This is a genomic window from Klebsiella sp. w6 (assembly GCF_033100215.1).
Lineage (GTDB): Bacteria > Pseudomonadota > Gammaproteobacteria > Enterobacterales > Enterobacteriaceae > Klebsiella > Klebsiella variicola.
In genome coordinates this window covers 3,245,381-3,356,659 of record NZ_CP136907.1, presented here as the reverse complement: position 1 = coordinate 3,356,659, position 111,279 = coordinate 3,245,381, and the positions used below count along the sequence as shown (strand labels likewise).

At 55.1% G+C, this 111,279-nt stretch carries 119 protein-coding genes, 3 pseudogenes and 1 other annotated feature (2 of these 123 only partly in view); of the genes and pseudogenes, 76 read left to right on the top strand and 46 right to left on the bottom strand.

What is annotated here, in order from left to right; all coding sequences use genetic code 11:
- Positions 1–733 carry the 3' portion of a 6-phospho-beta-glucosidase gene (locus tag R0140_RS16630; RefSeq protein ID WP_317703866.1) on the top strand. The gene continues 614 nt to the left of window position 1, outside the view, so only the last 733 of its 1,347 coding nucleotides appear in the window; the start codon falls outside the window, past its left edge; it ends in the stop codon at positions 731–733.
- A 12-nt stretch (positions 734–745) separates the two neighbouring features.
- On the top strand, positions 746–1,504 hold the full coding sequence (chbG, locus tag R0140_RS16625; protein ID WP_012542072.1) for a chitin disaccharide deacetylase: 759 nt from the start codon (positions 746–748) through the stop codon (positions 1,502–1,504).
- A 57-nt stretch (positions 1,505–1,561) separates the two neighbouring features.
- Here the strand turns inward: chbG and katE are convergent, their stop codons facing one another.
- Entirely contained in the window at positions 1,562–3,799 is a 2,238-nt protein-coding gene (katE, locus tag R0140_RS16620) for a catalase HPII (RefSeq protein ID WP_317703865.1), read from the bottom strand.
- A gap of 205 nt (positions 3,800–4,004) precedes the next feature.
- Here katE and cedA point away from each other — a divergent pair, with 205 nt between their 5' ends.
- Entirely contained in the window at positions 4,005–4,244 is a 240-nt protein-coding gene (cedA, locus tag R0140_RS16615; protein ID WP_004151919.1) for a cell division activator CedA, read from the top strand.
- 57 nt (positions 4,245–4,301) lie between these two features.
- Here the strand turns inward: cedA and R0140_RS16610 are convergent, their stop codons facing one another.
- The 4 genes from R0140_RS16610 to hxpB all read right to left on the bottom strand — a co-directional run bounded on the left by R0140_RS16610 (position 4,302) and on the right by hxpB (position 8,090).
- Positions 4,302–5,693 carry an L-cystine transporter gene (locus R0140_RS16610; RefSeq protein ID WP_008807755.1) on the bottom strand — a complete coding sequence of 464 codons (1,392 nt, stop codon included), beginning with the start codon at positions 5,691–5,693 and terminating at the stop codon, positions 4,302–4,304.
- Between the two features lie 135 nt (positions 5,694–5,828).
- On the bottom strand, positions 5,829–6,419 hold the full coding sequence (locus tag R0140_RS16605) for a metal-dependent hydrolase (RefSeq protein WP_002901611.1): 591 nt from the start codon (positions 6,417–6,419) through the stop codon (positions 5,829–5,831).
- A 91-nt stretch (positions 6,420–6,510) separates the two neighbouring features.
- Positions 6,511–7,272: a 2-dehydro-3-deoxy-D-gluconate 5-dehydrogenase KduD gene (kduD, locus tag R0140_RS16600; protein WP_022065120.1), complete on the bottom strand. Its 762-nt coding sequence runs from the start codon at positions 7,270–7,272 to the stop codon at positions 6,511–6,513.
- Between the two features lie 149 nt (positions 7,273–7,421).
- Complete coding sequence (hxpB, locus tag R0140_RS16595) at positions 7,422–8,090, bottom strand: hexitol phosphatase HxpB (RefSeq protein WP_064143948.1); 669 nt, start codon at positions 8,088–8,090, stop codon at positions 7,422–7,424.
- A 188-nt stretch (positions 8,091–8,278) separates the two neighbouring features.
- On the opposite strand from hxpB, the gene R0140_RS16590 reads away from it, so the two are divergent.
- A complete protein-coding gene (locus R0140_RS16590; RefSeq protein ID WP_008807758.1) occupies positions 8,279–8,815 on the top strand; it encodes a YniB family protein in 537 nt (178 codons plus the stop codon).
- Between the two features lie 29 nt (positions 8,816–8,844).
- Here the strand turns inward: R0140_RS16590 and yciA are convergent, their stop codons facing one another.
- From yciA to R0140_RS16565, 5 genes are all read right to left on the bottom strand, one after another.
- Positions 8,845–9,243 (bottom strand): acyl-CoA thioester hydrolase YciA, encoded by a 399-nt coding sequence (gene yciA / locus R0140_RS16585; protein ID WP_008807759.1) that lies wholly within the window; start codon positions 9,241–9,243, stop codon positions 8,845–8,847.
- Between the two features lie 99 nt (positions 9,244–9,342).
- Positions 9,343–11,526, bottom strand: a complete 2,184-nt coding sequence (locus R0140_RS16580; protein WP_032736153.1) for a TonB-dependent siderophore receptor — start codon at positions 11,524–11,526, stop codon at positions 9,343–9,345.
- Between the two features lie 271 nt (positions 11,527–11,797).
- Positions 11,798–12,337: a septation protein A gene (locus R0140_RS16575; protein WP_008807761.1), complete on the bottom strand. Its 540-nt coding sequence runs from the start codon at positions 12,335–12,337 to the stop codon at positions 11,798–11,800.
- A 54-nt stretch (positions 12,338–12,391) separates the two neighbouring features.
- Positions 12,392–13,135, bottom strand: coding sequence for a YciC family protein (locus tag R0140_RS16570; protein ID WP_008807762.1), 744 nt, complete (start codon positions 13,133–13,135; stop codon positions 12,392–12,394).
- A 25-nt stretch (positions 13,136–13,160) separates the two neighbouring features.
- Positions 13,161–13,574 (bottom strand): YkgJ family cysteine cluster protein, encoded by a 414-nt coding sequence (locus R0140_RS16565; protein WP_008807763.1) that lies wholly within the window; start codon positions 13,572–13,574, stop codon positions 13,161–13,163.
- A gap of 268 nt (positions 13,575–13,842) precedes the next feature.
- Here R0140_RS16565 and ompW point away from each other — a divergent pair, with 268 nt between their 5' ends.
- Positions 13,843–14,481 carry an outer membrane protein OmpW gene (gene ompW, locus R0140_RS16560; protein ID WP_012542066.1) on the top strand — a complete coding sequence of 213 codons (639 nt, stop codon included), beginning with the start codon at positions 13,843–13,845 and terminating at the stop codon, positions 14,479–14,481.
- An 84-nt stretch (positions 14,482–14,565) separates the two neighbouring features.
- Here ompW and ybiX read toward each other — a convergent pair whose 3' ends face one another.
- From ybiX to R0140_RS16545, 3 genes are all read right to left on the bottom strand, one after another.
- On the bottom strand, positions 14,566–15,243 hold the full coding sequence (gene ybiX, locus R0140_RS16555; protein ID WP_119866977.1) for a PKHD-type hydroxylase YbiX: 678 nt from the start codon (positions 15,241–15,243) through the stop codon (positions 14,566–14,568).
- A gap of 48 nt (positions 15,244–15,291) precedes the next feature.
- Positions 15,292–17,577 carry a catecholate siderophore receptor Fiu gene (locus R0140_RS16550; protein ID WP_032754093.1) on the bottom strand — a complete coding sequence of 762 codons (2,286 nt, stop codon included), beginning with the start codon at positions 17,575–17,577 and terminating at the stop codon, positions 15,292–15,294.
- Positions 17,578–18,281: 704 nt separating this feature from the next.
- Positions 18,282–19,229, bottom strand: coding sequence for a quinone oxidoreductase family protein (locus R0140_RS16545; RefSeq protein WP_032735352.1), 948 nt, complete (start codon positions 19,227–19,229; stop codon positions 18,282–18,284).
- Between the two features lie 74 nt (positions 19,230–19,303).
- Here R0140_RS16545 and R0140_RS16540 point away from each other — a divergent pair, with 74 nt between their 5' ends.
- On the top strand, positions 19,304–19,762 hold the full coding sequence (locus R0140_RS16540; RefSeq protein ID WP_032735353.1) for a MarR family winged helix-turn-helix transcriptional regulator: 459 nt from the start codon (positions 19,304–19,306) through the stop codon (positions 19,760–19,762).
- A gap of 43 nt (positions 19,763–19,805) precedes the next feature.
- On the opposite strand, the gene R0140_RS16535 is transcribed toward R0140_RS16540, so the two are convergent.
- Positions 19,806–20,714, bottom strand: coding sequence for a LysR family transcriptional regulator (locus R0140_RS16535; protein ID WP_008807770.1), 909 nt, complete (start codon positions 20,712–20,714; stop codon positions 19,806–19,808).
- A gap of 128 nt (positions 20,715–20,842) precedes the next feature.
- Between R0140_RS16535 and R0140_RS16530 the strand changes: the two genes are divergently transcribed.
- Genes R0140_RS16530 through R0140_RS16520 form a run of 3 tightly spaced genes read left to right on the top strand, consistent with a single transcriptional unit; the run spans position 20,843 to position 24,518 of the window.
- Entirely contained in the window at positions 20,843–22,153 is a 1,311-nt protein-coding gene (locus R0140_RS16530; RefSeq protein WP_038422371.1) for an MFS transporter, read from the top strand.
- Positions 22,154–22,167: 14 nt separating this feature from the next.
- Positions 22,168–23,256, top strand: a complete 1,089-nt coding sequence (locus tag R0140_RS16525) for a tartrate dehydrogenase (protein ID WP_008807772.1) — start codon at positions 22,168–22,170, stop codon at positions 23,254–23,256.
- A gap of 2 nt (positions 23,257–23,258) precedes the next feature.
- On the top strand, positions 23,259–24,518 hold the full coding sequence (locus tag R0140_RS16520) for a glycerate kinase type-2 family protein (protein WP_016160769.1): 1,260 nt from the start codon (positions 23,259–23,261) through the stop codon (positions 24,516–24,518).
- A 218-nt stretch (positions 24,519–24,736) separates the two neighbouring features.
- On the opposite strand, the gene trpA is transcribed toward R0140_RS16520, so the two are convergent.
- Genes trpA through R0140_RS16495 form a run of 5 tightly spaced genes read right to left on the bottom strand, consistent with a single transcriptional unit; the run spans position 24,737 to position 31,268 of the window.
- On the bottom strand, positions 24,737–25,546 hold the full coding sequence (gene trpA / locus R0140_RS16515) for a tryptophan synthase subunit alpha (RefSeq protein WP_002901728.1): 810 nt from the start codon (positions 25,544–25,546) through the stop codon (positions 24,737–24,739).
- Positions 25,546–26,739 carry a tryptophan synthase subunit beta gene (trpB, locus tag R0140_RS16510; protein WP_012968449.1) on the bottom strand — a complete coding sequence of 398 codons (1,194 nt, stop codon included), beginning with the start codon at positions 26,737–26,739 and terminating at the stop codon, positions 25,546–25,548. Before trpB ends, trpA begins: the two co-directional genes overlap by 1 nt.
- Positions 26,740–26,748: 9 nt before the next feature.
- Positions 26,749–28,107, bottom strand: coding sequence for a bifunctional indole-3-glycerol-phosphate synthase TrpC/phosphoribosylanthranilate isomerase TrpF (gene trpCF / locus R0140_RS16505; RefSeq protein ID WP_317703864.1), 1,359 nt, complete (start codon positions 28,105–28,107; stop codon positions 26,749–26,751).
- Between the two features lie 3 nt (positions 28,108–28,110).
- On the bottom strand, positions 28,111–29,706 hold the full coding sequence (trpD, locus tag R0140_RS16500) for a bifunctional anthranilate synthase glutamate amidotransferase component TrpG/anthranilate phosphoribosyltransferase TrpD (RefSeq protein ID WP_004148109.1): 1,596 nt from the start codon (positions 29,704–29,706) through the stop codon (positions 28,111–28,113).
- Complete coding sequence (locus tag R0140_RS16495) at positions 29,706–31,268, bottom strand: anthranilate synthase component 1 (protein WP_012542057.1); 1,563 nt, start codon at positions 31,266–31,268, stop codon at positions 29,706–29,708. The genes trpD and R0140_RS16495 overlap by 1 nt, the downstream gene beginning before the upstream one ends.
- 33 nt (positions 31,269–31,301) lie before the next feature.
- Positions 31,302–31,397 (bottom strand) — a sequence feature (Trp leader region).
- Between the two features lie 159 nt (positions 31,398–31,556).
- Here R0140_RS16495 and rnm point away from each other — a divergent pair.
- Together rnm and R0140_RS16485 are read left to right on the top strand one after the other, a co-directional pair.
- Positions 31,557–32,420 (top strand): RNase RNM, encoded by an 864-nt coding sequence (rnm, locus tag R0140_RS16490; RefSeq protein WP_008807777.1) that lies wholly within the window; start codon positions 31,557–31,559, stop codon positions 32,418–32,420.
- Positions 32,421–32,436: 16 nt separating this feature from the next.
- A complete protein-coding gene (locus tag R0140_RS16485) occupies positions 32,437–33,057 on the top strand; it encodes an L-threonylcarbamoyladenylate synthase (RefSeq protein WP_008807778.1) in 621 nt (206 codons plus the stop codon).
- Between the two features lie 21 nt (positions 33,058–33,078).
- On the opposite strand, the gene R0140_RS16480 is transcribed toward R0140_RS16485, so the two are convergent.
- Positions 33,079–33,987 carry a DMT family transporter gene (locus R0140_RS16480; RefSeq protein ID WP_032735356.1) on the bottom strand — a complete coding sequence of 303 codons (909 nt, stop codon included), beginning with the start codon at positions 33,985–33,987 and terminating at the stop codon, positions 33,079–33,081.
- A gap of 111 nt (positions 33,988–34,098) precedes the next feature.
- Between R0140_RS16480 and R0140_RS16475 the strand changes: the two are divergent.
- Positions 34,099–34,886 (top strand): annotated as a pseudogene (locus R0140_RS16475) (LysR substrate-binding domain-containing protein).
- A 280-nt stretch (positions 34,887–35,166) separates the two neighbouring features.
- Positions 35,167–36,069, top strand: a complete 903-nt coding sequence (gene rluB, locus R0140_RS16470) for a 23S rRNA pseudouridine(2605) synthase RluB (protein WP_008807781.1) — start codon at positions 35,167–35,169, stop codon at positions 36,067–36,069.
- A 60-nt stretch (positions 36,070–36,129) separates the two neighbouring features.
- Here the strand turns inward: rluB and cobO are convergent, their stop codons facing one another.
- Positions 36,130–36,720: a cob(I)yrinic acid a,c-diamide adenosyltransferase gene (gene cobO / locus R0140_RS16465; RefSeq protein ID WP_002901749.1), complete on the bottom strand. Its 591-nt coding sequence runs from the start codon at positions 36,718–36,720 to the stop codon at positions 36,130–36,132.
- Positions 36,717–37,478, bottom strand: coding sequence for a YciK family oxidoreductase (locus tag R0140_RS16460; RefSeq protein ID WP_012542052.1), 762 nt, complete (start codon positions 37,476–37,478; stop codon positions 36,717–36,719). Before R0140_RS16460 ends, cobO begins: the two co-directional genes overlap by 4 nt.
- 255 nt (positions 37,479–37,733) lie before the next feature.
- Between R0140_RS16460 and sohB the strand changes: the two genes are divergently transcribed.
- Entirely contained in the window at positions 37,734–38,780 is a 1,047-nt protein-coding gene (gene sohB / locus R0140_RS16455; protein ID WP_008807783.1) for a protease SohB, read from the top strand.
- Positions 38,781–38,827: 47 nt separating this feature from the next.
- Here sohB and R0140_RS16450 read toward each other — a convergent pair whose 3' ends face one another.
- Positions 38,828–39,079 carry a YciN family protein gene (locus R0140_RS16450; protein ID WP_002901761.1) on the bottom strand — a complete coding sequence of 84 codons (252 nt, stop codon included), beginning with the start codon at positions 39,077–39,079 and terminating at the stop codon, positions 38,828–38,830.
- Between the two features lie 406 nt (positions 39,080–39,485).
- On the opposite strand from R0140_RS16450, the gene topA reads away from it, so the two are divergent.
- The 4 genes from topA (at position 39,486) to acnA (ending at position 46,881) form a co-directional block, all read left to right on the top strand.
- The gene (gene topA, locus R0140_RS16445) at positions 39,486–42,083 is read left to right on the top strand and encodes a type I DNA topoisomerase (RefSeq protein ID WP_008807785.1); all 2,598 of its coding nucleotides are present in this window, start codon (positions 39,486–39,488) and stop codon (positions 42,081–42,083) included.
- Between the two features lie 341 nt (positions 42,084–42,424).
- Complete coding sequence (cysB, locus tag R0140_RS16440) at positions 42,425–43,399, top strand: HTH-type transcriptional regulator CysB (protein WP_008807786.1); 975 nt, start codon at positions 42,425–42,427, stop codon at positions 43,397–43,399.
- Between the two features lie 245 nt (positions 43,400–43,644).
- A complete protein-coding gene (locus R0140_RS16435; RefSeq protein ID WP_002901776.1) occupies positions 43,645–43,812 on the top strand; it encodes a YmiA family putative membrane protein in 168 nt (55 codons plus the stop codon).
- A 390-nt stretch (positions 43,813–44,202) separates the two neighbouring features.
- Positions 44,203–46,881 (top strand): aconitate hydratase AcnA, encoded by a 2,679-nt coding sequence (acnA, locus tag R0140_RS16430; protein WP_096834450.1) that lies wholly within the window; start codon positions 44,203–44,205, stop codon positions 46,879–46,881.
- Positions 46,882–46,927: 46 nt separating this feature from the next.
- Here the strand turns inward: acnA and ribA are convergent, their stop codons facing one another.
- A complete protein-coding gene (gene ribA / locus R0140_RS16425) occupies positions 46,928–47,530 on the bottom strand; it encodes a GTP cyclohydrolase II (protein ID WP_008807788.1) in 603 nt (200 codons plus the stop codon).
- 163 nt (positions 47,531–47,693) lie between these two features.
- Between ribA and pgpB the strand changes: the two genes are divergently transcribed.
- From pgpB to yciH, 5 genes are all read left to right on the top strand, one after another.
- Positions 47,694–48,461 (top strand): phosphatidylglycerophosphatase B, encoded by a 768-nt coding sequence (gene pgpB / locus R0140_RS16420; protein WP_008807789.1) that lies wholly within the window; start codon positions 47,694–47,696, stop codon positions 48,459–48,461.
- A 136-nt stretch (positions 48,462–48,597) separates the two neighbouring features.
- Positions 48,598–48,906 (top strand): LapA family protein, encoded by a 309-nt coding sequence (locus tag R0140_RS16415; RefSeq protein ID WP_012542047.1) that lies wholly within the window; start codon positions 48,598–48,600, stop codon positions 48,904–48,906.
- 6 nt (positions 48,907–48,912) lie between these two features.
- Complete coding sequence (gene lapB, locus R0140_RS16410) at positions 48,913–50,082, top strand: lipopolysaccharide assembly protein LapB (protein ID WP_008807790.1); 1,170 nt, start codon at positions 48,913–48,915, stop codon at positions 50,080–50,082.
- 191 nt (positions 50,083–50,273) lie between these two features.
- Positions 50,274–51,011, top strand: coding sequence for an orotidine-5'-phosphate decarboxylase (gene pyrF / locus R0140_RS16405; RefSeq protein ID WP_022065864.1), 738 nt, complete (start codon positions 50,274–50,276; stop codon positions 51,009–51,011).
- A complete protein-coding gene (yciH, locus tag R0140_RS16400; protein ID WP_110185167.1) occupies positions 51,011–51,337 on the top strand; it encodes a stress response translation initiation inhibitor YciH in 327 nt (108 codons plus the stop codon). Before pyrF ends, yciH begins: the two co-directional genes overlap by 1 nt.
- Before the next feature lie 129 nt (positions 51,338–51,466).
- Here yciH and osmB read toward each other — a convergent pair whose 3' ends face one another.
- The 7 genes from osmB to R0140_RS16365 form a co-directional block, all read right to left on the bottom strand.
- Positions 51,467–51,685 (bottom strand): osmotically-inducible lipoprotein OsmB, encoded by a 219-nt coding sequence (gene osmB / locus R0140_RS16395; RefSeq protein ID WP_002901783.1) that lies wholly within the window; start codon positions 51,683–51,685, stop codon positions 51,467–51,469.
- Positions 51,686–51,958: 273 nt separating this feature from the next.
- On the bottom strand, positions 51,959–52,708 hold the full coding sequence (locus tag R0140_RS16390; protein ID WP_008807793.1) for a DNA-binding transcriptional regulator YciT: 750 nt from the start codon (positions 52,706–52,708) through the stop codon (positions 51,959–51,961).
- Positions 52,709–52,779: 71 nt separating this feature from the next.
- The gene (locus R0140_RS16385) at positions 52,780–52,959 is read right to left on the bottom strand and encodes a protein YciZ/DeoL (protein ID WP_012542045.1); all 180 of its coding nucleotides are present in this window, start codon (positions 52,957–52,959) and stop codon (positions 52,780–52,782) included.
- 158 nt (positions 52,960–53,117) lie between these two features.
- On the bottom strand, positions 53,118–55,052 hold the full coding sequence (locus tag R0140_RS16380) for an exoribonuclease II (RefSeq protein ID WP_008807795.1): 1,935 nt from the start codon (positions 55,050–55,052) through the stop codon (positions 53,118–53,120).
- An 81-nt stretch (positions 55,053–55,133) separates the two neighbouring features.
- Positions 55,134–56,291, bottom strand: coding sequence for a carboxymuconolactone decarboxylase family protein (locus tag R0140_RS16375; RefSeq protein WP_023322434.1), 1,158 nt, complete (start codon positions 56,289–56,291; stop codon positions 55,134–55,136).
- Positions 56,292–56,481: 190 nt separating this feature from the next.
- Positions 56,482–57,270 carry an enoyl-ACP reductase FabI gene (gene fabI, locus R0140_RS16370; protein WP_008807797.1) on the bottom strand — a complete coding sequence of 263 codons (789 nt, stop codon included), beginning with the start codon at positions 57,268–57,270 and terminating at the stop codon, positions 56,482–56,484.
- A 199-nt stretch (positions 57,271–57,469) separates the two neighbouring features.
- On the bottom strand, positions 57,470–58,012 hold the full coding sequence (locus R0140_RS16365) for a HutD/Ves family protein (protein ID WP_012968439.1): 543 nt from the start codon (positions 58,010–58,012) through the stop codon (positions 57,470–57,472).
- A gap of 210 nt (positions 58,013–58,222) precedes the next feature.
- On the opposite strand from R0140_RS16365, the gene R0140_RS16360 reads away from it, so the two are divergent.
- From R0140_RS16360 to hutH, 5 genes are read left to right on the top strand one after another with little or no spacing between them, the layout of a single operon-like run.
- Positions 58,223–59,068, top strand: a complete 846-nt coding sequence (locus R0140_RS16360; RefSeq protein WP_012542041.1) for a transporter substrate-binding domain-containing protein — start codon at positions 58,223–58,225, stop codon at positions 59,066–59,068.
- An 11-nt stretch (positions 59,069–59,079) separates the two neighbouring features.
- Complete coding sequence (locus tag R0140_RS16355; protein ID WP_008807800.1) at positions 59,080–59,799, top strand: ABC transporter permease; 720 nt, start codon at positions 59,080–59,082, stop codon at positions 59,797–59,799.
- 9 nt (positions 59,800–59,808) lie between these two features.
- Positions 59,809–60,540 (top strand): ABC transporter permease, encoded by a 732-nt coding sequence (locus R0140_RS16350; protein ID WP_008807801.1) that lies wholly within the window; start codon positions 59,809–59,811, stop codon positions 60,538–60,540.
- 1 nt (position 60,541) lies between these two features.
- Positions 60,542–61,336: an ABC transporter ATP-binding protein gene (locus R0140_RS16345; RefSeq protein WP_008807802.1), complete on the top strand. Its 795-nt coding sequence runs from the start codon at positions 60,542–60,544 to the stop codon at positions 61,334–61,336.
- Complete coding sequence (gene hutH, locus R0140_RS16340; protein ID WP_110185168.1) at positions 61,333–62,832, top strand: HAL/PAL/TAL family ammonia-lyase; 1,500 nt, start codon at positions 61,333–61,335, stop codon at positions 62,830–62,832. The genes R0140_RS16345 and hutH overlap by 4 nt, the downstream gene beginning before the upstream one ends.
- A gap of 28 nt (positions 62,833–62,860) precedes the next feature.
- Here the strand turns inward: hutH and sapF are convergent, their stop codons facing one another.
- Genes sapF through sapC form a run of 3 tightly spaced genes read right to left on the bottom strand, consistent with a single transcriptional unit; the run spans position 62,861 to position 65,554 of the window.
- On the bottom strand, positions 62,861–63,670 hold the full coding sequence (sapF, locus tag R0140_RS16335) for a putrescine export ABC transporter ATP-binding protein SapF (RefSeq protein WP_004140269.1): 810 nt from the start codon (positions 63,668–63,670) through the stop codon (positions 62,861–62,863).
- A 1-nt stretch (position 63,671) separates the two neighbouring features.
- Positions 63,672–64,664: a putrescine export ABC transporter ATP-binding protein SapD gene (gene sapD / locus R0140_RS16330; RefSeq protein ID WP_008807804.1), complete on the bottom strand. Its 993-nt coding sequence runs from the start codon at positions 64,662–64,664 to the stop codon at positions 63,672–63,674.
- Positions 64,664–65,554, bottom strand: coding sequence for a putrescine export ABC transporter permease SapC (sapC, locus tag R0140_RS16325; RefSeq protein WP_008807805.1), 891 nt, complete (start codon positions 65,552–65,554; stop codon positions 64,664–64,666). The genes sapD and sapC overlap by 1 nt, the downstream gene beginning before the upstream one ends.
- Before the next feature lie 146 nt (positions 65,555–65,700).
- On the opposite strand from sapC, the gene R0140_RS16320 reads away from it, so the two are divergent.
- Entirely contained in the window at positions 65,701–66,918 is a 1,218-nt protein-coding gene (locus R0140_RS16320; protein WP_049153071.1) for a tyrosine-type recombinase/integrase, read from the top strand.
- Positions 66,919–67,138: 220 nt separating this feature from the next.
- Here R0140_RS16320 and R0140_RS16315 read toward each other — a convergent pair whose 3' ends face one another.
- The 5 genes from R0140_RS16315 to R0140_RS16295 form a co-directional block, all read right to left on the bottom strand.
- Positions 67,139–67,378, bottom strand: coding sequence for a DUF4060 family protein (locus R0140_RS16315; RefSeq protein WP_022631172.1), 240 nt, complete (start codon positions 67,376–67,378; stop codon positions 67,139–67,141).
- Positions 67,379–67,418: 40 nt separating this feature from the next.
- Positions 67,419–68,528 (bottom strand): RecT family recombinase, encoded by a 1,110-nt coding sequence (locus R0140_RS16310; RefSeq protein WP_049153082.1) that lies wholly within the window; start codon positions 68,526–68,528, stop codon positions 67,419–67,421.
- 12 nt (positions 68,529–68,540) lie between these two features.
- Positions 68,541–71,570, bottom strand: coding sequence for a RecE family exodeoxyribonuclease (locus R0140_RS16305; RefSeq protein ID WP_317703863.1), 3,030 nt, complete (start codon positions 71,568–71,570; stop codon positions 68,541–68,543).
- 137 nt (positions 71,571–71,707) lie between these two features.
- The gene (locus R0140_RS16300; protein WP_072042630.1) at positions 71,708–71,863 is read right to left on the bottom strand and encodes a YdaE family protein; all 156 of its coding nucleotides are present in this window, start codon (positions 71,861–71,863) and stop codon (positions 71,708–71,710) included.
- An 8-nt stretch (positions 71,864–71,871) separates the two neighbouring features.
- Positions 71,872–72,063: a YdfD/YebW family protein gene (locus R0140_RS16295; RefSeq protein ID WP_004179600.1), complete on the bottom strand. Its 192-nt coding sequence runs from the start codon at positions 72,061–72,063 to the stop codon at positions 71,872–71,874.
- Between the two features lie 292 nt (positions 72,064–72,355).
- Between R0140_RS16295 and R0140_RS16290 the strand changes: the two genes are divergently transcribed.
- On the top strand, positions 72,356–72,586 hold the full coding sequence (locus R0140_RS16290; protein ID WP_156838936.1) for an ECs_2282 family putative zinc-binding protein: 231 nt from the start codon (positions 72,356–72,358) through the stop codon (positions 72,584–72,586).
- 307 nt (positions 72,587–72,893) lie between these two features.
- On the opposite strand, the gene R0140_RS16285 is transcribed toward R0140_RS16290, so the two are convergent.
- Complete coding sequence (locus tag R0140_RS16285) at positions 72,894–73,250, bottom strand: hypothetical protein (protein ID WP_071836339.1); 357 nt, start codon at positions 73,248–73,250, stop codon at positions 72,894–72,896.
- 96 nt (positions 73,251–73,346) lie between these two features.
- Here R0140_RS16285 and R0140_RS16280 point away from each other — a divergent pair, with 96 nt between their 5' ends.
- The 10 genes from R0140_RS16280 to R0140_RS16235 all read left to right on the top strand — a co-directional run bounded on the left by R0140_RS16280 (position 73,347) and on the right by R0140_RS16235 (position 79,109).
- Positions 73,347–73,610: a transcriptional regulator gene (locus R0140_RS16280; RefSeq protein WP_071784508.1), complete on the top strand. Its 264-nt coding sequence runs from the start codon at positions 73,347–73,349 to the stop codon at positions 73,608–73,610.
- Positions 73,611–73,612: 2 nt separating this feature from the next.
- Complete coding sequence (locus R0140_RS16275) at positions 73,613–74,149, top strand: toxin YdaT domain-containing protein (protein ID WP_049152615.1); 537 nt, start codon at positions 73,613–73,615, stop codon at positions 74,147–74,149.
- 128 nt (positions 74,150–74,277) lie between these two features.
- The gene (locus tag R0140_RS16270; protein ID WP_039104307.1) at positions 74,278–75,072 is read left to right on the top strand and encodes a ParB/RepB/Spo0J family partition protein; all 795 of its coding nucleotides are present in this window, start codon (positions 74,278–74,280) and stop codon (positions 75,070–75,072) included.
- Between the two features lie 17 nt (positions 75,073–75,089).
- Positions 75,090–75,977 (top strand): hypothetical protein, encoded by an 888-nt coding sequence (locus tag R0140_RS16265; RefSeq protein WP_317703862.1) that lies wholly within the window; start codon positions 75,090–75,092, stop codon positions 75,975–75,977.
- 2 nt (positions 75,978–75,979) lie between these two features.
- Positions 75,980–76,729, top strand: a complete 750-nt coding sequence (locus R0140_RS16260; RefSeq protein ID WP_022631183.1) for an ATP-binding protein — start codon at positions 75,980–75,982, stop codon at positions 76,727–76,729.
- Between the two features lie 7 nt (positions 76,730–76,736).
- A complete protein-coding gene (locus R0140_RS16255; protein ID WP_101969834.1) occupies positions 76,737–77,105 on the top strand; it encodes a DUF977 family protein in 369 nt (122 codons plus the stop codon).
- On the top strand, positions 77,102–77,305 hold the full coding sequence (locus R0140_RS16250) for a hypothetical protein (RefSeq protein ID WP_040975867.1): 204 nt from the start codon (positions 77,102–77,104) through the stop codon (positions 77,303–77,305). The genes R0140_RS16255 and R0140_RS16250 overlap by 4 nt, the downstream gene beginning before the upstream one ends.
- Positions 77,298–77,516 (top strand): hypothetical protein, encoded by a 219-nt coding sequence (locus tag R0140_RS16245; protein WP_130950760.1) that lies wholly within the window; start codon positions 77,298–77,300, stop codon positions 77,514–77,516. The genes R0140_RS16250 and R0140_RS16245 overlap by 8 nt, the downstream gene beginning before the upstream one ends.
- A gap of 280 nt (positions 77,517–77,796) precedes the next feature.
- Positions 77,797–78,771, top strand: a complete 975-nt coding sequence (locus R0140_RS16240; RefSeq protein WP_038807810.1) for a hypothetical protein — start codon at positions 77,797–77,799, stop codon at positions 78,769–78,771.
- A complete protein-coding gene (locus R0140_RS16235) occupies positions 78,771–79,109 on the top strand; it encodes an STAS-like domain-containing protein (protein ID WP_032735917.1) in 339 nt (112 codons plus the stop codon). Before R0140_RS16240 ends, R0140_RS16235 begins: the two co-directional genes overlap by 1 nt.
- Positions 79,110–79,155: 46 nt before the next feature.
- Here R0140_RS16235 and R0140_RS16230 read toward each other — a convergent pair.
- Positions 79,156–79,550, bottom strand: a pseudogene (locus R0140_RS16230) (hypothetical protein); the annotation flags it as partial.
- A 140-nt stretch (positions 79,551–79,690) separates the two neighbouring features.
- Between R0140_RS16230 and R0140_RS16225 the strand changes: the two are divergent.
- The 7 genes from R0140_RS16225 to R0140_RS16195 all read left to right on the top strand — a co-directional run bounded on the left by R0140_RS16225 (position 79,691) and on the right by R0140_RS16195 (position 83,077).
- Positions 79,691–79,924, top strand: a complete 234-nt coding sequence (locus R0140_RS16225; protein ID WP_317703861.1) for a DinI family protein — start codon at positions 79,691–79,693, stop codon at positions 79,922–79,924.
- A 108-nt stretch (positions 79,925–80,032) separates the two neighbouring features.
- On the top strand, positions 80,033–80,224 hold the full coding sequence (locus R0140_RS16220) for a hypothetical protein (RefSeq protein WP_225386523.1): 192 nt from the start codon (positions 80,033–80,035) through the stop codon (positions 80,222–80,224).
- Positions 80,225–80,281: 57 nt separating this feature from the next.
- The gene (locus tag R0140_RS16215) at positions 80,282–80,881 is read left to right on the top strand and encodes a DUF1367 family protein (RefSeq protein WP_317703860.1); all 600 of its coding nucleotides are present in this window, start codon (positions 80,282–80,284) and stop codon (positions 80,879–80,881) included.
- Positions 80,881–81,087, top strand: a complete 207-nt coding sequence (locus R0140_RS16210; RefSeq protein ID WP_072071535.1) for a hypothetical protein — start codon at positions 80,881–80,883, stop codon at positions 81,085–81,087. The genes R0140_RS16215 and R0140_RS16210 overlap by 1 nt, the downstream gene beginning before the upstream one ends.
- Positions 81,088–81,089: 2 nt before the next feature.
- Positions 81,090–81,386, top strand: coding sequence for a DUF1364 domain-containing protein (locus R0140_RS16205; protein WP_048324675.1), 297 nt, complete (start codon positions 81,090–81,092; stop codon positions 81,384–81,386).
- Positions 81,383–82,198, top strand: a complete 816-nt coding sequence (locus tag R0140_RS16200; protein WP_130950764.1) for an antitermination protein — start codon at positions 81,383–81,385, stop codon at positions 82,196–82,198. Before R0140_RS16205 ends, R0140_RS16200 begins: the two co-directional genes overlap by 4 nt.
- 252 nt (positions 82,199–82,450) lie before the next feature.
- Positions 82,451–83,077, top strand: coding sequence for a YagU family protein (locus R0140_RS16195; RefSeq protein WP_038421387.1), 627 nt, complete (start codon positions 82,451–82,453; stop codon positions 83,075–83,077).
- Positions 83,078–83,858: 781 nt separating this feature from the next.
- On the opposite strand, the gene R0140_RS16190 is transcribed toward R0140_RS16195, so the two are convergent.
- Positions 83,859–84,029, bottom strand: coding sequence for a YnfU family zinc-binding protein (locus R0140_RS16190; protein WP_004184492.1), 171 nt, complete (start codon positions 84,027–84,029; stop codon positions 83,859–83,861).
- 204 nt (positions 84,030–84,233) lie between these two features.
- On the opposite strand from R0140_RS16190, the gene R0140_RS16185 reads away from it, so the two are divergent.
- The 28 genes and pseudogenes from R0140_RS16185 (at position 84,234) to R0140_RS16050 (ending at position 109,070) form a co-directional block, all read left to right on the top strand.
- On the top strand, positions 84,234–84,533 hold the full coding sequence (locus R0140_RS16185; protein WP_024176410.1) for a phage holin family protein: 300 nt from the start codon (positions 84,234–84,236) through the stop codon (positions 84,531–84,533).
- Entirely contained in the window at positions 84,530–85,069 is a 540-nt protein-coding gene (locus tag R0140_RS16180; RefSeq protein WP_019704505.1) for a glycoside hydrolase family 108 protein, read from the top strand. The genes R0140_RS16185 and R0140_RS16180 overlap by 4 nt, the downstream gene beginning before the upstream one ends.
- Positions 85,066–85,413, top strand: coding sequence for a DUF7940 domain-containing protein (locus R0140_RS16175; RefSeq protein ID WP_023322452.1), 348 nt, complete (start codon positions 85,066–85,068; stop codon positions 85,411–85,413). Before R0140_RS16180 ends, R0140_RS16175 begins: the two co-directional genes overlap by 4 nt.
- The gene (locus R0140_RS16170; protein ID WP_023322453.1) at positions 85,410–85,685 is read left to right on the top strand and encodes a hypothetical protein; all 276 of its coding nucleotides are present in this window, start codon (positions 85,410–85,412) and stop codon (positions 85,683–85,685) included. The genes R0140_RS16175 and R0140_RS16170 overlap by 4 nt, the downstream gene beginning before the upstream one ends.
- The gene (locus R0140_RS16165; RefSeq protein WP_071787613.1) at positions 85,636–85,824 is read left to right on the top strand and encodes a hypothetical protein; all 189 of its coding nucleotides are present in this window, start codon (positions 85,636–85,638) and stop codon (positions 85,822–85,824) included. Before R0140_RS16170 ends, R0140_RS16165 begins: the two co-directional genes overlap by 50 nt.
- Before the next feature lie 1,522 nt (positions 85,825–87,346).
- Complete coding sequence (locus tag R0140_RS16160; protein ID WP_004184480.1) at positions 87,347–87,592, top strand: DUF2560 family protein; 246 nt, start codon at positions 87,347–87,349, stop codon at positions 87,590–87,592.
- Positions 87,593–88,150: 558 nt separating this feature from the next.
- Positions 88,151–89,146: a terminase small subunit gene (locus R0140_RS16155; protein WP_038421381.1), complete on the top strand. Its 996-nt coding sequence runs from the start codon at positions 88,151–88,153 to the stop codon at positions 89,144–89,146.
- Complete coding sequence (locus R0140_RS16150) at positions 89,124–90,428, top strand: terminase large subunit domain-containing protein (protein ID WP_317703859.1); 1,305 nt, start codon at positions 89,124–89,126, stop codon at positions 90,426–90,428. The genes R0140_RS16155 and R0140_RS16150 overlap by 23 nt, the downstream gene beginning before the upstream one ends.
- A 4-nt stretch (positions 90,429–90,432) precedes the next feature.
- The gene (locus R0140_RS16145) at positions 90,433–91,857 is read left to right on the top strand and encodes a DUF4055 domain-containing protein (protein WP_012967902.1); all 1,425 of its coding nucleotides are present in this window, start codon (positions 90,433–90,435) and stop codon (positions 91,855–91,857) included.
- The gene (locus tag R0140_RS16140) at positions 91,841–92,953 is read left to right on the top strand and encodes a phage minor head protein (RefSeq protein ID WP_317703858.1); all 1,113 of its coding nucleotides are present in this window, start codon (positions 91,841–91,843) and stop codon (positions 92,951–92,953) included. The genes R0140_RS16145 and R0140_RS16140 overlap by 17 nt, the downstream gene beginning before the upstream one ends.
- Positions 92,954–93,058: 105 nt before the next feature.
- On the top strand, positions 93,059–93,823 hold the full coding sequence (locus R0140_RS16135) for a DUF6651 domain-containing protein (RefSeq protein WP_142484351.1): 765 nt from the start codon (positions 93,059–93,061) through the stop codon (positions 93,821–93,823).
- Between the two features lie 87 nt (positions 93,824–93,910).
- On the top strand, positions 93,911–95,047 hold the full coding sequence (locus R0140_RS16130; RefSeq protein WP_004184463.1) for a P22 phage major capsid protein family protein: 1,137 nt from the start codon (positions 93,911–93,913) through the stop codon (positions 95,045–95,047).
- A gap of 39 nt (positions 95,048–95,086) precedes the next feature.
- Positions 95,087–95,299: a hypothetical protein gene (locus R0140_RS16125; protein WP_016160819.1), complete on the top strand. Its 213-nt coding sequence runs from the start codon at positions 95,087–95,089 to the stop codon at positions 95,297–95,299.
- A gap of 3 nt (positions 95,300–95,302) precedes the next feature.
- The gene (locus tag R0140_RS16120) at positions 95,303–95,713 is read left to right on the top strand and encodes a hypothetical protein (RefSeq protein WP_023159440.1); all 411 of its coding nucleotides are present in this window, start codon (positions 95,303–95,305) and stop codon (positions 95,711–95,713) included.
- A gap of 1 nt (position 95,714) precedes the next feature.
- Positions 95,715–95,948 (top strand): hypothetical protein, encoded by a 234-nt coding sequence (locus R0140_RS16115; RefSeq protein WP_049045074.1) that lies wholly within the window; start codon positions 95,715–95,717, stop codon positions 95,946–95,948.
- Positions 95,935–96,318: a hypothetical protein gene (locus R0140_RS16110; RefSeq protein ID WP_064168345.1), complete on the top strand. Its 384-nt coding sequence runs from the start codon at positions 95,935–95,937 to the stop codon at positions 96,316–96,318. Before R0140_RS16115 ends, R0140_RS16110 begins: the two co-directional genes overlap by 14 nt.
- A 1-nt stretch (position 96,319) precedes the next feature.
- Positions 96,320–96,871, top strand: a complete 552-nt coding sequence (locus R0140_RS16105) for a hypothetical protein (RefSeq protein WP_012967909.1) — start codon at positions 96,320–96,322, stop codon at positions 96,869–96,871.
- The gene (locus R0140_RS16100) at positions 96,868–97,260 is read left to right on the top strand and encodes a phage tail terminator-like protein (RefSeq protein ID WP_004190640.1); all 393 of its coding nucleotides are present in this window, start codon (positions 96,868–96,870) and stop codon (positions 97,258–97,260) included. Before R0140_RS16105 ends, R0140_RS16100 begins: the two co-directional genes overlap by 4 nt.
- A gap of 23 nt (positions 97,261–97,283) precedes the next feature.
- Positions 97,284–98,216, top strand: coding sequence for a phage tail tube protein (locus R0140_RS16095; protein ID WP_317703857.1), 933 nt, complete (start codon positions 97,284–97,286; stop codon positions 98,214–98,216).
- Between the two features lie 39 nt (positions 98,217–98,255).
- On the top strand, positions 98,256–98,738 hold the full coding sequence (locus R0140_RS16090) for a hypothetical protein (RefSeq protein WP_023159435.1): 483 nt from the start codon (positions 98,256–98,258) through the stop codon (positions 98,736–98,738).
- A gap of 167 nt (positions 98,739–98,905) precedes the next feature.
- A complete protein-coding gene (locus R0140_RS16085) occupies positions 98,906–99,073 on the top strand; it encodes a hypothetical protein (RefSeq protein WP_110216904.1) in 168 nt (55 codons plus the stop codon).
- A 67-nt stretch (positions 99,074–99,140) separates the two neighbouring features.
- Positions 99,141–99,608 (top strand): hypothetical protein, encoded by a 468-nt coding sequence (locus tag R0140_RS16080; protein WP_131008383.1) that lies wholly within the window; start codon positions 99,141–99,143, stop codon positions 99,606–99,608.
- A gap of 100 nt (positions 99,609–99,708) precedes the next feature.
- Positions 99,709–102,825, top strand: coding sequence for a phage tail length tape measure family protein (locus R0140_RS16075; protein ID WP_131008381.1), 3,117 nt, complete (start codon positions 99,709–99,711; stop codon positions 102,823–102,825).
- Positions 102,825–103,289, top strand: a complete 465-nt coding sequence (locus tag R0140_RS16070; protein ID WP_004190622.1) for a hypothetical protein — start codon at positions 102,825–102,827, stop codon at positions 103,287–103,289. The genes R0140_RS16075 and R0140_RS16070 overlap by 1 nt, the downstream gene beginning before the upstream one ends.
- A 180-nt stretch (positions 103,290–103,469) precedes the next feature.
- Entirely contained in the window at positions 103,470–103,952 is a 483-nt protein-coding gene (locus tag R0140_RS16065; RefSeq protein WP_317703856.1) for a DUF1833 family protein, read from the top strand.
- Positions 103,953–103,961: 9 nt separating this feature from the next.
- The gene (locus tag R0140_RS16060) at positions 103,962–104,342 is read left to right on the top strand and encodes a hypothetical protein (protein ID WP_040198729.1); all 381 of its coding nucleotides are present in this window, start codon (positions 103,962–103,964) and stop codon (positions 104,340–104,342) included.
- Positions 104,339–106,945: pseudogene (locus R0140_RS16055) on the top strand (host specificity factor TipJ family phage tail protein); the annotation flags it as partial. The gene R0140_RS16060 and the pseudogene R0140_RS16055, both read left to right, overlap by 4 nt.
- Positions 106,946–108,470: 1,525 nt before the next feature.
- Positions 108,471–109,070, top strand: coding sequence for a recombinase family protein (locus R0140_RS16050; protein WP_317703855.1), 600 nt, complete (start codon positions 108,471–108,473; stop codon positions 109,068–109,070).
- 131 nt (positions 109,071–109,201) lie between these two features.
- Here the strand turns inward: R0140_RS16050 and lpxP are convergent, their stop codons facing one another.
- From lpxP to R0140_RS27830, 3 genes are all read right to left on the bottom strand, one after another.
- Positions 109,202–110,110, bottom strand: a complete 909-nt coding sequence (gene lpxP, locus R0140_RS16045) for a kdo(2)-lipid IV(A) palmitoleoyltransferase (protein WP_317703854.1) — start codon at positions 110,108–110,110, stop codon at positions 109,202–109,204.
- Between the two features lie 201 nt (positions 110,111–110,311).
- Entirely contained in the window at positions 110,312–110,584 is a 273-nt protein-coding gene (locus R0140_RS16040) for a hypothetical protein (protein ID WP_023322470.1), read from the bottom strand.
- Between the two features lie 79 nt (positions 110,585–110,663).
- Positions 110,664–110,840, bottom strand: coding sequence for a YnfU family zinc-binding protein (locus tag R0140_RS27830; protein ID WP_411555507.1), 177 nt, complete (start codon positions 110,838–110,840; stop codon positions 110,664–110,666).
- Positions 110,841–110,993: 153 nt separating this feature from the next.
- On the opposite strand from R0140_RS27830, the gene R0140_RS16035 reads away from it, so the two are divergent.
- Complete coding sequence (locus tag R0140_RS16035; RefSeq protein ID WP_004132711.1) at positions 110,994–111,227, top strand: hypothetical protein; 234 nt, start codon at positions 110,994–110,996, stop codon at positions 111,225–111,227.
- Between the two features lie 19 nt (positions 111,228–111,246).
- On the opposite strand, the gene R0140_RS16030 is transcribed toward R0140_RS16035, so the two are convergent.
- Positions 111,247–111,279 carry the 3' end of a GH36-type glycosyl hydrolase domain-containing protein gene (locus R0140_RS16030; RefSeq protein WP_317703853.1) on the bottom strand. The gene runs 8,550 nt beyond the window's last position, so only the last 33 of its 8,583 coding nucleotides appear in the window; its start codon lies beyond the right edge, outside the window — the gene reads right to left on this strand; its stop codon occupies positions 111,247–111,249.

Sequence of the window (111,279 nt, the reverse complement as noted above, 5' to 3'; positions counted from 1 at the left end):
GTTCGTCCACGACGTGCTGGTTAACGGCGTCTCGCGCTTCGATGAACTGCTGGACGGCGTGGCCTCTGGCCGTCTGACCGCGAACTCGGTGAAAAATATTTTCGACCTGCCGTTTAGCGAGGGGCTGATCCGCTCCCTGCGCCTGATCCCATGCTCCTATCTGCTCTACTACTTTAAGCCAAAAGAGATGCTGGCGATTGAGATGGGCGAGTACTATAAGGGCGGCGCGCGCGCCCAGGTGGTGCAGAAGGTGGAGAAACAGCTGTTCGAGCTATATAAAAATCCAGATCTCAAGGTTAAGCCGAAGGAGCTGGAGCAGCGCGGCGGCGCCTATTACTCCGATGCCGCTTGCGAAGTGATCAATGCTATCTATAACGACAAGCAGACTGAGCACTATGTGAATATCCCGCATCATGGCCACGTGGATAATATCCCGGCGGACTGGGCGGTCGAGATGAGCTGCACCTTAGGTCGCGACGGCGCGAAGCCGACGCCGCGCATCACCCATTTCGATGAGAAGGTACTGGGGCTTATCTACACCATCAAGGGGTTCGAAGTGGCGGCCAGCCAGGCGGCGATCAGCGGCGAGTTGAATGACGTGCTGCTGGCGCTGAACTTAAGCCCGCTGATCCATTCCGATCGTGACGCCGAGCAGCTGGCGCGGGAGATGATTCTGGCGCATGAAAAATGGCTGCCGAACTTTGCGGCGACTATCGAAAAACTGAAATCTTAACAGGAGCGGCCAATGGAACGCGTATTGATCGTCAATGCCGACGACTTCGGCCTCAGTAAAGGGCAGAACTACGGCATTATCGAGGCCTGCCGCAACGGCGTGGTGACATCGACCACGGCGCTGGTCAACGGCGCGGCCATTGACCACGCCGCCCAGCTAAGCCGCAGTACCCCGGAGCTGGCGGTCGGCATGCACTTTGTGCTGACGCTGGGCGAGCCGCTGTCGGCCATGCCGGGATTAACCCGCGAAGGCCGGCTGGGCAAATGGATCTGGCAGCAGGCAGAAGAAGGTCGCCTGCCGCTGGAGGAGATCGCCCACGAGCTGGCGTGTCAGTACCGTCGTTTTGTCGATCTCTTCGGTCATGAGCCGACGCATCTCGACAGCCACCACCATGTGCATATGATCGCCCCGATCTATCCCATCGTGGCGGCCTTTGCCCGCGAGAAGGGTATCGCGTTACGTATTGACCGCCAGGTGGCGGCGCAGAGTGGGCTCGATCAACAGGCGGCGCGCAGCAGCGCAGGCTTCAGCAGCGAGTTTTACGGCGAAGCTGTCTCTGAGGAACTGTTTCTGCAGACGCTGGATGCCTCAATCGCCCGCGGGGAGCGTTCCCTGGAGGTGATGTGTCATCCGGCTTTTGTCGATCAGACCATTATGGGCAGCGCCTACTGCTACCCGCGGCTGGGTGAGCTTGATGTGCTGACGTCTGCCGCGCTGAAAGCGGCGGTAGCCGACCGGGGTTATCGTCTGGGAACCTACCGCGACGTGTAAGCCCGATGGGGGAAAGGGAAAGTGAATCAAGCCCGGCACCGTGTGCCGGGCTTTTTACTACGCCGGAATAGCGGCGATTTTTGGACTTCTCGACCACACGCGATGCGCCGTCATCAGGGCGAGCAGTGTGTCCGCCGCTGGCGTGTCGAGAGCATCGGTGACGATGACCCCCTCTTCACCCTGGGCTGGGACCTGCAGAACGGACGTCAGCTGTCGCGCATCCCCTGCCAGCAGGATCGGCTTCAGATGCTTATAGGCTTCCAGCAGGTAATAGCGCGCGTCGCCGCTCTGGCTCAGGGCGCTGAGGTCGCCGCCAGGCACCACTACCGCATCCACCGTCAGCGATGGGGAACCGGCGAAGGTGCCGGCGATCGGCAGGGGAGAGCCATCGTCGGCGATGACTTCGCCCATCCGCGAGTAGAGCAGCTTGCTGTGCACGCCCTGGGCCTGCAGCGCCTGCAGGAGATGGACCAGATCCTGCGCCGAGGTGCGTTCGTTGAGCAGGACGGCCACTACACGGCCTTTCACATCCCCTTCGGCGTCGGCGTAGAGGCTGAGGCTGGGGTCTTTCTCCACGCCGTTGACCGGGGAAGGCAGGGTAATGTTACGCTGATCGTCGCTCAGTTCGATACCTAAGTTCGCCCCGACCGCTTCCGCCAGCTTAGTATCAATGTGGGCCAGATGATCGACCACCCGCTCGCGGATCCAGGTGCGGACCACTTTGCTGAGTTCAAAGCTGAAACCATCGATAATATGCTGCTGCTCAATCGGCGTCTGGCTCAGCCAGAACAGACGCGGCTGGGCGTAATATTCGCCGAACGAAGGGCTGCGCTGGCGGATTTTTTCGCCGTCGACGCGCTCGGCGAGGGACTCAAAGCCGCCGCGTTTGGCCGCTGGCGGCGTCTCGCGCGGCCAGTTGTCGTTAATGGAGTTGGGCTCATAGTTGGCCGGATTGGTGTCAATGTCCATCCGGTGCATCCCGTCGCGCTGGAAATTGTGATACGGGCAGGTTGGACGGTTGATGGGGATTTCATGGAAGTTCGGCCCACCCAGGCGGCTAATTTGCGTGTCGGTGTAAGAGAAGAGGCGCCCCTGCAGCAGCGGATCGTTGCTGAAATCAATGCCCGGTACGATATGCCCGGGATGAAAGGCCGCCTGTTCGTTTTCGGCAAAGAAGTTGTCCGGATTGCGGTTGAGGACCATCTTGCCAACCCGTAAGACCGGCACCAGCGCCTCGGGGATCAGCTTGGTGGGATCGAGCAGATCGAAGTCAAAATCAAACTCGTTCTCCTCGGGGATGAGCTGCAGGCCAAGCTCAAATTCCGGGTAGTCCCCGGCTTCGATGGCCTCCCACAGGTCGCGGCGATGAAAATCGGGGTCGCGACCGGTCAGCTTCTGCGCTTCATCCCACACCAGCGACGCCTTGCCGGCGACGGGTTTCCAGTGGAAGCGAACGAAGGTGGCTTTGCCCTCGGCGTTGATCAGACGGAAAGTGTGGATCCCAAAGCCTTCCATGGTGCGATAGCTGCGCGGGATGCCGCGATCCGACATCGCCCACATCACATTGTGCAGCGTTTCCGGTTGCAGGGAGACATAGTCCCAGAAAGTATCGTGGGCGCTCTGTCCCTGCGGGATGGCCCAGTGGGGCTCAGGCTTCACGGCGTGGACAAAATCGGGGAACTTTATCGCGTCCTGGATGAAGAAGACCGGTGTGTTGTTGCCGACCAGGTCAAAAATCCCTTCGTCAGTGTAAAACTTGGTAGCGAAGCCGCGAATATCGCGGACGGTGTCCGCCGACCCCGCGCCGCCCTGCACGGTGGAGAAGCGCACAAAGACCGGGGTGATCTTATCGGCTGCCGAGAGAAAATCGGCTTTGGTCAACGCTGTCAGGCTTTTGTAGGGCTGGAAGTAACCGTGGGCGGCAGAGCCGCGGGCATGAACGATACGCTCCGGAATTCGCTCATGGTCAAAGTGGGTAATCTTCTCCCGCAGAATGAAATCTTCCAGCAGCGTTGGGCCGCGGGCGCCGGCGCGTAGCGAATTCTGATCGTCGGCAATACGTACGCCCTGGTTGGTGGTCAGCGGATAGTCTTCTCCGCCTTTACGCTGCGGCTCCAGGGCGTCAAGTTTGCTGCTGTGGGTATCAGGCGCTTTCAGGCTACCAGGGGCGGTCGGTTTCGGCGTGGGGCGCCACTCCTGGTCATCCGGCGCCAGCGAGTCGAGCCCCGGTTTCGCTTCTTCGCTGTCGTGGACCGGTGCCTGCTGGTGGTGAGGGTTTGGGTGCTTATCAGACATTACTCGTCTCCTGCTTTCATTGCTAAAAGTGGTCGTTGATAAACCAAAACCCTTCTAACTATAGAACATTACGCTGCCTGCGCTCGGCGCAGGGGCAGGGAGTTATCCTAAAATGCGCATCGGCGGCAGGGGGGCGACGAACGGGCCCACAATCGGCTATGATAGAGGTTTCTGTTTCCCGCTCTGTTTAGTGAATCCATTTGTTATGAAACCATTGCGCCAACAAAATCGCCCTGTCATTAGCTACGTGCCGCGCGTGGAGCCTGCGCCTCCGGAACATGCCGTGAAAATGGACCATTTTCGCGATGTCTGGATTTTGCGCGGGAAGTATGTCGCCTTTCTGCTGATGGGGGAGCATTTTCGCCGCTCGCCAGCGTTCAGCGTGCCGGAGTCGGCCCAGCGCTGGGCTAACCAGGTGCGTCAGGAAGGTGAGATTGAAGCCTGAGTCTGCTGCAGAAATAAAAAAACCGCTGATAATCAGCGGTTTTTTTGTGCTTACCGTTTAGCGATGCGCCAGCTCGGCCTCTTCTTCGCTATCGAAAATCGACTTGTCGGTCTGGCGCAGCCACTGGCTGGTCAGGGTCCCGGCGGTCATTGAGCCGTTAACGTTCAGCGCGGTACGCCCCATGTCGATCAGCGGTTCGACGGAGATCAGCAGCGCTACCAGGGTCACCGGCAGGCCCATCGCCGGCAGAACGATTAGCGCGGCGAAGGTGGCCCCGCCGCCCACCCCGGCGACGCCCGCCGAGCTGACGGTGACGATGCCCACGAGGGTGGCAATCCACATCGGATCCAGCGGGTTAATGCCCACGGTCGGCGCGACCATGACTGCCAGCATGGCCGGGTAGATACCGGCGCAGCCGTTCTGACCGATGGTGGCGCCAAAGGAGGCGGAGAAGCTGGCAATTGACTCCGGTACGCCCAGGCGTCGGGTCTGCGCTTCCACGTTCAGCGGAATCGACGCGGCGCTGGAGCGGCTGGTGAAGGCGAAGGTGATCACCGGCCAGACTTTACGGAAGTACTTCAGCGGGCTGATGCCGTTAATCGCCAGCAGCAGGCCGTGGACGACAAACATAATGCCCAGCGCAATGTACGAAGCTACCACGAAGCCGCCAAGTTTGATGATGTCCTGCAGATTCGACCCGGCAACCACTTTGGTCATCAGGGCCAGTACGCCGTAAGGGGTCAGCTGCATCACCAGACGAACCAGCTTCATCACCCAGCCCTGCAGGGTATCGATGGCCGTCAGCACGCGCTGGCCTTTTTCCACATCCTCTTTCAGCAGCTTAAGCGCTGCCACGCCGAGGAATGCCGAGAAAATGACGATACTGATGATGGAGGTCGGGTTAGCCCCGGTCAGGTCAGCAAACGGGTTCTTCGGCACAAAGGAAAGGATCAGCTGCGGCACGCTGAGATCGGCCACTTTTCCCACATAGTTGCTCTGGATGGCGTTCAGACGGGCTGTTTCTGCGCTGCCCTGAACCAGACCCTCGGCGGTGAGGCCGAACATATTGGTCACCAGCACGCCAACCAGCGCAGCGATAAGCGTGGTGAACAGCAGAGTGCCGATGCTCAGGAAGCTGATTTTTCCCAGCTGAGAGGCATTATGCAGCCTGGCCACCGCGCTCAGGATCGAGGCGAAGACCAGCGGCATCACAATCATTTGCAGCAGCTGGACATAGCCATTACCGACGATATTGAACCACTGGATGGAATCCTTCAGCACCTGGCTGTCAGACCCGTAGATCAGCTGCAGCGCCAGACCAAAGACCACACCAATGGCCAGACCAACCAGCACTTTCCTGGCCAGGCTCCACTGTTTATGGCGAGTTTGCCCCAGCGCAAACAGTAATACGGCGAACACGACTACGTTCGCTATTAATGGAAAGTTCATCCCCGTTCTCCTGATATTTTTATAACCTGGGCTGGTGGATAACCAGCTCTTATGACGGCAAGGTTAGCAGAAGGCGTTATCAAGGACTTATATTCAAATGGAATGGGTTATAACCAAATGGTGTTTTCCGGCGGTTTATCGGCCACTCTGATGACTAATGAAGCGATTGAAGGTGATTTGCAGGGAATTGATCACTCCGGAAGACCAGCGTATTGCGCTGTTGTCCGCCAGCGTCTGCGGCATCCAGACGGCATAGACGAACAGCGCCATGCATAAAGCGCGCTCCAGTTGGTTACCCTTGCGCGGCGCGAGGATCGGCAGCCGGAAGCGCCAGCGGCAGGGCCACAGCAACGGCACCCCGGCGGGGGTGAGCATATCGGCGAGGATGTGGCTGAGATAGCCCAGCACCAGGCCCTGGAGGGCGTCCGCCGGGACAATCCAGCTGTCAGGCACCTTGAGGTAGAATAGCGTCAGCGCGCCAAAGACGGCCAGCAGGCTGTGGGTGAAGCCGCGGTGGCCAAAGGCCCGCGCCACGGGCTTTGAGATCCAGCTCAGTCGTTGGCCGAGAAATGACTTAGGGTGATCGATGTCCGGCAGCAGGCAGGTCAATACCGCAGAGGGCACAATATGCCACCAGTCGCCCTGCGCCAGCACCGGCGTTAACTCTGCGTTTTTGGCAAATACTGCGCAGGCGATTGAAAAGAAGAGATGGCCTTCCGCCGTCATGATAACACACCCTAAACTGTCGATTCATACAGTATAGGGTTTTTATACAGTGTACGGAAGAGGTGACGGTGTAACTCTTTGTCACAAATTCTCAGCGTGCCAGCCATCCGCCATCGACGGCCAGGGTATAGCCGTTAATATAGTCGGCGGCGGCCGAGGCGAGAAACACCACCGGCCCCTGCAGGTCTTTGGGTTCTCCCCAGCGACCGGCGGGAATGCGCTCGAGGATCGCCTGGTTACGTTCTTCATCTTCGCGCAGCGCCTGGGTGTTATTGGTGGCCATATATCCTGGCGCAATGGCGTTGACGTTGATGCGTTGGCCGGCCCATTCGTTGGCCAGCAGACGGGTCAAACCCAGCACGCCGCTTTTCGAGGCGGTGTAGGAGGGGACGCGGATCCCACCCTGAAACGAGAGCATCGAGGCGATGTTAATGATTTTGCCGCCATCGCCCTGGCGAATGAACTGCCTGGCGACCGCCTGGCTGAGAAAGAAAACCGCTTTTAGATTCAGATCGATCACCGCGTCCCAGTCGCTTTCCGTGAAGGTCAGGGCATCATGGCGGCGGATAATCCCGGCGTTATTGACCAGAATATCGACCCGACCCATCGCCGCGACCGCCTGGTCGACCAGCACGCTCATCTCATCCTGAAGGCTGAGATCCGCCTGAATGGCATGAAAGCGGCGACCCAGCGCCTGAACCTGTGCTGCCGTGTCATGGGGAATTTTACGGTTGATGCCGACGATATCGCACCCGGCCTGCGCCAGGCCCAGCGTCATTCCCTGTCCCAGTCCGGTATCGCAACCGGTCACGATGGCGACCTTACCCGTCAGGTCGAAGGCGTTCATTACCATATTCACCTCTGTCAGCTGATCTTCAGGCGTACGATGACGCCACCTGTGACCAGCATAGAGGCAGGAAAACAAAATTACAATAAAAATGAAACGACGTTTTGATTTTATTGCCGGCGGCGTGACAGCGATCGCGTCACCCGCCAGCGTCCTTACCCGAGCAGGGCTTCGGCAGTCAGGGCCTGCAGTGACGGGAGCTTGACGTCCGCCAGCACGAAGCGCGGGTCGCGGCTGTTCTCCGCTTCCGGTACCACGATAGCGCGCATGCGCGCGGCTTTGCTGGCGATCATGCCGTTGACCGAATCCTCCAGCGCGACGCAGCGCTGCGGGTCGACTCCCAGGGCAGCGGCGCAGTTGAGGTATACCTGCGGGTGCGGTTTGCTCCAGGGCAGATGTTCCGCGGAGGCGAGCGCATCAAACTGGTCACGCAGTTCGAACATGTTGAGCACTTTCTCCAGCATCACCAGCGGCGAGGCCGAGGCCAGCCCCACCTTTAAGCCCTGAGCTTTACACAGGGCCACTGCCTCGCGTACGCCCGGTAGCAGCGGGCGTGAGGCTTCCACCAGCTCGATGGCGCGACGGATAATGCGCGCGGTGGCTTCTGCGCGATCGACGCCGTGCCACGGCTGCTGCGCATACCACAGATCCACCACCAGGTCGATTCGCAGACCAAGCAGGTCGGGCAGTTCATCGCGGCGGCGGGTATCCACCCCCAGGCTTTCCATGACCTCGACCTCCGCCTGATCCCAGAGCTGCTCAGAGTCAATCAGCAACCCGTCCATATCAAAAATCGCGGCCTCAATGCGGCGCTTCGCTGACATATGTCCTTCTCCTGTTGCGTAATCAGATAAACGAATCGGCATTCATGGTATATCATACCGCGCGTTATTGGGCGAAATTCGCCGTGGAAGATAGACTTATACCCGACACATTCGGGTAAGCGAGGAGCGCCTGCGCCACGCAACAGGCGGCAGGCGAATCACCAACGCGTCTTTAACAAGGGGAACTCATGACGTACCAACAAGCTGGACGCATAGCGGTTATCAAACGCATTTTGGGATGGGTTATCTTTATTCCCGCCGTGCTGTCGACGCTGATTTCTGTGCTCAAATTTATGTATGAGCACAGTGAAAAGAAACCCGGCATTGACGCGGTAATGATGGATTTTGCGCATGTCATGATTGAGATGATGCGCTTTAACACGCCGTTCCTGAACTTTTTCTGGTACAACTCGCCGCTGCCGGATTTCCACCACAGCCTGAACATCGGCTTCTGGATCATCTTCATTCTGGTTTTTGTCGGCATGGCGCTGCAGGCCTCCGGCGCGCGGATGGCGAGGCAGGCGAAATTTCTTCGCGAGGGGATTGAGGATCAGCTGATCCTCGAGCAGGCCAAAGGCGCAGAAGGGTTATCCCGTGAGCAGCTCGCTGAGCGGATCGTGGTACCGCGCCATACCATCCTGGTGCAATATTTCCCGCTGTATGTGCTGCCGGTGATCGTGATTATTATCGGCTACTTCTTCTTCTCGCTGCTGGGCTTTCTGTAAGCCAGGTGCCCGGTTAGCCGGGCGCCATCTTATTCTGCCGGCAGGGCCCGCGGTTTACCCTGATTATCGACGGCAACGTAGATAAACAGCGCTTCCGTCGCCTTATAGCGCTGGCCAATCGGTTCAGAAGAGACTTTTTTCACCCACACTTCGATGTTAATCGTCACCGAGGTGTTGCCGCGCTTCACGCAGCGGGCGTAGCAGCACACCACGTCGCCGACGGCGACCGGGCGTAAAAAGGTCATCCCATCCACGCGCACGGTCACCACGCGACCCTGAGCGATCTCTTTGGCCATGATGGCGCCCCCGATATCCATCTGCGACATCAGCCAGCCGCCAAAAATATCCCCGTTGGCATTGGTATCCGCCGGCATCGCCAGGGTGCGTAAAACCATTTCGCCCTTCGGGGCAAGATCTGTAGTTGTCATGCTCTACTCTGTTGTGGTCAAAGACGATCAGCGGGATGCTACTATGAAAACGGGGCGGAGAGAATAGGGGAAAGCGCCCGCAGAGGCGGGCGCGGCACTTCAGAAGGAGAGGGTAACGCCGGCATAATACGCGCGGCCAGGCTCATTGTAGGTCGAGGCGCCGGCGTTTTCGCGATACAGTTGCTTATCAAACAGATTACTTATTCCGGCGTTCAGGCGAATATCCCGGTTTAGCTGATACTGGGTACCGATCCCCACGATGGAATAGGCACCTACCTCGGTGGTGGCAAGGGTCCCGGTTTCGTTGCGAATTTCCGCATACTGACGCGGCTGCTGACGGCCATAAAGCGTCCAGTTCACATTCGCAGACAGGGCACCGTTTACCTGCCAGTCGAGCATCGTGTTAATGGTATATTTCGGGATCACCGACAGCGGATTGCCTGTCTCTTTACTTTCTGATTTGAGCATCCAGGTGGCATTGGTCCGCCAGCTTAGGACATCTCTCAGCACCGGGATCAGCAGATTTCCTTCCAGCCCCTCGACCACGGCTTTGCCGCCGTTCTGCCACTGCAGAATATTATTGCCGCTGGAGGTATAGCCCAGCACCTCGGTTCCGGAGACGATTTTGTTTTTGTAATCGTTGCGGAACCAGGTAACCCCGGCAGCGTAACCATTAAGGTTGAATTCGATACCGATCTCTTTGTTAATACTGATCTCCGGATCGAGGTCAGGGTTGCCCAGCAGATAGCAGCTGCCTTCAGCTATAGTGTTCGGACAACCGTTGCCGCGGGTGGAGAGCAAATAGCCTTCACTGGATTGATAGAGGTTAGGCGCTTTAAACACGCGCGCGATACCGGCCTTCAGCGTGAACATATCGCTCAGCGCCTGAGACAGATTGAGGCTTGGGCTCCAGTTGCTGCCAAACTGATTATGATAATCGAAGCGGATGCCGGGGATCAGGTTGGTGCCAGGCACGGCTTCGATATTATCTTCCAGATAGATACCGGTGAGGGTGGCGCTGTTTTTGGTACTACGTTGCGTAGGGTCGCCCGAGGTCCCAGGGATAGTCTCGCCGTTGCTGTTAGTGGCCTGCATTGATGCCGGGTCGTCGAGCTGATCATGGTTCCATTCCATTCCCAGCGTCAGCGTCTGGTCCGCCAGCCAGAAGAAAGGCACATTGAATTCCGAGGTAGTTCGCCAGGATTCCAGACGGCTGGTGGCATAATCCTCACTGTTGATCATGCCCTCGACGCGGCCGGTGGAGCCTTCCTGCAGGCGGGTATTGTTGGTTTTCTCGTAGTAAACACCGGCTTTGGACTGGCCCCAATCCCATAGACCGTTGTAGGTCAGTCCCCAGGACTGGCGATAGAGGCGATTAGTTTCGTGGCCGTACAGGGAGTCCACCAGCCCGTTCGGGCTAAGATTGCCGTTGCTGTACTGGGTATCACCAGCATAGATATTCCCCTGACGACTATAGGCATAGCTGAAATCGAGGATCTGTTGCGGGGTCATTTTCCATGACAGCAAGGCGTTAATATCTTTATTGCGTACCCCTTCGCGCCCCGCAGCGTAAGAGCCGTTTTGCGCATGGTTAATATCCCAGGCGTCGGGTTCCGTTTTATTGATATTGCCATACAGGCGCATCGTCAGCGCTTCGCCGGCCAGTGGGCCGCTGAGATTGAAGTTAGCGCGATTGGTCGTGCCTTCCTTGTTGTTTTCCGGCTGGTTGGTAAAGAAAGACAGCGAACCGTGCCAGTTGTTGGTCGGGCGTTTGGTAATGATATTGACCACTCCGCCCGCCGCGCCGGAACCATAGCGCGCGGCTGCCGGACCGCGGAGAACTTCAATCCGTTCGACCATCTCTGCAGGTACCCAGTTGCTGTCGCCCCGGGTATCGCGTTCACCGCGCCAGCTATAGCGAACCGCGTTACGTGACGTGACCGGTACCCCATCTATCAGGATCAGGGTGTTCTCCGGCCCCATGCCGCGGATATCAATCTGGCGGTTGTTGCCCCGACTGCCGCTGGCGCTGTTGCCGGTCAAGTTCACCCCGGGCATTTTACGGATGATGTCTGAGAGATCGTTGACCGGCGGCTGCTTAGCAATATCATCTGCCGTGATAATCGACACCCCGGGCTGTTGCTTAAGCACCTCTTCCGCCGTACTGCGCACAATCATCGTTTCGGTATCTTGTTCTGATTCTTCAGCAAAGGCGTTAGGGGCGAGGAGACTAGATATGACCAGCGCCAGGGTCGTGGGGACAGAATATTGCGGCGATCTCATGTAAATATCCTTTTCAAAGCAATGCAAAATGAGATCGAGAATATTAATGATAACCATTATCATTACAATGTAACGAGATGAATCTCCATAAAATCCTCACAATTACCGCAACTTTTTATGCAGTTGAGAGAAATCGTGAAGAGAGCCTGCACAGTGTGACCGGAAAGCTGTCAGCGTATGCGCTGAGGTTGTGTGGCTGCAGGGAATGTTTGCCAGCGCAGTGAGATTATAGGGGGCGAGCGCGGCGCGCGATGGCGCGCCGGCGGAGGAGTTAGTGGTGGTCGTCCTGCGGCATATGGCGGTAGATGTAGATCCCGCTCAGCAGGGTAAAGACCAGCGTGAGGGCGGTTAAGCCAAAGACCTTGAAGTTCACCCAGATATTCTGCGGCAGCCAGAAGGCGATATAGATATTGGCCAGCCCGCAAAGGATAAAGAACACCGCCCAGGCCAGGTTAAGCCGCGACCAGACCTGCTGCGGCAGGGCCAGCTCTTTGCCCAGCATGCGCTGGATCAACGGCTTTTTCATCACCCACTGGCTGAACAGCAGCGCGCCAGCGAACAGGGCATAGATCACCGTCACCTTCCATTTAATAAACTCATCATTGTGGAAGAAGAGAGTTAACCCGCCGAAGACGGCCACCAGCACAAAGGTGATCAGCGCCATTTTTTCGACTTTACGGTAGCGTACCCAGCTGTAGATCAGCACGATAGCGGTCGCGACGATCAGCGCGGTGGTGGCGGCGTAGATATCGTAAAGCTTATAGAAGGCAAAGAAGACCACCAGCGGTAAAAAATCCAGAAACTGCTTCATACATCGATCCCGTCTTTCAGGACGGACCGGGGAAGACCCCGATCCTGGTTAAGATTAGTTGCGGATAAGCATATACACGCGGAATAAATAGATCAGCAACAGGGCGGATATCAGGTTGCTGATGGTATTGATGACCACCGCGCCGACGTTTGGCGTCAGGACAGCAAAGCTGGAAGCGAACAGTAACAGCAGGGTTTTTGCCACCAGCCAGCCAATGATAGCCGGCGCCACCAGCCGCAGATTGGCCCACGCCAGACGCATGCTGCTGCGCATGGCGCTGAGGATACCCATTTTGTCCTGCACCAGCATGATCGGCGCAAAGGCCAGCACGATGGCCAGCAGCACGCCGGGCACCAGGACCAGCATCATCCCCATCTGCACCAGGAAGGTAGTGAAGAGGATCAACAGCAGCAGCTTCGGCAGCACCGGGGCTGAGGCGCCGATGGCACGCAGGGCGCTAACGCGATGACCGGCGGAGACCAGCTGGATCAGCAGCAGAACGCCGCCAGCGAGGATCGCATTGCCCACCAGACCCGAGAAGGTTGATGCCGCCGAGGCGCGCAGCAGAACCTGCTGCTGCTCCGGCGTCATGTTCTGCACCAGCTCAAACAGCCCGGCGCTACCGGCGAGGTTATCGCCTTCGCTGAGTATCGACAGCTGCTCGTCACTGGGTGAAAAGGCATGGCCAAGTACTACCGTAATAAACGCGCACAACAGCGCAATCAGCAAAATGGTAATGAACTGATTACGAAAAAAATTCCCGGTGTCACGGTAGACGGACTTCGCCGTGATAGACATGCATTCTCCTTGAGTGTCGCAGGTGTTAACTAGCCGGCGATTGTACCGCAAATCGTTCCCTCGTAGCACTCTCTGCACCATTCAGGGCAGGTATATCTTTGTAAAGAGGCCGCAATGGCGGTAGGCCATAGCGCGCCCGCGCCCGGTTGCAGGCGTCATTTTCCTCACCATTCTCACCGGACATGGCGAATTCGCGGCACGGTGAGGGACGGTTTTCATAAATAGTGCAGTGGACGGCGTCACCGATGTCGCCTGACAGCGCCGCGCAGCGGCTCTGGCGCTGGTTGGTGCCGCTCATGCAGCGCAGGAAAGGGGTCAGCGGCTCGGTCAGCGCGGAAGGCACCAGGCCACCCGCGTCGTCGGCTTCCGCCCAGTAGAAAGAGACACGAAAATACGCACAACAGGCACCGCACGTCATGCACGGGTTGATTTCACTCATAATTACACCTGAAAAAAACGCATCAACACAGATTGTCGGCAGTTAACTTATCCAGCCGCTTTTGCGGCGGCAAGAGGGGGAGAAATATTTTTTTCACGGAAAGTGAAAATTGATGTGAGAAGGATTCAGGGTGTTTCGATCGGTAGCAAAAATTAATCTGGATCAATAAATGTTAAATCTAAGGTTTTAGTGTGATCTAAAACAGATCAAACGTAACTCGTTATAGGTATATTTGGCCGCGCTGAAAAACCATAATGAGGAAGTGGATATGAAGAAGTTAGCAGCGGCGGCATTAATTCTTAGCACGCTTTCCACCGGCAGCGTCTGGGCGCATGAAGCGGGTGAATTTTTCATTCGTGCCGGGACCGCCACCGTCCGACCGACGGAGGGCTCTGACAATGTGTTAGGCAGCCTTGGCAGTTTCAACGTCAGTAACAACACCCAACTGGGTTTAACCTTTACCTATATGGCCACCGATAACATCGGCGTGGAGCTGCTGGCGGCAACGCCGTTCCGCCATAAGGTCGGCACCGGGCCAACCGGGACTATCGCCACCGTCCATCAGTTGCCACCCACCCTGATGGCGCAGTGGTACTTTGGCGATGCGCAAAGCAAGGTGCGCCCGTACGTGGGGGCGGGTATTAACTACACCACCTTCTTTAATGAAGACTTTAACGATACCGGCAAGGCGGCCGGGCTTTCCGATCTGAGCCTGAAGGACTCCTGGGGCGCGGCGGGGCAGGTCGGCCTCGATTATCTGATTAACCGTGACTGGCTGCTGAATATGTCGGTGTGGTACATGGATATCGATACCGATGTGAAATTCAAAGCCGGCGGCGTGGACCAGAAAGTCAGCACCCGTCTGGATCCGTGGGTGTTTATGTTCTCCGCGGGTTATCGATTTTAAATCCTGCTGAAAACTGGCCAACGGATGGCCAGTTCATTGTCACGTCACACCTGTCTGCCGCAAGCCTTCGCCATCGATAGCGGATCACACTTCCGTCCACTGGCGCAGTAGGTTGTGATACATGTTGAGCAGGGAGAGGACCTCTTCTCCGTCGCCAAAGCGGGCCTTCAGAGACTGGATGGTGCGGTCCAGGTCGTAAAGCATCGCGCGCTGCTTATCGTCGCGGACCATCGACTGGATCCACAGGAAAGAGGTCTGACGTACGCCGCGGGTAACCGGGGTGACGCAGTGCAGGCTGCTGGCGGGATAGAGCACCAGATGCCCGGCCGGGAGCTTCACCCGGTGCTGGCCATAGGTGTCTTCAATCACCAGTTCACCGCCCTCATAGCTCTCCGGCTCGCAAAGAAACAGCGTCGCTGACAGGTCAGTGCGCATCCAGCCCGCCTCGCCGTTCTGGCGAACGGCGCCATCGACATGAAAACCGTAGGTCTCCCCTGGCCCATAGCGGTTAAACAACGGTGCGGAAATCGTCCGCGGCAGCGCGGCGGAAAAAAACTGCGGGTGGCCGCGCAGCGCGTCGAGCACGGCGGCTTGCAGGCGGGCATACAGCGGCGTACGGGTATCGATCTGCTGGTTCTGTTTGACGGCCGCCCCCTGGCTGCCCACCGTAACCCGTCCGTCGACCCACTCGGCCTGCGCCAGCTGCCGGGTAAATTCCGCCACCTGGTCTGCCGATAGCACGTCAGGAATGTGATACATCATCGCGGTGTTCTCTCTAAAAGGTGGGGCGCAACGGCCCCACGCACAGACTCAGAAGTGGACGTTCGCCGTCAGCATAAAGGTACGGGGTTCGCCCGGATGATAGCGATAGCCGCTCTTGTTGATGGAGGCCACGTAATCGGTATCAAACAGGTTGTACATATTGAGCTGCAGATCGAGGTTGCTGTTGACCCGATAGCCCAGTTTGGCGTCGGCGACCCAGTAGCCCTCGGTGTGATCCGGGGTACCGACCGCGCCATCGCTGCCCCGGCGCAGGCTTCCGACATAGCGCACACCGCCGCCGACGGACAGATCGCTGGTGGCCTGATACTGCGTCCACAGCGTAAAGGCATGTTTCGGGGTGTAGGCCAGGGCGGAAGATCCATCCTGCGCTACGTTCTGTCCCTCCGTCACTGTCGCATGCTGCTGCGTGTAGCCGGCGATGATCGTCCAGTCCGGGGTCAGGTTTCCGGTTGCGGAGAGTTCATACCCCTCCACGCGCTTTTTGCCGTACTGCGACCAGGTTCCGTCATCGTTGGCGGCCACTTCGTTTTCAATATCGGTACGGAATAACGCCGCGTTGAGCAGCAGACGGTTGTCGAAGATTTGCCACTTGGTGCCCAGCTCGCTGGATTTCGCCTTCTGTGGCTTAAAGTCGGTTCGGTTGGCGCTGTTGCCGCTACCGCTGGCGGCCAGGGCGAAACTGCTGCCCCCCGGCGGCTGCTGTGAGATGGCGTAGTTGACGTAGACATTGCCCTGCTCGGTTAAGCGGTACAGTGCCCCGGCTTTCCAGTTAACCAGATTGCCGGATTTGGCGGTATCCACGGTGGTGACCGGGCTGCCCGTCGACTGGCCGGGCGGGCAGGCGATAGCCCCGCGTCCGCTGCCGCCGCAGGCGGTGGCGCTGTCATATTTAGTATGATAATTGTCGAGACGTAGCCCGCCGTTGACCTCAATCCGTTCGGTCAGCGTCAGCGTATCGAAGGCATAAATCCCGAAGGTATCAGTCTGGCCGTTGGCATTCGCTCCGTTTCTGTCCAGCCCGCCAATCGACAGGTTGCTCACCGGATGGTAGAGATTCACCGCCGGCGCGGTCATGGCGTTAACGCCATAGTTGGTCTGGTTTTCCCGGGTAAACTCCACGCCGGCGCTGACGTCATGGCCTATCGAGCCGGTATTGAAGGTCGAGGTGATATTGGTCTGGTTGGTCAGAATGCGGTTGCTGACATCTTTGGTATTAACCAGACGCGACCAGCTCCAGGTGTTGACGTCATTGATATCGGGGGCGGTGATATTGCTCGCGCCCCCCATCACCGCGGTCAAAAGATACTCCTGTTTCACCCGCGACCAACGGGTGGTATTGCGCACGGTGGTATTGTCCGTCAGATCGTGTTCGAAGCGCAGGGTGCCGCTGTCGGTGGTGGATTTATCATAATCGGAGTCGGTGCCATAGAAATTGTTGGTATCCACCTTCCCGGCGGAATTGAGCGCGGCATATTTCGGCGAAGGTGCCGAATAGCCCGGCAGGCCGACGGTGGGGATCCCGCCATCCGGGGTGTTGTTCTGCCGGACATGCAGATAGTTCAGATACAGACGAGTTGGGGTATCGAGTCCGAAGGCCAGCGATGGCGCGATGCCATAGCGTTCGTTTTCAATGTGGTCCCGACCGGCGTCATGAGTTTTTTCCCCCATCAGGTTCAGACGGAACGCGGCGTTGTCGCTAAACGCCTGGTTCAGGTCGAGCGTTCCCCGACGCGACCAGGCGCTGCCGATGCTGGCCGAACCGTCGATCCCGGAGTCAAGGCGCGGCTGCTTGCTGATCATATTGATCGATCCGGAGGGCGCGCTGCGGCCATAGTCCGTGCCGGCGGGTCCTTTGATGACTTCCACCTGCTGGGTATTGAAGGTATCGCGCGTCACACTGCCGATGTCGCGGATGCCGTCCACATAGATGCTGTTAGAGGTATCCACGCCGCGCATGTAGATGGCATCCCCGGTGGTTGAACTGCCATTCTCGCCGGCATAAAACGCCCCGACGCCGGGGACGTTTTTGAGGGCGTCAGTCAGGTTGGTGACGCCCTGATCTTTAATCACCTGTTCCGGGATCACGGTGATGGTGCGGGTGGTATCGACCAGCGGTTTATTGAACTTGGGATCGGCGGAGGCGCCGGGAGAGTAGAGTGAGGGCGGAGTGGCTTCCACCACCAGCGTCTCTTCACTATTTTTGACTGATTTTTCCGCTGCGATGCCCGTTGCCGGTGAGGCCCCCAGACACAGACCCGTAAACAATGCCAATGAGTTGAAACTGCCAAACGGCAGAGAAGCGTTTTTTTCCATGATAAATGCAGGCTTATTTTTTGTTATGAGCACATACCACACCGCGCAAAAGCGACGTTTTTCGTCGTCTGGCTTGCGCTGACCCGGTGTGATTCTATAAATGATAAAAAGAATAGTTATCATTCGCCTTAATATTTACATAGAAATGTTGACGTTTAAACATATTTCTTCATCGCGATTTACATAGTTCATAAATTTTGAACGAAAAGGGCGGGGATGAAGCAAAAGAGCGGCTGGAAGAGGCCGGTGACAGGCCGCGCCGCGAGGTGACAGGCGCCAGGGCTAACCCGGCGCTTCGTGGTTTTTGGCATAAAAGATGCCCTCCTTCTGCGCGAGGAGAACGCCGTTCTGGAAATTGGTGTAATGAAAAATAGCGGCCCACCGATCCCTCTGCAGGCACTGTTCCGCGACCGCGTTATTGGGGGGACGACCAGCGAGCGTTCTCCCGCCGCGTGACGGAGAACAATGCCGCGCCGTATGTCGCCTGGAGCAAGCGCCGGGCCACTGCTGGCTGCGGCAACTGGTGCGTGAGGTGTGTGTCGCCAGTAAAAAAAAAGCCCGCACAAGTGCGGGCAAAAATACTGGAAGCAATGTGAGCAATGTCGTACTGAATACCTGAGTTATTTACTCAACTATTCAGTAATGAGAAAGATAATATTTCTCATTTAAGATATCAACCCCATCTTTTGTGCGGAAGCGATTTTTTATCCGAGGGTGAAAACCGTACGCTTCTGACTGTCGTCCCGCGGCCAGGCCGCCGCGATCTCCTGCAGCGGCCGCGGGGTGGTGGCGATGGTGAATTTACCCGGCACCGCCGCCTGCAGCATTTCACCTGTCGCCGCCAGCAGCTGCGGCATCGACAGGCTACCGATACCGCTGCCCATCAGCACGAGCGGTGCGGAACGCAGAACTGCGCCATTTAACGCGATATCGGCGCCAGCCAGGGACCCCACCTGCACATAGCGCACCGGTCTGCCGGCTGGGGTATATTTCGCCAGGGCCGGCAATAACACTTCCGCGCTGTGTCCCCACAGGTAATCGATGACCACGTCAATCTGCGCGGCGCTGGTCGCTGAAAATTGCCCGCTCAATGTTTTATCATCAGCGGTTAACTGAATACACTCATCGGCGTCCAGCGCCGCCAGCGTCTGCGCATTCCGTCCGGTTGCAATGATTTTTTTCGCCCCCAGATAGCGGGCAATCTGCACCGCCAGCTGACCGGCGCTGCCGGTGGCGCCGTTAATCAGCACCGTTTCACCGGCCTGGAGCTGGGCGCGAGTCACCAGAGACGCCCACGCGGACATGCCGGGATTGGCCATCGCCGCGGCGCTAACATCATCGAGCGCATCCGGCACCGGCAGGCAACTCTGCAGGGCAACCGGCGCCTGCTGCGCCATACTGCCGAAGGGGGCGGTGGGGAAGGCGAAATAGACGCGCTGGCCCTGAGGTGTGGTGCCGACGCCATCGATACCGGGCACAAAGGGCAGATTGCCGTCGAAGCTGTAATGGCGTCCGGATGCGCGGGCCTTAACCACATGGCTCAGCGCGGCGGCGCGGACGTCAATGAGCGTCTGGCCGGGCGCGGGCTGCGGGTCGATAAAATCGGCCCAAACCGGGCCTTCTGCGAGGTCAAAAACCACGGCTGCTTTCATAAATTATCTCCTGTCGGGAATTATGTGTAAAATACACATATTGTTTTGCAGCACTATACGCGGAAAATTAATATATGCAAGATGCACATAATGACTACGACATTACCGACTTTCACGGCGCGCTACTGGATATCATCAGCGTGATGAACCAGCCGCTGCGCGACGAGCAGATCCTCCAGGCGGCTGGCGTCCAGCTGGAACAGATGCTGTTTCCGCTGCTGGTGGCGGTAGGGCGCCATGGCCCGGTAGGGGTGGTTGAGCTGGCGGATCATTTAGGGCGCGATTACACCACCGTCAGCCGCCAGGTAAAAAAACTGGAAGCCCAGGGGCTCGCCTGTAAGCAACCTAACCATCATGACCGACGGATCAGCGAAGTGACGCTTAGCGCCAGCGGAAAACAGATGATCAACAGTATTGCGGTAGCGCGGCGGCGGTTAATGAATCAGGTGCTGGCGCAGTGGCCGGAAGATGAAGTGCAGGCGCTGTTTCGCTTAACGCGCAAATACGCCGACAGTTTGCAGCAACCGAGCTAAATTCTCGCGTGCTGCCGCCCTGGCGCAACAATCATCTTGTTCGTCACAAATCACGGGTCAGCTCGTCGATGTTGTCGGAAAGTATCTCCAGCAGGGATCGTACATAGATATTGTTATTTCCCTGATGCCACATCGCGCTGAGGGGAAGGCCTTCGATATGTTTTTTGGGCGTGAGCGCAAGGTATTTCACGCCGTCCGCATTCATGTCTTTATAGGATGCAGGCACCAGAGCAATGCCGAGTCCTGCGGCAACAAAACTCAGGATAGTCTGCTTCTCTTCAGCATACTGCGCGATAACAGGCATGCTGCCACCTTCCTTGAAAATATTCATTGTCAGGTCATGGCTGTGACGCCGGGTGCGTCTTTCCGGCAAGATAACAGGCTCGTACCGAAAGTCATCGATACTGACTTCATCATAACTGACCAGCCGGTGGTTAGTGGGCACGGCGAGCACGCAAGTTTCATTGGCGATAAATCGCGTAGTCAGCATGGCATCAATGTGTTCCGGCGGGCGCACAAAAACCACATCCAGCCACCCTGAAATGAGTCGGGGGATAAGTTTGTGAGATTTATCTTCTGTAAGATGAATATCTGCTTCAGGAAAACGCCTGACGAAAAGATTAAGCAATTCAGGAAGTAATCCTTTGGCTGCGCTGTCGATAGCCCCGATCCGCAACGTTCTTTTCTGCAACAGGCTATTTTTCCGGAATCGCTGCCGTAGCGCATCGAAATCAGCAATGACCGTTTTGGCCTCATTTAAAAAGGCGGCGCCTTCAGGTGTTAGCGACACGTTGCGGGTCGATCGATTCAGTAGCCTGATCCCCAAATCATCTTCCAGTAGCTTAATAAAGCGACTCAGTGACGCAGGCATCATTTCGAGTTTACGGGCAGCCCGGCCAAAGTGAAGCTCATCACCTAATACCACAAAGCAACGTAGCTGATTTATATCCATTTTTTCACCAAAACCTGATTATACAAATTATTTATATAAAGCCGTGCCGATGATAAAGCGGTTCAAAACTTCATACTGGGATTATTACAAAACGATAACAACCCTACATCACTATGGAGCATCCCGTCATGAAAAACGACCTCGAAAAGAAGGTGATGCGTAAGGTTACCCTGCGCATTATTCCTTTCATCATGCTGCTGTACTTCATTGCCTTCCTTGACCGCGTCAACATTGGCTTTGCCGCCCTGACCATGAATCAGGATCTGGGATTTTCACCCACCGTTTTTGGTCTGGGCGCTGGCATTTTCTTCCTGGGTTATTTTCTGTTTGAGGTACCGTCAAACTTAATTCTTCATAAAGTGGGCGCCCGCATCTGGATCGCCCGCGTCATGATCACCTGGGGGTTCGTCTCTGGCTGCATGGCTTTTGTGCAGGGCACGACGAGCTTCTACATTCTGCGTTTTCTGCTCGGCGTGGCGGAAGCCGGTTTCTTCCCGGGTATCATTCTCTATCTCAGCTACTGGTTTCCTGCCGCCAGGCGTGCGCAGGTCACTGCCATCTTTATGGCCGCAGCCCCCCTGTCGACAGCACTGGGATCGCCGGTTTCGGCCGCTTTGCTCGAGATGCATGGCTTCCTCGGCTACGCCGGCTGGCAGTGGATGTTTGTACTGGAAGCTTTCCCGGCGCTGGTGCTCGGTGTTGTGGTTTTGTTCTTCCTGACGGATCGTCCGGCCAAGGCCAAATGGCTGACTGATCAAGAGCGTGCCTGGCTGGAAAACGCCATGCAAGACGAGGAGCGGGCGCGGGCGGCAAAACAGAGCCATTCCAGCGCATGGCGGGGACTGGCGGATATACGCGTCCTGGCGCTGGCGCTGGTCTATTTCGGTACCTCCGCCGGGCTGTATACGCTTGGCATCTGGTCCCCGCAAATTATTCGCAGTTTCGGTGCTTCCTCGCTGGAGATTGGTTTCCTGAACGCTTTTCCGGCGGTGATCGGCGTCATCGCCATGATCCTCTGGGCGCGTCATTCCGATCGAACCAAAGAGCGCAGCTGGCACGTCATTGGCGCCTGCCTGCTGGCGGCGGCCGGACTGATATACGCCGGTAACGTCAGCACATTGTTTACCGTGATGCTTGCCTTAACGCTGGTCACTGTGGGGATTAGCGCATCAAAACCCCCTCTGTGGAGCATGCCAACCCTGTTCCTCAGCGGCCCGGCTGCGGCCGCTGGCATTGCCGCTATCAACTCCATCGGCAACCTCGGCGGTTTCGTCGGCCCGATGATGATTGGCGTGATCCGCGAGCAAACCGGTAGCTACAGCTGGGGCCTGTATTTTGTCGCCGGATTGCTGGCGCTCTCGGCCCTCGTGGTCGTGATTCTTTCTGCCAGAGCGAACAAATCGCCGACGGCAGAGCTTCCACATCCTCATACTCATTAACTGGAGAAGTAACGATGCGTCACTACAAAATTGCTGCCATCCCTGCGGACGGTATCGGACCGGAAGTCATTTCGGCAGGTATTGAAGTCTTGCACGCGCTGACGCGCCACGATCCGCAACTGAAATTTGATATAGAGACCTTTGACTGGGGGTCAGACTATTACAAAAAACATGGCGTGATGATGCCGGAAGAAGGACTGAACATGCTGAAAGCATTCGATGCCATTTACTTCGGCGCGGTGGGGGCACCGGATGTCCCTGACCACATCACACTCTGGGGCCTGCGGCTGCCTATTTGCCAGGGCTTTGACCAGTACGCCAATGTGCGACCCACCAAAATTCTGCCGGGCGTCACTTCACCGCTGCGCAACCGCGGGCCGGGCGATCTTGACTGGGTCATCGTGCGTGAAAACTCTGAAGGTGAATATTCTGGTAACGGCGGCCGTGCGCACCGTGGTTTACCTGAAGAAGTCGGTACCGAAGTGGCAATCTTTACCCGTGTTGGGGTGACACGCATTATGCGCTATGCCTTCAGACTGGCGCAGTCCCGTCCACGTAAGCTGCTGACCGTGGTGACCAAATCCAACGCCCAGCGCCATGGTATGGTGATGTGGGATGAGATTGCCGCTGAAGTGGCGCAGGAATTCCCGGATGTGCAGTGGGACAAAATGTTGGTCGATGCCATGACGCACCGTATGACGTTGCATCCCCAGACCCTGGATACCATCGTTGCCACCAATCTGCACGCCGATATCCTTTCCGATCTGGCTGGCGCGCTGGCGGGTAGTCTGGGCGTAGCGCCGACCGCGAATATTGATCCTGAACGCCGCTTCCCTTCCATGTTCGAACCGATCCATGGTTCCGCATTCGATATCACCGGCAAAGGGATTGCGAACCCCATTGCCACTTTCTGGACCGCGGTACAGATGCTTGAACATCTGGGCGAACGCCATGCCGCTGCGCTGATTATGGAAAGCATTGAGTATGTGTGTGAAAAAGGCATTCTGACGCCAGATGTCGGTGGCTCAGCCAATACCGCGGAGGTGACACGCGCCGTGGTGCACTACATTGACGCTAAAGCTGACATTGCCGAGACCGCATAACCATGAATAACGAACAGGCTGCAGAGATCCTGCAGGATATCTTTCAACATGCGGTCAACAGTGCCCGCGCCGGGCCGGTGACCCTGGCTAACCTGCCGGAAAAACCTCGCGGCCGTTGTGTGGTGATCGGTGCGGGTAAAGCGTCCGCGGCAATGGCGGCTGCCGTGGATGCGGCCTGGCCGGATGTGGCGGTGTCGGGCGTGGTGGTGACGCGTTACGGTTACGCGGTTCCTGCGGGCCGCATCCGCATTATTGAGGCGGCTCATCCCGTATCAGATGCCATGAGCGAGGTTGCCGCAATGCTGATTGTGGAGACGCTGCGCGGTTTAACTGCCGATGATCTGGTGCTGGCATTGATTTCAGGGGGAGGGTCGGCGCTGATGGCGCTGCCCGCCCCGGGGTTAACGCTGGCAGATAAGCAGACCATCACCCGGGCCCTGCTCCATAGCGGGGCCAGCATCAAAGAGATGAATCTGGTACGTCGTCATCTCTCAGCGGTGAAAGGCGGAAAGCTGGCGACCATGGCGCAACCAGCGCGCATCGTATCACTGATTATCAGCGATGTGCCTGGCGATGATCCGACGGACGTAGCGTCTGGCCCCACCGTTGCCGATAACAGCGCACCACGTGATGCGCTCCGGGTACTGCAGCGGTATGGCATTGCGATCCCGAAGCCCGTTAGCGAACGGCTAAACCAGCCGGCCGGCCCGGTGGAAAACGCCGCGACAGGCGAGGTCAGGCTTATCGCCACGCCGGCGATGGCGTTAGCGGCGGCGGGGCTGGCCGCACGACAACATGGGCTCACCCCCCTTATTTTGGGGGATGCGATAGAAGGTGAAAGCAGGGAAGTGGCGGTGGTCATGGCCGGTATGGCGAAATCGGCGAAGCAGTATGGTCACCCGATTTCAGGGCCTGCTGTGCTGTTGTCAGGTGGCGAAACCACGGTGACAGTAAACAACACTCAGCCTGGAAAAGGGGGCCGCAATACCGAGTTTTTACTCAGTCTGGCCTGTGCGCTCCAGGGGGAACACGGTATCTGGGCCATGGCGGGAGATAGCGATGGTATTGATGGCACAGAAGATGCCGCAGGTGCGATTGTCTTCCCGGATACGCTTGCGCGCGGCAAGCTGAGCGGTCTTAATGCAGTGCAATATCTGGATGGCCATGATAGTTACTGCTATTTTCACGCGCTTAATGATTTGCTGATCACCGGCCCGACGTTAACCAACGTCAATGATATTCGGGCAATATTGATTGCCTGACTGTATCGCTCTCCTGTGCCAGGGAGAGCGATATTTTTCCCTTTCTACATTGTTCAAATCTTCGGTATCCGCCCGCCATCCATTTCCACGCTAAAGCGCATCGCCTGGCGCCAAGGTGTCGATCATCGTTCCGTCTGATGTGTTGGCGTGCAAGATGACATGGAGGGGAAGGTAACGCGAGGAGATCGCCGCCTGGCGCGATACCAGGCGGCTGATGGTCAGGCGGTTTTGGTCGCCGCCTTCAGGCTCTGGACGAAGGCTTTCAGTTCGTCGAGCATGGTCTGCGGCTCATCGAGGTGGCGTTCGATGATTTTGACGATGGCGGAACCGGAGATAGCCCCGGCGGCTCCGGCGTCAATGGCGGCGCTCACCTGCTCCGGCGCGGAGATACCAAAGCCCTGCAGCGGCGGCGCGGCGTGATATTCCGCCAGCTTCTCCACCAGGTGGTGCAGCGGCAGTGCGGCGCGATTTTCCGCACCCGTCACTCCGGCGCGCGACAGCAGATAGGTGTAGCCGCGGCCATAAGAAGCAATCTGGCGCAGTAAATCGTCATCCGCATTGGGCGGGCAGATGAAAATCGGCGCGATGTTATGGCGCATCGCCGCCTGGCGGAACGGGGCGGACTCTTCCACCGGCACGTCGGCCACCAGCACCGAGTCGACGCCAACGCGGGCGCACTGGGCATAGAACGCATCGATGCCCGGGCTGAAGACGAGGTTGGCGTACATCAGCAGGCCGATTGGGATGGTCGGATGCTTCTGGCGGATCGCCGCCAGCATCTCAAAGCACTGCGCCGGGGTCACTCCCGCGGCGAAGGCGCGCAGGGCCGCGCCCTGGATGGTCGGGCCGTCCGCCAGCGGGTCGGAGAAAGGGATCCCCAGCTCAAGGGCATCGGCGCCGCCTTCGATCAGCGCATCGATAATTTTGAGCGACTGCTCCGGTCCCGGATCGCCAAGGGTGACAAAGGGAACGAAGGCGCCTTCCTGGCGATTTTTCAGTTGGGCAAACAGCGTCTCATAGCGTTCCATCAGATTTCCCCTCGCGCTTTCAGGATGTCATGTACGGTGAAAATGTCTTTGTCGCCGCGACCGGAGAGGTTAACCACCAGCAGCTGCTCTTTTTCCGGGTTCTCGCGCATCATCTTCAGCGCGTGGGCCAGGGCGTGAGAGGACTCCAGCGCCGGGATAATCCCTTCGTGGCGGGAGAGCGCTTTAAACGCATCCAGCGCTTCGTTGTCGGTGATCGACACATAGTCAGCGCGACCGGTGCTGTTCAGAAACGCGTGCTGCGGCCCAACGGACGGGAAGTCCAGCCCGGCGGAAATGGAGTAAGACTCTTCGATCTGGCCGTCGGCGGTTTGCATCATCGGCGACTTCATACCAAAGTAGATCCCCACGCGGCCATGCTTCAGCGGCGCGCCGTGCTCGCCGCTTTCGATACCGTGCCCGGCCGGTTCCACGCCGATCAGGCCGACGTTGGTTTCATCAATAAAGTCGGCAAACATGCCGATGGCGTTTGACCCACCACCAACGCAGGCGATCACCGCGTCCGGCAGACGTCCCTCTTTTTCGAGGATCTGCGCTTTAGTCTCTTCGCCAATCATACGCTGGAATTCACGCACAATGGTCGGGAACGGATGCGGACCGGCGGCGGTGCCCAGCATATAGTGCGCCTTCTCGTAGCTACCAGACCAGTCGCGCAGCGCCTCATTACAGGCATCTTTCAGCGTGGCGGAGCCGCTGTGCACCGGGATCACCTCGGCGCCCATCAGGCGCATACGGAAGACGTTCGGCGACTGGCGCTCGACGTCCTTGGCGCCCATGTAGATACGGCATTTCAGGCCGAGCAGGGCGCTGGCCAGCGCTGAGGCGACCCCGTGCTGACCGGCGCCGGTCTCGGCGATAATTTCGGTTTTGCCCATCCGTTTGGCCAGCAGGGCCTGGCCCAGCACCTGGTTGGTTTTGTGCGCGCCGCCGTGCAGCAGATCTTCGCGTTTCAGGTACAGGGTGGTGCGAGTACCTTCGGTCAGATTCCGGCATTTGGTCAGGGCCGTCGGACGTCCGGCGTAGTTTTTCAGCAGGTCAGTGAATTCCGCCTGAAAGGCCGGGTCCTTCTGCGCGCTGACAAAGGCTTCTTCCAGCTGGCGCAGGGCGGGCATAAGGATCTGCGGCACATACATGCCGCCGAATTCGCCGAAGTAGGGGTTCAGTAAAGTGCTCATTATTGCTCCTTAATATGCGCGCAGCGTCTGGAATACGGAGGCCAGCTTGCTGGCGTCTTTCATCCCGGGTTGCGACTCTACGCCTGAATTGAAATCGAGTCCGGCACAGCCGCTTTTGGCCGCTTCCACACAGTTATCGGCACCCAGGCCACCCGCCAGCATGACGTTGCGCAGATCCTGGCCCTGCAGCAGGCTCCAGTCAAAGCGCTGACCGCTGCCGCCCTGGCCGTTGTCGAACAGGTACTTGTCGACATGGCGGAGCGTACGGGCCGGGAGGGTTTCACCAACGCTCAGCGCTTTCCAGATACGGACGTTGTCCGCGAGGGCGTCGCGCAGCGCGTCGATATAGGCCTGGTCCTCATCACCGTGCAGCTGCACGGCGGCCAGCCCCAGAGCCTGCGCGCGGGCGACCACCTCGTCCAGCGGCGCATTGCGAAACACGCCGACGTACTGCAGCGGCGCAGCGGCGATCACCGCTTTGGCCTGGGCGTCATTCACCGCCCGCGGCGAAGTCGGGACGAAAATCAGGCCACCGTAGATGGCGCCGGACTCCCAGGCCACCTGGGCATCCTGCGGGCGCGTCAGGCCGCACACTTTATTCTCGCCGAGCAGCACACGTTTAACCGCCGCTTCCAGATCCGCCTGTTCCATCAGGGCGGAGCCGATCAGGAAGCCGTTGGCGAAGTGGCTCAGCTCGCGCACTTCAGCATAGGTATGGATGCCGGATTCGCTGATCACCGTGACATCCGGGCCGAGACGCGCCGCCAGCTGACGGGTGCGGTTAAGGTCAATCGACATATCGCGCAGGTCGCGGTTGTTAATGCCCACCACCTTCGCCTTCAGGGCGATGGCGCGCTCCAGCTCCTCTTCATTGCTGACTTCGGTCAGCACACCCATATTCAGGCTGTGCGCCACCGCGGAGAGCTGGCGGTACTGCTCATCGTCGAGCACCGAGAGCATCAGCAGGCAGGCATCGGCCTGATAGTAGCGCGCCAGGTAGATCTGGTAAGGGTCGATGGTGAAGTCCTTACACACGATCGGCTGCGGCGCGACCTTGCTGACGATCGGCAGAAAATCGAAACTGCCCTGGAAATATTTCTCATCACACAGCACTGAGATCGCCGAGGCGTAGTGTTTGTAGATGCTGGCGATCGCCGCCGGATCGAAATCTTCGCGAATCAACCCCTTCGACGGCGAGGCCTTTTTGCACTCGAGAATAAACGCGGTGCGGGTGCCGGCCAGCGCGTCATAGAAATTGCGCTGCGTCGGGACCACTTCATTCTGAAAACTGGCTAACGGTTGTTGTTGTTTGCGGGCTTCTACCCAAATCGCTTTGTCGGCAACGATTTTTGCTAAAACGGTCTGCATTCTTTACCCTCTTGCCGCTAAGGCGGTCACTCTGTCATAGGCCGCGCCGCTGTGCAGCACATCCAGTACCTGCTGAGCGTTAGCTTTCAGATCTTCATGCCCGTGTAAACGCATCAACATGGCGACGTTGGCGGCGACGGCGGCTTCGTGAGCGGCTTCACCTTTACCTTGTAGCAAGCGCGTCAGAATGTCACGATTTTCTTCCGGCGTGCCGCCCGCCAGCTGCGCCTGATGGTAAGGCGTCAGGCCGAAGTCGTCAGCGGTCAGCTGATAGCTTTTGATTTCCCCGTTATGCAGTTCGGCCACCACCGTGGGCGCATGCAGCGAGACTTCATCCATCCCACCGCTGTGCACCACCGCCGCGCGCTGATAGCCCAGCACGCGCAGGGTCTCGGCGATCGGCAACACCAGTTCCGGGCTGTAGACGCCAATCAGCGCCAGCGGCGGATGCGCCGGGTTGATCAGCGGCCCCAGCACGTTAAACAGGGTGCGGGTCTTCAGCTGCTGACGGACCGGCATCGCGTGGCGGAAACCGGTGTGGTATTTCGGCGCGAACAGGAAACAAACCCCCAGCTCATCGAGCGCCGCGCGGGATTTATCGGCGTTCATATCGAGATTGATGCCGAAGGCCGCCAGCAGGTCAGAAGAGCCTGATTTACTGGAGACGCTGCGGTTACCGTGTTTCGCCACTTTCAATCCACAGGCCGCAGCGACAAAGGCGCTGGCGGTGGAGATATTGATGCTGTTGCTGCCGTCGCCACCGGTGCCGACGATGTCGGCAAACAGGTAGTCCGGGCGCGGGAACGGCGCGGCGTTTTCCAGCAGCGCGGTGGCGGCGCCGGCAATTTCCTGCGGCTGCTCGCCGCGCACTTTCATACTGACCAGCGCGGCGGCCAGTTGCTCAGGCTTCACTTCACCGCGCACGACGGCGGAGAACAGCTGGTGGCTCTCCTGCTGGCTCAGGGTTTCCGCCTGATAGAGCTTCTCAAGGATCGGCTGGAGGGTGTTAGTGTGCTCCAGCTTCTGCAGCGCCCAGGCCAGGGTCTGCTCCAGCAGCCGTGCGCCCTGAGTGGTAAGGATCGATTCCGGATGGAACTGGAAGCCGCACACCCGGTCCGCATCGTGACGCACCGCCATCACCATACCGTTGAAATTGGCGTTAATCGTCAGCCCGGCGGGAATATTGCTGCCAACCAGCGAGTGGTAACGCGCCACCGGCAGTGGGTTAGCCAGACCGGCAAACATGGCCTGGCCGTCGTGCTCAATGCTGGATGCTTTGCCATGGAGGATCTCGCCCGCCTGGCCGACATAGCCGCCGTAGGCTTCGACAATAGCCTGATGACCGAGGCAGATGCCGATGATCGGCAGCTTGCCACGCATACGGGTCAGCAGTTCCGGCATGCAGCCAGCTTCGCTCGGCGTACCCGGGCCCGGGGAGAGCATCAGCACCGGGTTGTCCATGGTGCCCAGACGCTCAATCAGCGCCTGCGCCGGGACGGAGTTACGGTAAATCACCACGTTATGACCATTGGCCCGCAGCTGGTCTGCCAGGTTATAGGTGAAAGAATCGATATTATCGAGCAGCAGAATGTCAGCCATCAGAAAATCTCCTTCGCGTGATGGGCCTGGGCAATGGCGCGCAGCACCGCGCGGGCTTTATTTCGGGTCTCATCCGCTTCCGACTGGGGAACCGAGTCGAGCACAATGCCGGCTCCGGCCTGGACGGTAGCGATCCCCTCCTGCACATAGGCGGAACGGATGACGATGCAGGTGTCGAGGTCGCCGTGGGCGGTGAAATAGCCCACCGCGCCGCCGTAGCTGCCGCGGCGTTTACCTTCGGCGGCGGCAATCAGCTGCATGGCGCGGACCTTCGGTGCGCCGCTGAGGGTGCCCATGTTCATGCAGGCGCGGTAGGCGTGCAGCACATCGAGGTCCTGACGCAGTTCGCCGACCACGCGGGAGACCAGATGCATCACGAAGGAGTAACGGTCAACCTTCGTTAAATCGGCGACATAGCGGCTGCCCGGGGTACAGATGCGGGCCAGGTCATTACGCGCCAGGTCCACCAGCATCAGGTGTTCGGAAAGCTCTTTATGGTCAGTGCGCATTTCCAGTTCGATGCGGCTGTCAAGATCGCGATCCAGCGAGCCGTCGGCGCGGCGGCCGCGTGGCCGGGTGCCGGCGATAGGGTAGATCTCAATCTGACGGCTGACGGCATCATATTTCAGCGAACTCTCCGGCGAGGCGCCGAACAGGGTGAAATCGTTGTCCTGCATAAAGAACATGTACGGGCTGGGGTTGCTCTTCTTCAGCACATCATAAGCGGCCAGCGGCGACGGGCAGGGCAGCGAGAAGCGACGGGAAGGGACTACCTGGAAGATTTCCCCGGCGCGGATCGCGCGCTGCATTTTACGCACCACCGCGCCGTACTCTTCATCGCTCTGGTCAACGTCGCACTGCATTTCGGCCACAGTGGTGACCGGCAGCGGCGCCGGCGGCTCGTTCAGCTGCTGACGCAGCTGGCTCAGGCGCTGCTCCAGGCGCTGTTTTTCACTCTCCAGCGGGGTGAACAGGCTGGCCTGAATGCGGGTATGCTTGGTCTGATGGTCGATGACCAGCAGAGTTTCTGCCAGATAAAAGCAGTAGTCCGGGCAGGCGGTGTCGCTCTGCAGCGGTGGAAGATCTTCAAAGCCGGCGACCAGGTCATAGGCGAACAGGCCGCCGAAGAACATCGCTTCACGCTCGTTGGCCGGGACGGTCACCAGCTCCTGCAGGAGACGGAAGGCGTCAAACACCGACAGTGAGCAGAGGCGGGCGTCTTCATCGAGCAGGGTGCTGACCGCGGGGAAGGTCAGGATGCGGCCGTTGGGCTGGCGCTGATTGGCGATCCCGGAGGGCAGCGCGCCGTCCAGCAGTTCCAGCAGCGCGGCGCCGTTAGCGGAAAGCGCCTGAATAGTGACAGTGTCACCAAGAGCGGTGATGCGCAGCGCGCTGTCGACCAGCAGCAGGCTTTTTAAGTCATCTTTGCTGTCGATATCAGCGGATTCCAGCAGCAGCGTGGCCGGACGGGCGCCACACAGTTGGTGGAATAACGCCGTCGGGTTCTCCCGGTAGATGGCGTCGCTGGTGAGAAGCTCGAGTGCCGGTTTGGATGTTTGCATTATTGTTCTCGCCTGTTCGTATTATTTTTGTCCAATAAAAAGCCCGCTCATTGGCGGGCCGGGTATCTGTATGCTGAATGCAAAACGCGATCACGCCGCCCGTTATCAGGAGGTGCGCCACCAGCTGTGCAGAGTGATAAAGTGCATTTTCATCGTGATACCCCTTCATGTGAACTTGCGTACTAGTTAACTAGTTCAATGGAATAAAGTCAACCCTTGTTTGCAGATTTTCTCTGCCTGTCGGTATGATAATGCGCTTATTTACGTTGATGTCCAGCAGGAGTCCTTTTGAGCGACAGCCAATACGCAGTGATTTACGATCTGCACAGCCATACCACCGCCTCTGACGGGCGGCTGACTCCGCAGGAACTGGTCCATCGCGCCCATGAGATGCGCGTAGGCACCCTGGCGATCACCGACCATGACAGCGTGGCGGCGATCCCGGCCGCCCGGGAAGAGATCGCCCGTGCCGGATTACCCTTAACGCTGGTAAACGGCGTCGAGATTTCGACGCTCTGGGAGAATCACGAAATACATATCGTGGGTCTGAATATTGATATTGCGCACCCGACGATGACCGCGCTGCTGGAGGAGCAGAAAGCGCGACGCCAGCTGCGGGGCCAGATGATTGCCGAGCGTCTGGAGAAGGCGCGGATCCCTGGCGCCTGGGAAGGGGCGCTGCGGCTGGCGGACGGTGGCGCCGTCACCCGCGGCCATTTTGCCCGTTTTCTGGTGGAGGCCGGCCATGCGAAAAACATGGCGGAGGTCTTCAAAAAATACCTTGCCCGCGGGAAAACCGGTTACGTGCCGCCGCAGTGGTGTACAATAAAACAAGCGATTGATGTCATTCATCATTCTGGCGGCAAGGCGGTGATAGCCCATCCCGGGCGCTACGATCTCTCCGCCAAGTGGTTGAAGCGGCTGTTGGCCCACTTTAGCGAGCAGGGCGGTGATGCCATGGAAGTGGCCCAGTGTCAGCAGGCGCCCCATGAACGCGCCCAGCTGGCCACCCTGGCCGTGCAGTTTGGTCTGCTGGCGTCACAGGGCTCCGATTTTCATCAGCCCTGTGCGTGGATCGAGCTTGGCCGTAAGCTCTGGCTTCCTGCCGGCGTGGAAGGCGTCTGGCACAGCTGGGAAGCGGCCGCCGAATAAAAATTGAGAGGGAAGTATGAGCCAGTTTTTTTATATCCATCCGGATAACCCGCAGGCGCGGTTGATTAACCAGGCGGTGGAGATTGTGCGTAAGGGCGGGGTGATCGTTTATCCTACCGACTCCGGCTACGCCCTGGGCTGCAAAATTGAAGACAAGGGCGCGATGGAGCGGATCTGCCGTATCCGTCAGTTGCCGGACGGCCACAACTTTACCCTGATGTGCCGCGATTTGTCCGAGCTGTCAACCTACGCTTTTGTCGACAACGTGGCGTTTCGTCTGATGAAAAACAACACGCCGGGCAACTACACCTTTATCCTCAAGGGGACCAAAGAAGTGCCGCGCCGGCTGCTGCAGGAGAAACGTAAAACCATCGGCATGCGCGTCCCGTCTAACCCTATTGCTCAGGCGTTGCTCGAAACTTTAGGCGAACCGATGCTGTCCACGTCGCTGATGCTGCCTGGCAGCGACTTTACCGAGTCCGACCCGGAAGAGATCAAAGATCGTCTGGAGAAAGTGGTGGACCTCATCATTCACGGCGGCTTCCTTGGGCAGCAGCCGACCACGGTTATCGACCTGACGGAAGATACCCCGGTGGTGCTGCGCGAAGGCGTCGGCGACGTGAAGCCTTTCCTCTGATCGTCATCGTCGGGCGGTGGTTCATGCTCCGCCCGGCACCCCGCGTTTCCTTCCTGACGGCACGACAATCAACCACAGCGCCAGACCGATCAGCAGTGCGCCGAGAATCAGCCCTTTTTGTATGGTTTCTCCGAGGCACAAATAGCCCCACAGCGCCGCAAAAGGTGGGATCAAAAAGGTCACGGACAGCGAACGCAGCGGTCCTATATCAGCAATCAGGCGAAAATAGAGAATATACCCTGCTGCTGTACAGACCACGCCCAGCATGGCTATCGCTATCCACGGCAGGCTCTGTCGCCAGTCTATGACCGGACCATACCAGCCTGACCAGAGAAAGAAAGGCAACAGAAACAGCGTGGCGCCGACCTGACTGCCCAACGCAACGCGCTCAGCCTCAAGGCCGCCCCGCTGCTGGATCCAACTGCGGGTCAGAAAGCCGGCCAGACCGTAACAGGCGGTCGCGGTCAGGCAGGCGCCAATCCCCGGCAGCAGGAGGGCGGCGCTAAGGCCAGATGTCGGGCGCGCGATCACCGCCACGCCAATGGCGCCCAGTATCGCGCCGCCGCCTTTGCGCAGGGTTAACGGTTCTGCAAAGCATAACGCGCCGATCAGCACCCCCATCATCGGCGCCGTGGCGTTGAGCGTGGCGGAGTACCCTGCCGGCAGCCACTGTGCGGCAAGGCAGTACATCAGAAAAGGAAGGCCTGAATTAATGACCCCCAGCTTCAGAGTGGATATGAATTTTCCCTGATACCCGCTCCATTTACCCTGCACACCGAGTAACAGCCCGAGCGCGATAGCGGCAAACAGTACGCGAAGAAAAGCGCTGGTCATCGCCCCGAAGGCCGGGGTGGTGATGCGCATAAACAAAAAACTGGCGCCCCAGAGAGCGGCGAGCAGCAGCAGGCGGCCATAGTCGATAACACGCATGATTGACTCCTTGTATTCACGAAGGAAGTCAACTGTAGAACTCACGTGCAGCGTCCGACAAACGCGTTATGCTTACATGATTAAGTTATTCTTAACTGAGATGCCATGTCGATAAAACTTCCACCGCTGAATGCGCTGCGCTGCTTTGAAGCGGCGGCACGGCTGCTTAGTCTGAAGCAGGCCGCCAGTGAGCTTTGCGTTACGGCAAGCGCCGTCAGCCAGCAAATTGCCCGCCTCGAGGAAGCGCTGAATACCCCGCTTTTTATTCGTACTCCCCGACAGTTACAGTTAACGGAGGTGGGGGAGATCTACCTGCGGGCCGTTCAGCCCGCCTTTCTCCAGATAGCCGCCGCCACCCAGCGCCTGCAGGTGCCCGCGGGGCCAGAAAAGGTGACGCTCAGCTGTACCAGCGGCTTCGCCATTCAGTGGCTGCTGCCGCGGCTGGCTGATTTTGAACGACGTTATCCAAAGATTGAGATCCAGATCGTATCCCGGTCTGCAGTCCGCAACTGATTGCTCCGCGCCGGTCCCTCGCCGGTGCGGGCGATCTGCTGCAGTATCCGCTGCTGCACGATGAGCATCGTGAAGACTGGGCGCTGTGGTGTGAGGCTGTGGGGCTGGAGCCGGACCGCGCGCGCCGCGGTCCGGTGTTCACTGATTCCAACGGCGTGACGGAGGCGGCGTTCGCTGGTATGGGGATGGCATTACTGCGACGTTCATTCATAGCGTCTGCGCTGACGCAGGGGCGGCTGGTTAATCCTCTGGCGCAGCCCATCGCCTGTCCGCTGGCCTATCATCTGGTTTACCACGAGACCGCGCTGCTGGCGCCTGCCAACCGCTGTTTTCGCGACTGGCTGCTCGGCCAGCGCCCGGCTGTTGTTGAGGAGGGCGCGCAGTGAGGAGGATCACTGTCCGGTAAAGATCTCTATGTGTGAAGGCGCACAGGAGAATGAGGAAAATCTGTTCCATACTCAAGGTGCGATACGGCGAACAGAAGCTTTCCCGACGAAGTTAGTGTAGTATGTTCGGCCACGATTACGGGCTCGCGGTGAATGTTTTGCGCATGCCAGCGAGACTTTACGTAAAAAGTATATACGTAACAATGAGTTGTTCATACAGGCCTCATTGTTTCATAAAGCATACCAGACGCCTGGGAAGGCGACACCTTAAGGAAGCTCAATGAGCGAGAAACTGCAAAAAGTGCTGGCCCGCGCCGGCCACGGCTCCCGCCGTGAAATTGAAGCGAAAATCGAAGCTGGCCGCGTCAGCGTCGACGGAAAAATCGCCACCCTCGGCGATCGTGTGGAAATCGTCCCCGGTTTAAAAATTCGTATCGATGGTCATCTGATCTCGGTGAAAGAGTCTGCTGAGCAGATCTGTCGCGTGCTGGCTTACTATAAGCCGGAAGGCGAGCTGTGCACCCGTAACGATCCGGAAGGGCGCCCGACGGTGTTTGATCGCCTGCCAAAACTGCGTGGCGCGCGCTGGATTGCCGTTGGCCGTCTGGACGTGAACACCTGTGGCCTGCTGCTGTTCACCACCGATGGCGAACTGGCAAACCGCCTGATGCATCCGAGCCGTGAAGTCGAGCGTGAGTACGCCGTTCGCGTTTTCGGCCAGGTGGATGATGATAAGCTGCGTCAGCTGTCTCGCGGCGTGCAGTTAGAAGATGGTCCGGCAGCATTTAAAACCATCAAATTCACCGGCGGTGAAGGGATTAACCAGTGGTACAACGTCACCCTGACCGAAGGGCGTAACCGCGAAGTGCGTCGCCTGTGGGAAGCGGTCGGCGTGCAGGTCAGCCGTCTGATCCGCGTGCGCTATGGCGATATTCTGCTGCCGAAAGGCCTGCCGCGCGGCGGCTATACCGAACTGGACCTGGCGCAGACCAACTACCTGCGCGAGCTGGTGGAGCTGACGCCGGAAACCAGTTCTAAAGTTGCCGTCGAGAAAGACCGTCGCCGGATGAAAGCCAATCAGATCCGTCGGGCGGTGAAGCGTCACAGCCAGACCAGCGCTAACCCGCGCCAGGGTAACAACAGCAACCGTCGTTCCAGTACTCGCAATAAGACCAACGGTTAATGTTGTGCGTTCCGGTGGATTGCCGCCGGAACGCGTACTGCCTTTCGCCGTACCAGGCCCTCAGTAGTCAATTCCCATCTGCGCTTTAATCCCGGCATCAAACGCATGCTTGACCGGACGCAGTTCGCTGACGGTATCCGCCAGTTCAATAATATCGCGATGGCAGCCGCGGCCGGTAATGATCACCGACTGATGGGCAGGACGCTCACGCAGGGCGCTTAGCACCGATTCCAGCGGCAGGTAATCGTACGCCACCATGTAAGTCAGCTCATCCAGCAGCACCAGATCGAGCTGGTCGTCAGCCAGCATACGGCGGGCATGCTCCCAGACCGCCAGACAGGCGGCGGTGTCGCTGTCGCGATCCTGGGTGTTCCAGGTGAAGCCTGTCGCCATCACCTGAAATTCGACGCCGTGGGGTTCCAGCAGGTTACGCTCACCGTTAGGCCAGGTCCCCTTAATAAACTGGATCACGCCGACTTTTTTGCCGTGGCCGACGGCGCGGGTCGCGGTGCCAAAGGCGGCGGTGGTTTTGCCTTTGCCGTTGCCGGTAAAGACCATCACAATGCCGCGTTCGTCCTGGGCTGCCGCCACCCGGGCGTCAACTTTATCTTTCAGCCGCTGCTGGCGTTCGCGGTAGCGTTCATCACTCATTGGGCAATTCCTGGCTTACGGCCCGGTTGGGCGTCAAAGGTCATTCCCGTCTTGCGGCGACTGTCGTCACCCATCAGCCATAGATAGACGGGCATAATGTCAGCGGGGGTCTTCAGTTTTAGCGGATCTTCCGTCGGGAAGGCGCTGGCGCGCATCCCGGTGCGGGTGCCGCCGGGGTTGATGCAGTTCACCCGCAGATGACGGCTTTGGTACTCGTCGGCCAGCACCTGCATCATCCCTTCGGTGGCGAATTTGGAGACCGCATAGGCGCCCCAGTTGGCGCGGCCCTGACGGCCAACGCTGGACGAGGTGAAGACCAGCGAGCCCGCATCCGAACGGAGTAATAAAGGAAGAAGCGCCTGGGTCAGCATAAAAGTGCCATTGACGTTCACCTGCATCACCTGCTGCCAGACCTCCGGCTTCTGCTCGTCCATGGGGCAGATGTCGCCGAGCAGGCCGGCGTTGTGCAGCACGCCGTCAAGACGGGGATAGTGCATACTTATCTGCTGCGCCAGCTGCTGGCACGCCTGCGGCGTGCAGGTTAGCAGGTCGAGGGTAAACCAGCGGGCGGGAATGCCGCCCTCGCGTTCAATCTCCTGGGCGACGGCGCGCAGTTTTTCGTCGTTGCGGCCAAGCAGAATCACGCTGGCGCTATAGCGCGCGTAGGTCAGGGCCGCTTCACGACCAATCCCGTCGCTGGCGCCGGTGACCAGGATGATGCGATCTTTCAGCAAGTGGCGTTGCGGTTGATAATGCACGGCGACTCCTTGGGCGATCGGTTCCCGATCGCGCTTCATCTTTGGTATCTCACTTTTGCGCTGTTATGCCTGAAAGTGCTCGCCATTGCAATCGGCGAAGCGGAAAGTATTCAGAAAATTAATATCTTGCAACGATTTCAGCCTCGCTGAAAAAAAACGGAATCCGCTGCGCACAAGACACAAAGCACAAAGACTTCTCGCCAGGGGCTGATGTACACTGTGCAGCAACGTCAGTGCTTTACACAAGGTGAAAACGTGGAATTACTTGCTCAGTACGGCTTATTTTTAGCCAAGATCGCGACGGTTGTCGTCGCTATCGCGGTGATTGCCGCTATTATCGTCAACCTGGCCCAGCGTAAGAAGCAGCGCGGCGAACTGCGGGTGACCAATCTTAGCGAGCATTACAAAGAGATGAAGGAATCGCTGGCGGTGGCGCTGCTTGACGGCCCGCAGCAGAAACAGTGGCATAAAGCGCAGAAGAAAAAGCAAAAACAAGAGGCGAAGGCCGCGAAGGCGCGGGCGAAGCTGGGTAACGTGGAGCCGGAAGGCAAGCCGCGCGCCTGGGTGCTGGATTTCAAAGGCAGCATGGATGCCCATGAGGTCAACAGCCTGCGGGAAGAGATCACGGCGGTGCTGGCGGCGGCGAAAGCGCGTGACCAGGTGGTGATTCGTCTGGAAAGCCCCGGCGGGGTGGTACACGGTTACGGACTGGCAGCCTCTCAGCTGCAGCGGTTGCGCGACAAACAGATCCCGCTGACGGTGGCGGTTGACAAAGTGGCGGCCAGCGGCGGCTATATGATGGCTTGCGTGGCCAACAAAATTGTGTCGGCGCCGTTTGCGATCCTTGGCTCCATTGGCGTGGTGGCGCAGATCCCTAACCTCCATCGCTTCCTGAAGAACAAAGATATTGATATCGAACTGCATACCGCCGGGCAGTACAAACGGACGCTCACTATGCTGGGCGAAAATACCGAAGAAGGGCGGCGCAAGTTCCGTGAGGATCTCAATGAGACGCACCATCTGTTCAAGGATTTCGTCCATCGGATGCGTCCTGGACTTGATATTGAGCAGGTAGCTACCGGCGAGCACTGGTACGGGGTGCAGGCGCTGGAAAAAGGGCTGGTGGATGCGGTTGAAACCAGCGATGAGCTGTTGCTGGGGCTCATGGAGAGCCACGAGGTGATCGGGGTGCGTTATCAACAGCGTAAGAAAATGCTCGACCGCTTCACTGGTAGCGCCGCGGAGAGCGCCGATCGACTTCTGCTGCGCTGGTGGCAGCGCGGTCAGAAACCGCTGATGTAAACAACATAACGCGAGGCCAGGGCCTCGCGTTATCGTTTCCACTGGCCTTAATCGACCAGGTGATACTTGTCCGACAGCTCGTGGGCGAGGTACTTAAACATGTTAAATACCGCCGTACTCTTCGGCGTCGGTAAACCCTGCTCGTCAAGATAAAACTCACCGCTAAACACCAGGACATTGTTGCGCTGAACGACGTCGGTGGCTTCGATACCGGCTAACGTATCCTCATGTTCGCGAATAAGTTTGTTGGCTTTTTCGAGCAGCGTCTGGCGATCGATAGGTTGGGTTGTACCTTGCATAACGGACTCCTCTTTTTCTCCGCGCGTAGTTTACGCCGCGCGGCGGCGTGGGGCAAATTTTCCATGGACAAAACAGGGGTAATCGTAACCAGTGGAGAAACAGCCGTTTACTGGCGGGTTTCGCTTTTGCATGCTAATAAAGTTGCGTAACGAATTTTATCAGGTACAGTGTGACGCTTTCGGCGATCTGGCAACAGATTTGCTTGACATTCGGCCAAAAATTCTTCGTGCTATGTCACCTGACGAAAAAAAGTCAGCAAACTCAAACGCCTGGTTTTACGGAGATGAAGCGGGTGTTCAGGGTTGATATTCACCGACGGTGCCGCAACATATGAGGCAGTCGCCAGTGGAGGGTGTATGAATGTGCGATGTATTCCTGGATGAATCAAATTAGGTAAAGGTGAATATGGGTAAAGCTCTCGTTATCGTTGAGTCCCCGGCAAAAGCCAAAACGATCAATAAGTATCTGGGTAATGACTACGTGGTGAAATCCAGCGTCGGTCATATCCGCGATTTGCCGACCAGTGGATCAGCTTCCAAAAAGAGCACCGACTCTACCGCCACCAAAGGGGCTAAAAAGCCTAAAAAGGACGAACGTGGTGCTCTGGTTAACCGCATGGGCGTGGACCCATGGCATGACTGGAATGCGCACTATGAAGTACTTCCGGGTAAAGAAAAGGTAGTTTCAGAACTCAAACAGTTGGCGGAAAAAGCTGACCACATCTATCTCGCAACCGACCTTGACCGCGAAGGGGAAGCCATTGCCTGGCACCTGCGGGAAGTGATCGGCGGCGATGAACAGCGTTACAGCCGCGTGGTGTTCAATGAGATCACCAAAAACGCTATTCGTCAGGCCTTCGAAAAGCCGGGCGAACTGAATATCGATCGGGTTAACGCCCAGCAGGCGCGCCGCTTTATGGACCGCGTGGTGGGCTATATGGTCTCGCCGCTGCTGTGGAAGAAAATTGCCCGTGGTCTTTCTGCCGGGCGCGTGCAGTCCGTTGCGGTCCGCCTGGTGGTGGAACGTGAGCGTGAAATCAAAGCCTTCGTCCCGGAAGAGTACTGGGAAGTTGATGCCAGCACCACCACGCCGGGCGGCGACGCGCTGCCTCTGCAGGTGACTCACAAAGACGATAAGCCGTTCCGTCCGGTCAGCCGTGATGAGACCATGGCGGCGGTATCGCTGCTGGAAAAAGCCAGCTACAGCGTGCTGGAGCGAGAAGACAAGCCGACCAGCAGCAAGCCGGGCGCGCCGTTCATCACCTCCACGCTGCAGCAGGCGGCCAGCACCCGTCTCGGCTTCGGCGTGAAAAAGACCATGATGATGGCTCAACGTCTCTATGAGGCGGGGCACATCACCTATATGCGTACCGACTCCACCAACCTGAGTCAGGACGCGCTGAACATGGTTCGCGGTTATATCAGCGACAACTTTGGCAAAAAATATCTGCCGGAGAGCGCTAACCAGTACGCCAGCAAAGAAAACTCGCAGGAAGCGCACGAAGCGATTCGTCCTTCTGATGTGAGCGTGCTGGCGGAAACGCTGAAAGATATGGAAGCCGATGCGCAGAAGCTCTATCAGCTGATCTGGCGCCAGTTTGTCGCCTGTCAGATGACGCCGGCGCAATACGATTCCACCACGTTGACCGTGGCGGCGGGCGATTTCAAACTGAAAGCGCGCGGTCGTACCTTACGTTTCGACGGCTGGACCAAAGTGATGCCGGCGCTGCGCAAGGGCGATGAAGACCGGACGCTGCCGGTGGTTAAACAGGGCGACCGCCTGAGCCTGGTGGAGCTGACGCCTGCGCAGCACTTTACCAAGCCGCCGGCGCGCTTCAGCGAAGCTTCGCTGGTCAAAGAGCTGGAAAAACGCGGTATCGGCCGTCCTTCCACCTACGCTTCGATCATCTCGACCATTCAGGATCGCGGCTACGTGCGGGTGGAAAACCGTCGTTTTTACGCGGAGAAAATGGGCGAAATCGTCACCGATCGGCTGGAAGAAAACTTCCGCGATCTGATGAACTACGACTTCACCGCGCAGATGGAAGATCGTCTCGACCAGGTGGCCAACCACCAGGCCGAGTGGAAAGAGGTACTGAACCACTTCTTCGGCGATTTTACCACTCAGCTGGAGACCGCAGAGAAAGATCCGGAAGAGGGCGGCATGCAGCCGAACCCGATGGTGCTTACCAGCATCGACTGCCCGACCTGTGGACGTAAAATGGGCATCCGTACCGCCAGCACCGGTGTTTTCCTCGGCTGTTCGGGCTATGCTCTGCCGCCGAAAGAGCGTTGCAAAACCACCATCAACCTGGTGCCGGAAAACGAAGTCCTCAACGTGCTGGAAGGCGATGACGCGGAAACCAACGCGCTGCGTGCCAAACGTCGCTGTCAGAAGTGCGGGACCGCAATGGACAGCTACCTTATCGATCCTAAGCGTAAACTGCACGTGTGTGGTAATAACCCGACCTGTGACGGCTATGAGATTGAAGAGGGCGAGTTCCGCATCAAGGGCTATGACGGTCCGGTAGTGGAGTGCGAGAAGTGCGGTTCTGAAATGCACCTGAAAATGGGGCGTTTCGGCAAGTACATGGCCTGTACCAACGACGAGTGTAAGAATACGCGTAAGATCCTGCGCAACGGCGAAGTGGCTCCGCCGAAGGAAGATCCGGTGCCGCTGCCGGAGCTGCCGTGCGAGAAGTCTGACGCGTACTTTGTGTTGCGCGACGGGGCGGCGGGTGTCTTCCTGGCGGCCAACACCTTCCCGAAATCACGGGAAACGCGTGCGCCGCTGGTGGAAGAGCTGTACCGCTTCCGCGATCGTCTGCCGGAAAAACTGCGCTATCTCGCCGATGCGCCGCAGCAGGATCCGGAAGGTAATAAAACGCTGGTGCGCTTTAGCCGTAAAACGAAACAGCAGTATGTGGCTTCCGAAAAAGAGGGCAAAGCGACCGGCTGGTCAGCCTTCTTTATTGACGGTAAATGGACTGAAGCCAAAAAGTAATCGTGCAGTATCAGGCAGGAAAAGCGCGCTTTTCCTGCACTAACGGCCGGCAGAGGCAGTGGATGCCTCTGCCGCGTTGTTTCCCCTTCTGGATGGTCTTTTCTTCCCCTTATAACCACCTATATTATTTTTCGTTAGTATCTATACACTGTTGATATAAATGATATAGTGGTTATAGCTAATCCCTTTTTTATTATTAAAACGTCTTATACATCATCGCTTTCAGGATGCGTTGCGGCGCCACTACGGCCAACTGCCGGGAGGCTGGCCTCACGGTCGACAAGTTGCCTGAACGTAAAGTGTATTAAGCGGCTTCATTTTACGCGCAAACGGATATCAGCATGAAACTACAACAGCTTCGCTACATCGTAGAGGTGGTGAACCATAACCTGAATGTTTCATCCACCGCCGAAGGGCTTTATACCTCCCAGCCGGGCATCAGTAAGCAGGTCCGCATGCTGGAAGATGAGCTGGGCATCCAGATTTTCGCCCGCAGCGGCAAACATTTAACTCAGGTGACACCTGCCGGGCAGGAGATCATCCGTATCGCCCGCGAGGTATTATCGAAAGTCGATGCGATTAAATCTGTCGCCGGGGAGCATACCTGGCCTGATAAAGGGTCGTTATATGTGGCGACGACCCATACTCAGGCCCGCTATGCGTTACCGGGGGTGATCAAGGGCTTTATTGAACGCTACCCGCGGGTGTCGCTGCATATGCATCAGGGCTCGCCAACCCAGATTGCAGAAGCCGTATCGAAAGGCAACGCCGACTTCGCCATCGCCACCGAGGCGCTGCATCTGTATGACGATCTGGTGATGTTGCCATGCTATCACTGGAACCGGTCGATTGTGGTGACGCCTGAGCATCCTCTGGCCGCGAAGGGCTCGGTTTCCATTGAAGAGCTGGCGCAGTACCCGCTGGTGACCTATACCTTTGGCTTTACCGGCCGTTCGGAACTGGATACCGCGTTTAACCGAGCGGGTCTGACGCCGCGCATTGTCTTCACCGCCACTGACGCCGACGTGATCAAAACCTATGTTCGCCTGGGGCTTGGGGTCGGGGTGATAGCCAGCATGGCAGTCGATCCGGTCTCTGACCCGGACCTGGTGAAGCTGGATGCGAACGGCATATTCAGCCACAGCACCACCAAAATTGGTTTCCGCCGTAGCACCTTCTTACGAAGCTACATGTATGATTTTATTCAACGTTTTGCACCCCATCTGACCCGGGATGTCGTGGATACCGCGGTGGCTTTGCGGTCGAATGAAGATATTGAAGCGATGTTTAAAGATATAAAACTCCCGGAAAAATAACCCTTAAAAAAATAATGGCATTCCCTGTGGGGAGTGCCATTGACTATCATGGTCCTAATTTAACATCTTAAACCTCGAACCAATCACAAAATTAATAATTTCTGGCAACACGTTTGTCATTATGCCCGCCGCGATCAAATAACCGGTTAAATATATTCCATCAGGCCTAAATTCACTGGATTAATCTTTTATCCATAATTAAGATTTATCTGTACCTGATGATTTGAGCAATTGGTGGTGACAATATGATAAGTAATATCGATTACATGAAACTGGCGATGTCATACGAGAATGACAAAACCGAAATCGATCCCGTTCTGCGTAGTCGCGTATGGGGCGTAGTGTTGGTAGGGCTGGCGATGTTCTGGAGCATCATCGCGCTTACCATCTGCAACATCTGGATTGTCAGCTAAAGCTGTAGGTCATCGTTGTAGATACATGTCATTTTTATGACAGTGAAAGGAAACTGTAATATAAAATCAGTGACCGGCAATACAGGGAGAATATATTTTGCCGCTGGGTTCATCCAATCTGAAATCACTCACAAGAGCTAATCATAGCCAGCTGGCCGATTAGCTCTTTTTTTGTCCTCGTGTACTAATACAATATCGTCTTTATCATCGCTTCTGCACTATTTTGGTGCTATTTCTCCGATTCCAGGATAATTCCCTATTAATCACTGTCGACCTCGGCGCATTTAGCAATTTGGGTTGTTATCAAAGTGTTATGCTTGGTATGTGTTATCTTTAATGGAGACCCTGAGGAGAATCAGGGTATGCCATCCCTGAGATAAAGGAGGAGCTATGTCGTCAACCCTACGAGAAGCCAGTAAGGACACGCTGCTGGTCAACGAGAAAACCTGGCATTACTATAGTCTGCCGCTGGCAGAGAAACAGCTGGGCGATCTCAGTCGACTGCCTAAGTCGCTGAAGGTGCTGATGGAGAACCTGCTGCGCTGGCAGGACGGTGACTCGGTGACAGAAGAAGATATTCGTGCCCTGGCCGGCTGGCTGCAACAGGCCCATGCCGACCGGGAGATAGCCTACCGTCCGGCCCGCGTCCTGATGCAGGACTTTACCGGCGTGCCGGCAGTCGTGGATCTGGCCGCCATGCGCGAGGCGGTGAAGCGCCTGGGCGGCGACACCGCGAAAGTGAATCCGCTGTCGCCCGTCGATCTGGTGATCGACCACTCGGTCACCGTCGACCGTTTCGGCGATGACGAGGCCTTCGAAGATAACGTCCGTCTGGAAATGGAGCGTAACCACGAACGTTACGCTTTTCTGCGCTGGGGACAACAGGCCTTCAGCCGCTTCAGCGTAGTGCCGCCGGGCACCGGTATTTGTCACCAGGTCAACCTGGAATACCTCGGTCGGGCCGTCTGGAGCGAAGAGGTGAATGGGAAGTGGATGGCGTGGCCGGATACCCTGGTGGGCACCGACTCTCATACCACCATGATTAACGGTCTCGGCGTACTGGGCTGGGGCGTGGGCGGGATTGAAGCGGAAGCCGCCATGTTGGGTCAGCCGGTGTCGATGCTGATCCCGGATGTCGTGGGCTTTAAGCTCAGCGGCAAACTGCGCGAAGGCATCACCGCCACCGATCTGGTGCTGACGGTCACCCAGATGCTGCGCCAGCACGGTGTCGTCGGCAAGTTTGTTGAATTCTACGGCGATGGCCTGGATACCTTACCCCTGGCCGATCGCGCCACTATCGCCAATATGGCCCCGGAATATGGCGCCACCTGTGGTTTCTTCCCGATCGATGATGTGACGCTTAGCTATATGCGTCTGAGCGGCCGTAGCGAAGAACAGGTCGCCCTGGTGGAAGCCTATGCCAAAGCGCAGGGCATGTGGCGCCAGCCGGGCGATGAGCCGGTCTTTACCAGCACCCTGGCGCTGGACATGGGCAGCGTTGAGGCAAGCCTTGCCGGGCCGAAACGGCCGCAGGATCGCGTGGCGCTCGGCGATGTGCCGAAAGCCTTTGCTGCCAGCGGCGAGCTGGAAGTTAACCATCCTCAGCGTCAGCGTCAGCGCCAGCCGGTGGATTATACGCTGAACGGGCATCACTATTCGCTACCGGACGGCGCCGTGGCCATTGCGGCTATTACTTCCTGTACCAATACCTCCAACCCCAGCGTGCTGATGGCCGCCGGTCTGCTGGCGAAAAAAGCCGTCGAGCGTGGCCTGCAGCCGCAGCCGTGGGTAAAAGCTTCCCTGGCGCCAGGCTCGAAAGTGGTGTCGGATTATCTGGCTCATGCCGGCCTGACGCCTTACCTCGACCAGCTCGGCTTCAATCTGGTGGGATATGGCTGTACCACCTGTATCGGTAACTCCGGTCCGTTGCCGGAACCTATTGAAGAGGCGATCAAAAAGGGCGATCTGACCGTCGGGGCGGTGCTTTCCGGTAACCGTAACTTCGAAGGGCGTATCCATCCGCTGGTGAAAACCAACTGGCTGGCCTCGCCGCCGCTGGTCGTCGCTTACGCCCTGGCGGGGAACATGAATATCGATCTTACCCGCGAGCCGTTGGGGCAGGGCAGCGATGGCGAACCGGTTTATCTGAAAGATATCTGGCCGAGCGGGGAGGAGATTGCCCGTGCGGTGGAACAGGTGTCCACTGAGATGTTCCGCAAAGAGTACGCGGAAGTGTTTTCCGGTACCGAGGAGTGGAAAGCAATCAAGGTGGAGGCGTCAGATACCTATGACTGGCAGGAGGACTCGACTTATATTCGCCTGTCGCCGTTCTTTGACGAGATGGGCGTCGAACCGCTGCCGGTAGAGGATATTCATGGCGCGCGGATCCTCGCCATGCTGGGCGATTCAGTGACCACTGACCACATTTCGCCGGCGGGGAGCATCAAAGCCGATAGCCCGGCAGGCCGCTATCTGCAGGAGCATGGGGTTGCCCGGCGCGACTTTAACTCCTATGGTTCCCGTCGCGGTAACCATGAGGTGATGATGCGCGGCACCTTCGCCAATATCCGTATTCGTAACGAAATGGTACCGGGAGTGGAAGGCGGTATGACCCGACATCTGCCGGACCGCGAACCGGTGGCGATCTACGATGCGGCGATGCAGTATAAAGCGGAAGGCATACCGCTGGCGGTGATTGCCGGTAAGGAGTATGGCTCAGGTTCCAGCCGCGACTGGGCGGCGAAGGGGCCGCGCCTGCTGGGGATCCGGGTGGTGATCGCCGAGTCCTTCGAACGTATCCACCGTTCCAACCTGATCGGGATGGGGATTTTGCCGCTGGAGTTCCCGCAGGGCGTCACCCGTAAAACGCTGCAGTTGACCGGGGAAGAGCGGATTGATATCAGCAATCTGCAGTCGCTTCAGCCTGGCGCTACGGTGCCGGTGACCCTGACTCGCGCTGACGGCTCGCAGGAAGTGATCCCTTGTCGGTGCCGTATCGACACCGCGACCGAGCTCACCTACTACCGCAACGACGGCATCCTGCACTACGTTATCCGCAATATGCTGTAAAACAAAGGGCCAGCATCGCTGGCCCTTTCTCTTTTATTCAATCGGTTTATTCCGCCGGCTTGCTGTTCAGCAAATGGCCCATTTTGGCGGCTTTAGTATCCAGGTAGTGAGCATTTTTCGGGTTACGCCCGACGATCAGCGGTACCCGCTCCACAATGTTGATCCCGGCTTCGGTAAGAATTTCCACTTTTTTCGGGTTATTGGTTAATAACCGAACCTGCTCAACGTTGAGCAGTTTGAACATATCGGCGCACAGGGTGAAGTCGCGCTCATCGGCGGCGAAGCCCAGCTGATGGTTCGCCTCAACGGTGTCGTAGCCCTGATCCTGCAGCGCGTAGGCGCGGATTTTATTCAATAAACCAATGTTGCGTCCTTCCTGGCGGTGATAGAGCAGGATCCCCCGTCCTTCTTCGGCGATATGCGACAGGGCCGCTTCCAGCTGAAAGCCGCAATCACAGCGCAGGCTAAACAGGGCATCGCCCGTCAAACACTCTGAATGGACGCGGGCCAGGACCGGCGACTGCCCCGAGATATCGCCATACACCAGCGCGACATGATCTTGTCCGGTTGCCAGTTCTTCAAAACCCACCATCAGGAAATCGCCCCATGGGGTTGGCAGTTTGGCTTCTGCCACACGTTTAAGCTGCATGTGATTCTCCAGATTCTGTCAGCACCTGAATGTGCTTTCTGTTTGCCGCTATTTTGCCACAAGGCCGGGACGTTCTCCTAATCGCGAACGGTTAGCCGCGTGGAAAGCGCACAAACGAACTACTTTCCGCTATGATGTTCATCTACAAGGAGAAGGAGAGAAAATGCTGTTGATTGCCCGACGAACCGCTCTCGCGGCGGCGCTGCTGCTTGTTATGCCTGTTACGGTCTGGCTGTCTGGTTGGCTGTGGCAGCCAGGACTGCCGGTTGCTATGTTGAAAACCCTCTGGTGGGTGACGGAAACGGTGACGCAGCCGTGGGGAATTATCACGCATGTTGCACTGTGCGGCTGGTTTCTCTGGTGTCTTCGCTACCGGCTGCGTGCGGCACTGATCCTGTTCCTGATTCTTGCCGCCGCCATCCTGGTGGGACAGGGGGTTAAATCCTGGGTCAAAGCGCGGGTTCAGGAGCCGAGACCCTTTGTCATCTGGCTGGAAAACTCAAGACAGGTGCCGGTGACGCAATTCTATGCGTTGAAGCGTAAAGAACGCGCTAAACTGGTGCATGCCCAGCTGGCGCAGGCGCAGGACATTCCGCCGTTTTTACGCAAGCACTGGCAGAAAGAGACAGGCTTTGCTTTCCCGTCGGGTCACACGATGTTCGCCGCCAGCTGGGCGCTGCTGGCCGCCGGGCTGCTGTGGCCGCGTCGGCGTTGGGGCACGGTCGCCGTGCTGCTGGTATGGGCGACGGCGGTGATGGGCAGTCGCCTGGCGCTGGGCATGCACTGGCCGCTGGATCTCATTGTCGCCACGCTGATCTCCTGGCTGTTGGTCACGGTGGCCTGCTGGTTGACGCAGCGCCTGTGCGGGCCGCTCTCGCCGCCGGGAGAAGAGGCGCAGGATATTAAAAAACGGATGCCCGAAGCAGAATAATGTTGATTTTAGCGGCATCCGACCGCATATCCTGTACAGTTGCCATGCTTTTTCATTCCACCGCTGCGGCGAAAATGATACTTTATAGGGCTGAAAGCGGGCTTTTTTTCGCGCAACCCACATAACGGGAAGTCATGTGAAATATTTACTCATTTTCTTACTGGTGCTAGCAATCTTCGTCATTTCAGTGACGCTGGGGGCGCAGAATGACCAACAGGTCACGTTCAACTATTTACTCGCGCAGGGTGAATTCCGCATTTCGACACTGCTGGCGGTGCTGTTCGCCGCAGGCTTTGCCATTGGCTGGCTGATCTGCGGCTTGTTCTGGCTGCGGGTGCGTGTCTCGCTGGCGCGCGCGGAGCGAAAAATTAAGCGCCTTGAGCACCAGATTGCCCCCGTCAGCCCGGTCGCTGTCGACGCAGGCGTGCCTGCCGTGAAGGAATAACCTCTTATGCTGGAGTTGTTGTTTCTGCTTTTACCCGTTGCCGCCGCCTACGGCTGGTACATGGGGCGCAGAAGTGCACAACAGTCCAAACAGGACGATGCCAACCGCCTGTCACGGGATTACGTGGCGGGGGTTAACTTCCTGCTTAGCAACCAGCAGGATAAAGCCGTCGATCTGTTCCTTGATATGTTGAAAGAGGATACCGGCACCGTTGAGGCCCACCTGACGCTCGGTAACCTGTTCCGCTCGCGCGGCGAGGTTGACCGCGCGATCCGTATTCATCAGAGCCTGATGGAAAGCGCATCGTTAACCTACGATCAGCGCCTGCTGGCCGTCCAGCAGCTGGGGCGCGACTATATGGCCGCCGGGTTGTACGATCGTGCGGAAGATATGTTCAAACAGCTGGTGGATGAGACCGATTTCCGCCTGAGCGCTCTGCAGCAGCTGCTGCAGATCTACCAGGCGACCAGCGACTGGCAGTCAGCGATCGAAGTCGCTGAACGGCTGGTGAAGCTGGGTAAAGAGAAACATCGTGGCGAAATCGCCAACTTTTGGTGTGAGCTGGCCCTGCAGCAGATGGCGGCCAACGATCTGGATAAAGCGATGGCGCTGCTGAAGAAAGGCGCCGCAGCAGACCGCAACAGCGCCCGGGTCTCAATAATGATGGGCCGGGTGTGGATGGAAAAGGGTGATTACGCCAAAGCGGTAGAGAGCCTTGAGCGGGTTATCGATCAGGATAAAGAGCTGGTCGGTGAGACGCTGGAGATGCTGCAGACCTGCTACCAGCAACTGGGTAAAGCCGAAGAGTGGGAGGTTTTCCTGCGCCGTTGTGTGGATGAGAACACCGGGGCCACCGCTGAACTGATGCTGGCGCAGATCCTCGAGCAACGGGAAGGGGTCGAAGCCGCGCAAAACTACGTTACCCGGCAGCTGGAACGTCACCCGACCATGCGCGTCTTCCATAAGCTGATGGACTACCATCTCAACGAAGCGGAAGAAGGGCGCGCGAAAGAAAGCCTCGGGGTGCTAAGAAACATGGTCGGCGAGCAGGTGCGCAGCAAACCGCGCTATCGCTGCCAGAAATGCGGCTTTACTGCTCATACGCTCTACTGGCACTGCCCATCCTGCCGCTCGTGGGCCACCATCAAACCCATTCGCGGTCTCGACGGCCAATAAAGTCAAAAAAAATCCCTCCATTAGTTACAACATACTCATCGTTTTTCTCCTCTCCAGGCGCGGCCCCGGCAGCGCCATCGTCCGGCCAGCGCTACTACAGCAGTCTGTTATTTTGTTAGCATCACAGGTAGAATGCTGCCCGTTTACCTTTTTTGCGCCGCCCTGGCGCCCATCAACACTAAGGTCTGGTCATGACGTCTACAGCTATCACATCTTCCCGCGCTGTCACATCCTCTCCCGTTGTGGTTGCGCTCGACTATGATAATCGCGATAAAGCGCTGGCATTTGTCGACCGCATCGACCCGCGAGACTGCCGCCTGAAGGTGGGCAAAGAGATGTTCACCCTGTTGGGCCCGCAGTTTGTTCGCGATCTGCACCAGCGCGGGTTTGAGGTGTTCCTTGACCTTAAGTTTCACGATATCCCCAATACCACGGCCCGCGCGGTGGCGGCTGCGGCCGAACTCGGCGTATGGATGGTGAATGTCCATGCCTCCGGCGGCGCGCGGATGATGACCGCCGCGCGTGAAGCGCTGCTGCCGTTTGGTAAAGAGGCTCCGCTGCTGATCGCTGTCACCGTACTCACCAGCATGGAGGCCAGCGACCTGCAGGATCTGGGCATTACCTTATCCCCGGCTGATTACGCGGCGAAGCTGGCAGCGCTGACCCAACGCTGTGGTCTTGACGGGGTCGTGTGCTCAGCTCAGGAGGCGGTGCGCTTCAAACAGGAGCTGGGGCAGGCGTTTAAGCTGGTGACCCCGGGGATCCGTCCGCAGGGGAGCGAGGCCGGGGATCAGCGGCGGATTATGACTCCCGAGCAGGCCCAGGCGGCGGGGGTGGATTATATGGTTATTGGTCGCCCGGTCACTCAGTCGGCCGATCCTGCCGCAACGCTGCGGGCGATCAACGTCTCGTTGTCAAAGGAGGCATAATGAGCGATTCCAATAGCCGCCTCGTCTACTCCACGGAAACCGGGCGTATCGACGAAGCGAAACCGGCGCCGGTGCGGCCTAAAGGCGATGGTATTATCCGTATTCAGCGCCAGACCAGCGGTCGCAAGGGCAAAGGCGTGTGCCTGATTAGCGGCATCGATGCTGACGATGCCACGCTGAACGCCCTGGCTGCAGAGCTGAAAAAGAAATGTGGCTGCGGCGGCGCGGTGAAAGATGGCGTGATCGAGATCCAGGGTGACAAACGGGATTTGCTCAAATCGCTGCTCGAGGCGAAAGGAATGAAGGTTAAGTTAGCCGGTGGCTGAGTGCTATTTCGGCAATAATTAAAGTAATGCTGAAATAACAAGGCCGCGGTGAATGCCGCGGCCTTGAATGATTTAACGTGCGTAAGTCAATTCGTGTGAATTATTCTTTTATTTCGTCAGGTAATTATATTATTTGCCAACCTGGTGACCAATAATACCACCGACCGCCGCGCCACCCAGGGTTCCGAGTGCGCTACCGTCAGTTAACACCGCACCACCGATGGCGCCGGCGCCAGCACCGATAGCGGTGTTACGGTCGCGTTTAGACATGTTAGAACAAGCGCTCAGAGACATTGCTACAGTGACAGCCAGAACGACGGCAGCCATTTTTTTGCTCGTTGAAGTCATCATTTTTTTCTCCTGAATAATCTATTCATGGATACTACGCTCCTTTAAGCATAGCCTGAAATAGCAGCTTTAGGGCAATTCCATGAAGTTAGGGTGCGCAGGTGTCACGAAAATCACGCAGGTGATAGTCACTTCCTGTTATATCGCTAATAATAATTTTACTTTTTTTTAAATGTATCGTCAGGTAAAAAATCTTAATTAGCGGCTCGGAATACTCTCAGAGCGTAATATCGCCCCGAATGGCGCATTGGCATGGCTCGGGGCGGGTAAAGATCAGACGTATGGCACGATATCGACGGTCAGGCCGCTGTGCAGTAACTGGTCGCGGCAGGCGGCCGGCAGGCGATCGTCGGTAATAACGCGGTTAAAGCGCCCGGCGGGACCGAGGGGATAGGGATGAACTGCGCTGAATTTCGAGCTGTCGCTGAGAATAATCGCTTCACAGTGCTTTTCCAGCACGGCGTTAACCACATCCGCACGCATCATATCGCGACCGGTAAAGCCGGTTTCTGCCTGCCAGCCATCGATCCCGATGAAGGCTTTGCTGAAATGCACCTGCTGGATGAACTGGCGGGTCAGCGGGCCCACCATGCTTTCACTGCGTTTCTGGTAAATCCCGCCCAGCAGGATCACCTCTCCCGGCGTCTCTTTCAGTAGATGGGCGATATAGCTGCTGACGGTTATGATGGTGATATCGCCGCGTTCGGCGAGGGTGCGCGCCAGCAGGGCGTTGCTGCTGCCGTTTTCGATGAATACCGTTTCGCCGGCGCTCACCAGCGCCGCCGCCCGGCTGGCCAGTTCACGTTTAATGGCGAAATGGGTCATCATGCGGGTTTCAACATCTTCACTGTCCAGTGGGACTGCATAGCCATGGGTGCGGCGCAAATAGCTCTGCTTTTCCAGCAGATTCAGATCCTGGCGAATGGTGACCTCTGAGACACCGGTCATCTTCGCCAGATCGGCGACGCTCATCCGGCCTTTATCAATGACCACTTGCAAAATACTTTGTTGTCGGGCGTTCATAGCAACATCACTGTTAGGGGGCTATATGGCGAGCAACCGGTATGAGTCACCGGTTGCGGCATGGGCGATAATCAGATTTCCCAGGGAGCCTTGGGCTGGTTTTTTTGCTCAGCGTCGTCCGCCGCCAGTGCCAGCAGCTCCGCTTTGAGGATTTCCAGATTATGGATCGCAGAGTGGTAATCACCGGCAACCAGAATATCCAGCACGGTATCGATACGTTGGGCGAGCAGGTGGGCATTCACATCTGACATGGCATTATCCTGGTAACAAAAACGAATGAAATCAATGATGCTAAAAATGGATGAAAAAGAGAAGCGAAAAAAACGCACAACCTTAATCGGTGCGACGGAAATAGCAGGATGGAGAGGAAAGAAGCAGCGGTTCCCGGAGGAACCGCTGTGAAGAGGCGTCAGACTGCCGGACGCGCAATAATGCTGCGGGTTTCCATGCGGACTTCGGCGATGGTGACATCGATAACGTCAGTCACTTTGTAGACCACCTCTCCCTTGATCTGCACGGTGCCGTTCTCCTGGCTGCACACCAGTTCGTCGCGAACGGCGTGGAGGAAGGGGGCCGGAATAAAGGCGACCGCGCCATTGTCCACCAGGCGCACGCGCATCCCGCCGCGGCTGATGTCGATGATCTCCGCCGCAAAACGGGTATCGGTCCCGGCTTTATCGTTGAGGAAACGGGCATACAGCCAGTCGGCGACGTCGCGCTCTGCCATCCGGTTAAGACGACGGCGCTCCGCCATCTGTACGGTGGCATCATCCTGCGGGCGCGCAATGGTCTCGCCTTTGATGATGGCCTTCAGCAGACGGTGGTTGATCATGTCGCCATATTTACGGATCGGCGAGGTCCAGGTGGCATAGGCCTCAAGGCCGAGGCCAAAGTGCGGGCCCGGCTCGGTGCTGATTTCCGCAAACGACTGGAAGCGGCGGATGCGGCTGTCGAGGAATCCGGTCGGCTGGGCGTCCAGTTCCCGGCGCAGCTTGCAGAACCCTTCCAGCGTCAGCACCTCCGTCGGGTCGACGTGCACGTCGTGGGTTTTCAGCAGCGCCGCCAGCTGTTCGGTATTCGCCGGGTCGAAGCCGGTATGGACGTTATAAACGCCGAAGCCGAGCTTGTCGCGCAGAACGCGGGCGGCACAGATGTTGGCGGCGATCATCGACTCTTCGACAATACGGTTGGCAATGCGACGTGGTTCCGCGACGATATCCAGCACTTCGCCTTTTTCGCCAAGAACGAAACGGTAGTCCGGACGGTCTTTGAACACCAGCGCATGGGTCTGACGCCATTCGCTACGACGCTGGCACACGTCCTTCAACAGTGTAATTTGCTGCGCGATCGCGTCGCTGCCCGGCTGCCAGCTGCCGCGGCCTTCCAGCCAGTCAGAGACATCGTCATAGGCCAGCTTGGCTTTCGACTCGATGGTGGCGGCAAAGAACTCGATGTTGTCTTCGATGGTGCCATCGGCCGCCAGAGTCATCTGGCAGGCCAGCACCGGGCGCACTTCGTTAGCGCGCAGGGAGCACAGGTCGTCTGACAGCTCGCGGGGCAGCATCGGAATATTGAAGCCCGGCAGATAGTTGGTAAAGGCGCGCACTTTTGCGGCCTTATCCAGCTTGCTACCTTCGGCAATCCAGGCGGTCGGGTCAGCAATGGCGACCGTCAGCAGCAGTTTGCCATCAGCAGTGGATTCGGCATACAGCGCATCGTCCATATCTTCGGTGCTGGCGCTGTCGATAGTGACGAAGTCGAGAGCGGTTAAATCGCGGCGCGTCAGCCCTTCATCGAGCATTTCCGTGGCCACGCCGTCCGGCGCTTCTTTTTCGAGATTATGGCGCGCCAGGGTTACCCACCAGGGGACGAAGTGATCGTCGCTGAAGGTGATGAACTGGGTCAGCTCCGCGTAAAACCCGCGGTCGCCTTTTAACGGATGACGGCGCATCTCGGCGACGGCCCAGTCACCCTGTTTGAAATCATGCTCAACGCCACGGGCGGCGCGGCAGGGAATGGCATCTTTCAGCAGCGGATGGTCAGGAACGATAGCGAGGCGATCGTCTTTCTTCTGGACTTTACCGACGAAACGGGTCAGGAACGGCTCAACCAGGGTTTCTGGTTCGGCGCTTTCGCGATCTTTTTCAGAATGGATCACCGCGACGATACGGTCGCCATGCATCACTTTTTTCATCTGCGGCGGCGGAATGAAGTAGCTCTTCTGAGCGTCCACTTCGAGGAAGCCAAAGCCCTTTTCCGTGCCCTTAACGACCCCTTCCGCGCGCGGCGTCTGGGAATGCAGTTGCTGTTTAAGCTGCGCTAGCAGCGGGTTATCCTGAAACATAATTAGGTATTTTCGTGGCTAAAAGAGCGGCTGACATTTTTACGCGAATATGCCTGCCGCAGCAAGCGCTGTTTCAGCAATTTACGTCTGCTGACGCACATTGCCGAGGGCGATTTTCAGACGATTCATCCATCCGCACAGCCCGCTCCAGGTCAACAGATCGATCGCTTGTTCCGCAGAGAGTCCATATTCCGCGAGGGGCGTTAACTGGGCGGCGCTAAACCGGTCCGGCGAGCGGGTTAACAGCTGCACCGCGGTCACGAGAGACCGGGACTGAGGATGCTGCTGGAGCCAGTGATGGAGGGCCTGGTCGCCCTCCCGCAGATGGCTGGCGAACTCCTCTTCACCCTGCCAGTGGGGGATCCAGGCGTCAAAACAGGTGGGGCTGCCGTTGGTGCGCGCTGCGAGTAAGGCGACCTGCGGGCCAAAGGTATCATCCGTGCTGAGCTGGCGGATCAAGGTCTCCAGAGGCGTGAACAACGGTGGGTCGCAGGCCAGCAGTGGGGCCAGCTCACCCAGACCGGGCAGCGACTGCCAGCCGGCGATGCGCCGCTGGCGCTCATCATCGGCATACTGCAGATCGGGGTCCTCAAGGTCGCTCTGCCACTCTCCTGGTGGCGCGGTGAACAGTTCGGCAGGGGCCTCCTCTTGCTGAGGCATGCCGGGGATCCAGCGCACCGGATAGCCCAGCGCCGCCTGCAGGACGGCAATCGCCCGGGCCTGGAAGCCCACGAAACCGATAATCTGGTTGATCAGGATAATATCCCGGCTGGTTAAGCCCACTTCGTCCAGCTGGCTGCGCGAGAGGGCGTTAATGACGGAGGGCGAACTGGCGAGCTGACGAGCATACTGAGTGATCTGCGCCAGGCGACGGTTGCTCTCGCGCGAAGAGTCAGGGCCAGGGAGGGGAGCCAGGCGGGCGGCATAGTGGTTACACAACCGCTGGACACCATAAACCTGGGCGACAGTCAGCGCGGTGCTCAGGCGATCGTAGGCGGTAAAGGTCTGCAGGCGACTCACCGCCACCTGGTCGGGAAACAACCGCTCTGCCAGCTGGCGAGCGGGGTGCAGCCAGCCTGCGTGGATGTGTAGCCAGGCTTCCGGCAGCGTCAGGTCCAGCAAAAAGCGGTCTTCAACATGGGCGGCTTCAGGGACAAGCGGTAGAACATCCACCGGGCAGATTGTTGACTGGGTTTCGTGATACCAGTGGTTTTTGCCATTCACGCGGCGTGGCTCCATGGGCTTTCCTTGTTCGGTATGTGGCGAACCGCCGTTCCGCGGATCGTTTATGCAGAACTATCCTGGCGTAACCCGGAAGCAGGAGAAAATATTGATACGTGCTAACAAATAGCCGATTGGAATAACAGGGGGAGCGTAAGGGATGGGGGGAAGGAAGAACCCTCCTCACCGGGGTGAGGAGGGAAAGAACTTACTTCAGTTCCAGCTCGTTCATGGCGGCGATATTGAACCCGCCGTCAACGTGAACGACTTCACCGGAGATACCCGCGGACAGGTTAGAGCACAGGAAGGCTGCGCTGTTGCCCACATCTTCAATGGTGACGGTGCGACGGATCGGGGTGACCGCTTCGCAGTGCGCCAGCATTTTACGGAAATCTTTAATGCCAGAAGCAGCCAGCGTACGGATCGGACCGGCAGAGATGGCGTTGACGCGAACGCCTTCCGGACCCATGGCGTTAGCCATATAGCGGACGTTAGCTTCCAGAGAGGCTTTGGCCAGACCCATTACGTTGTAGTTCGGGATCGCGCGCTCTGCGCCCAGGTAGGAGAGCGTCAGCAGAGCAGAGCCCGGGTTCAGCATGCTGCGGCAGGCTTTGGCCATCGCCACGAAGCTGTAGGCGCTGATGTCGTGCGCGATTTTGAAGCCGTCGCGGGTGACAACGTCAACGTAGTCGCCGTCTAACTGGTCAGCCGGGGCAAAACCGATAGAGTGGACGAAACCATCGAATTTCGGCCAGACTTTTTCCAGCTCGGTGAACAGCGCGGTGATGCTCTCATCTTCAGCAACGTCGCACGGCAGCACAATGTCAGAACCCAGCGCGGCAGCAAATTCTTCTACGCGACCTTTCAGTTTTTCATTCTGATAGGTGAATGCCAGTTCCGCGCCTTCGCGGTGCATTGCTTGCGCAATACCGTAGGCGATGGACAGTTTGCTGGCGACGCCAGTGATCAAAATGCGCTTACCGGAAAGAAAACCCATAGCTTTAATCCTTATCGTTATTGCTTATTTTTACTTTAACAATCATAACGTTAACATTGTTATTTCAAAATAACTCAAATTTAGCCGGGAATTATATCCCACTGACGACCCCTTGTGTCACGATATTTTTCAGCCGCGCCCGCGGCGTGCGGAGCAAAAGCGTATCGCGATAGCTCCAGTATACTCTCTCTTCTGATGATTATTTGAGCGCGATCTCCGCCAGCAGCAGACACCCGTTGGCACTGAGGGGGTGCAGCTCGCCAGGGGATTCACCGCGCCAGCAGAGACCGCTGCCGGCCACACTTCGCTGCCCGGCCAGATCCCACTCGCCCTGAAGAACATAAGCGACTCCCTCAGTGGCAGGGCGTTGCTGGTCGTTTATCACCTTTACTCTCGCCGAGGCACGTCCGCGCTGGGTCATGATATTGAAGTCCAGCCCTGGCTCAACGATCCCGACGCTGGACAGCGCCCATTCGCCGGGGAACGCCCACGGCTGCCAGAGCGTCAGCGGATGGTCGATGTCCCCGCCGCACAGTCGTAGTGGTTGTCCCGCCAGCAGGGTGATCACCCGGTCGACGCCGGGGAAGGGGGAAAAAGGACCATCCGCCTGCAAAGTGGCGATGCTGGCTCGCCAGAGAAAGGGGGCGTCTGTGGAAGGAACGGCGATAATTTCCCGGGTGGCACCGGCACCGTTCTTCCACGGCGTGATGGGTAAGGTGGCGATATCAAAAAAAAAGATCATGGTCTGCTCGGCGGAATTCAGAGGGTGGATGGTTTTTGTTACAAGCGTGTCGCAACATGCTTACAAATTATTTACAACAGGGCTCACAAATCCATCATCGAGCGCGTGTGTGGGTTTGTCAATGCTTGTATATACATGAGCAGTCATCTACGAATTATCTTATCGCAGTGACCAGAGCCATCATGACAAAACGCGATCGGGAGAATGAAAATGCAACAGCGTATTACTTTCCGCCAGGCCTGCCTGGTCACCCTGTTTTCGGGGCTACTGCTGTCTGGTGGCTCAACATACGCTAAAGAGTGGAAATCAATCACCATCGCTACGGAAGGCGGCTATGAACCCTGGAACCTGACGCTTCCCGGAGGGAAGTTGAGCGGCTTCGAACCTGAGCTCATGGCGAATTTATGCCAGCGGATGCAGATCGAATGCAAGCTGGTGGTACAGAACTGGGATGGCATGATTGCCGGACTTAACGCCGGAAAATATGACGTGATCATGGACGCTATTGTCGTCACCCCGGAGCGATCGAAGGTCGTGGCGTTTACCCAGGCCTACGCTGCCACGCCGGCCTCTTTCATTGCGGTAAAAGGGTCGCTGCTCCCTCCGTCTCCGACGGTCAAGCTTCATGATGATGAGAAAGAGATTCAGGCGGCGATTGCGCCTCTGCGCGCGGCGTTGAAAGGGAAAACTATCGGCATCGCTTCCGGCACCGTGTACACCCCGTTTATTGATAAGTATTTCAAGGATATCGCTGACATCAGGGAATATAACAACTCAGCGGATGCGATCCTCGACCTGCAGGCTGAGCGCATCGATGCGGTGTTTGATGATATTACCTTTGCCAACACCACCCTGTCGCGACCGGAGAATAACAATCTGGCATTGAGCGGTCCGCTGATGAGCGGGCCGATCTGGGGAGGCGGTGAGGCGATGGGCGTGCGCCTCACCGATCCCGATCTCAAAGCGAAACTGGATAGCGCCATTCAGGCGGCGCTGGCCGATGGGACGGTAAAAAAACTGAGCGAGAAATGGTTTAAAAGCGACGTTACCCCCTGAGTGAGGCTCTCATGTTGAATCTTCTGAGTTTTGGTGAAAACGGGTGGGGGACGCTGATCCTCAGTGCCACGCTGACCACGTTGCTGCTGTCGCTCGCCGCGCTGGCCGTCGGTGCCGGGGTAGGCGGCGTCATTGCCGCCGCAAAGCTGTCCCGGCATGCGCCAGCGCGCTGGTTTGGCGCCGCCTGGTCGGTGGTATTCCGCGGTATCCCTGAGTTACTGGTGATCTACCTGTTCTATTTTGGCGGCTCAGGGATGATTTCATGGGTGGGGCGACTGTTTGGCGCTGACGGTTTTATTGAGGTTCCGCCCTTTCTGATTGGCGCCCTGGCGATTGGTTTGATCTCCTCCTCATATCAGGCGGAGGTTTACCGTGCCGCTCGCCTGGCGCTGATGCCCGGTGAAGTGGAGGCGGCTACCGCTATCGGCATGCCGCGCTGGCGGATCCTGCAGCGCATTCTGTTGCCGCAGATTATCCGTTATTCGCTGCCTGGGTTATCCAACGTGTGGCAAATGAGCCTCAAAGATTCGGCGCTGGTATCGGTGACCGGCATCGTTGAGCTGATGCGCGCCAGCCAGATTGCCGCTGGCTCGACCCGCGATTATTTCCTGTTCTATCTGATCGGCGGCGGCTGTTATCTGATCCTGACGCTGCTCTCTAACCGCGCATTTACCCGGGCGGAGAGCCATCTCAACCGCGCCTGGCTGCGTCGCAGCGCCGCGCAGGCGTAAGGAGCCCGTATGTTTATCGATTTTGCCTTCCTCGGTGAGACGTTGTTAAAGCTCGGCGCGGCGCTGCCGGTGACGCTGGGGCTCTTTATTTGCTCTTTTATCCTCGGCGGCGCACTGGCCCTCGGCGTTCTGGCGCTGCGAATGAGCCACTGGCCGCTGGCTAGCGGTTTCGCCAAAGGCTATATCCTGATCTTTCGTGGTTCACCACTGCTGATCCAGCTGTTTCTCATTTATTACGGGCTGGGTCAGTTTGGGGTGATCCGTCACAGTTTCCTGTGGCCGCTGCTGCGCGAACCCTTTATCTGCGCCGTTCTGGCGCTGGCGCTCTGTACGGCGGCCTACACCGCGGAAATTCTGCGCGGCGGGTTGCTGGCGATACCGCCGGGGCAGATTGAAGCCGGTCAGGCTTGCGGCATGTCGCGCTGGCTGCTGCTGCGGCGGATCATTGCCCCGGTGATGCTACGTTATGCGCTGCCAGCCTACTCCACGGAGGCTATTCTGCTGGTCAAGTCTACGGCGCTGGCAAGCCTGGTGACCGTCTGGGACGTCACCGGGGTGGCGCAACAGATTATTCAACGTACCTACCGGACGATGGAGGTATTCCTCTGCGCGGCGGCCATCTATTTGCTGCTTAATTTCATCATTGTGCAGCTGTACGCCCTGCTAGAACGGCGATTAACGCCGCATACCCGGCAAAACCCGGCGACCGTGTCGCTCAAGCCGATAACCAAAGGAGAGTAAGATGCTCGATTCACGTCCGGTGACCTTATCGGTCAGCGATATTCATAAGTCCTTTGGCTCCCTGGATGTCCTGAAGGGGATCACCATCCAGGCCCGGCAGGGCGATGTCATTTCGATCCTCGGCGCCAGCGGCTCCGGTAAAAGTACGCTGCTGCGCTGCATTAATCTGCTGGAAACGCCCGATGCCGGGGTGGTCAGCGTCGGTGGCGAGACGATTGAAATGAAGCACCACGCCCGCGGGCATCGGCTGGCGGCGAATCCCCGGCAGATAGAGCGCCTGCGTTCGCGGCTGGGGATGGTCTTTCAAAGTTTTAACCTGTGGTCGCATATGACGGTCCTGCAGAATGTCATTGAGGGGCCGCATTATGTGCTCAAACGGGATAAACGGACCTGCATTGAACAGGCTGAGCAACTGCTGGAGCGGGTGGGGATGTTGAACCGAAAGGATTTCTATCCGGCACAGCTCTCCGGCGGCCAACAGCAGCGCGTGGCAATAGCCCGCGCGCTGGCGATGGAGCCAGACGTCATGCTCTTTGATGAACCCACCTCAGCGCTGGATCCCGAACTGGTCGGCGAGGTGTTAAAGGTCATGCGCAGCCTGGCGGAAGAGGGGCGGACGATGCTGGTGGTCACCCACGAACTGGGATTCGCCCGCCATGTCTCCAACCGGGTGGTATTTATGCACCAGGGGACGATTGACTGCGACGGTGCGCCTGAGGCGCTATTTGGCACTCAGGGTTCCGCGCGCTTTAAGCAATTTATCTCCAGCCATCAACAGCCAGGACAGGTCGTATGAATATGATCCAGTGGGGCGATGCACCGATACGCTGGCAGGAGGTGGCTTGTGTCGCCCGGGGCGAGGCGATCTTGAGCCTCAGCGAAAGCGCCTGGGCGCGTATCGAGCAGGGGCGGGCGATTGTCCAGCATATCGTTAGCGCCGGTCAGGTGGCCTATGGGATCAACACCGGGCTGGGGGCGCTGTGCAACATTACGCTGCCGGAAGCGCAGTTACACCAGCTGTCGCGCAATACGCTGCTCAGTCATGCCTGCGGGGTGGGGCTGCTGCTGGAGGTCGCCCCAACCCGGGCCATTATGTGCGCCGCGGTGGCCAATTTCAGCCACGGTAAATCCGGTATTTCCGCCGGGATAGTGCAGCAACTGCTGATGTTTTTGCAGCATGGCGTCACCCCCCAGGTGCCCTCTCAGGGGTCGGTTGGCTATTTAACGCATATGGCGCACATTGGCCTGGCCCTGATGGGAGTCGGCGATGTGCTATGGCAAGGGCGAACGTGGTCTGCGGCAGAGGTCCTGTCGCAGCTGAATCTGCAGCCCATCGCGCCGGGAGCGAAAGAGGGGCTCAGTCTGGTCAACGGTACGCCGTGCATGACCGGCCTGGCTTGCCTGGCCTTAGACGACGCCGAGCGCTTAATGAACTGGGCCGATGTGACCGGGGCGATGAGCTTTGAAGCGCTGCGCGGCCAGCTTGTGGCGTTTGATGCCGAGATCCTGGCGCTGAAAGCCAGTCCCGGGATCCAGACCAGCGGCCAGCGGCTGCGTGAGCTGCTGGCGGGCAGCCGTCTGCTGGCCGAAAGCGAAGGTCTTCGCACCCAGGATGCGCTGAGTCTCCGCTCGATGCCTCAGGTGCATGGCGCCTGCCGCGATCAGTTTAGCCATGCGCAGACGCAGATAAATATCGAACTTAACGCCTGTACCGATAATCCCCTAATCCTGGGCACCCTTGAGCAGTGGCGGGTGGTGTCCCAGGCGCATCCCCATGGTGAATCGGTGGCAATGGCCTGCGATTTGCTGGCTATTGCCATGGCTGAGCTGGGCGCTATCGCCGAACGACGTCTTGACCGGCTGGTGAATCCTCTGGTGAGCGGCTTGCCAGCGTTTCTGGTCGCCCGACCCGGGGTGAATTCAGGCATGATGATTGCCCAGTACGTCGCCGCGTCGCTGTGCGCGGAAAATAAGCAGCTGGCGCAGCCGGCGGTGCTGGATAATTTTGTTACCTCCGCTTTGCAGGAGGATCATTTAAGCCTGGGTACCAGTGCTGCGCTGAAATTGCAGCGCCTGCTCGGCAACCTCTATCAGATCCTGGGTATCGAATATTTACTCGCGGCCCAGGGGCTCGATTTTCACGAGCCGCAGACGCTGGCGGCGGGTACGCGTCGGGCGCGCGATCTGCTGCGCCAAAGCGTGCCTGGCTGGGAGGAGGATCGCTGGCTGGCACCGGACATCGCCAGCGCAGTGGCTATCCTCAAGCGGAACGCTGGCCACGCGCCGGCATGACGTCACCAGCGAGGTAAGTGAGACGGGGCTATTTCCCGTCTTTGCGCCAGGCGTCGGCGGTGAGGGCTTCACCGAAGTGGCCGGCGATCAGGCGTCGGGTCAGGTCGTGCAGCGGTGAGGCCAGCACATCGGCAGTGCTGCCGCGCTCGACCACTTCGCCGTTATGCATCACCAGCACTTGATCGCTGATGTGCTTCATCATTCCCAGGTGCTGAGTGACATAGATATAGGAGATGCCCTGTTTCTCCTGCAGCTCCAGCATCAGGTTGATGAGCTGGGAGCGCATCGACATATCCAGCGAGGCCAGCGCCTCATCGCAGACGATGACCTTCGGGCGCAGGATCAGCGCCCTGGCGAGGCCGAGACGCTGCTTCTGCCCGGGCGCCAACATATGGGGGTAATAGCTGACGTGGTCCGGCAGCAGACCGACCATGCGCAACGTGTCGATAATCTGCTTCTGCCGCGCCTCGGCGTCGAGGTCGGTATTCAGCCGCAGTGGAAAATCGAGGATCTGCGAGATGCGCTGGCGCGGGTTCAGTGAGGTCGACGGATCCTGAAAGATCATACGAATCTTCTGGCTGCGGTAGGAGTAATCCCCGAAAGTCAGCGGATGGTCGTCGATCAGCAGCTCGCCGCTGGTGGGTTCCACCATGCCCGCCAGCATCTTGGCGAGGGTGGATTTCCCGGAGCCGTTCTCGCCGATAATCGCCAGCGTCTGCCGTTCACGCAGGGTAAAACTCAGCGGCTTGACGGCCTCCACCGTCTGGCGGTGAAACCAGCCGGTGCGGTAGCGAAAGGTCTTACTGAGTTGGCGAACTTCCAGCAATGTTTCGACCATTTCACTCTTTCTCCATGTTCAGCGGGAAATGACAGGCGTACAGATGGTTGCGCGCCCCGGTAAGACGCGGCGTTTCGATACACTCGCGCTGGGCGTAAGGGCAGCGCGGCCCCAGACGGCAGCCGATGGGCAGCTGCTCCAGCAGAGGGATCGCCCCTGGCAGGGTGTTGAGGCGGCTTTTATGCGGCATGGCGCTGCCAAAATCCGGGATCGCGCGGATTAACGCCTGGGTATAGGGGTGATGCGGCAGGGTGACCAGCTCTTCGCTGGGCCCGCTCTCCACCGTCTGCCCGCAGTACATGACGTTGATTTTATCCGCCCATTTGCTGAGCATCTGCAGATCGTGGCTGATCAGCAGAATGGTGGTGTTGTTGTTCTGATTGAGCCGCGTCAGCAGGCGGATAATCTGCGCCTGAGTCGTTGGCTCCATGGCGTTGGTCGGTTCATCGGCGATCAGTAGGCGCGGCTGGTTGGCCAGGGCGATGGCAATCATCACCTTCTGGCACTCGCCTTCGGTCAACTGATAGGGGAAGCTGCGCATGGCATCTTTGTGATCTTTAATGCCGACGCGGTGCAACAGCTCGATGGCCCGGCGCTTACGCCAGCCCAGCCGTTGCCACCAGCGCCCCTTGTAGGTCCAGCCGGGGATACTCTGAATCAGCTGCTGGCCGATGCGCTCAGAGGGATCAAGACAGGACTGCGGCTCCTGAAAAATCATCGACACGTTGTGGCCGATCAGTTTCCGCCGCTCGCGGTTCGACAGTCGCAGCAGGTCGATGTCATCGAAACGCATGCGGTCGGCGGTGACCCGCCAGTTGTCTTTGGTCACCCCGCAGATAGCTTTGGCAATAAGGCTTTTCCCGGAGCCGGATTCGCCCACCAGGCCGCGGATCTCGCCTTCAGTCAGGGTCAGACTGACGCGATCGACGGCTTTCACCCAACCTTCGTTGGTTCTAAATTCGATAGTTAAGTGACGAATATCGAGTAACGGCATTATTGTACCCCGGCAATGATTGCCCGGCGAATACCGTCGCCCAGCAGGTTGACCAGCAGTACGCTGAGCATAATCGCCGCCCCGGGCAGCATCACAGTCCACGGCGCGACATAGATAAGCTCCAGCGCATCGCCCAGCATGGCTCCCCATTCCGGCGAAGGCAGCTGGGCGCCGAGATCAAGAAAGCCCAGCGCGGCAATATCCAGAATAGCCATCGACAGGGCGCGGGTGATCTCGGTCACCAGGCCAGAGGCAATATTGGGCAGAATGGCGAACAGCAGAATGTTCAGCGTCGAGGCTCCGTCGAGGCGGGCGGCGATAATGTACTCTTTCTCCAGCTCGTCGTGGACCAGGCTGTAGACGGAACGCACCATGCGCGGGAGCAGCGCCAGCCAGACGGCGAACATCGCATGGCTGAGGTGCGGCCCGGCAAAGGCGACGACGATAATCGCCAGCAGCAGCGAGGGAATAGAGAGCAGGGTATCGAGAATATGGTTCATCACTGCCGAGCGCAGGCCGTGAGTCGACCCGGCAATCACGCCCAGCACCAGGCCAAACAGCGTCGCGCCGAGGGTGACGACAAAAGCCCCACCGACGGTTGGCGCCGCGCCGCTCAGCAGCCGGCTCAGCACATCGCGGCCCAGGTCATCGGTCCCCAGGAAGAAGGAGACTTCGCCATAGCGCGACCACGACGGCGGCAGCAACTGATAGCCAAGGAACTGCTGATCAATACCATAGGGGGCGAACCAGCCGCCGAAGACGCAGAGCAGCAACAGGCCCGCGCAGCCGTACAGGCCGATCATCGCCGTGGTGTCACCATAGAATTTACGCCATACGGTGCGCAGCGCGCCGGGCGGACGCTTTTCCAGATAAACGCTATCGTAGGGCATATGAATCCGTTTTAAGTTTGTTAGTCATGCTTTAAGTCTTTTCAAAAATCCATCTAATAACAACATCTTGCCAGCTTTTAGTGCTTTAATTTTGTGTGTTCTACATTGATTTGAAGGTTATCAATTTAACCAAAATGTGTACACTGATGTGTATATCATCTTCCGGAGTGTACACATTGCTTACCGACACAAAATTAAGAAAAGCTCTTGGCAAAAAGAGAGACCAGATCGAGGTCATATCGGACGCTCATGGTCTGAATGTCCGGTTGTCTACTTCCGGCAGTATAACATTCTTTTACCGCTACAGATGGAACGGGAAAGCCGCTCAGCTAACGATTGGCGATTATCCCACCACCTCCTTATCTCAAGCTCGCGAACGTAGACAGCAGTTCAGGGCCTGGTTGACAGAAGGACTCGATCCGAGACGGCAAACAGTTCTGGAGAAACAGAAAAAAGTCGAAGCGCTCACCGTTAAAGAGGCTTTCGATTACTGGGAAAAGTATTACTGCATCCCTGAAGGTCTTGTGAAAATCAAGGTTAACCGGCGGGACTTCAATAACCATATAGCGCCTGTGCTGGGGGACATGATTGTTGATCAGACCACTAAAGCGCACTGGCTTAACCTTTTTGATGGCATGGGGCGAAGAGTTGTCACTGGTCAGATGCTGGGGCTGATGCAGCGTACGTTCCGTTTCTGCTCCAATCGAGGGGTAATTAATGTGAACCCAATTGAGAGCCTTAGGCGCTCTGACGTAGGTCTCACAGCATCCGTAAAAGATCGCAGATTGAGTGATGAGGAAATCAAAACAGTTTGGAACATCCTTCCTGAATTGAAGTACAGACAACAGCTGATAATGAAGTTTCTCATCATGACTGGCTGCCGGAGTACAGAGATCAGAACAGCAAGATGGGAGTGGTTCGATTTCCATGAGCAAACGTGGACCATTCCGGCAAGCGATTATAAAACCGGGAAATCGGTCAGGAGGGCACTTCCCGAGGCAGTAGTAAGAATGATGTTAGCAGAGAAGGAAACGTCAGTTTCAAAACACGTTGTGACACTGTCACGTTACAGGGGGCCAGAAGATGACAGACCTCCACTACAACCAAACGTCGCTCTGTTTTCTGCTCAGATTATAGCTAAAACAGGCATGAAACCCTGGTCTCTCCATGACCTCAGGCGAACAGTGGCGACACGCCTTTCTGAATTAGGTGCGCCGCCACATGTTGTGGAAAAACTGCTTGGCCATCATATGGCAGGTGTCATGGCACGTTATAACCTGCATGATTATCTGGATGATCAGCGTCACTGGCTTGCTGTTTGGCAGGATCATCTTGAGAAGCTGGTTGGTCAGTCTCTGGTTTGATCCCCACGTTATCTTCCCAGGCCAGCAAGTCTGAAAGTCTCCACCTTTTAGGGCTGCCATTTATTTTAGGCTGCGGGAATGGCTGAGCAAAGTAAGAGGGCATCCGGGATGGGGTGCTCCAGAAATAGAGTGTGCTGCGCGATATTTTGTATCTGGACAGAACGTCATCGGTTATCAAAATTTCATCTGATTTATGAGATGTATTAGTCATAAAAACCCCTTAGTTACATTGTCCAGGCAGATGGTGTAGCCGGCGTGCGCAGCTCATGGCTGTGGCCACATAGCTACTTTTTCTGTTAACAACTTCTACAGTGATCTTTGAGCCTTGAACCACCACCGTATAAGTTCTCTTCGTTTTCTGTCGCCCGTAAGCTCCATAAAGCTCAACGTGTTTTGCCAGCGCGGCATCGCACGCCTGGCGGCCCAGAGGGGAGTGTCTGCTTCGGTTAATCAATCGCATATACATTCCTTTATCGGGAGAGTTTCCTCTCCCGATCTGGTTAGCCCACGTATTCCGGTTTCATGTCGTCCAAGGTGATGCGGAACTTGTCATACAGTTCATCACCGAGGTGGCGGCGCGATGAGGTCAAGGTGCTTTCTGCCTTCGCGAATAATGCTTCTGCTTCCGGATCCCCCGGGTTAGGGAGTGAATTTATGGCGGCCTCAACTTTGTTCTTCGCATCAACAAGGTAGTAGCGTTTCACCGCCTTACTCTTCAGTTCGGTATACAAAGCAGTACCCAGCAGAGCTTTCTGTGATTCGATGTCTGCACGAATGGCTTTGGCCTGGTCCACTGAGTCAGCTGTATCAATCCGGTCTCGGAGTTCGTCAGCAACAGAGTCGACGTTAGATGCAGGCTCTTGCGCGCTGGTGGTCGTTTCAACATCAGAGGTGATTTCCTTCATACTCATGCGTTGAACAGGCTCTGGATTGATAACTTTCTCTTCGCGATAGGCAAGATCATCAGCATCCTGAAAACCCATGATTGCGGCAGGGCAGTAGATACGAGACCAGTATTTTGTCGCGAGATAAGCAATCTGCTGCTTAGGATTAGTTGCCCAAAGTGGCGAGTTTCGAATTACCACGCTTGAAAGATAAACGGGTTCACACCAAGTAATCTCAGTTTCACCTTTAATTACCGCCCCAGCCCGCACATACAAGCCTTCTTCATCTTCATCACTCCAGGCTCGTATACGTTCTGTCTTTTCGTAATTGCCGTTTCTTCCGGATTTTGTAGTTGTAACTTCTTTCGAGCGGGTGCATTTAGACCAGTCACCCTCGTATTCATAATGAAAACGCCCGCGGATGGCTCCCGTACTGCTGAGGATTGCGCTGATGAGCTGGGCTTCGTACCCGATTTTTCCACCTACAAAGAACGTTTTTTGTGCGACAGCGTAAGGGTTCATTCCCCATTGCATTGACTGCATAACGATTGCCATGCAGTCGGCAGGTTTGCCTGCGAGATGATCCGGGATCGCAATGCTGGCCGCAGACATTAGTTCTGCAAACGCCGTTAACTGGCTCAGTGCCTGAACGTTAAAAATGGAGTTGTTTGCAGATATATTGTTTGGCACTTGCTGTTCAGATGTGATGATGTTTGTGTTTTCCATAGTCATATCCCCTTATGCCTGTACGCGCAGCGCTTCGAGGCGGCGCACATCAAAATCGTTGAGTTCTTCGGCGTAATCCTCAGTGATTGGCGCCGGCCATTCGCCAGTGTCGAAACCGTTCGCGATGGCACGCATTGCTTTGCGATATTCCAGCATGCCGAGTTCCAGCAGTTCTCCGGATGCCTCGATGATGGCGATCCAGTGGTAGTTCTCGTCTTTGTTGACGAATATCCAGAAGAACTGGTCAAGGGCTGCGGTTTCGCAGTACATAGCCGCGCTCAGGTGGTAATCTCGCTCGATGATTTCCCTGTGCAATTTGGCACGCAGGCCTTCCTGCTTGATGTTCCACATGCTGATGGTTTTAAGGTCCGCACCGATGCGCAGGCCGCCCATGTCTATCTCAAGGTCAGGACGCACACGAACTTCCAGCCCGGTTTCCTCATCAATGCCGAAATAACTCACCTCGACGGCACGGCTCGGGTGCGTCAATAACTTGCCGGCGGTCGGGTGATTCAACAGCGCTTTCTGAATGGCCAGTGCTGTAGCCAGCTGCTGGCGGGTAACCAGCACTTTTCCTTCAGGGTTCTCGCGCCATGCATCCAGCAGCTCATCGGCAAATACGGCATCCGGCTTAACCGATTTCACGGCCTGAATCAGATCCGCCTTGGTACCTGATACTTTCAGCGGCTGCGCCTTCTGCGCTTCCTGAGCAACCATGTCAGGATTGATAATCGCCAGCTGTTCCAGTAAGGCATCGCGGCCACCGCTGGTTTTCACCTGGGCAGGCAGGGTGGCGTTGTATTCTTTGATGCAGGCTTTCATTGCTGGCGCGGTAAAGTTTTTATCGTCACCAACGATTCGCTTGAACTCGTCAGGTAATTCCAGATACGCAATGCCAATTGCATCTTTGTCGCCGCCCAGCGGTACAGGAGCGGGCAGGGTGGCGTTGTATTCCTCCAGGAATCTCTTGATGTCATCTGCGCTGAGCAAAACCGGAAGCCCGTTGTTGTATTCGTCGATAAACGCGCGGATCGTCGCCGTCGTGGTGAAGGCGCCTTCCGGGATTTCCGGCTCGATGCTGAATTCTTTTTCCAGCTGATCAGGCTGCAGCGCCAGTGCATGCACCAGATTGCCCATATCCAGAACAGGGGAGCGTACCTTCTGGATGGTCTTGGATACGTGGCGCGCCTCGAAATACATCAGCGATACCCGGGCATCTTTAACCATCGTGGAGCTGATGCCGTTAGCGGCGTGGTAGACCTCATTTGGCACGCCTTCATATCGACCAGGCTCGAAATACTCCGGCCATGCTGGCGCTATTTGTTCAGCCTCTTCCTCATCATCACTGTGAGCACTCTCGGAAACCTGGCTATTCAGCACTGCCGCTGTGAGATCCGGGCAGCGTTCAGCCAGTATTTCGCTCATGTTCACGGCAGTTGTTTGCGCAGGAGGTTCATCAGCGCCTTCGCCTGTTGATACCGAACTATCAATTTCGTTTTTGACTGACTGATCCGCTTCCATCTGCACATTGCTGGTGGTTCCTTCTTCGGTGGCATTAGTAGCCGGTGAAGTCATAAGGCCTTCAATTGAAAACATTCCGCCGCCGAGACTGGCAATTTCCGGGGCTCGGGGTTTGGTCAGGTCTTCAGTTATCCACTTCGGATCCGAGGGGTCACTGATGCCTTCGACATATTCACCACGTTCGGCGGCCAGAACCTGATTAGCGTCAGGACGTTTCTTTTGAGCTTCTTTCACCAGTTCGGTGCCAATTACCTGAAAGTCAGTGGAGAGATTTTCCAGGTCAGGCACACCTTCATCTCCATCGATAGCCTTTTTCACAGCGTCCAGAGTGACGGCGGCAGATGAAACATGACCAGCTTTTTCAAGCGTCTCAGCAGAAGGGGCGTCATGCTTATGCTCGGTCAGGTTCGCATTGATATAGGTCTGCAGACTTACCGGGAAATGATGAATATCGCTGGTGGCGCCACGAATAAGGGCAAAAATGGCTGCGCGGGAATAATCCAGGATGCCTGCGACCTTGCGCAGCGCTACAGACCATTCCTTGAACGGACTTTCTTTCTTCTGGACGATCTCTTTGGCCCGGCGGTGAATTGATGCCGGGAAATTGTAGATATCGAAATCCATTGGCATTGTGGCCAGGGCTATTTCTACATCGAGCGTATCAAGGGTATGGGTGTAGTCAGGATTGCGATCGGTTTTATTACCGCCGCCAGCATTAGTTCCTGCATCGGTTTTCAAAACCGAAGAAATGCAGTTACCGGCAGCCCATTCCCTGGTGAGAATGCCGCGGTCGATCGCGTTCGTGGCGAACCACAGCTTTGCAAACTGGATACGCTTGCCGAGCTCATGCCGTTTCCCTTCCGGGAAGACTTTTTTATTGGCGCTGGTGAATTTCCAGAGCGCCTGCATATCGTATTTTTTGATTTCAGGGACATTCTCGGCGGCCAGAATCAGGTCCTGGACGGCCGCATTATCAGTGCCCATTTCAAGAATGGACAGCTCCTGCCGGTGAGGCATGCTGATATGATAAACGTGACGTTCTTCGGCCATATACTGCGCCAACAGCTGAGCGCGAAAGGGGAGTTCGGCCACGTTAAAAAGCGCGCTGGAATCGTCCTGGTATTCATCACTACCGAAAGTTTCCACGGTCTCACCTTGTGCCTCGTCGCCAGTAGTATTGGCATCAACCAGCTCGCCACTAACGGCTCCGGCATCATCGATGTGATGATCCGCAGGCGCCTGACCGGGTTTCAGAGCCCAGGTGCGACTATCGTCGCCGAGCTGGTAGCGTTCGCACCATGAGTAATCGAGAACACCTTCCGCCGGCAGGTCATTGAATACCGGGAAATCGGTGCGAATTGGTTTTTGATAGTCTTTGCCGCGGCCTGTTTCGATCCCAGCGTCTTCCAGATCGACGTCCAGCTGTAGAAGGGCGCGAGCTTCTGATTTATTAGTTCGCCAGATTACGGCATCAGCTTTACCCGATTTTTGAGTCGCTTTTATCAGATAAAAATATTCCATGTGATAGCCTCTATTTTGGATGTAGAATCCCCCGGGCCATTGGTAGCGCCCATTCAGGGTGGTCATTGGTTTTGGTAATTTCCGGTGTAACTTTGGTCGGTGGCACCGGACGTACAGCCCGCTTCGGCGGGTTTACGTTAGCCCTCGTGAGCCATCTGGTCGTGAGAGGCGCAACGTTCAGAGCAATACTCTTTATCTTTCCGTGCGAGCTGGTTTCCCTGGAGGTACAACAGGGTGCTCACCACTGGTTTTCCCTCGATTGCTTTACGGCAGTAACCGCATTTCTTCTGCATTCCTCCCCCTACATTTGCACCGTGAATCCGGCCGGATGCTCGTCCAGTACGCCTTTCAGCGGATAACATTCAGCTTTAACGTGTTGCTCTTCTGCAGCTGCCTTGCAGTCATTCTCAGTGTCGTAAACGCCGAGCAGGACATCCTGATTACCGCCCGTCAGCATGCTGACGGTGAGGACCAGGGCAAACATCGTGCTCATGAAGGGTCTCCTTTTTGCGCGAGCATGTAGCACACCCGGCGGATGAAAGCTGACAGCGGACTTAAACGAACAGCCTGCTGACGAGCGGGTTTGCGTGCGAAATCATTCATAGAAACAATCCCCTCAGTGCGCAGAAAAGCGCGATCCAGATGAAGAGCCCAATTACTGCTGAAATGACCAGGGCTCTGATACCGTGCTTGCTCATTCCAATTCCTCATTTATGCCTGTCTTTTAACCACTTCAGGCTCGGTGGTATGCTGGTAGTTCTCACACAGCCAGCAAGGAAATAAAAATGTCAAAACTGACAACGATGAAAGTTGCTTGCCCTGATTGCGGAAGCGAGATGCTCAAGCGTCCCGATGATTTCGACTTTGAGACAAATTTTGTTGGCGTCAGTTGTGCCAACTGTGGTCGAGAAATCACTAAGGACGATGTCGTTAAGCAAGGGACGGATGTTGTCAAAAAGCAGGTTGACGACATCCTCAGGGATGCCTTCAAGGGAACGGGCTGGAAGCTCAAGTAACCCCAGTAGTTCCTCGACCTGATTGATTACTTCCGTGGCGTCTATTTCGAGTTCAATAGGCGCCACCTTTACCTTACTCATCTCACCCTCATTGCCTTGTCGCCGGCCAGCGGAACGTTTATCGGAGCAACGCAGCGCGTTGTTGATGTAGTGAGTTTAATCATTGCTAAACTATTCTGTAAAGTAAAAAGTAAACTTTTGTGCGTAAAAAATTGAAGCCTTCAGATCCTGAGGCCCAAATGAAGGAAGGGGTTGTGAAAAAACCAAAGCCCGCCTTTGACGAGATTTGGTTTGGGAGGCGTGAGCGTTAACTGCGTGAAGCCAGTAACTCTTTGAAAAGTTCGTTGAATTTATTGAACTTAGATTCAAATTCAATTAGCGCTTCTTTCTTTGCGGAGTCAGGGAATCCACGAAAAAAAGTAATGAGCTTAAGTTCTTCTTCACTCAACACAAGACTTGGCGGTGTGCTTTGGGAGTCAGAGGTGTCTGAGTCAAGGAAGCCTGAGGGCATTCCGTAATCTCTTTCTAACCTTCTTGCCGCTCTTTCGCCAAAGGAACTGCGGCCATTTATCAATTGAGATAAATAGCTTTTCTCTTTCTCTGGAAGCGACTTTTCTGAGAACCATTCCTTAAGTCGCCTGCGTCTAATTTCCTGTGTCGTCATAGAAAGCATTTTGATTAGTAATTTATAAACAAGCAAATACTTGACGTTTTGGTTTAGTGTTTTATAAACTCACCGTAATCACATGAGGGAGCCACTATGCAACTTAAAGATTATCTAAACATGAAACGAGGCAGCTCCAAGGCCTTGGCTACAAAGCTCGAGGTATCGACTTCTTATCTTTCACAAATGGCATCTGGGATTGCTGCCATATCCCCATCTCGCGCCATACAAATAGAACAGCTTACGGAAGGCGCTGTTACCAGAGCAGATTGTTTCCCAGATGATTGGGAAACAATCTGGCCTGAGTTTATACCTCCTACAACTCCCCTAACTAACAGCTCCGAGCTTAATGGGGATTAACCATGCAAACACTTCCCTTTCAACAAAATACCGGATTCAGCACCGGCGCTCTGATAAAGCGAAATCAGCTGAGAGAGTCAGATCACGACGGTATTCGCTCTGCCGTTCGCGCCTGGGCAGCAGCTGAAGGGCAGGACGTTGTCTCGGCATACATCATCGATGAGTGGCGACAGCAGGGCGGCGAGGAGATCGCGTTTCCTGATGACATCAGCCGAGCCAGACAAAAGCTTTTTCGCTACCTGGACAACCCGGCCGAGTCTGAACGTTATCGCGAGTACGTTCGCCTTCTTACCCCGGCAATCATGACCGTTCTTCCGCTGGAGTTTCGCCATCGCCTGATGCCCGAAGACAATTTTATGTCCCGTCTGGCTCGTCTGGAAAAAGAAACCAGCGAAGCAAAGATTGCCGTTGCTGTGGGGGCTCCACGCCATCAGAAGCTGAAAGAACTGAGCGAGGGAATTGTCGAGATGTTCCGGATAGACCCTGAGTTAACGGCGCCGCTGATGGCCATTGTCACTTCAATGCTAGGAGTGACGTGATGCTGGAACTCAGAAAGGTGAAAGCCGCGGTGCTGCAACACCTACGGCTTTCGTTGCGAATTAACTGGATCAATTCACAGGGGAAATTATGAACACTCACCAACTGAATATCAATAACGGGGGCGCCCATGGCTAAAAATTCTATCGACGCATACGGCGCCAGCGGCAAAAGCAATGTTCTTTTTTTCGAACCGGAAAGTTTGCATCTGGTTACCGATACAACACACCCGCTGTACGACGAACGAGTACACCTACCGCTTAATGAAGCTGTGATCCTCAACATCATGGAGCTTGGGGTACTCGAACCGATTATCGTGTGGAAGGACCCAGAGACAGGGAAAACCTGCGTGGTTGCAGGTCGGCAGCGCGTAAAGAACGCTATGGAAGCAAACGCCAGGAGAAAGCGGGCAGGGCTGGAACCCTGGCCGGTACCCGGTATAGCTAAGCGCGGCTCGGCAATTCAAATGGCCAAATACATGGTCAGCGAAAACGAGATCACGCAACCAGATACCCCACTGGGCCGGGCAAAAAAAATGGTTCAGCAGATGGAATACGGTCATGACGAAAATGACATTGCCCTGCTTTTTGGCTGCAGCGTAAAAACGGTCCAGGCAACCGTGGCTCTACTGGATGCTACGCAGGCCGTCCAGGCGGCGGTTGAGGCTGGAAAAGTCACTGTCACTCAAGCGCGTCAGCTGGTCGATATGCCACCGGAAAAGCAGCGGGAAACGGTCAAACAGTTAGAGGCAGCGGCAGAGGGTGTAACTGGCCACGAGAAAGCTCGCCGTCAGCGCGCTGTCCTTGGCGACACAAAGCCGCGTCTCAAATCCCGTAAGGAAATCACCCAGCAACTTCAAACCGCCAGTGGCGAATACGCTGAGGCTTTGCGGTGGGTGCTTGGTGATGAAAACACACCAGTTTAAGCAACAACGGGGTCTCTATGCGTGATTACGGCAAGGTGCATACATCATTTTGGATAAGCGATGGAATGCGCCGGGTATCGGATGATGCCAGGTTGCTGGCGCTGTACCTGCTCACCGGGCAACACACAAACATGATCGGGTGTTTCCGACTGCCTGATGGATACGTTTCGGAAGACCTTGCCTGGACTCCTGAAAGGGTTTCGAAAGGGTTTGATGAGCTATCGGCTAACGGTTTCGCAACGCGTGATTCGTCATCGAAATGGGTGCTAATTCGTAACTTTCTGACCTGGAATTCAGTTGAAAACCCAAACCAGGGAATTGCAGCACTTCGTTTGTTTGATCAGGTCCCGGACAAATCTACGGTGAAGCCAGAGCTGGCGCGGGTTTTAGCCTCGGCAATATCCCACATTGGTATCGCAAAACTAAAGGGTTCCGAAAGGGTTCTCGAACCGTTCCTTAACCAGGAACAGGATCAGGAGCAGGAACAGGATCAGGAGGAAGATAGTTCGGGGCATGGCTCCGCCACACCCCCTGACGATCAGAACCAGGACGAAGGCGATAAACCTGAACCTCAAAAAATATACCCGAATGAGTTCGAGCAGGTCTGGTCGGTTTATCCCAGGCGGGCAGGGGGTAACAGCAAATCCGATGCCTTCAAAGCCTGGAATGCCCGAATCAGGGATGGAACCACTACGGCGGAAATCCTCGCAGGTGTGGAGCGTTACGCGGCTTTCGTTAAAGCCGAGGGAATCCTGAACACGCAGTACGTGAAACAGGCGAAAACGTTTTTTGGTCCCGGTATGCATTTCAGCGAACCGTGGGCGATTCAGCAGGCGCTAGGAACTCGAGATCCCAATCAGATTTCGGAACCTGACAAAACCATCCCCGCGGGATTCAGGGGGTAGCGATGAAAAACTTTGTTCGTACCGGGAATGCACTGGAGCGATTTAAAAAACTCATTCCCCCTGGCGTTCAGCCTAAATTCGGCAGCGTTGATGAATGGCGTGCCTGGCAAGCCGAAGAAGGCCGTAAGCGCTGTGAGGAACTGGAAAAACAAAACCAGCGCGCACGTGCAGAGAAAATCTTTGGACGTGCAGGAATTCAGGATCTGCACCGCGGCTGCACATTCGCGAACTATCAGGTTGAGTCGGATGGCCAGCGTCGGGCGCTCTCGATGGCGAAAAGTTATGCGCAGCATTTCGGCTCTGGGTTTGCGAGTTTCGTATTCAGCGGAGCACCGGGCACCGGGAAAAACCATCTGGCGGCAGCAATCGGAAATCACCTGCTGGCTGGTGGCCGCTCTGTGCTGGTGGTAACCATTCCGGATCTCATGCTGCGTGTTCGGGAATGTTATGACGGCGGGCAGTCAGAGGCGTCCTTGCTGGACGATTTGTGCCATGTGGACCTGCTTATTCTGGATGAGGTGGGTATTCAGCGCGGAAGCAGCGGTGAAAAAGTCATCCTGAATCAGGTTATCGATCGCCGGCTGTCCTCCATGCGACCTGTCGGCATCCTAACCAACCTGAACTATGAATCGCTGAAGGAAACACTGGGTATGCGGATCCTTGACCGTCTCCAGATGGACGGCGGTATGTGGGTGAATTTTGAATGGGACAGCTATCGCAAAAACGTGCGCCATTTGCGTGTCGTTAAGTGAGGTATGTATGGCTAGAGCATTGTCAGCAGTTGAGCGCAGAGAGTACGTCCGCGCAGTGATTCGGATCACCAGACATCAGGGGCGACTCACGACCGCCGAGGCAATGAAAAAACTGGGGCTGAGCCGCGCTACTGTCCAGCGGTATTTTTCCGAAGCAGAAGCGACTGGCGAGGTTATCCGGCATGGTCGTTTGGGGCTTTTCCGCGATCAGCGGGCCGTCATCGACTTTGACATGAAGCGCTTTGGCCTGGTGCCGAAAGTTGCTGTTGGGATGAATTACAGCCTGCTTGGTTGCCCCGTATTCCAGCGTTTCCTCGATATTCAGGAAGTCATTTTTACCTGTACGCCTGCATCGTCATCCCGGGAGGCCGTATGACAATCGTAAAAACCCATACCGGCACCGTGATCACCAAAGACGGTCCGCAGGTAAAAAAACTGCACCAGACAGAGCGAATGTGGGTCGTCGGCAAAAATGAGTTTTACCACAAAGAAACCGGGCGCCGTCACTTTGCAGAAAATACGCGCCGCCGATTGCTGCTCGACACCATCAAGCCTATCGGGGTGAAGCATGTTTAAACAGAACGAAAAATGTATCGCTCAAATTGCTGAGTATATCCCGCGCGCCTGCCGGGGTATGCAGCTGCAGGAGGCCAAAGCGCGCCTGGAGAAAAAAATCGCGCTCTATACCGATGACGGCTGTGATGTTGCCGTTCTTAATGCGGCCTTTGCGCCAGCTCTTAACAGTCATACGCGGGAGTCTTTTTTTTCGAGCATCGCAGCTGCATGAGGGGGCCAAATGAGCAACTCACTGCAAATTCTCTGCATTAAAGATACAGAGGGATACTGGACTGAAGGTGAAATGTATCCGTCACTGCCAGAGATGACGGGCTTTTTCAAACCCAATGCAGGCGATTGAAAATTAACCAGTAAACTGGGTTGGCGTGACGGGGGGACGAGCGTGAGCGGCTGCTTTTTGAGAAAGATGGCCCATCAGGAACCTAGATGGCTTTGCTCTGGTAAGGTGGAAGTTATATGATAAGCAAAAATGATCAAAAAAGGCGCTGTCAATGGGTTTAGGATTAAAAGACGCTATTGAACAAACTGCTGAGCATCATCAGCGAGACACGAATAAATTGTCTTTACCGGATAACTATTGGCATCCGGGCTTTATCACTGTTTTGGCTGCCTACGTTAATCATCATAGGATTACTGAAAATAATTGCACGTTTACCCGTCCTGGTTACATGCAAGCTATCAACATGCATGGCGCTCTTTGGGGGGAAGATCAGTACCAACAGGAACGTCTAAGAGTTGGTACTAATTATAGCTTAGTCACCGCATTGAATAATGTTGAAGCTGTAGACATAGCAACGGGCAGTATCAACAGCTGTGTTAGACAATTAGCGTTTCCAGGTAAAGGGAGAACTGATTATCCCAAAGGCCTTACTGATCTGACGCATGTTATCGGAGAGTTGCACGACAACGTATGGTCACATGGAAAATCTACAGGATTTTCTTTTGCTCAACGCTCTGCAGTTCCTCTTACGCAAAGAAAAGAGCATTATTTGGAGTTTTCCCTTGCAGACTATGGCTTGGGCTTTCTGAAGGAACTCCGTCGCGCAGGTATAAGCGGCATCTTATCGCATAAGGATGCAATCGCTTGGTGTATACAAAAAGGGCACTCTTCTAAGCATGCTGATCTGCAGGATGACTGGGCCCAGCAGTTACCCCAAGATTTTATGGGGGGAAGTATGTTTGGTAGTGGCGTTGCCGTAAAAGAAAAAGAGAATAATCATCAAGGGCTTGGCCTTTATCACTTGATGAAATTGGTAAAAACTTACAATGGAGAATTGCAACTGGCTACAGGAAATGTATGCTTAGAGGCAATCGGTGATGAAGTGACCTACACTCAATTGAAAAGTGAGTGGCCTGGAGTGGCTATTTCTTGTCGTTTTAAGATTCATGAACTAGCTGTTGATAAAGATAATGAAGAAAATGATCCTCAGCTTATGGAAATCATGCAGGCGTTAGGAGGAGAGTGATGAACAGAATCGCATACAAGTTACCCGAGGGTGACCTGGCTTCGCGCAATCAGGCTATTCCTCAACGGCATCAGATTGAAGTGTTAATCAAAAGTGGCAACGCAGTTGATCTGGATTTGAGCGGCGTATACTCGATTTCTGAGTCCTACTCAGATGAAATCTTTGGAGTGTTGGTGGTTAAATTTGGTGTTACAAAGATACTTAACCAGGTTAAAGTTCGTAACGCTTCCCCTTCAATCCTGAAGAGCATTGCTAAAGTTATCCAGCGCCGTAGTAACGAAGTTGCAACAAAGAAGGCTCAGTCTGTTGGATTTAATGGTGTATGTGCAGCTTGTTAACCACATTATGATAAAAAAGGCGCCCTACTTGGGCGCTTTTTTTATATCAATCAATGCCTAAAGAGTAAGTGTCAAACTTTATCATCTCTTCACCAATACGTATCTTCAGCTCTTGCATCCGCTTTTACAAGGGCATTAATTCGTTGGCCTTTTCAACGCCTCCAAGGCCGCCGGTATGAATGGGAATGATGCCCAGTATTTGCGGCAGTGCGCGGTACGCTGCCGTCATGTCATCGCGGCTCACGTTTTTGATATTCAGAAACTCTTCCTTGGCCGCTACTTCTGACTGCGGAATGATCTGGAGACTGTCCTTTTTGCCGTTGGGCGAATATATAAACAGGTTGCGGAAGTTGCTTGGGCCAAGGCCACTTTTCATGGACTAGCAGATATTGTTTACGCCCCCCAGCTCTGCGCTGCGTCGGTCATGTACATCATAAAGCCCCTTCGTCGGGTTTTTTATTATGGAAAAACATCAATCTAAACATAAGCATGGTGTTGGCAAAAAGTGCGGCAGAGGGGTTGAACATTTCATGTAACCGGTATGCTGTTTATTTATACAGTATCCGTGAGAGGTGCTAACCATGAAAGTTGAAGTCACAATTGATAAACATAAAAAAATCCCTGATGGCGCCATACCTGTGCTTGAGCAAGAATTGCTGCGCCGCTTGTCCCAGTCTCATGATGACTGCAAATTAACCATTCGACGCACAAGCAACGATGGTCTTAGCGTTTTGGGCGGGGCTGATGGCGATAAAAAACGTGTAGAGCAAATCCTGCAAGAGACGTGGGAAAGCGCGGACGACTGGTTTTACTGATTCACCTTTTGGTGGCTGGCATTTCCCAAAGCATCGCAATAAGCGTGTCCCTTTGATGCTGTCGCCGGACTATATTTTTTGCGTCTGTATGTCGCTCAGGGGGATGAAGTGGATCTCGATATCGCCGAAGTGGTGGACATTATCAGGCAGGGCGGGAAGTTTTTAATTTCGAGTGATGGAGGGAAAATTACCGGACTCGAAAAGGTAAGAAAAAGTCAGTTTTTGCTAACGATTGAAGAGTTTAAAGAGCTAGCTAAAGAAGCTGGCTGCATTGACGAAACCGAGAGTAAGCTGCAATAATTTACCTGCCGCCTGAACAACGGCAACGGAGCATCTCAGCGCCACGGAGTGAAAACCATGGCGCAACAATTACACCTGATAAAACAGACCCAAGGTATACTGATCCCTGCCACGCAGGAGACCAGCGATTTCTTGCAATCAAAATGCAAGCTCGGCTCCGTTCTGGAGGCCGACTTTAAACTTGTCCGTAATCCGGCGTTTCATCGCCGTTACTTTGCTTTACTCAATCTCGGCTTTGAATATTGGGAACCTACCGGCGGGGCGATTTCGTCTAATGAGCGCAGGCTTATCACAGGTTACGCCAAATACCTTGCTGCATATGGCGGGAGTGAATCGGCGTTACTTGATGCCGCCGGGCAATATCTCGACCAAATAGCCGAGAAGCGATCTGGCTCTATCAGTATTTGCAAATCCTTCGATGCTTACCGGGCGTGGGTCATTGTAGAAGCAGGCCACTATGACGCCATACAGCTGCCGGACGGTACGCTGAAAAAACACCCTCGCAGCATTTCTTTCGCCAGCATGGACGAATGCGAATTCCAGGAACTGTACAAAGCATCGCTCGATGTTCTCTGGCGATGGATCCTCTCTCGTTCGTTCAACAGCCTGCAGGAAGCTGAGAACGCCGCAAACCAGCTTTTAAGCTTTTCGGGGTGATGCCGATGAAACGCTCATGGTTTCACCATCTCGAATGCACAACGCAGCAGGCCGAAGAATTGGTAGCGAGATATCGTCAGCGGGGCGTAAAGGTCGAACGAAGCTTAAACCCTGACTTTATGACATGGACCGTCAGCGCGCAGCTGGTGGAGGACAAATATCCGCCGCGGCCAGACTCTCGCTGGCGCAACAGGATGTGGGGGTGAGTATGGCGAATCTTCGCAAAGCGGCCCGAGGCCGCGAATGCACAGTACGGATCCCCGGGTATTGCAATGGCAATCCGGAAACCAGCGTACTGGCGCACTACCGCCTGGCGGGTACCTGCGGAACTGGATGCAAGCCGGACGATACACAGGGTGCTATAGCCTGCAGTGCTTGCCACGATCTCATTGATGGCAGAAAGAGAACCACCGATTACACCCGCGACGAACTGCGCCTGATGCATGCGGAAGGCGTAATCAGAACATTGGCTATATGGAAAAAAGAGGGGTTACTGAAAGTATGAAACTCGAAGCATCCTTAAAACATTTCAGCCCTCAGGGTATGCACATCAGCGACGATGTGAAAAGCACATCACCTGACCATCTCAACGGTACGGATGTTATGGCTGGTATTGGGGTGACAAGCAGCAGGGCAAGGTTCGGACTGGCAGCGTTCTTTGGAAAGACTGGCATCAGCAAGACAGATGAGCAGTTGGCCGTCCAGGCGCTAGCACGGTATGCGATTGAAACCGCACCGAAGAACGTACGCAAAACAGCGGGTAAAGAGCTGGGGCGCTGCTGCCTGATTTTAGCGCAGTTTGCTTTTGCGGAGTATTCCCGGTCCGCGCAAACAACGGGAGTCTGCAAGGTATGCAGTGGCACCGGAAAGATTGAAACCACTACCACGGAACGCAAAGTTTCTAATCCGTGGGGCAAAGCACCATATTGGGCTAAAAAATCCCGTGCTGTCCGTCCTTCCGACTGGGATAAGTGGACTGAAGTAACAGCCAGCATAAGCGCTAAATGTGAAGCCTGTGACGGTAAGGGGAAAGTAAACGCTCGCTGCCGCTGTGGTGGTTCTGGCCGGATTCTGGATCGCAAAGCGACAAAAGAGCAGGGAGCACCGGTATATAAAATCTGTGAGCGCTGTTCGGGGAATGGCTTTTCAACGATGCCGTCTACTGCTGCTTATAAAGCGATTCTGACGCTTATCCCAGACCTGCACATCAGAACATGGACACGCAACTGGAAACCTTTCTGCGATGCGCTGGTGGACCTGTGCTGGAAGGAAGAGGAGAGGGCAGATAAAGAGTTTCAACGAGCAACAGCTGATTGAGTAAATGGGCGCATTATTTTGCATTTTAAACGCACAATGCTTGATTTTGTCCGAAGTTGTCGTGTATATTTTAAATCGTGGAATAAAACGCCTGAACGAAAACATTCATATAAACCCTGCTACTGCAGGGTTTTATGTTTTTGAAAACAAATGCCTGAAATCGGCTATAAAGTGTGATCTGAATCAAAATGTCATGCGCCAAACTTAAGGAATATTAAGGAACTGTAAATATTCTTTATAAGTGATGGCTTTATGGCGTTAAAAGATATTTTTGTGCGAACCGAACCTCGCAGACGGCATTATGGTGTTGCATTGTTTATCGGGCTTATTTCTGGGGTGGTTTCAGCATTTGTTAAATGGGGTGCTGAAGTACCATTACCACCGCGTAGTCCTGTCGATATGTTTACCAGTGCCTGTGGACCAGAGTCATTAATTCGAGCTGCCGGGCAGATTGATTGTTCCAGAAACTTCCTTAACCCTCCTTATATTTTTCTGCGTGATTGGTTAGGGTTGGCCGATCCAAATGCGGCTGTCTATACCTTCGCCGGACATGTGTTTAACTGGGTAGGCGTAACACATATCATATTCTCCATCGTGTTCGCGGTTGGGTATTGTGTCGTTGCTGAGGTGTTTCCAAAAATTAAGCTGTGGCAGGGTTTGCTTGCTGGTGCACTCGCACAACTGTTTGTCCATATGATTTCGTTTCCGCTTATGGGCCTAACCCCACCGTTGTTCGAACTACCATGGTATGAAAACGTTTCTGAAATATTTGGACACCTGGTGTGGTTCTGGTCCATTGAGATAATTCGCCGGGATCTGAGAAACAGAATTACGCACGAACCTGATGCTGAGGTTTCTCTGAACTCAGCATTTAGATAATCCAAACTGCGAAGTCAGAAACCCGCATAAAATGCGGGTTTTTTATGCCTGAGATTAGGCGCTCTTCAATAGCAATGTTCGCTGCGAAGGTAGCAGTTTCAAATGCGACTTTCGAAGAGAGTGTATTGACGTAAGCTATGTTTGCAACATAACGTATTGATGTGGTGAATCCCCCTGTGCGGAGGGGCGACCAGTCAGTTACAGAAACCTGTAAATGCAGCGCGGGCCATGCCGACTGGGGCATGCTCACCGGGAGGCACCCGGCACCACACTGCCACTAAACATATTTAAGATTCATGTTGGGTTTACTGTTTACAGTTACCCTTCTATGTTTAAAGAACGTAACGGTAAAAACAAATGCATCCTGGTAAATCGGTAGCTCGGACAATCAGGCGCGCTCTTACCGTTGCTCCTTGAAATGCCAACTTCAGCCCGCCTCTCTCAGCGGGCTTCTTTTTGCTCGTAACCAGCTAAAAGAAAAATCAAAAAAAGCTATACCTTCATCTGGCTGGCGAAGGGGTAAACACTAAGATGTGAATCCTCAGAGCGAGCCATGATGACTGACCGAAGAATTACCTGTCGTTATCTGGCACCCCACATGCAGCATAACCCCTTAAGGCCTTCCATTACGGTAGGCCTGCTGTCTTCTGGGGCCCTGCACGTCAAAAGTTCAGTCTGTAGGCCTATACCAGTCTTGGCGGAATTTAGCTAACGGACTCACTTTTCTAATCAATACGGGCACAGCAGTGGATGCTTTACCGATACTATGATTACGTAAAGCCTAAGCTAGAGGGAGTTTGTCTTGAGTGAAAATCTTACTGCAGTGGGGGCACATCAGCGCAGAACCTTTTTGGACTCGGGTGTAACTATGTTCTGATTGGTTGATACAGTTAGGGCAGGTACATTTGATGAGGTAGTTGCGATTGTTTTTTGAGTTTTTGCGTTGTTGCATATGACATTTCCTGATGAATGGTCCGCAACCATACACTATCCACTGATACATAGCTCGTATTGAATTTCCCAACCACCTCGCACAGGTGGTTTTTTTCTTTCAGGTACCCGGAATCACCATTGATGAGTATTCCTCCCGCCGGTCCTGATCCTTATCAAACTCACAGCACCCCGTTAACCCGGAGGTGAACCTATGGCAAAGCATATGCAAGACAAAGAGAGCATGGCCGGAATCACCTGGCTGGCTCTGCTGATCATTGCTGGTTGGGGCGGCCTTGTCCGATTCCTGATGGATGTAAAGCAGGGCAAAGCAAAATGGAGCTGGATAAATGCTTTTGCGCAGATTGTGGTTTCGGCTTTTACCGGGGTTATTGGTGGGCTCATCAGCATTGAAGGTGGCCTGAGTATTTACATGATACTGGCCACTGCCGGTATCAGTGGTGCTATGGGTTCCGTAGCGCTCACGTATTTCTGGGAACGAATCACCGGAGTGAAAGCACAATGACAGCAGACCAGACTATCGAGGGGATCCTCGGCAAAGAGGGTGGTTATGTCGATCATCCGTCGGATAAAGGCGGGCCGACCCGCTGGGGCATCACGCAGACCACAGCTCGAGCACATGGTTACACCGGTGATATGAGAAACCTGCCCAGGGAAACAGCAAAGCAAATTCTGCTCAGCGATTACTGGACCGGCCCCCGATTCGATCAGGTGGCAAGTTTATCTACGTTACTGGCAGATGAGCTTTGCGACACTGGCGTGAACATGGGGCCATCGGTTGCAAGTAAGTTTTTCCAGCGCTGGCTCACTGCCCTTAACATGCGTGGGAAGTTGTATCCCGATCTGATCCCGGATGGCGCCATTGGCCCCCGAACCATCACTGCGCTTAAGGGATATCTTTCAGCCCGCGGGAAAGAGGGGGAACAGGTTCTGTTACGTGCGCTGAACTGCAGCCAGGGCGCCAGATACCTCGAACTGGCGGAGGGCCGCGAAGCCAACGAGGATTTCCTCTACGGCTGGGTTAAGGAGCGCGTGCTATGAAGATGATCATCTTCGCTTTGCTCGTGGTGGTGGCTGTGCTCGTTCTGTTACTGCTGCGCAAATATACCCGGCTGGAGTTCGTTGCCCATGCCAGCCTGCTGCTGAAAACGTGGTCTGTAAAGCTGGGGGCTATCGGCGCGCTGGTTGGTGTGTGGGCGCAGTCGTTCCCGGATGCTGCGCTGCACGCCTGGGCGATGCTGCCGCCGGATATCAAAAACATTCTGCCTCCAAACATTGTTGCGTTGATTAGCCCTGCGCTGGTGGTGCTGGCGGTGCTTTCGCAATACGTACGCCAGCCAGCATTGAAAGCTAAGGCCGAAGAACTGAAGGAGCCGCAGCAGTGAGCTTCGAAATTATTGCTGGGCTGGTGGTCGTCATCCTGGGCGCTATAGCTGGCGCGTTCGGTATTGGTCATGCTCGCGGTACCCGTAAGGCAGAAGCCAAAGCCGATCTGCAGCGTACCGAAGAGAATGCCGCCGCCACCGTCGCCGCGGCAGAACGTAAGGCGGAAGTTGTGAAAGGGGCCATTGATGTACAGCAGACTGTTAGCCATATGCCTGATAACAATGTTGATCGGGAGCTGCGCGAGCACTTCACCCGCCCCGGTAGTCGTTGATACGGCGTGCAACTGGGTGAGGGTCATCTACTTGACCGACCACGATATCGACGTGCTGGATATGCAGACCAAGCGCGACATTCTGGCGCACAACAAAGCAGTGCAAGCCAACTGCCGTAGCATTACCTCTGCTCATTGAGTTAAATAAATGGCTTCATCCTTGAGGTCCACGGGTAAGTAAACGCAAGGTCTTTTATGTAATTTATCAGAGATAACACGGTTGGGCGCACTATTTATGGGGTTAGGAGCTCACCTGTGGAAATGGTGATTCCGGTAAATCCTCTCCTGTGTTTTGCTCATTGTGCGAGGGGCAGATACTCATAATCGAATGCCAAAAGGCTTTTATAAGAAAACCATTAAGGCTTGATGAACTCACCTTTGAATAGAACTACTTACGATACATTCCTCATATATTCGAAGGATATAACATCTCTCAGGTATCCTGCTTCTGGATGCTGGGAATGTGTACCGCTGGTGGGCTGGATTCTTGTAGCCTTTGCCCAGCAGCTTCAGGTGATAAAAAACCCCGTGGAGTAAATCCGACAAATTGACGGGGCGCTGCAGGGGCAGCCAATGTCGGAGTTTAGTCAGATTTCGAGGTGTTTTTCTACTGGTTTTGAGAAAAAATGGATGGTCTGACACTATAGGAAGTGGCTCATCCCTGAGCTCACGGGTAGAACAGTGGACTTTGTCATGGCAGAGCAAAGTCATAAGTTAGTTTAGATAACATTTCGGATATAACAAGCGTAGCGAGTGTATGCTTCATGGATTGTACGTCTGTAACTTTCATAATATTTCTACCATTTCAAAATTAAGATATTAGGTAAAACCTTAGGGAATTTAGAGGGTAAGAGAAGCTGTGAACAAAAAAATCTCCTCGCGAAGCAATGTTTTTCACTTTAACGAAATATATTGTTTGCAATGTGGGTTTTTTAGTTCATTATGTATGCTACATTGAGTTCTTATAAAATGAGCTGCTAATTATGACTGAGTGCAAACTTCCACAACTTCCAAAGTATTATCGATATGGTACTGAACAAATTAACAAGTTGCCTGGGAGTGGGGATGTTTTTCCTCCTGCGGGTAGTATAATAAAGTCAGTAAGTTTAAATGAAGGTGTATTTGTTTGTGTTCCAGTGCAGCGTTATATACACGGGTTGAATATTTGGGTTGTAGTTGAATCTTCTTGATAATGATTTTTGTTTGGTAAGAGTGATTTTTCGTTGGTTTGGTGGTTTCTATTTATTATAAATTCGCTGTTGGAATTTAAAATTAGCATCATTGCAATGCTTTCAAACACCGTAGAAGGATTATGATGCTAGTGCAAAATAATATTTATAATAATTCAGAGTCATATGCTATTCTTTTGTTTAGTATGTGGCCTGTCCTTATTGTACTTCTTGTCGTGATATCTTGCGCCTTTTACGGTGTATTGATGCATAAAACTGCAATTTGTTGTTTTCTGTCAGCTATGTTCCTTGGTGTCGCAGGCTGGTTTTATGGATGATCACCATTAGCTCTAATATGAGTCACTTTTTAGTATAAAGTCAGGGTGTCATTACTTTACCTGGCTTGTAGCGTTGGTTCCCTAAAGTTTGACGATAAAAGGCCCTGTTAATACAGGGCCTTTCTGTATGTATTATTTATCAAAGAGGTAAGACATGTCAGAGATCACCGCATCTGAGCAAATCCGCCTGGATATTATCAAGAAAGTGAATTACGACACTGCAGCGGCGAAGTTAGCCATTGACTGGGTAGGCGACAGCTATCTGAAGTCTGAGCTATTCGCTGACTCTTTCGATCGTGTTTTCACGGAAAGTGAGATTGTCTCGAAGACCCGTAAGGCAATCCAGGAAGCGACCGAAGCGCTGGCGCTGTTTGATACTGCCGCTGAGCAGGTCAGCTAAGGCATTACAGCAGGCGTTCATAGAGTGCCTGTGATAATGACCATCAGACAAATCGTCTGAGCTGACAGTTCAATCAATCACCAATTACCAGTTACACGGGGTAACTGACATCATTGTCTGTTTATCCCGGTGAATTTTGAAATACTCACTACTCTCATAACGTCTCTGCCTGCCAACACCAGAACGGCAGAGGTCAGTTAGCCGTATAGATGAACCTCTCCCGGGTGGCTCCTGAGAGATTCTTTATACGCTAGCTGGTAGTAACTAAAGGCCGCATATTTTTGCGGCCTTTTTCATCATTTGTAAAATGAAAGCCCTCAGGCGATTAACGATGCTCAGGACCATGGAAGTGATCTCCACCATGTCCGCCTCCATGGGGACCAGGGGGAAGGATACATCCTGAAAGTGACAGCGCACCACAGATCACAAAAACAGCAAGCATAATTCTTTTCATAATAACTCCTGAACTAAAGAGCCTTAATTCCAAAACATAAAAGTGAATATTTTATGGAGAATCAGTAATTCCTTTTTCTCCCTCACGTTAAATAGGAATAATCCATGGCAAAACCGGACTGGGGCGAGCTTCAGCAACGGTTCCTGTCCGATCATGCCGCAACCGGCGTATCACCGAAGGATTGGTGTGAAGCGCAGGGACTGAATTACGCTACCGCCCGCCGATACATCAAGAAACCTACTGCGCAAAAACCTGCGCAGAAGAAACTGCGCACTGCGCAAAAGGAAAAGTGCGCAGAAGAGTTGGTGGATGATGATGGCCTCACCGATCAACAACGTTCATTTGTCGCGGAATACCTGAAGGACAACAACGCCACACAGGCCGCTATCCGTGCCGGGTACAGCAAGAAGACAGCGAATGAACAGGGAGCAAGGCTGTTAGCAAAAGTTAGTATTGCGCAGGCCATTGCGCAGCAGCAGAAAGCATCCATTGTGCGCACGCTCGGAAGCGCTGATGAAGTGCTTGAGCAGATGTGGCGCCTGGCAACGTTCGACGCCAACCAGCTATCACAGTATCGCCGCGGGAGTTGCCGTTACTGCTGGGGCTTCGGTCACCAGTATCAATGGCGTGACGCTGTTGAGTACGAAGAGAAACGCCTCGAAGCGCTTGAGCGAAAACGTCGCGAGCCCGTCGATGTTGGTGGTTACGGTTACGACCACACCAGCGCACCTAACCCGGAATGCCCCCGCTGCAATGGTGATGGTGTAGGCCAGCCTTTCTTCGCCGATACGCGTAAGCTGGCGCCGGATGCTGCGCTTGCCTATTCCGGTGTGAAGCTTGGGAAGAATGGCGTAGAGATTACCGCTATTAGTCGCGAGCGAATGTACGAGGCGGTGATGAAACGGCTCGGCCTGGCTGATAGCGAGTTCGCCCAGCGTCTGCAACTGATTGAAATTGAGCGCCGGCAGCTGGAGGTCGAAAAATTACGCAAAGAGCTGGCTGCTGATCCGGAGGATGACGAACCAACGCCAGTTGCAATCAATATCAACGTAGTCGATGCACGAGTGAGGGAAGAGGATGGCGATAGCACCGACGCTTAACATCCCTCAGGCCAAATTTCTTGCGATGCAGTACAAGTTTAAGGCCTACGTCGCCGGCTTCGGTTCCGGTAAGACGTGGGTCGGTTGTGGTGGCATCTGCAAAGGGATGTGGGAACACCCCAAAATCAACCAGGGTTACTTTGCGCCAACGTATCCGCAGATCCGAGACATCTTTTATCCCACTGTTGAGGAGGTGGCCCACGACTGGGGGCTGAATGTCAAAATCAACGAGGGGAACAAAGAGGTTCACTTCTACGCCGGGCGCCAGTATCGCGGCACGACGATCTGCCGCTCGATGGAGAAACCACAAACCATCGTTGGTTTTAAAATCGGTAATGCGCTGATTGATGAGCTGGACGTAATGCCCGCCAAAAAGGCGCAGTTAGCCTGGCGAAAAATCATTGCCCGTATGCGTTACAACGTAGCCGGTCTTCGTAACGGGATCGACGTCACCACGACACCAGAAGGCTTTAAATTCGTTTATCAGCAGTTCGCAAAGGCTGTACGCGATAAGCCTTCGCTCTCAACGCTGTACGGCCTGGTGCAGGCCTCGACGTTCGACAACGAAAAGAATCTGCCGCCGGACTATATCCCGTCGCTGATGGAGTCATACCCGCCGGAGCTGATCAAGGCTTATCTCCGTGGCCAGTTCACCAACCTTACCAGCGGGACGATTTACCATCAGTTTGACCGTAAGCTGAATAACTGCCTGGAAGAAGAGCAACCCGGTGAGCCCCTGTATATCGGTATGGATTTCAACGTCGGGAAGATGGCCGGGGTTGTTCATGTGTTACGTCTGGGGCTTCCGTTTGCGGTTAATGAAATCGTTAAGGCTTACGACACCCCTGACATGATCCGCATCATCAAAGAACGGTTCTGGCTGTACGACGGCAACGATTATCGCAAGGTACGGGAAATCTATATTTACCCGGACGCTTCCGGCGATTCCCGTAAATCCAGCAATGCCAGCGCCACGGATATCGCTCAGCTTAAGCAGGCTGGCTTCAATGTGGTTGTTAATGCATCAAACCCGCCAGTGAAAGACCGCATCAACGCGATGAATGCCATGTTCTGCAATGGTAACGGTGAACGTCGCTACAAAGTGAATGTAAAGCGATGCCCGGTGTACACCGAGTCGCTTGAGCAACAGGTTTGGGGCGAAAACGGTGAGCCGGATAAAACGGCGGATAACGATCATCCCAACGATGCCGGTGGGTATTTCATTGTGAAGCAATTCCCGATTATCAAACCGACTGGAAAAGTCACCCAACTGCGGATGTAAAACCATGCCTGATATTTCAACGCCCAACCTCGACTATAACGACATGGTTGAGGCATGGGATATTAATGATGCGCTGATGGGCGGCACGCTGGAAATGCGCCGGCAGGGCAAGAAGTATCTCCCGAAATGGCCGAACGAAGATCCTGAAAGTTATAAGGAGCGTTTGGCTTCGGCAACGTTACTCCCTGCCTATGAAGAGGCCATTAAACAAAACATCGGGCGAGTGTTTGCTGAGCCGACGGTATTGAGTGAGGATTCTCCTGAACAAATACGGGAGCTGTCGCCGGATATTGATATGGAAGGAAACCGGCTCGATGTCTGGGCGCAGCAATTTTTCAGCATCGGATTCCAGTATGGCCTGGTACATGCGCTGGTGGATTTCCCGAAAATTGACCGGGAGGCAGTAAAAACTAAAGCCGACGAAAAAGCCGCGGGATCCCGCCCGTATGCCACGATGTTAAATCCTCGCCAGGTCATCGGCTGGAAATCGAAAGTGGTTAAAGGGAAAGTGATGCTGACCGATCTGCGTATCAGAGAGGTCATCATTATTGATGGCGACGATTACGGGCAAACGAAAGTTGAGCAAATACGCCATATCATGCCGGGCAAGGTTGAAATTTATCGCCGAAATAAAGGTGATAACGGCGAAAGCCAGTGGCAGATTCACGACGAGTGGGAAACCAGTCGCGATGATATTCCCCTGGTGACGCTTTACACGAAACGCACAGGCTTTATGCGCGGTTCACCGCCACTGCTTAATCTCGCCTTACTGAATATCAAGCACTGGCAGAGTCAGAGTGAACAGGACAACATTCTTCATGTCGCTCGCGTGCCGTTGCTGGTGGCTTACGGTCTGGCTGATGGCGAAACGTTGACGATAGGTTCTTCCTCTGCGACTCGTTTCGATGACCGACAGCGGCAGGGACTGGAATATGTCGAGCATACCGGGGCTGCGATTGAAGCCGGTAAGATTTCCCTTGAGGATCTGGAAAACCAGATGCGTCAGGCCGGCGCAAAACTGCTGCGCGCGGAAAACACATCGACTAAATCCTTAGACCAGACTCACGAAGAGCGGATGCAGGAGAATTCACCTCTCTACACCATGGCAAGCTCGCTTGAGGATGCGCTCGATAATATCCTGCAGATTATGGCGGAATGGCTGGGCGAGAAAGAAGGCGGCAATGTCGATGTACGCACCGAACTGGATGTTTCAGCCCAGACGTTTGATGCCGCAGCTGCAACAGCTGTTCAGTCGCTCCGCCAGGGTGGTGATATACGTCAGGTCGATGCTGTTCGCGTTTTGCAGGCCCTAAAATTTATCGATCCGGATGCGAAGCCCGAAGAGGTAATCGACGAGCTGCGAAATCAGCAGGTCACGCTGGCCGGCGGACTGAGTAACCCGGGTGGTGCAAATGGCAACGGCGAATGACAAGCTTCAGGATGAATCGATAGCGCATGCGATATGGATAGCGCGGTACAGCACCAGTGTTGCAAACAGGATGATAAAAATCCTGAATGGCAGCGATGCGGAACTGACAGCCAGATTGCTGGTAGCGATGGATAGCCTGGATGCTGACAGCTTTACCGTGTCGCGACTGGAAGCGCTGCTCGTTAGTGTCAGAGCTCTCAATCGCGAGGCTGTGCAGTCAATGTACGCGGGACTATCTGATGAGCTGCAGCAACTCGCTCAGCACGAAGCAGGCTTTCAGATGAGCCTGTTTCAGTTCGCTATCCCCGACGATGTTCTGGCGCTTCATCCGCTGGTGGGAATCTCCCCTGATGCTGTGTATGCGGCGGCGATGGCCAAGCCATTTCAGGGACGCCTGCTCAGTGAATGGGCTGATAGCCTTGAAGCCGATCGCATGACGCGCATCAGTAACACGGTGCGGCAGGGATTCCTGCTGGGCGATTCGCATGAACAAATCGCCAGAAAGGTGCGTGGTCATGCTAACCGTGGCTATCAGGATGGCGCGCTGCAGATGAGCAGGGCCAACGCCGGCAGCATTGCCAAAACAGCTGTAGGGCATCTTGCGGCGACGGCGCGAAAGAGCTTTGCGGATGCTAACGACGACATTCTGAAGGGTAAGCAGTGGTTATCCACTTTGGATAACCGGACATCAAAGGATTGTCGGATACGCGACCGTCTCAAATACACCCTGGATAACAAGCCTATCGGCCATAAGGTGCCGTATCTGCAGGGGCCCGGGAAAATCCATTTCTGCTGCCGCAGCGTCGAAACCTACATCCTGAAATCGTCTGATGAGCTGGGTATTGCTGTTGGGCAAATATCAGATAGCTCACGTGCCAGCATGGACGGGCAGGTGCCTTCGGATACCGATTATCAGGGCTGGTTCTCGCGCCAGTCGTTCACGCGACAGTCACAGATCGTTGGCGTAACCCGGGCCCGGCTGATTCGTGACGGCGGTATGTCGCCCGATGACTTCTACAACGACAAGGGCGAATGGCTGACTCTGGAGCAACTTCGTAACCTGGATGCTCAGGCGTTCAGTAACGCCAGACTTTAAAGCTTATTAAGTCTTCAATCAGGCTGCCTCCGGGCGGCCTTTTTTATTGCCGTGATCCGGATGGTGAGCGGTGCAACGGTCGGATGACCCCGAAAAGGTAACCACATGAAACTGAAAACAGTCGAAGTTAACGGCAAAATCTATGCAGAAGTCGATTCCAGCGGTTTACCCGTCTACGTCCACGATGACGGCCAGGAAGTTGGTTTTGATGCTGTGCAGGCCGTTGGGAAAATCTCCTCTCTGAATGGCGAGGCAAAATCTCATCGTGAAGCCAAAGAAGCCGCTGAAGCCGGTCTGGCTAAGTTTGCCAAAATCGGCGATCCGGCAAAGGCGCTCGAAGCGCTGGAGATGATGACTAAAATCGACCAGAAAAAACTGATCGACGCAGGCGCGGTTGATCAGGTTAAAGCGGATATCACCAAATCATTCCAGGCCCAGCTTGATGAAGCTACTCAGCGTGCGACGACCCTTGAAGGCCAGCTTTATCAGGAAATGATCGGCGGCCGGTTCTCTGGCTCGAAATTCATCGCAGATAAAGTAGCAATTCCGGCAGATATGCTTCAGGCGCGGTTCGGTCAGTCCTTCAAAGTCGAGGACGGCAAAGTCGTTGCCTATGACGGCTCCGGCAACAAAATTTATTCCCGCTCGAAGCCGGGCGAGCTGGCGGCCTTTGATGAGGCGCTGGAGTTCCTGGTGGAGCAGTACCCACAGAAAGACCACATTCTGAAGGCCAGCGGCAACCAGGGAGGCGGCTCTCGCCAGTCTCAGCATTCACTCGGGCAGAAAACGATGAAACGCGATGCGTTTACCAGTTTGAGCCCGACAGATCAGCAATCAACTCTCAAAGACGGTATCACCATCGTCGATTAATTCTTTGCCAGCCGCCGGATGGCTGCTGGTGCCGGAGCTGGATAGCTCAACCAACCCTATATTTTAATCTCCAAGGAATCCATACACATGGCTAATACGCTTACCGGGTTGATCCCGACTATCTTCACGGCTCTGGATACCGTATCTCGCGAACAGGTCGGTTTTATCCCGGCTGTATCGCGTAATGCGAAAGCTGATGCGGCGGCGAAAGACCAGACTGTTACTGCGCCGGTTGCGCCACCGGCAACCACTGTTGATATTACCCCGGGGGCTACTGCGCCAAATGACGGCGACCAGACGATCGGCACCGTTGATGTCAAAATCACCAAATCTAAAATGGCCCCGGTCAAATGGAACGGTGAGGAACAACTGGCACTGGGGCCCGCAGGGACATACAACACCATCCTTGCTGATCAGTTTAAGCAGGCTTTTCGCGCGCTGGCTAATGAGATGGATGCAGATCTTGCAGCTCTGTATTTCGCATCCTCCCGTGCTGTTGGTACGGCCGGCACCGCTCCTTTCGGTATTGCAGGTGATTTGTCGGATGCGGCAAATGCGCGCCAGGTTCTCTCTGACAACGGTTCGCCGACAACAGATCTGCAGATGGTTCTCGGTTCTTCGGCTATCGCAAACCTCCGCGGTAAACAGTCTGTTCTGTTCAAAGTAAACGAATCCGGTACTGATGCGCTTCTGCGCGAAGGTATCGTGGGGCGACTGGAAGGTTTCAATATCCACGAATCCGCACATGTTAAGAAACGAGCTGCATCTCCGGCTGCCGGATACCTGGTGAATGGAGCAAAAGCTGAAGGCGATATTCTGATTGCCATTGATACCGGCACAGGTGCTTTTGCAGCAGGTGACATCGTGACGTTTGACGGGGACAGCAATAAATACCTTGTTGCTGCTGCGACGGCCACAGCAATCACCCTGGCTGCTCCTGGCTTACGTCAGGCACTGGCCGACAACACCGCTATTACCGCTGGTGGCGCCTACACCGCAAACATGGCGTTTGATCGCAATGCATTCCTGCTTGCATCCCGAACCCCGGCAATGCCGCAGGGCGGCGATACTGCGGATGATGTGATGAACGTTACTGACCCGGTATCTGGCATCACTTACCAGGTAGCACTGTACCGCCAGTATCGCCAGGTGCGTTACGAAGTCGGTTTGTCCTGGGGCGTAGCGGCAGTTAAGTCGGCGCACTCAGCGTTGTTGCTGGGCTGATAAACAGGGGCTTCGGCCCCTTTTTTTAGTGGAGGGCTAATGGCCGGATTAACAAAAGAGCAGCGCGCCCAACGAGCTGCTGAGCAAACTGCGTCTACGCAGGCGGATAACAACGAACCCGTATCGACCACATCGCAGCTGGTGGCGATGGTTACCGATTTCCCGGCATTCCCGGGTGCGCCCAATACCGCCAACGTTCACCCTGATGAAGTGGAGAACTGGAAGGCGCACGGCTGGAAAGAAATGGAGTGATGCATGATCACTTTCATCACCGTTGAAGACGTCAATTCGATTCTCGGTGCCACCTGGACAGATGAAAGCAAAAAAGCCAAATCTGTGCTGATGGCTAATACCTGGATGAATGGACTTAACCTGAAAATGCCGTGCGATAAGGCAACTCACGAAATCATCATTCCTTACGATGTGAAGCAGGCTGGCGCCTATGCAGCGCTAGCGGCCTCGAATGGTGGCCTTTATCAGCAGAAAACCGATTCTGGTGTGTTGCTGAGTAAGACGGTAGATGCCGATGATGTCAGCGTTTCAAAGACCTTCGCGGAACTCGCTACCAACAGCTCGGCATTGCTTGATTCTGATCTGCAGCTGGCGCTTGCAATGCTAAAGCCCTATGGCGTTAGTCAGTCTCAGGTACGGCTGGTAAGGGGGTGATATGCAAAACACTGATGTGCATTATGCCGGTGACGGGCTCGGCCCTCGCGATGTGTTTGTGAATGGAAACCCGATCAATTATGTCGTTTACGCAAACCCGGCAAAGGGCGTTGTTGAGTTTGCACCTCATCCACTCCGGGCGAAACGAAATGGTGAAATCTATACCCGTAGGCTTCGCGGTTCTGTGATCGTTAAATTCCGTCATAGCGGTGGTGAATGCGATGGGTATACGTGATGAGTTGCAGACAGAAGTCGCCGCAGCATTCGATACTGATCTGCAGGATGCGGTTAAGGCGTTCACCGGCAGTTACACCGTTCGTGGTGCATGGGATCCGGTAACGGAAACCGGTAACGAAATGGTGGTGGCCTATTCAGGGCGCGGTGTTCTGGCTCGTTACAAACTCCGCCGTATCGATGGCGTTAACATTCTGCACGGTGACCTGAAATTAACCGCCCTGATTAACGAAGTGAACGACAAGCCGGCAGTCGGGCATTTCATCACGGCGCCGGATCCGATTACGGGTGAGCTTCAGCGTTACGACATCATAACCGCTTCTGCCGACTCTGCTGGCGCTGCGTACTCCATTCAACTGCGGAGGGCGTGATATGGCTAAGGGCTGGAACATTGACCCGGCGGCATTCGCCGGGCTGGTGGCCGAAGATGTCAAACTACGCCAGCGGACAATCGCCATTCAACTGCTGAATGAAATTGTTCAACGGTCGCCGGTAGGAAACCCGGAGCTGTGGGCTATCAACGCGACCGCGGTTCAATACAACAAAGCTGTTGGGGAATGGAACGAATCTCTTTATGCCGATCCTGCTAACCTGACCAAAACGGGAAGGCTCAGGAAGAAAGTCCGTGTTAATGACAGCATGGATATCAGGCGGCCGGCTGAGTATCGCGCAGGAACCTTCAGGGCATCGCATTTTGTCAGCATCGGCGAACCCGATCACTCCGTCCCGACCGAGCCGGATCCGCGTGGGACAATGACATTTCTTAATGGCAAAAATATCATTGACCAGGCTCCAGCCTACTCGGTGATTTACATTCAGTCGAACCTGCCTTACTCCGTGCCTCTGGAGAATGGTCACTCAACGCAGGCGCCAACAGGCGTCTATGCCGTCTCGTTTAATGGTGTGATTCAGGCCTACAAATGACCCTTACAGAAATCAGAAACGCTGTCATTTCCCGAATGGCGGCACAGACCGCTATTGCCTCTGATGCGGTGGATTATCCCAATGGTCCGGTATTTGACCCCAGCAACCGCGATATCTGGGCCCGCCTCACCAACATTGCAGGACAGGCTGGCGCAACCGAGATCGGGGATGGGCCAGTCGTCCACAGGACGGGCTTACTCATCATTCAGCTATTTGTTCCGGTTGGCTCCGGGACGTTGCTTATCTCCCGGACGGCTGATCAGCTAACGGAGCTATTCGAGTTCAAGGATGACGGAAAGCTGAGTTATTTCGCTGTTTCTGCTGTGCCGGCGGGTGAGACCGATGGCTGGTTACAGCTCAATCTTCAAATTCCTTATCGCGCTCTGTAGCGCACAAAAAACAGGAGGCTCCTGTGAGCTCAGGTGCAAAAGTAGTAGCCGCGTCTATTCGCGAGACAACGCCAGGAATCACGCCAACAGCAGGGGCGTGGAACCTGCTGCGTCGTTCTTCATTTGGTCTGAAACCAACGCAGAACACCAACGACAATGACGAAATCGCTGGTGACCGCATGGCGCAGGGTGTTTCACGCGGCACAGTGGATGTCGGCGGCGATGTCGGCACGCGGTTTCGCTGGAACCAGCATGATGATTTTCTTGCCAGCTGTTTCGGTTCCGAATGGCAAAATAACGTGCTGACGATGGGTAACGGTCGCATTACGTTCTCCGTGGCGACTTTTGCCAGTGATGTGGGGATCGCCCAGATTGCCCGCGGTTGCCAGGTTGGCACCTTCCAGATGGAAATCCCGGCCGATGGTGATATCACTGCAACCATTACCTTTGCAGGGCTGGACTGGGAGACGAAGGGGGACGATACCAGCTATTTCACCGAACCGGTGGATTTGGCGGGGGCGCTGCGTTACTCCTTCAAGGAGGTCACCAACATCCGGCTGAATGGTGTTGATGGGGGGACAGGCTTCTGCGTCGACACCTTCAACATCCAGTTCAACAACAATATGCAGACCCAGCGCTGCATCGGTACCGGTTCGGCGTTCGCCGGCGCAAACATTCCGACAACCTTTACCCCGTCAGGTCAAATCACGCTGTCATGGTCAAAGGCTGCCTGGGAGGTTTACAAAAAAACGTTCACCGGCGAAACGGTGCCGTTTAGCTTCACGCTGGAGAATGATGAAGGCGCCTATACCTTCGATTTCCCGGAAGTGCAGATCTCCGGCGACTGGCCGGATGCGGGGAGCACTGACATTGTTCAGGTTCAGCTGGATATCACCGCGGCCAATACTCCGCCAACTATTACCCGCGTTCCTGCCACTGATGGCGGTGGTGATTAACATTGGCCCTCTTTGGAGGTTTTTTTTATGGAGTTTTTTATGCTGATTGTTACCCCGAAAATTGATTTAAATGGCGAGCGCTGGTTTTATCCCTACAAAAAGCCAGAAGGCAGCAAAAAGGAATTCTCGCCGGAAGAAGAATCGCTGTTCAAACTTCGCCTGCTGGTGGCCAGCAGCGAGAATCCGCAATATCGCTCACGTAACGCGCTGGTGCGCCGCCACATCGATAAGATGGACGCAGGTTATAAGGTGGGGACAACGGATTTTAATCTCGCCAGCGTGGACGATATCGACTCTGTTGATGACCTGCTGATCGATAACGCCGCTCGGTTCCTGCTGAAAGGCTGGGAGGGAGTAGGTCAGTTAGTCGACGGCATAGAGGTTGCTCTCGACTACACCCCAGAACTTGGGGCCGCCATGCTGAAACAGCACCCGGCGCTATACTGGCTGATACTGGCTGAGGCGGCAAACATTGCTCAGGGTAAGGAGCAGCAGACTCAGGAAACCGTAAAAAAGCCATAGAGGCCCAAAAGTGGCTAAAGGAATTCGCCGGCGAGCAGGGCGAGAAAGCAAAGTGGCGCAGGGAGAAACTAAATCTCCCGCCCATTCCGGAGCCTGAAATCGATGCAGTCACTGGGGAGATCCTCAACGCTTACGCCATGATATCGCGCGGCAGGCAGTATGCCGGTATGGCCGGAGTGCCGCTCCCTCTATCCCTGAACGATATTGAGCTTTACCTGGCATCGCGCACCATCCTGATCGACCGCATTGAGTTTGACTCAGCAATACTGGCCCTCGATGATGCCTGGAGGGCTGAGTGGGCTGAAGAGCAGAAAAGACAGGCAAAAGTGAAGTAGTCATATCATTGTCCCCATCTTTTCCTGTGCTAATCTGTGAGCAAATGTTAATGATGAGGATAGGGATGTGAAAAGGGTTTTGGTGGTCGGGCTTGGTTTAATGGCATTGTTGGGCTGTGATGACAAGTTTCAAATATCAAAACTACTCCCTCCTAAAGACCCACCTTCTATTGCTGAGATGATAGCTACGGGGAAAGAGGAAATAACGTCGGAATGTAAAAAAGGCGATGTTTCCTTTAACTGTGAATTCCTCACTGGCGATTTAACCGGGACGGGAAAGTGGCATCATACCAAGCTGTACCTGCATAACAGCGGGATGGTAGATATGATTATTGACGGCAAAGCTTACTATCAAAGCGATATCAGCAGTAACACCTTTGCTGGTCAGGAGACAACTACCTTCACAATGAAAGGCGTTGGTGGCGACAATGGTGAAGTAAATATCGTTAGATCCAATGAAGGGAAATCCTTAAATTTTGAAGCCTATAACAAAGATGACAAACGGTTTGTTATGGGAGGCGTTAAATTGCAGTAACTCAATCGAGGGACGAAGATAGCCTTCACTGATTATCATTTTTTAAGTATTTCCTAACCCGCTTTATTGGCGGGTTTTTTATTGCCCGGAGATAAGGTAAATGGCAGAACAAGAATCACGGCTAGCGATACGCCTGGACAGCTCCGGGGCAGAGAAGCAGGCTGACAGCCTTACTGTTGCGCTTGATAAGATGACTCAGTCTGGTGATAAAGCCGTAACCAGCATGTTCAAAGTGACAAAAGCGACTGACGAGGAAAAAGATGCGCTCAATAAATTGCGAGCAGCCATTGATCCGGTTGGTGCTGCAATTGATAAAGTCGGTCGCCGCTATAGTGAGCTAAAAAAATACTTCGATAAGGGGCTAATTGACGAGGAAGAGTTTCGTTCGCTGTCCAAGATGCTGAATGACACCACTGAGGAACTAAGTGGTGTTGCACAAGCTCAACGAGAAGCAGAGAAGGCCAGCAAATTAGCTGCTGCTCAGCAGGAGGCGCAGGCTGATGCATTTCAGAGAATGCTCGATAAAATCGACCCTCTGGCAGCTGCGCTTCGCAATCTCGAACAACAGCAAAGCGAACTCAATACCGCCTTTAAATCGGGGGCAATTAATACTTCCCAATATGATGCCTACAGCAAAAAACTTCAGGAGACTCGTCGGGAAGTAACCGGCGAAGCACAAGCCGAGCGCGAGGCTGTAAAAGCACATGATGAGCAGGTAACTGCGCTGCGTCGTCTTGAAGCCCAAATAGATCCCGTAGGTGAAGCATTCCGCCGCCTGAACGAGCAGCAGCGCCAGCTGGATACAGCTAAAACATCCGGAATGCTGTCGCCCCTGGCTTACGATCGCCTCAACAGCAAACTTGCTGAATCCCGCGATGCTCTGGAGAAAACCCAGACGCAATTGGGTAAAACAAGCCAATCTGCAGCTCAGACTGCCAATGCTATGCGTATGATCCCTGCTCAGATGACCGATATCGTTGTCGGTCTTTCTACCGGGCAGTCACCGTTTATGGTTCTTATGCAGCAGGGCGGTCAGCTCAAAGATATGTTCGGCGGCATTGGGCCAGCGATCAAGGGCGTTGGCACATATGTTATGGGGCTGGTTAATCCCTATAGCGTGGCAGCTGCTTCAGTTGGGTTGCTAACTTATGCCGTCTATCAGAACCGACAGGAAATTGATGCTGCGACAAAAATAGCCACAACGTCCCTTGGTGCTAGCGGAGATGTCGCTGAGCGACTTGCACTTAACATGGTTGCTATATCTGATAAGACGGGTCAGACGATCGATGAAGTCGGTAGTATGTTTATAACAACTAATGACGGTGCGAGCGAAGCAATAAATAAGCTAATCGACGTTGGTTTTAGTTATGACGAGGCAAGGACGAAGGTAGCCCAATACAAGGATTCTGCTAATTTCACCGCCTTGAATGCTGATATTGATCAGCATCGACGGGAGATCCTGAAAATAGGTGATTCGTGGACAGCTGCAGCTATTGAGGTCAAAAATTATTACACAGCAGCGGATAAGGGTAGGCAAAACGTAGCGCTTGGTGGCGCAATTGACCCTACGATGAGGTTTATCGGCCAGGCATTAGATCTGCAAACCACGATGAACACACTTACCATTGAAGGTAATAAGGCGGTAAAAAATTCCGTAGACTGGATTAATAAGGAGTATCTGGCGGCAGACAGGGTTGCCGGTGCAGAAGCTCGGTTAAAGGAGGCAAGAGCACAGTCCAGAAAAATTGCTTTCTCAGGAAATAAAGAAGCAATCGATCAGGCCAATGCGCTAATTGCTGTAAGAGAAAAGGAACTTGAGCAGGCCAAAAAAGCTGGGCAGCCTAAGACCCACAAAGAAAAAGCCTATACAGAGGACGCAGCAACCCGGCTGCTTGATCAGATAAACCAGCAGACTATCGCCATGCAGTCCCAGCTGGATGCCAGTGACAAGCTTAACAGCGCGACACAGGCACGGATCAAGTTCGAGCAGCAGATTGCTGACCTCAAATCTAAAACGCAGCTCACCGCTGACCAGAAGTCGATCCTTTCCCGTTCAGATGAAATCCTCCAGGCATATAAGCAGCAGGAGGCACTGCAAAATTCCGTAAAAACCCTGGACGATTACCGGAAGATGCAGGAACAGGTAAAGACGAAGGATGAGCGGACCAACGATCTGCTTAAAACCCGCCTTGAACTACTGGAGAAGGCCAAAGCAACCGGACAACTGAAACCCGGTGAATATGAAAAAACGCGGGCAGATATTTATCAAAACACCGATATGCAACTGCCCTCGACGGTTCGTAATGTTGTAGGAAACCTGACACCCACAGGAGGGCGACTCTCTGGAACTTTTGAGGGGATGCAGGGGCAAATCAACGAATATGACCAGGCTCAGCAAGAGCTCCAGCGCTGGCTGGCTGCTCAGGAGGAAGCTTATGCGAAGGCCGGTGAAATAACTGCCGAGGGTGAGACCAGAATGACCTCTATTCGTCAGCGTGCAGCGGATGCAAATCAGGTCATAGAGGCTCAGAAAAACACCATCATATCTGCGGCCACGCAGTCCTTGTTTGATAGCACCGCTGAAATCATGCGAACGGGGTTTGGTGAGCAATCGGCAATCTACAAGGTCGCTTTTGCTGCGAGCAAGGCATTCGCTATCGCGGACTCAATGGTGAAAATCCAGCAGGCTATAGCAAGCGGTGCAGTTAGCGCGCCTTATCCGGCCAACATCATCGCTATGGCCTCAATCGCTGCGCAGACTGCCAGTATCGTCTCAAATATCCAGGCTGTTTCAGGTGTTGGCTTCGCCTCCGGCGGTTACACAGGCCCCGGTGGTAAGTATCAGCCAGCGGGTATTGTTCACAAAGGAGAGTACGTCTTCGACCAGGCATCAACGAACCGGATCGGCGTGTCTCAGCTTGAGGCACTTCGAAATGGCCAACCGCTTGATGCAACTCTGGGGCGTACAGGGTTTGGTACTGGTGTTCAGAACGTTAACAGCGATAACAGCAGCAAGACCACCATCCATGCTCCCATTGAGCAACATTTCCATACGCCGCCCGGTGTGACACCTGATCAGATGGCTCTCTCCATGGCTCAAACGCAGAAGCGGGCGACAACGGAAGCCCTGGATCAGGTTGCTGCGCAATTGTTGAGAGGGGACGGGAAAGTTGGTAAGGCAATGCGCAGTAAATATCCAGGCAGAGGGTTAGAGTGATGACTGATATCTACTACCCGCATGACAGTCTTCCTATGCCATTACAGGAAGGGTACGGATTCCAGCCTGTCAGCCCGTTAAAACGAACCCAGTTAACCACCGGCCGCGCGCGGCAAAGGCGAGCTTATACGTCCACGCCGACGCAGGCCAGCATCACCTGGTTTATGGAAACCGATGCGCAGGGCCTGGCGTTTGAGTCCTGGTTCCGTGATGCGTTATCTGACGGGGCAGCGTGGTTCATGATGAAGCTGCAGACGCCGGCGGGCATTAAGTTTTACAAATGCCGCTTCACAGATATTTATCAGGGACCGGTGCTGGTGGCCCCGATTTACTGGAAGTACACGGCAACGCTTGAATTATGGGAGCGCCCCCTTGCTCCTGCCCCATGGGGTAATTACCCGGAATGGATCGTCGGCAGCTCGCTGCTGGATATTGCGCTGAATAAGGAGTGGCCCAAGGCTTGATTAAAACCGTTTCTCCTTCATAATCACTTGTGTCGATTTGTGGGAAAGTCCTTCATGCCGCTCCGTAGCCGGAGCGTGAAATAAAGCGCGGAATAGCGATCCTGCCGGTGAGGGTACACCCACATTCGACACCAATTTTTAAGGTCACCTTCGGGTGGCCTTTTTTATTGGGTAAAAATCATGACAAAACTCAACCGCCTCTACGCCAGCAGCGGGCCGGAGGTGATCATTGAGACGCTGCAGATCACCATTGGTTCTGACGTCCATTATCTGTGCCAGGGCTACGAGGGTATTACGGCAACGACGGAGAACGGCGATACCGTAACGTTTACCGCCTGTGCGATAGACATTGCGCTGCCGGCGCGTAATTCGGACGGCACGCAGGACCTAAAATTTGCCCTGTGCAATATCGACGGCGTTGTGTCCACGGCAATCCGCAATGCGCTGGTGAACCGCCTTTCGGCATCGCTGACGTACCGGAGTTATATCTCCACTGATTTAGCAGCGCCTGCGGCAGTGCCGTATACGCTGAAAATCAAGTCGGGCTCCTGGACAGCGACAGAGGTGCAGATCACTGCGGGTTATATGAATATCCTCGATACCGCCTGGCCGCGATACCGCTACACGCTCCCTGTATTCCCCGGACTGCGTTATATCAGCTAAGGAATCCCAATGTTTAACCCTGATAAATACCGTTCAGTCACCTGGCTGAAGGGCGGGCGCGTATACCCGCAACTCGACTGTTTCGGCATTGTGAACGAGATACGCCGCGACCTGAATTTACCCGTCTGGCCCGATTTTGCCGGGGTCACCAAAGACAACGGCGGCCTCGACCGGGAAGCGCGCCGGATGATGCTTACCCTTGAGCGCTGCGAACCCTGCGAAGGGGCCGGGGTGGCCTGTTATTCCGGGTCGACTGTCACCCATGTAGGGATCGTAGTCAGTATCGATGGTCTGTTGCATGTGGCGGAATGCAACCCAGGCACGAACGTAACTTTTCTGCCGTTGCCGCGATTTAAGCGGCGCTTTGTTCGCGTGGAGTTCTGGCAATGACCATTCGTTTTTACCCGTCCCGGCTTCCCGGTGAACCACTCGAAACGCATGAGCATGGTGTAACCAGTATTCGCAGCTGGCTGGTGGCAAATGTTGAAGGCTACGAGGATCGGGATGTCCCACCGCTGACCGTTGAGGTTGAGGGGCTGTTAATTCCGCCTGGCGAGTGGGCTAAGTGTGTGATTCGCCCTGATAGTGATGTCAGGCTTTATCCGGTTCCCTTCGGGCTGGAGGCCGCCACAATCGCGTGGATCGGCGTCGGTATATCCGTTGCCGCTGCAGCCTATTCGCTTGTTTTGATGAGCAACATCGATACGGGCGGCTATACCTCATCCACAGGGCGGAGTCTCGACCTGAACCCGGCGCGGGCCAACACCGCAAAACTCGGTGATGCCATTCGTGAGGTGTTTGGCCGGGTGCGTATCTACCCGGATTATGTGGTCCAGCCGGTTACCCGGTTCGATGCCGCCGATCCTACGAAAATGCGCGTCCAGATGCTGCTATGCCTCGGAGTCGGTGAACTGATTTATACCAATGGCGATATCCGGGTTGGCAGTACGCCAGCTTCAACGCTGCCGGGTTTCAACATCACCTATTTTCCGCCAGGCGCGGACGTTTCCGGCGATGAGCGCAGCGAAAACTGGGTCAACTCCACCGAAGTGGGCGGGACGTCATCCGGCACCGGGCTGGACATGGCCCAGACGTCGCCGGACGCAGACGACATTATCGCAGACAGCATGACCGTATCCGGTTCGAGCGTAACGTTTACGGGGCTGGATACGGATGATGATGATGATAATGACGAGAACGATAACGCACTGCCGCCCAGCTGGGTCGCTGGCGCCGTGGTCGAACTGAAAGCCCCGGCTAACTACCAGATCACTTCGGCGGCCGGATACAGCGTTATCGCCAGCCCGCTGCTGACGGAGATCGCGCCGGTGGTTGGTATGCCGGTGACGCTGGGGTTTAACTCTGTCGATTACGATCTGTTTATCGCGTCATATACCCCCGGTCAGGCTGCAGTGCCCGGCACCGGGGGGAGCGCGGCAAAAGTCCAGGCCAGTGCGGCCCCGACCACCTACGATTTTTCGACCAGCTCCAGCACGTTCACGATCACCTGGCAGGGGGTTACCTACCCGGTGTCGCTGGTGGCTAACTACGTCTCGATGTCGGGACTGCTGGCGGCCATCACCGAGGGACTCACCGGCTCCGGCCTGGTTGCGCAGGACAACGGCGGAACTGTACTGATAACCGAGTCGGCCAGTCCGTTCGCGGGTGGGGCGATCACGTCCTCTTCACTGCCAGCAGCTGTTTTCGGTGATGCCCCGGTTTACACCTCCGGCACGGCATCAACCGGCGGCAGCCCGGCGGTAACGGCGAATGTGACGCTTGCCTATAACAGCGCCACGGGAACGGCCTTTTCCGGCATGCCGGAGGGGGTGCAACGGCTTTCACTTGCTCACCGCGGGAATGAGTACCGCATTGTCTCTGCCGACGGCACGACGGCGACGGTGGCGCGCCTGGTTTCCGGTGCCGTTGATGAGTCATGGCCGGGATTCTCCGCCCGGACGATGATCGACTATGAGGCCACTGGTCTTAACGACACGCTGAGCTGGCTGGGGCCGTTCCTGGTTTGCCCTGAGAATGAAGTGGTGGATGCGTTTGAAGTAAATTTCTCTTTCCCGAACGGCATCTGTGGCTTTGACAGTAAGGGCAAAAAACGGATTCGCCACGTTGAGTGGGAGATTCAGTATCGCGTCTATGGTTCCGGATCGGGGTGGGTGAGTCACCAGGGAGAGTACGCGCTTAAAAACGTCAACGGGCTGGGATTCACTGAGCGGATCACCCTCAGCTCACCAGGTCTGGTAGAGGTTCGGTGTCGCCGGCGCAATGAGCAGGGCTCAAACAACGCCAGGGATTCGATGTACTGGCAGGCACTGCGCGGGCGACTGCTGACGCGCCCTTCATCCTATCCCGGCGTGTCGCTGATGGCGGTGACCGTTGAGACGGGGGGCAAATTGGCGGCTCAGTCGGACCGCCGCGTAAACGTTGTGGCCACGCGAGCCTATGACTCAGGAACGGCCAGAACCATTTCTGGGGCGTTGCTGCATGTCGGGAACTCGCTGGGACTGGAGATGGATGTCGACACCATCAACGTGCTGGAGTCTGCATACTGGACGCCACGCGGCGAGTATTTCGACTTTGCTACCGGCGACAGTATCTCAGCGCTGGAAATGCTGCAGAAGATAGCCAATGCCGGGAAGTCACGTTTTCTGCTGAGTGATGGTCTGGCGACGGTCAACCGTGAGGGGATTAAGCCCTGGACTGGCGTGATCACTCCGCATGAGATGGTGGAGGAGCTGCAGAGCGGATTTACCGTACCGTCCGACGATGATTTTGATGGCGTCGACGTGACATACATCAACGGGACTACCTGGGCGGAGGAGACCGTTAAATGCCGGACGCCTGATAATCCCACGCCGGTAAAAATCGAGAACTACAAACTCGATGGGGTACTGAATCAGGATCACGCCTACCAGATCGGCATGCGTCGCCTGATGAAATACCTGCAGCAGCGGGTGACGTTCCAGACCACTACCGACCGGCTGCGTGGCCGGATTAGGACTGTAGGTGTATCCCGTCTGAGAAATAAACCAGGCTGGATTGTCTTTCTGGCCGGTGATCCCACGAATAGTATTATTGACTTTGTTGTAGAGTTGCCCCAGTTGCGATTTATATGTGGCTTTAGGCGTTCCGTCATCATAGTCGCGTTGCCCCTGAACGAAATCGACTCCGGTAACCGAATAGGTTTTCCCTTCGCTGTCAGCCAGGGCCTTTGCCTTCGTTACGCATTCAACGACACGATTAAAATATTTGGTATCGTCCATCAGGCTGGCAATTAACTGGCCGGACACGCCAACCGCGGAGGCGACAAACAGTCGACCAAGGTCACCACTCAGACAGTGCGCCTCAAGGAAATGTCGTCTGAATCCGTTCACCGCGCCAACGATCGGACTCTCCCCTTCATTAACCGCGCTTCGTGCCAGTGCGAGTTGTTCCGCATCGGACAGAATGGCGCTGCCAGAGACTGACTGTACAACTGCCCGCAGAGGTTGCCACGCATTTACACCCAGGGGAACAAACGCATTGTTCGTCGTGCTCGCCGGACGAACAGACTGCCCCAGCATTAGCGAATCATATTTAGGCGTTTTGCTGACAACCGGCCAGCTCATATACCCCATACCAAGGCTCTGACACTCCATCAAAAAATGGTTATACGCTTCAGTCGGAAATTTCAGCCGTGTCAGTACGCGCCGCGAAACTTCCGCCGCGTAAGCTTTATTTTTCAAATCCAGAATGCTGACTTCGTCAACAGGTGAAGAACCGCCGCCGGAATCTCCCAACAGATATCGTCCGAAATTATCCAGCACATCGATATAGAATCCTTCGGGGTCCTGAAACCGTAACCCAACATCATTAGTAAACAGGATTTTGATATTTCCCGCCAGAATATTGTCTGTCCCGAGGTAAGCAGCCCTGGATCCAAATCCCCCCTGATCATCCACTCCCCATGAAATCCAGCCCGCAGAGTCTTTCAGTGCCAGCCAGAACCCTGGTACATCTCCGGTAACAATCGAATCCAGCAACTGGCGCGAAAGTGCGTCCACGGCATCCTGAGAAGGCATCCGACGACCGGTAGCCGTCAGAACCCCATTTATGTTTTTGTACTCATCCGCAAGGGCAGTGCTGTCCGTACCTCTAACCCATGTCACGGAGCCATCTGGTATCTTTCCTGCAGCTACTGCAGCCTGAGCATCAGAGAGGGTATTAAATGGGAGCCCGATAGCGGTAATGCTGTTCTGTGCATCAGTGACAGCAGCAAGCATCATCGTCACGATCTGGCGCCACGTATCGAGCGGTTCACCTGCGCGGTCGTTAACCGTTCCGGCCGGACCGTTAACAAGTTCGTCCAGGCGAGTGGCGTTATCGAGCAGCACCGCGGGCAAAGTGCTCCCAAGTGGTGGATCAAAGGCCATGTTTTTTGCTCCAAAAAGAGGCTTCGCCCAAACGAGGGTTTGAGTGAATGGCCGCGGCTTTTTACAATCAGCTATTTCAAGGAGTTAGATCGTGCTGATTGGCTATGCGAGGGTATCAACCGGGGATCAAAACCTCGATTTGCAGAAAACAGCGCTGTTTCGCGCAGAATGTGAACAGATATTTGAAGACACCGCGAGCGGGAAAAATGCCAGACGGCCAGGGTTAAAGCGCGCCTTGCGGCGGCTGCGACCTGGTGATGTGCTGGTGGTCTGGAAACTTGACCGGCTGGGCCGCAGCGTGCGCGATCTAATTACGCTCGTGTCGGAGCTGCAGGCGCGCGGGGTGAATTTCCGCAGCCTGACCGACAGCATCGATACCAGTACGCCAGCAGGCCGCTTTTTTTTCCACGTCATGAGCGCCCTGGCGGAAATGGAGCGCGAGCTGATCGTCGAGCGTACCCGCGCCGGTTTAGCCGCTGCGAGGGAGCAGGGGAGAGTCGGTGGCCGCCGCCGGGTAATGACTGAAGAAGTGGTGGAGCGGTGCCGCAGAATGCTGGAGAACGGCGCTACCCGACAACAGATCGCAGATGTGACAGGGGTGGGGGTGAAGACGATTTACAAATATCTCCCTGTAGCACTTACTCGGGAACCTCTTTGTAGAAAATTGCAGGGATTATCGGAGATAGTTTGAAGACTACTATGAAATTCCCCGAAAAACATTGCCTCATCCTTATAAACTTAAGGATTTCAACGTGGTAAAGCCTGCTGCTGTTAAAAAGTAGTCAGCAAGATAGATTCATGGTACATGACAAGTAGAATGGTTCAATTATATAAAGAGGCTTCGCCTTCGGGACGCGTTTTGAACCTGCGATGCATCCACAGGTATTGCTCAGGGGCACGGAGAATTTCACGCTCGATGATCTTGTTCATATAAGCCGCTGCGGCGACCTTGTCCTCCCCTGGATAGCCTGACAGCGGATTGCTGATATACATGTGATAACCTTTTTTATCGCTACGTCGAATCATGCTAAGTGTGAGCAAGTCTGCACCAGCGAGTTTTGACAGAGCATACGTTCCGTTCGTCGTGGCTGCTTTTTTTACCGAGAAAAAAGGTGCAAAAACGCTTCCCTTAGACCCATAATCCTGGTCTGGTGCAAACCACACGGCTTCACCAGCTTTTAGCGCATGAACAAAACCGGATAAATTACGTCGATTAATCATCGCCTTATTTGAACGCATACGCCCTTTTGTCTGTACCCATTCCATTAATGGATTATTGTGTGGACGATACGTTGCCATCATAGGATGGCATAACCCCATTACTCTTCCACACAATTCAAGGGACATAAAATGTATCCCGACAACCATTACCCCTCTGGTCGCACCGGTCAGGTTTTCAAGCCCTTCGACATCAAACCATTTTTTGACTCTCGCATCGCTCCAGAACCAGGCCATTCCTGTTTCCATTAGTCCCAGCCCGAGAGAAACAAAGTTTTTATTGACCATCTGGCTCCGGGCAAACCGTGTCATCTCGGGAAAGCACAGTTCGATATTTCTACTCGCAATCCCTTCCCGGCGTTTCAGAAAGGGTCTGGATATTTTTCCAAGACCAGAGCCCAGAGTATGTAAAACCGGGTAAGGAAGTTGAACGAGAAGCCACAGCAGACCCAAACCAGTCCAGGTAAGCCAGTAGCGGGGATGGAGTAAATTATGAGTAAAAGTCTGTGCCATAAATTTCCTTAATGCTAATGAAGGTTATAACGCAAAAGGAAAACAATGAAGCAATTCGTCTTGAGCGATACATTTTGTTTTAGACAATTTAAAGTCATCTAAATTCAGAAAAAATAACTTTGCAATGACTAGTAAAGAATTTAAAGAGTCAGGAATGAATTGTAAGCCAGCAAAGTTATTCTGTTATAAATCCATGTTTTATCATTGATACTCAAGAAATTGTCTTCTTGATTCATCATCATCAAGGTACTCAAAAGAAAGAAGCCGAATTTTGGTAAATTTATAAAACCACTCACAATCGTTTCGTTGAATAATTTCGCCTGGTTTGAAACATATCCCGGATGCCACCCGTATAATCGCATATTTACCATTACTAAACCTGACCCGGTGAATACAGAAAGGTTGACCGGCCTGCCCGTGACAGCTGTTTGACAGGATATGTCCTTCAATAAAAACAGTTTTTTTAGATTTCATTATCATACCCTCGACAACTGCAGTACAGGAGAAATGTTGTCATTTCCCGACATCACTGACGTTAAGTGGCAGAAGCTGATCAGCCGCCGATACACCAGCATTCTGAAGGTCTGAAGAGCAGTCCGCAGGAAGGGCACTGAAGAACCGCATCTTTTCTTAGTTTACCTGCTTTTTGATCGGCTCTGTGTGCGCATGCCGGGCAGGCAACATGAACCGGTCTTTCTTTAAAATACCTGAGCCCATTTGTATAAGACATAAATAATTCTCTGAGGAATACAGTAATTATTATACGCTTTAATATAAAAATAACTGGCATAAGTTATGTTAAGTTGTGTCTGAATCAGTATATCAGATATTGAAAATTGAACGTCTGATTTATGGTACACTACCCTTCCGTGAGAAATTTAAGATGAAATCAGAAGACACCCTTGACTGGTATCCGGCACAACTACCGCCAGTGAAAATTATTCTTGGCGAAGCCGTGCTGGCTGTGGGTAAACAGGGCCGGCCGATTAATACCCGCACCTTGCTGGAATACCTTCAGGTCATGCAGGACAAACAAAAAAGGCGGGATGACAAAATCGCCATGCAGACTGCGATTGATGTTCTCAGGGATAATCAGCGCATTAACGGCAGACGTTAATGCACCTCCGGGCTCAGTGTCAGTTCTGAATGATCTCAACCGTATGGTTTTG

Excerpts from the sequence above, each read along its gene's own strand:
- ompW (WP_012542066.1), top strand. The coding sequence starts at position 13,843 with ATGAAGAAGTTAGCAGCGGCGGCATTAATTCTTAGCACGCTTTCCACC.
- R0140_RS16290 (WP_156838936.1), top strand. The coding sequence starts at position 72,356 with ATGTCAAAACTGACAACGATGAAAGTTGCTTGCCCTGATTGCGGAAGC.
- R0140_RS16285 (WP_071836339.1), bottom strand. The coding sequence starts at position 73,250 with ATGACGACACAGGAAATTAGACGCAGGCGACTTAAGGAATGGTTCTCA.
- R0140_RS16205 (WP_048324675.1), top strand. The coding sequence starts at position 81,090 with ATGGCGAATCTTCGCAAAGCGGCCCGAGGCCGCGAATGCACAGTACGG.
- acnA (WP_096834450.1), top strand. The coding sequence starts at position 44,203 with ATGTCGTCAACCCTACGAGAAGCCAGTAAGGACACGCTGCTGGTCAAC.
- R0140_RS16235 (WP_032735917.1), top strand. The coding sequence starts at position 78,771 with ATGAACAGAATCGCATACAAGTTACCCGAGGGTGACCTGGCTTCGCGC.
- R0140_RS16575 (WP_008807761.1), bottom strand. The coding sequence starts at position 12,337 with ATGAAGCAGTTTCTGGATTTTTTACCGCTGGTGGTCTTCTTTGCCTTC.
- R0140_RS16180 (WP_019704505.1), top strand. The coding sequence starts at position 84,530 with ATGACAGCAGACCAGACTATCGAGGGGATCCTCGGCAAAGAGGGTGGT.
- osmB (WP_002901783.1), bottom strand. The coding sequence starts at position 51,685 with ATGACTTCAACGAGCAAAAAAATGGCTGCCGTCGTTCTGGCTGTCACT.
- R0140_RS16540 (WP_032735353.1), top strand. The coding sequence starts at position 19,304 with ATGCAAGATGCACATAATGACTACGACATTACCGACTTTCACGGCGCG.
- R0140_RS16295 (WP_004179600.1), bottom strand. The coding sequence starts at position 72,063 with ATGAGCACGATGTTTGCCCTGGTCCTCACCGTCAGCATGCTGACGGGC.
- R0140_RS16190 (WP_004184492.1), bottom strand. The coding sequence starts at position 84,029 with ATGCAACAACGCAAAAACTCAAAAAACAATCGCAACTACCTCATCAAA.
- R0140_RS16495 (WP_012542057.1), bottom strand. The coding sequence starts at position 31,268 with ATGCAAACATCCAAACCGGCACTCGAGCTTCTCACCAGCGACGCCATC.
- R0140_RS16150 (WP_317703859.1), top strand. The coding sequence starts at position 89,124 with ATGGCGATAGCACCGACGCTTAACATCCCTCAGGCCAAATTTCTTGCG.
- R0140_RS16240 (WP_038807810.1), top strand. The coding sequence starts at position 77,797 with ATGGGTTTAGGATTAAAAGACGCTATTGAACAAACTGCTGAGCATCAT.
- R0140_RS16390 (WP_008807793.1), bottom strand. The coding sequence starts at position 52,708 with ATGAACGCCCGACAACAAAGTATTTTGCAAGTGGTCATTGATAAAGGC.
- R0140_RS16210 (WP_072071535.1), top strand. The coding sequence starts at position 80,881 with ATGCCGATGAAACGCTCATGGTTTCACCATCTCGAATGCACAACGCAG.
- R0140_RS16075 (WP_131008381.1), top strand. The coding sequence starts at position 99,709 with ATGGCAGAACAAGAATCACGGCTAGCGATACGCCTGGACAGCTCCGGG.
- R0140_RS16605 (WP_002901611.1), bottom strand. The coding sequence starts at position 6,419 with ATGACGGCGGAAGGCCATCTCTTCTTTTCAATCGCCTGCGCAGTATTT.
- R0140_RS16105 (WP_012967909.1), top strand. The coding sequence starts at position 96,320 with ATGGCTAAGGGCTGGAACATTGACCCGGCGGCATTCGCCGGGCTGGTG.
- R0140_RS16350 (WP_008807801.1), top strand. The coding sequence starts at position 59,809 with ATGTTTATCGATTTTGCCTTCCTCGGTGAGACGTTGTTAAAGCTCGGC.
- R0140_RS16120 (WP_023159440.1), top strand. The coding sequence starts at position 95,303 with ATGATCACTTTCATCACCGTTGAAGACGTCAATTCGATTCTCGGTGCC.
- R0140_RS16250 (WP_040975867.1), top strand. The coding sequence starts at position 77,102 with ATGACAATCGTAAAAACCCATACCGGCACCGTGATCACCAAAGACGGT.
- R0140_RS16165 (WP_071787613.1), top strand. The coding sequence starts at position 85,636 with ATGTTGATCGGGAGCTGCGCGAGCACTTCACCCGCCCCGGTAGTCGTT.
- R0140_RS16035 (WP_004132711.1), top strand. The coding sequence starts at position 110,994 with ATGAAATCAGAAGACACCCTTGACTGGTATCCGGCACAACTACCGCCA.
- R0140_RS16065 (WP_317703856.1), top strand. The coding sequence starts at position 103,470 with ATGACAAAACTCAACCGCCTCTACGCCAGCAGCGGGCCGGAGGTGATC.
- R0140_RS16140 (WP_317703858.1), top strand. The coding sequence starts at position 91,841 with ATGGCAACGGCGAATGACAAGCTTCAGGATGAATCGATAGCGCATGCG.
- R0140_RS16545 (WP_032735352.1), bottom strand. The coding sequence starts at position 19,229 with ATGAAAGCAGCCGTGGTTTTTGACCTCGCAGAAGGCCCGGTTTGGGCC.
- R0140_RS16520 (WP_016160769.1), top strand. The coding sequence starts at position 23,259 with ATGAATAACGAACAGGCTGCAGAGATCCTGCAGGATATCTTTCAACAT.
- R0140_RS16110 (WP_064168345.1), top strand. The coding sequence starts at position 95,935 with ATGGGTATACGTGATGAGTTGCAGACAGAAGTCGCCGCAGCATTCGAT.
- R0140_RS16380 (WP_008807795.1), bottom strand. The coding sequence starts at position 55,052 with ATGTTTCAGGATAACCCGCTGCTAGCGCAGCTTAAACAGCAACTGCAT.
- rluB (WP_008807781.1), top strand. The coding sequence starts at position 35,167 with ATGAGCGAGAAACTGCAAAAAGTGCTGGCCCGCGCCGGCCACGGCTCC.
- R0140_RS16310 (WP_049153082.1), bottom strand. The coding sequence starts at position 68,528 with ATGGAAAACACAAACATCATCACATCTGAACAGCAAGTGCCAAACAAT.
- R0140_RS16365 (WP_012968439.1), bottom strand. The coding sequence starts at position 58,012 with ATGATCTTTTTTTTTGATATCGCCACCTTACCCATCACGCCGTGGAAG.
- R0140_RS16450 (WP_002901761.1), bottom strand. The coding sequence starts at position 39,079 with ATGCAAGGTACAACCCAACCTATCGATCGCCAGACGCTGCTCGAAAAA.
- ybiX (WP_119866977.1), bottom strand. The coding sequence starts at position 15,243 with ATGATGTATCACATTCCTGACGTGCTATCGGCAGACCAGGTGGCGGAA.
- R0140_RS16145 (WP_012967902.1), top strand. The coding sequence starts at position 90,433 with ATGCCTGATATTTCAACGCCCAACCTCGACTATAACGACATGGTTGAG.
- R0140_RS16040 (WP_023322470.1), bottom strand. The coding sequence starts at position 110,584 with ATGAAATCTAAAAAAACTGTTTTTATTGAAGGACATATCCTGTCAAAC.
- R0140_RS16270 (WP_039104307.1), top strand. The coding sequence starts at position 74,278 with ATGGCTAAAAATTCTATCGACGCATACGGCGCCAGCGGCAAAAGCAAT.
- R0140_RS16070 (WP_004190622.1), top strand. The coding sequence starts at position 102,825 with ATGACTGATATCTACTACCCGCATGACAGTCTTCCTATGCCATTACAG.
- R0140_RS16195 (WP_038421387.1), top strand. The coding sequence starts at position 82,451 with ATGGCGTTAAAAGATATTTTTGTGCGAACCGAACCTCGCAGACGGCAT.
- R0140_RS16385 (WP_012542045.1), bottom strand. The coding sequence starts at position 52,959 with ATGTCAGATGTGAATGCCCACCTGCTCGCCCAACGTATCGATACCGTG.
- R0140_RS16610 (WP_008807755.1), bottom strand. The coding sequence starts at position 5,693 with ATGAACTTTCCATTAATAGCGAACGTAGTCGTGTTCGCCGTATTACTG.
- R0140_RS16590 (WP_008807758.1), top strand. The coding sequence starts at position 8,279 with ATGACGTACCAACAAGCTGGACGCATAGCGGTTATCAAACGCATTTTG.
- R0140_RS16225 (WP_317703861.1), top strand. The coding sequence starts at position 79,691 with ATGAAAGTTGAAGTCACAATTGATAAACATAAAAAAATCCCTGATGGC.
- cobO (WP_002901749.1), bottom strand. The coding sequence starts at position 36,720 with ATGAGTGATGAACGCTACCGCGAACGCCAGCAGCGGCTGAAAGATAAA.
- R0140_RS16090 (WP_023159435.1), top strand. The coding sequence starts at position 98,256 with ATGCTGATTGTTACCCCGAAAATTGATTTAAATGGCGAGCGCTGGTTT.
- R0140_RS16375 (WP_023322434.1), bottom strand. The coding sequence starts at position 56,291 with ATGGAGCCACGCCGCGTGAATGGCAAAAACCACTGGTATCACGAAACC.
- R0140_RS16085 (WP_110216904.1), top strand. The coding sequence starts at position 98,906 with ATGGCCGGAGTGCCGCTCCCTCTATCCCTGAACGATATTGAGCTTTAC.
- cysB (WP_008807786.1), top strand. The coding sequence starts at position 42,425 with ATGAAACTACAACAGCTTCGCTACATCGTAGAGGTGGTGAACCATAAC.
- R0140_RS16570 (WP_008807762.1), bottom strand. The coding sequence starts at position 13,135 with ATGTCTATCACGGCGAAGTCCGTCTACCGTGACACCGGGAATTTTTTT.
- yciA (WP_008807759.1), bottom strand. The coding sequence starts at position 9,243 with ATGACAACTACAGATCTTGCCCCGAAGGGCGAAATGGTTTTACGCACC.
- pgpB (WP_008807789.1), top strand. The coding sequence starts at position 47,694 with ATGCTGTTGATTGCCCGACGAACCGCTCTCGCGGCGGCGCTGCTGCTT.
- chbG (WP_012542072.1), top strand. The coding sequence starts at position 746 with ATGGAACGCGTATTGATCGTCAATGCCGACGACTTCGGCCTCAGTAAA.
- R0140_RS16130 (WP_004184463.1), top strand. The coding sequence starts at position 93,911 with ATGGCTAATACGCTTACCGGGTTGATCCCGACTATCTTCACGGCTCTG.
- trpD (WP_004148109.1), bottom strand. The coding sequence starts at position 29,706 with ATGGCTGACATTCTGCTGCTCGATAATATCGATTCTTTCACCTATAAC.
- hutH (WP_110185168.1), top strand. The coding sequence starts at position 61,333 with ATGAATATGATCCAGTGGGGCGATGCACCGATACGCTGGCAGGAGGTG.
- cedA (WP_004151919.1), top strand. The coding sequence starts at position 4,005 with ATGAAACCATTGCGCCAACAAAATCGCCCTGTCATTAGCTACGTGCCG.
- ribA (WP_008807788.1), bottom strand. The coding sequence starts at position 47,530 with ATGCAGCTTAAACGTGTGGCAGAAGCCAAACTGCCAACCCCATGGGGC.
- trpA (WP_002901728.1), bottom strand. The coding sequence starts at position 25,546 with ATGGAACGCTATGAGACGCTGTTTGCCCAACTGAAAAATCGCCAGGAA.
- R0140_RS16355 (WP_008807800.1), top strand. The coding sequence starts at position 59,080 with ATGTTGAATCTTCTGAGTTTTGGTGAAAACGGGTGGGGGACGCTGATC.
- R0140_RS16175 (WP_023322452.1), top strand. The coding sequence starts at position 85,066 with ATGAAGATGATCATCTTCGCTTTGCTCGTGGTGGTGGCTGTGCTCGTT.
- topA (WP_008807785.1), top strand. The coding sequence starts at position 39,486 with ATGGGTAAAGCTCTCGTTATCGTTGAGTCCCCGGCAAAAGCCAAAACG.
- R0140_RS16245 (WP_130950760.1), top strand. The coding sequence starts at position 77,298 with ATGTTTAAACAGAACGAAAAATGTATCGCTCAAATTGCTGAGTATATC.
- R0140_RS16530 (WP_038422371.1), top strand. The coding sequence starts at position 20,843 with ATGAAAAACGACCTCGAAAAGAAGGTGATGCGTAAGGTTACCCTGCGC.
- R0140_RS16320 (WP_049153071.1), top strand. The coding sequence starts at position 65,701 with ATGTGTATATCATCTTCCGGAGTGTACACATTGCTTACCGACACAAAA.
- R0140_RS16550 (WP_032754093.1), bottom strand. The coding sequence starts at position 17,577 with ATGGAAAAAAACGCTTCTCTGCCGTTTGGCAGTTTCAACTCATTGGCA.
- lapB (WP_008807790.1), top strand. The coding sequence starts at position 48,913 with ATGCTGGAGTTGTTGTTTCTGCTTTTACCCGTTGCCGCCGCCTACGGC.
- R0140_RS27830 (WP_411555507.1), bottom strand. The coding sequence starts at position 110,840 with ATGTCTTATACAAATGGGCTCAGGTATTTTAAAGAAAGACCGGTTCAT.
- R0140_RS16115 (WP_049045074.1), top strand. The coding sequence starts at position 95,715 with ATGCAAAACACTGATGTGCATTATGCCGGTGACGGGCTCGGCCCTCGC.
- pyrF (WP_022065864.1), top strand. The coding sequence starts at position 50,274 with ATGACGTCTACAGCTATCACATCTTCCCGCGCTGTCACATCCTCTCCC.
- R0140_RS16255 (WP_101969834.1), top strand. The coding sequence starts at position 76,737 with ATGGCTAGAGCATTGTCAGCAGTTGAGCGCAGAGAGTACGTCCGCGCA.
- R0140_RS16155 (WP_038421381.1), top strand. The coding sequence starts at position 88,151 with ATGGCAAAACCGGACTGGGGCGAGCTTCAGCAACGGTTCCTGTCCGAT.
- R0140_RS16485 (WP_008807778.1), top strand. The coding sequence starts at position 32,437 with ATGAGCCAGTTTTTTTATATCCATCCGGATAACCCGCAGGCGCGGTTG.
- sapC (WP_008807805.1), bottom strand. The coding sequence starts at position 65,554 with ATGCCCTACGATAGCGTTTATCTGGAAAAGCGTCCGCCCGGCGCGCTG.
- R0140_RS16480 (WP_032735356.1), bottom strand. The coding sequence starts at position 33,987 with ATGCGTGTTATCGACTATGGCCGCCTGCTGCTGCTCGCCGCTCTCTGG.
- kduD (WP_022065120.1), bottom strand. The coding sequence starts at position 7,272 with ATGGTAATGAACGCCTTCGACCTGACGGGTAAGGTCGCCATCGTGACC.
- R0140_RS16300 (WP_072042630.1), bottom strand. The coding sequence starts at position 71,863 with ATGCAGAAGAAATGCGGTTACTGCCGTAAAGCAATCGAGGGAAAACCA.
- fabI (WP_008807797.1), bottom strand. The coding sequence starts at position 57,270 with ATGGGTTTTCTTTCCGGTAAGCGCATTTTGATCACTGGCGTCGCCAGC.
- R0140_RS16260 (WP_022631183.1), top strand. The coding sequence starts at position 75,980 with ATGAAAAACTTTGTTCGTACCGGGAATGCACTGGAGCGATTTAAAAAA.
- R0140_RS16360 (WP_012542041.1), top strand. The coding sequence starts at position 58,223 with ATGCAACAGCGTATTACTTTCCGCCAGGCCTGCCTGGTCACCCTGTTT.
- R0140_RS16315 (WP_022631172.1), bottom strand. The coding sequence starts at position 67,378 with ATGCGATTGATTAACCGAAGCAGACACTCCCCTCTGGGCCGCCAGGCG.
- hxpB (WP_064143948.1), bottom strand. The coding sequence starts at position 8,090 with ATGTCAGCGAAGCGCCGCATTGAGGCCGCGATTTTTGATATGGACGGG.
- trpB (WP_012968449.1), bottom strand. The coding sequence starts at position 26,739 with ATGAGCACTTTACTGAACCCCTACTTCGGCGAATTCGGCGGCATGTAT.
- R0140_RS16060 (WP_040198729.1), top strand. The coding sequence starts at position 103,962 with ATGTTTAACCCTGATAAATACCGTTCAGTCACCTGGCTGAAGGGCGGG.
- katE (WP_317703865.1), bottom strand. The coding sequence starts at position 3,799 with ATGTCTGATAAGCACCCAAACCCTCACCACCAGCAGGCACCGGTCCAC.
- sapF (WP_004140269.1), bottom strand. The coding sequence starts at position 63,670 with ATGGTCGAAACATTGCTGGAAGTTCGCCAACTCAGTAAGACCTTTCGC.
- lpxP (WP_317703854.1), bottom strand. The coding sequence starts at position 110,110 with ATGGCACAGACTTTTACTCATAATTTACTCCATCCCCGCTACTGGCTT.
- R0140_RS16580 (WP_032736153.1), bottom strand. The coding sequence starts at position 11,526 with ATGAGATCGCCGCAATATTCTGTCCCCACGACCCTGGCGCTGGTCATA.
- R0140_RS16345 (WP_008807802.1), top strand. The coding sequence starts at position 60,542 with ATGCTCGATTCACGTCCGGTGACCTTATCGGTCAGCGATATTCATAAG.
- R0140_RS16215 (WP_317703860.1), top strand. The coding sequence starts at position 80,282 with ATGGCGCAACAATTACACCTGATAAAACAGACCCAAGGTATACTGATC.
- R0140_RS16565 (WP_008807763.1), bottom strand. The coding sequence starts at position 13,574 with ATGAGTGAAATCAACCCGTGCATGACGTGCGGTGCCTGTTGTGCGTAT.
- yciH (WP_110185167.1), top strand. The coding sequence starts at position 51,011 with ATGAGCGATTCCAATAGCCGCCTCGTCTACTCCACGGAAACCGGGCGT.
- R0140_RS16275 (WP_049152615.1), top strand. The coding sequence starts at position 73,613 with ATGCAAACACTTCCCTTTCAACAAAATACCGGATTCAGCACCGGCGCT.
- R0140_RS16525 (WP_008807772.1), top strand. The coding sequence starts at position 22,168 with ATGCGTCACTACAAAATTGCTGCCATCCCTGCGGACGGTATCGGACCG.
- R0140_RS16185 (WP_024176410.1), top strand. The coding sequence starts at position 84,234 with ATGCAAGACAAAGAGAGCATGGCCGGAATCACCTGGCTGGCTCTGCTG.
- R0140_RS16100 (WP_004190640.1), top strand. The coding sequence starts at position 96,868 with ATGACCCTTACAGAAATCAGAAACGCTGTCATTTCCCGAATGGCGGCA.
- sapD (WP_008807804.1), bottom strand. The coding sequence starts at position 64,664 with ATGCCGTTACTCGATATTCGTCACTTAACTATCGAATTTAGAACCAAC.
- R0140_RS16280 (WP_071784508.1), top strand. The coding sequence starts at position 73,347 with ATGCAACTTAAAGATTATCTAAACATGAAACGAGGCAGCTCCAAGGCC.
- R0140_RS16160 (WP_004184480.1), top strand. The coding sequence starts at position 87,347 with ATGTCAGAGATCACCGCATCTGAGCAAATCCGCCTGGATATTATCAAG.
- R0140_RS16135 (WP_142484351.1), top strand. The coding sequence starts at position 93,059 with ATGAAACTGAAAACAGTCGAAGTTAACGGCAAAATCTATGCAGAAGTC.
- trpCF (WP_317703864.1), bottom strand. The coding sequence starts at position 28,107 with ATGCAGACCGTTTTAGCAAAAATCGTTGCCGACAAAGCGATTTGGGTA.
- R0140_RS16200 (WP_130950764.1), top strand. The coding sequence starts at position 81,383 with ATGAAACTCGAAGCATCCTTAAAACATTTCAGCCCTCAGGGTATGCAC.
- R0140_RS16305 (WP_317703863.1), bottom strand. The coding sequence starts at position 71,570 with ATGGAATATTTTTATCTGATAAAAGCGACTCAAAAATCGGGTAAAGCT.
- R0140_RS16125 (WP_016160819.1), top strand. The coding sequence starts at position 95,087 with ATGGCCGGATTAACAAAAGAGCAGCGCGCCCAACGAGCTGCTGAGCAA.
- R0140_RS16265 (WP_317703862.1), top strand. The coding sequence starts at position 75,090 with ATGCGTGATTACGGCAAGGTGCATACATCATTTTGGATAAGCGATGGA.
- R0140_RS16435 (WP_002901776.1), top strand. The coding sequence starts at position 43,645 with ATGATAAGTAATATCGATTACATGAAACTGGCGATGTCATACGAGAAT.
- R0140_RS16535 (WP_008807770.1), bottom strand. The coding sequence starts at position 20,714 with ATGGATATAAATCAGCTACGTTGCTTTGTGGTATTAGGTGATGAGCTT.